This window comes from Shewanella pealeana ATCC 700345, from assembly GCF_000018285.1.
GTDB lineage: Bacteria > Pseudomonadota > Gammaproteobacteria > Enterobacterales > Shewanellaceae > Shewanella > Shewanella pealeana.
In genome coordinates, this window is the sequence record NC_009901.1 from 2,318,848 (window position 1) to 2,434,190 (window position 115,343).

At 42.6% G+C, this 115,343-nt stretch carries 97 protein-coding genes, 8 tRNA genes and 3 pseudogenes (2 of these 108 only partly in view); 61 read left to right on the top strand and 47 right to left on the bottom strand.

Translation table 11 applies throughout. From position 1 onward, the window contains the following. On the top strand, positions 1–892 hold the 3' portion of the coding sequence (gene ushA / locus SPEA_RS09995; protein ID WP_012155150.1) for a bifunctional UDP-sugar hydrolase/5'-nucleotidase UshA. Its footprint begins 827 nt before the window's first position; 892 of the gene's 1,719 nt are visible here — the last part of the coding sequence; its start codon lies beyond the left edge, outside the window; its stop codon occupies positions 890–892. 295 nt (positions 893–1,187) lie between these two features. After that, entirely contained in the window at positions 1,188–1,628 is a 441-nt protein-coding gene (locus tag SPEA_RS10000; RefSeq protein ID WP_012155151.1) for an Hsp20 family protein, read from the top strand. A 79-nt stretch (positions 1,629–1,707) separates the two neighbouring features. Here SPEA_RS10000 and ilvN read toward each other — a convergent pair whose 3' ends face one another. From ilvN to SPEA_RS10020, 4 genes are all read right to left on the bottom strand, one after another. Beyond that, on the bottom strand, positions 1,708–2,202 hold the full coding sequence (gene ilvN, locus SPEA_RS10005; protein ID WP_012155152.1) for an acetolactate synthase small subunit: 495 nt from the start codon (positions 2,200–2,202) through the stop codon (positions 1,708–1,710). Next, entirely contained in the window at positions 2,202–3,923 is a 1,722-nt protein-coding gene (locus SPEA_RS10010; protein WP_012155153.1) for an acetolactate synthase 3 large subunit, read from the bottom strand. Before SPEA_RS10010 ends, ilvN begins: the two co-directional genes overlap by 1 nt. Positions 3,924–4,283: 360 nt before the next feature. Next, positions 4,284–5,510: a multidrug effflux MFS transporter gene (locus SPEA_RS10015; RefSeq protein WP_012155154.1), complete on the bottom strand. Its 1,227-nt coding sequence runs from the start codon at positions 5,508–5,510 to the stop codon at positions 4,284–4,286. A gap of 795 nt (positions 5,511–6,305) precedes the next feature. Beyond that, positions 6,306–6,650, bottom strand: coding sequence for a hypothetical protein (locus SPEA_RS10020; protein ID WP_012155155.1), 345 nt, complete (start codon positions 6,648–6,650; stop codon positions 6,306–6,308). Between the two features lie 248 nt (positions 6,651–6,898). Between SPEA_RS10020 and SPEA_RS10025 the strand changes: the two genes are divergently transcribed. Together SPEA_RS10025 and SPEA_RS22755 are read left to right on the top strand one after the other, a co-directional pair. After that, positions 6,899–7,651, top strand: coding sequence for a Nif3-like dinuclear metal center hexameric protein (locus SPEA_RS10025; protein WP_012155156.1), 753 nt, complete (start codon positions 6,899–6,901; stop codon positions 7,649–7,651). 98 nt (positions 7,652–7,749) lie between these two features. Further along, positions 7,750–8,984, top strand: a protein-coding gene (locus SPEA_RS22755; RefSeq protein ID WP_086024287.1) for an IS3-like element ISSpe1 family transposase whose coding sequence is annotated in 2 segments (ribosomal slippage) — positions 7,750–8,107 and positions 8,107–8,984 — 1,236 coding nt in all. Because the reading frame shifts where the segments join, the coding sequence is not laid out codon by codon here. A 67-nt stretch (positions 8,985–9,051) separates the two neighbouring features. On the opposite strand, the gene metG is transcribed toward SPEA_RS22755, so the two are convergent. Then, positions 9,052–11,091 (bottom strand): methionine--tRNA ligase, encoded by a 2,040-nt coding sequence (gene metG, locus SPEA_RS10040; protein WP_012155157.1) that lies wholly within the window; start codon positions 11,089–11,091, stop codon positions 9,052–9,054. A 160-nt stretch (positions 11,092–11,251) separates the two neighbouring features. Here metG and apbC point away from each other — a divergent pair, with 160 nt between their 5' ends. From apbC to SPEA_RS10085, 9 genes and pseudogenes are all read left to right on the top strand, one after another. Then, entirely contained in the window at positions 11,252–12,367 is a 1,116-nt protein-coding gene (apbC, locus tag SPEA_RS10045; RefSeq protein WP_012155158.1) for an iron-sulfur cluster carrier protein ApbC, read from the top strand. A gap of 11 nt (positions 12,368–12,378) precedes the next feature. Then, positions 12,379–13,014: a uridine kinase gene (gene udk, locus SPEA_RS10050; protein WP_012155159.1), complete on the top strand. Its 636-nt coding sequence runs from the start codon at positions 12,379–12,381 to the stop codon at positions 13,012–13,014. A 34-nt stretch (positions 13,015–13,048) separates the two neighbouring features. Continuing rightward, a pseudogene (locus SPEA_RS10055) lies at positions 13,049–13,264 on the top strand (dCTP deaminase); the annotation flags it as partial. A 5-nt stretch (positions 13,265–13,269) separates the two neighbouring features. Beyond that, a complete protein-coding gene (gene pabC / locus SPEA_RS10060; protein WP_012155161.1) occupies positions 13,270–14,172 on the top strand; it encodes an aminodeoxychorismate lyase in 903 nt (300 codons plus the stop codon). Continuing rightward, complete coding sequence (gene mltG / locus SPEA_RS10065; protein WP_012155162.1) at positions 14,169–15,176, top strand: endolytic transglycosylase MltG; 1,008 nt, start codon at positions 14,169–14,171, stop codon at positions 15,174–15,176. Before pabC ends, mltG begins: the two co-directional genes overlap by 4 nt. Then, positions 15,173–15,817, top strand: a complete 645-nt coding sequence (tmk, locus tag SPEA_RS10070; protein WP_012155163.1) for a dTMP kinase — start codon at positions 15,173–15,175, stop codon at positions 15,815–15,817. Before mltG ends, tmk begins: the two co-directional genes overlap by 4 nt. A gap of 1 nt (position 15,818) precedes the next feature. Beyond that, positions 15,819–16,736, top strand: a complete 918-nt coding sequence (gene holB, locus SPEA_RS10075) for a DNA polymerase III subunit delta' (RefSeq protein WP_012155164.1) — start codon at positions 15,819–15,821, stop codon at positions 16,734–16,736. Between the two features lie 6 nt (positions 16,737–16,742). Continuing rightward, the gene (locus SPEA_RS10080; protein WP_012155165.1) at positions 16,743–17,069 is read left to right on the top strand and encodes a PilZ domain-containing protein; all 327 of its coding nucleotides are present in this window, start codon (positions 16,743–16,745) and stop codon (positions 17,067–17,069) included. Between the two features lie 45 nt (positions 17,070–17,114). Then, on the top strand, positions 17,115–17,903 hold the full coding sequence (locus SPEA_RS10085; RefSeq protein WP_012155166.1) for a TatD family hydrolase: 789 nt from the start codon (positions 17,115–17,117) through the stop codon (positions 17,901–17,903). A gap of 225 nt (positions 17,904–18,128) precedes the next feature. On the opposite strand, the gene rsmF is transcribed toward SPEA_RS10085, so the two are convergent. Beyond that, positions 18,129–19,595: a 16S rRNA (cytosine(1407)-C(5))-methyltransferase RsmF gene (rsmF, locus tag SPEA_RS10090; RefSeq protein ID WP_012155167.1), complete on the bottom strand. Its 1,467-nt coding sequence runs from the start codon at positions 19,593–19,595 to the stop codon at positions 18,129–18,131. 89 nt (positions 19,596–19,684) lie between these two features. Here rsmF and SPEA_RS10095 point away from each other — a divergent pair, with 89 nt between their 5' ends. Further along, positions 19,685–20,911, top strand: coding sequence for a spore maturation protein (locus tag SPEA_RS10095; RefSeq protein ID WP_012155168.1), 1,227 nt, complete (start codon positions 19,685–19,687; stop codon positions 20,909–20,911). 150 nt (positions 20,912–21,061) lie between these two features. On the opposite strand, the gene SPEA_RS10100 is transcribed toward SPEA_RS10095, so the two are convergent. From SPEA_RS10100 to SPEA_RS10110, 3 genes are read right to left on the bottom strand one after another with little or no spacing between them, the layout of a single operon-like run. Then, positions 21,062–23,692 carry a PqiB family protein gene (locus tag SPEA_RS10100; protein ID WP_012155169.1) on the bottom strand — a complete coding sequence of 877 codons (2,631 nt, stop codon included), beginning with the start codon at positions 23,690–23,692 and terminating at the stop codon, positions 21,062–21,064. Beyond that, positions 23,670–24,311 carry a paraquat-inducible protein A gene (locus SPEA_RS10105; protein WP_012155170.1) on the bottom strand — a complete coding sequence of 214 codons (642 nt, stop codon included), beginning with the start codon at positions 24,309–24,311 and terminating at the stop codon, positions 23,670–23,672. The genes SPEA_RS10100 and SPEA_RS10105 overlap by 23 nt, the downstream gene beginning before the upstream one ends. Further along, the gene (locus SPEA_RS10110) at positions 24,301–24,930 is read right to left on the bottom strand and encodes a paraquat-inducible protein A (protein WP_012155171.1); all 630 of its coding nucleotides are present in this window, start codon (positions 24,928–24,930) and stop codon (positions 24,301–24,303) included. The genes SPEA_RS10105 and SPEA_RS10110 overlap by 11 nt, the downstream gene beginning before the upstream one ends. 184 nt (positions 24,931–25,114) lie before the next feature. Between SPEA_RS10110 and SPEA_RS10115 the strand changes: the two genes are divergently transcribed. From SPEA_RS10115 to SPEA_RS10175, 13 genes are all read left to right on the top strand, one after another. After that, entirely contained in the window at positions 25,115–25,405 is a 291-nt protein-coding gene (locus SPEA_RS10115) for a YebG family protein (protein ID WP_012155172.1), read from the top strand. Between the two features lie 84 nt (positions 25,406–25,489). Beyond that, entirely contained in the window at positions 25,490–25,948 is a 459-nt protein-coding gene (gene msrC / locus SPEA_RS10120) for a free L-methionine (R)-S-oxide reductase MsrC (RefSeq protein WP_012155173.1), read from the top strand. A 287-nt stretch (positions 25,949–26,235) separates the two neighbouring features. After that, a complete protein-coding gene (gene proQ / locus SPEA_RS10125; RefSeq protein ID WP_012155174.1) occupies positions 26,236–26,874 on the top strand; it encodes an RNA chaperone ProQ in 639 nt (212 codons plus the stop codon). 33 nt (positions 26,875–26,907) lie between these two features. Continuing rightward, on the top strand, positions 26,908–28,953 hold the full coding sequence (gene prc, locus SPEA_RS10130) for a carboxy terminal-processing peptidase (RefSeq protein ID WP_012155175.1): 2,046 nt from the start codon (positions 26,908–26,910) through the stop codon (positions 28,951–28,953). 72 nt (positions 28,954–29,025) lie between these two features. Next, the gene (gene pepN / locus SPEA_RS10135) at positions 29,026–31,587 is read left to right on the top strand and encodes an aminopeptidase N (protein WP_012155176.1); all 2,562 of its coding nucleotides are present in this window, start codon (positions 29,026–29,028) and stop codon (positions 31,585–31,587) included. Positions 31,588–31,674: 87 nt separating this feature from the next. Beyond that, complete coding sequence (locus SPEA_RS10140; RefSeq protein ID WP_012155177.1) at positions 31,675–31,905, top strand: DUF2835 domain-containing protein; 231 nt, start codon at positions 31,675–31,677, stop codon at positions 31,903–31,905. Between the two features lie 317 nt (positions 31,906–32,222). Next, entirely contained in the window at positions 32,223–34,271 is a 2,049-nt protein-coding gene (locus SPEA_RS10145; RefSeq protein WP_012155178.1) for a DUF1302 domain-containing protein, read from the top strand. A gap of 19 nt (positions 34,272–34,290) precedes the next feature. Next, positions 34,291–35,655, top strand: coding sequence for a DUF1329 domain-containing protein (locus tag SPEA_RS10150; protein WP_012155179.1), 1,365 nt, complete (start codon positions 34,291–34,293; stop codon positions 35,653–35,655). Between the two features lie 53 nt (positions 35,656–35,708). After that, positions 35,709–36,725, top strand: coding sequence for a WD40/YVTN/BNR-like repeat-containing protein (locus SPEA_RS10155; RefSeq protein ID WP_012155180.1), 1,017 nt, complete (start codon positions 35,709–35,711; stop codon positions 36,723–36,725). Positions 36,726–36,737: 12 nt separating this feature from the next. Then, positions 36,738–39,041, top strand: coding sequence for an efflux RND transporter permease subunit (locus SPEA_RS10160; RefSeq protein ID WP_012155181.1), 2,304 nt, complete (start codon positions 36,738–36,740; stop codon positions 39,039–39,041). 261 nt (positions 39,042–39,302) lie between these two features. After that, positions 39,303–44,147 (top strand): NAD-glutamate dehydrogenase, encoded by a 4,845-nt coding sequence (locus SPEA_RS10165; protein WP_012155182.1) that lies wholly within the window; start codon positions 39,303–39,305, stop codon positions 44,145–44,147. 59 nt (positions 44,148–44,206) lie between these two features. Continuing rightward, positions 44,207–45,226, top strand: coding sequence for a quinone-dependent dihydroorotate dehydrogenase (gene pyrD, locus SPEA_RS10170; protein ID WP_012155183.1), 1,020 nt, complete (start codon positions 44,207–44,209; stop codon positions 45,224–45,226). A 173-nt stretch (positions 45,227–45,399) separates the two neighbouring features. Next, complete coding sequence (locus SPEA_RS10175; protein ID WP_012155184.1) at positions 45,400–45,939, top strand: cell division protein ZapC; 540 nt, start codon at positions 45,400–45,402, stop codon at positions 45,937–45,939. Between the two features lie 316 nt (positions 45,940–46,255). On the opposite strand, the gene SPEA_RS10180 is transcribed toward SPEA_RS10175, so the two are convergent. The 5 genes from SPEA_RS10180 to SPEA_RS10200 all read right to left on the bottom strand — a co-directional run bounded on the left by SPEA_RS10180 (position 46,256) and on the right by SPEA_RS10200 (position 47,744). After that, on the bottom strand, positions 46,256–46,861 hold the full coding sequence (locus SPEA_RS10180) for a peptidylprolyl isomerase (protein ID WP_012155185.1): 606 nt from the start codon (positions 46,859–46,861) through the stop codon (positions 46,256–46,258). Between the two features lie 455 nt (positions 46,862–47,316). Further along, positions 47,317–47,393, bottom strand: a tRNA-Met gene (locus SPEA_RS10185). Between the two features lie 40 nt (positions 47,394–47,433). Further along, a tRNA-Met gene (locus tag SPEA_RS10190) sits at positions 47,434–47,510 on the bottom strand. Between the two features lie 40 nt (positions 47,511–47,550). Then, positions 47,551–47,627 (bottom strand) — tRNA-Met (locus SPEA_RS10195). A 40-nt stretch (positions 47,628–47,667) separates the two neighbouring features. Continuing rightward, positions 47,668–47,744 (bottom strand) — tRNA-Met (locus tag SPEA_RS10200). Positions 47,745–48,127: 383 nt separating this feature from the next. On the opposite strand from SPEA_RS10200, the gene rlmKL reads away from it, so the two are divergent. The 5 genes from rlmKL to rmf all read left to right on the top strand — a co-directional run bounded on the left by rlmKL (position 48,128) and on the right by rmf (position 54,686). Beyond that, complete coding sequence (gene rlmKL / locus SPEA_RS10205) at positions 48,128–50,263, top strand: bifunctional 23S rRNA (guanine(2069)-N(7))-methyltransferase RlmK/23S rRNA (guanine(2445)-N(2))-methyltransferase RlmL (RefSeq protein WP_012155186.1); 2,136 nt, start codon at positions 48,128–48,130, stop codon at positions 50,261–50,263. Then, a complete protein-coding gene (locus SPEA_RS10210) occupies positions 50,253–50,489 on the top strand; it encodes a glutaredoxin family protein (RefSeq protein ID WP_012155187.1) in 237 nt (78 codons plus the stop codon). Before rlmKL ends, SPEA_RS10210 begins: the two co-directional genes overlap by 11 nt. A gap of 1 nt (position 50,490) precedes the next feature. Continuing rightward, positions 50,491–52,428 carry an ABC transporter ATP-binding protein gene (locus SPEA_RS10215; RefSeq protein ID WP_012155188.1) on the top strand — a complete coding sequence of 646 codons (1,938 nt, stop codon included), beginning with the start codon at positions 50,491–50,493 and terminating at the stop codon, positions 52,426–52,428. Between the two features lie 29 nt (positions 52,429–52,457). Then, positions 52,458–54,314, top strand: coding sequence for a DUF3466 family protein (locus SPEA_RS10220; protein WP_012155189.1), 1,857 nt, complete (start codon positions 52,458–52,460; stop codon positions 54,312–54,314). A 195-nt stretch (positions 54,315–54,509) separates the two neighbouring features. Further along, positions 54,510–54,686 (top strand): ribosome modulation factor, encoded by a 177-nt coding sequence (gene rmf / locus SPEA_RS22760; protein WP_012155190.1) that lies wholly within the window; start codon positions 54,510–54,512, stop codon positions 54,684–54,686. A 134-nt stretch (positions 54,687–54,820) separates the two neighbouring features. Here the strand turns inward: rmf and fabA are convergent, their stop codons facing one another. Together fabA and SPEA_RS10230 are read right to left on the bottom strand one after the other, a co-directional pair. Beyond that, positions 54,821–55,336: a bifunctional 3-hydroxydecanoyl-ACP dehydratase/trans-2-decenoyl-ACP isomerase gene (gene fabA / locus SPEA_RS10225; RefSeq protein WP_012155191.1), complete on the bottom strand. Its 516-nt coding sequence runs from the start codon at positions 55,334–55,336 to the stop codon at positions 54,821–54,823. A 67-nt stretch (positions 55,337–55,403) separates the two neighbouring features. Beyond that, the gene (locus SPEA_RS10230) at positions 55,404–57,116 is read right to left on the bottom strand and encodes a S16 family serine protease (RefSeq protein ID WP_012155192.1); all 1,713 of its coding nucleotides are present in this window, start codon (positions 57,114–57,116) and stop codon (positions 55,404–55,406) included. Between the two features lie 254 nt (positions 57,117–57,370). Between SPEA_RS10230 and SPEA_RS10235 the strand changes: the two genes are divergently transcribed. From SPEA_RS10235 to rplY, 11 genes are all read left to right on the top strand, one after another. Continuing rightward, a tRNA-Ser gene (locus tag SPEA_RS10235) sits at positions 57,371–57,461 on the top strand. Between the two features lie 216 nt (positions 57,462–57,677). Continuing rightward, on the top strand, positions 57,678–58,322 hold the full coding sequence (gene uvrY, locus SPEA_RS10240; protein ID WP_012155193.1) for a UvrY/SirA/GacA family response regulator transcription factor: 645 nt from the start codon (positions 57,678–57,680) through the stop codon (positions 58,320–58,322). A 19-nt stretch (positions 58,323–58,341) separates the two neighbouring features. Next, positions 58,342–60,171 (top strand): excinuclease ABC subunit UvrC, encoded by a 1,830-nt coding sequence (uvrC, locus tag SPEA_RS10245; protein ID WP_012155194.1) that lies wholly within the window; start codon positions 58,342–58,344, stop codon positions 60,169–60,171. A gap of 47 nt (positions 60,172–60,218) precedes the next feature. Beyond that, the gene (pgsA, locus tag SPEA_RS10250) at positions 60,219–60,767 is read left to right on the top strand and encodes a CDP-diacylglycerol--glycerol-3-phosphate 3-phosphatidyltransferase (RefSeq protein ID WP_012155195.1); all 549 of its coding nucleotides are present in this window, start codon (positions 60,219–60,221) and stop codon (positions 60,765–60,767) included. 152 nt (positions 60,768–60,919) lie between these two features. Then, positions 60,920–60,995 (top strand) — tRNA-Gly (locus tag SPEA_RS10255). Positions 60,996–61,008: 13 nt separating this feature from the next. Further along, positions 61,009–61,082: transfer RNA gene (locus SPEA_RS10260), tRNA-Cys, on the top strand. A gap of 85 nt (positions 61,083–61,167) precedes the next feature. Next, a tRNA-Leu gene (locus tag SPEA_RS10265) sits at positions 61,168–61,253 on the top strand. A gap of 530 nt (positions 61,254–61,783) precedes the next feature. Beyond that, positions 61,784–62,353, top strand: a complete 570-nt coding sequence (locus SPEA_RS10270; protein ID WP_012155196.1) for a type II secretion system protein — start codon at positions 61,784–61,786, stop codon at positions 62,351–62,353. A gap of 277 nt (positions 62,354–62,630) precedes the next feature. Further along, positions 62,631–63,872 carry a L,D-transpeptidase family protein gene (locus SPEA_RS10275; protein WP_223296584.1) on the top strand — a complete coding sequence of 414 codons (1,242 nt, stop codon included), beginning with the start codon at positions 62,631–62,633 and terminating at the stop codon, positions 63,870–63,872. A gap of 129 nt (positions 63,873–64,001) precedes the next feature. After that, positions 64,002–64,550, top strand: coding sequence for a peptidoglycan L,D-endopeptidase MepK (gene mepK, locus SPEA_RS10280; protein WP_012155198.1), 549 nt, complete (start codon positions 64,002–64,004; stop codon positions 64,548–64,550). A 149-nt stretch (positions 64,551–64,699) separates the two neighbouring features. Beyond that, complete coding sequence (gene rplY / locus SPEA_RS10285; protein WP_012155199.1) at positions 64,700–64,987, top strand: 50S ribosomal protein L25; 288 nt, start codon at positions 64,700–64,702, stop codon at positions 64,985–64,987. Positions 64,988–65,062: 75 nt separating this feature from the next. Here rplY and SPEA_RS10290 read toward each other — a convergent pair whose 3' ends face one another. From SPEA_RS10290 to sodB, 4 genes are all read right to left on the bottom strand, one after another. After that, positions 65,063–66,577 carry a SpoVR family protein gene (locus SPEA_RS10290; RefSeq protein WP_012155200.1) on the bottom strand — a complete coding sequence of 505 codons (1,515 nt, stop codon included), beginning with the start codon at positions 66,575–66,577 and terminating at the stop codon, positions 65,063–65,065. A gap of 9 nt (positions 66,578–66,586) precedes the next feature. Then, a complete protein-coding gene (locus SPEA_RS10295) occupies positions 66,587–67,855 on the bottom strand; it encodes a YeaH/YhbH family protein (RefSeq protein ID WP_012155201.1) in 1,269 nt (422 codons plus the stop codon). 51 nt (positions 67,856–67,906) lie between these two features. Continuing rightward, positions 67,907–69,841 carry a PrkA family serine protein kinase gene (locus SPEA_RS10300; RefSeq protein WP_012155202.1) on the bottom strand — a complete coding sequence of 645 codons (1,935 nt, stop codon included), beginning with the start codon at positions 69,839–69,841 and terminating at the stop codon, positions 67,907–67,909. Positions 69,842–70,068: 227 nt separating this feature from the next. Then, a complete protein-coding gene (sodB, locus tag SPEA_RS10305) occupies positions 70,069–70,653 on the bottom strand; it encodes a superoxide dismutase [Fe] (protein WP_012155203.1) in 585 nt (194 codons plus the stop codon). 225 nt (positions 70,654–70,878) lie between these two features. On the opposite strand from sodB, the gene SPEA_RS10310 reads away from it, so the two are divergent. After that, entirely contained in the window at positions 70,879–71,220 is a 342-nt protein-coding gene (locus tag SPEA_RS10310) for a Grx4 family monothiol glutaredoxin (protein WP_012155204.1), read from the top strand. Between the two features lie 110 nt (positions 71,221–71,330). Here SPEA_RS10310 and SPEA_RS10315 read toward each other — a convergent pair whose 3' ends face one another. Then, positions 71,331–72,587, bottom strand: a complete 1,257-nt coding sequence (locus SPEA_RS10315) for a uracil-xanthine permease family protein (protein WP_012155205.1) — start codon at positions 72,585–72,587, stop codon at positions 71,331–71,333. Positions 72,588–72,763: 176 nt separating this feature from the next. Here SPEA_RS10315 and SPEA_RS10320 point away from each other — a divergent pair, with 176 nt between their 5' ends. Both SPEA_RS10320 and hda read left to right on the top strand, forming a co-directional pair. Further along, the gene (locus SPEA_RS10320; protein ID WP_012155206.1) at positions 72,764–73,876 is read left to right on the top strand and encodes a DUF2066 domain-containing protein; all 1,113 of its coding nucleotides are present in this window, start codon (positions 72,764–72,766) and stop codon (positions 73,874–73,876) included. 73 nt (positions 73,877–73,949) lie between these two features. Further along, entirely contained in the window at positions 73,950–74,660 is a 711-nt protein-coding gene (hda, locus tag SPEA_RS10325) for a DnaA inactivator Hda (protein ID WP_012155207.1), read from the top strand. A gap of 101 nt (positions 74,661–74,761) precedes the next feature. On the opposite strand, the gene SPEA_RS10330 is transcribed toward hda, so the two are convergent. From SPEA_RS10330 to bepA, 4 genes are all read right to left on the bottom strand, one after another. After that, the gene (locus SPEA_RS10330; RefSeq protein ID WP_012155208.1) at positions 74,762–76,699 is read right to left on the bottom strand and encodes a hypothetical protein; all 1,938 of its coding nucleotides are present in this window, start codon (positions 76,697–76,699) and stop codon (positions 74,762–74,764) included. 172 nt (positions 76,700–76,871) lie between these two features. Further along, a complete protein-coding gene (locus SPEA_RS10335) occupies positions 76,872–77,243 on the bottom strand; it encodes a DUF2069 domain-containing protein (RefSeq protein WP_012155209.1) in 372 nt (123 codons plus the stop codon). Positions 77,244–77,255: 12 nt separating this feature from the next. Continuing rightward, positions 77,256–77,606: an arsenate reductase (glutaredoxin) gene (gene arsC, locus SPEA_RS10340; RefSeq protein WP_012155210.1), complete on the bottom strand. Its 351-nt coding sequence runs from the start codon at positions 77,604–77,606 to the stop codon at positions 77,256–77,258. A gap of 73 nt (positions 77,607–77,679) precedes the next feature. After that, complete coding sequence (bepA, locus tag SPEA_RS10345) at positions 77,680–79,140, bottom strand: beta-barrel assembly-enhancing protease (protein WP_012155211.1); 1,461 nt, start codon at positions 79,138–79,140, stop codon at positions 77,680–77,682. A gap of 111 nt (positions 79,141–79,251) precedes the next feature. On the opposite strand from bepA, the gene SPEA_RS10350 reads away from it, so the two are divergent. After that, the gene (locus tag SPEA_RS10350; protein ID WP_012155212.1) at positions 79,252–79,467 is read left to right on the top strand and encodes a sulfurtransferase TusA family protein; all 216 of its coding nucleotides are present in this window, start codon (positions 79,252–79,254) and stop codon (positions 79,465–79,467) included. A gap of 90 nt (positions 79,468–79,557) precedes the next feature. Further along, positions 79,558–80,667, top strand: a complete 1,110-nt coding sequence (locus SPEA_RS10355) for an AI-2E family transporter (RefSeq protein ID WP_012155213.1) — start codon at positions 79,558–79,560, stop codon at positions 80,665–80,667. 495 nt (positions 80,668–81,162) lie between these two features. Here SPEA_RS10355 and SPEA_RS10360 read toward each other — a convergent pair whose 3' ends face one another. Beyond that, positions 81,163–82,053 (bottom strand): LysR family transcriptional regulator ArgP, encoded by an 891-nt coding sequence (locus SPEA_RS10360; RefSeq protein ID WP_012155214.1) that lies wholly within the window; start codon positions 82,051–82,053, stop codon positions 81,163–81,165. Between the two features lie 128 nt (positions 82,054–82,181). Between SPEA_RS10360 and SPEA_RS10365 the strand changes: the two genes are divergently transcribed. Together SPEA_RS10365 and SPEA_RS10375 are read left to right on the top strand one after the other, a co-directional pair. Beyond that, positions 82,182–82,796 (top strand): LysE/ArgO family amino acid transporter, encoded by a 615-nt coding sequence (locus SPEA_RS10365; protein ID WP_012155215.1) that lies wholly within the window; start codon positions 82,182–82,184, stop codon positions 82,794–82,796. An 80-nt stretch (positions 82,797–82,876) separates the two neighbouring features. After that, a protein-coding gene (locus SPEA_RS10375; RefSeq protein WP_086024290.1) for an IS3-like element ISSpe3 family transposase occupies positions 82,877–84,105 on the top strand; the annotation gives its coding sequence in 2 pieces (ribosomal slippage) (positions 82,877–83,228 and positions 83,228–84,105; 1,230 coding nt in all). Between the two features lie 32 nt (positions 84,106–84,137). Here the strand turns inward: SPEA_RS10375 and bcp are convergent. After that, positions 84,138–84,608, bottom strand: coding sequence for a thioredoxin-dependent thiol peroxidase (gene bcp / locus SPEA_RS10380; RefSeq protein WP_012155216.1), 471 nt, complete (start codon positions 84,606–84,608; stop codon positions 84,138–84,140). Between the two features lie 20 nt (positions 84,609–84,628). Beyond that, complete coding sequence (locus tag SPEA_RS10385; protein WP_012155217.1) at positions 84,629–85,165, bottom strand: glycine cleavage system transcriptional repressor; 537 nt, start codon at positions 85,163–85,165, stop codon at positions 84,629–84,631. Between the two features lie 241 nt (positions 85,166–85,406). Here SPEA_RS10385 and dapA point away from each other — a divergent pair, with 241 nt between their 5' ends. The 4 genes from dapA (at position 85,407) to SPEA_RS10405 (ending at position 91,946) form a co-directional block, all read left to right on the top strand. Beyond that, on the top strand, positions 85,407–86,291 hold the full coding sequence (gene dapA / locus SPEA_RS10390; RefSeq protein ID WP_012155218.1) for a 4-hydroxy-tetrahydrodipicolinate synthase: 885 nt from the start codon (positions 85,407–85,409) through the stop codon (positions 86,289–86,291). 3 nt (positions 86,292–86,294) lie between these two features. Continuing rightward, the gene (bamC, locus tag SPEA_RS10395) at positions 86,295–87,392 is read left to right on the top strand and encodes an NlpB/DapX family lipoprotein (RefSeq protein ID WP_012155219.1); all 1,098 of its coding nucleotides are present in this window, start codon (positions 86,295–86,297) and stop codon (positions 87,390–87,392) included. Positions 87,393–87,762: 370 nt separating this feature from the next. Further along, the gene (locus tag SPEA_RS10400; RefSeq protein ID WP_012155220.1) at positions 87,763–88,845 is read left to right on the top strand and encodes an efflux RND transporter periplasmic adaptor subunit; all 1,083 of its coding nucleotides are present in this window, start codon (positions 87,763–87,765) and stop codon (positions 88,843–88,845) included. Next, complete coding sequence (locus tag SPEA_RS10405) at positions 88,842–91,946, top strand: efflux RND transporter permease subunit (RefSeq protein WP_012155221.1); 3,105 nt, start codon at positions 88,842–88,844, stop codon at positions 91,944–91,946. The genes SPEA_RS10400 and SPEA_RS10405 overlap by 4 nt, the downstream gene beginning before the upstream one ends. 66 nt (positions 91,947–92,012) lie before the next feature. Here SPEA_RS10405 and SPEA_RS10410 read toward each other — a convergent pair whose 3' ends face one another. From SPEA_RS10410 to SPEA_RS10470, 14 genes and pseudogenes are all read right to left on the bottom strand, one after another. Further along, positions 92,013–92,252, bottom strand: a complete 240-nt coding sequence (locus SPEA_RS10410) for a DUF2897 family protein (RefSeq protein WP_012155222.1) — start codon at positions 92,250–92,252, stop codon at positions 92,013–92,015. Positions 92,253–92,265: 13 nt separating this feature from the next. Further along, positions 92,266–93,003, bottom strand: a complete 738-nt coding sequence (gene kdsB, locus SPEA_RS10415) for a 3-deoxy-manno-octulosonate cytidylyltransferase (RefSeq protein WP_012155223.1) — start codon at positions 93,001–93,003, stop codon at positions 92,266–92,268. A 68-nt stretch (positions 93,004–93,071) separates the two neighbouring features. Further along, a pseudogene (locus tag SPEA_RS10420) lies at positions 93,072–93,224 on the bottom strand (alcohol dehydrogenase); the annotation flags it as partial. Positions 93,225–93,652: 428 nt separating this feature from the next. Next, positions 93,653–93,841 (bottom strand): annotated as a pseudogene (locus tag SPEA_RS22765) (iron-containing alcohol dehydrogenase); the annotation flags it as partial. Between the two features lie 163 nt (positions 93,842–94,004). Beyond that, positions 94,005–94,619 (bottom strand): carbonate dehydratase, encoded by a 615-nt coding sequence (gene can / locus SPEA_RS10425; RefSeq protein WP_012155224.1) that lies wholly within the window; start codon positions 94,617–94,619, stop codon positions 94,005–94,007. A gap of 244 nt (positions 94,620–94,863) precedes the next feature. Continuing rightward, positions 94,864–95,718, bottom strand: coding sequence for an alpha/beta fold hydrolase (locus SPEA_RS10430; RefSeq protein ID WP_012155225.1), 855 nt, complete (start codon positions 95,716–95,718; stop codon positions 94,864–94,866). 48 nt (positions 95,719–95,766) lie between these two features. Beyond that, complete coding sequence (locus tag SPEA_RS10435; protein WP_041410919.1) at positions 95,767–96,447, bottom strand: M15 family metallopeptidase; 681 nt, start codon at positions 96,445–96,447, stop codon at positions 95,767–95,769. Continuing rightward, positions 96,438–97,583, bottom strand: coding sequence for a succinyl-diaminopimelate desuccinylase (gene dapE / locus SPEA_RS10440; protein ID WP_012155227.1), 1,146 nt, complete (start codon positions 97,581–97,583; stop codon positions 96,438–96,440). Before dapE ends, SPEA_RS10435 begins: the two co-directional genes overlap by 10 nt. Next, positions 97,580–97,924, bottom strand: coding sequence for an ArsC family reductase (locus tag SPEA_RS10445; RefSeq protein ID WP_041411447.1), 345 nt, complete (start codon positions 97,922–97,924; stop codon positions 97,580–97,582). The genes dapE and SPEA_RS10445 overlap by 4 nt, the downstream gene beginning before the upstream one ends. A gap of 170 nt (positions 97,925–98,094) precedes the next feature. Further along, on the bottom strand, positions 98,095–98,604 hold the full coding sequence (gene crr / locus SPEA_RS10450) for a PTS glucose transporter subunit IIA (RefSeq protein WP_012155229.1): 510 nt from the start codon (positions 98,602–98,604) through the stop codon (positions 98,095–98,097). Between the two features lie 64 nt (positions 98,605–98,668). Further along, a complete protein-coding gene (gene ptsP, locus SPEA_RS10455) occupies positions 98,669–100,372 on the bottom strand; it encodes a phosphoenolpyruvate--protein phosphotransferase (protein ID WP_012155230.1) in 1,704 nt (567 codons plus the stop codon). Positions 100,373–100,382: 10 nt separating this feature from the next. Next, a complete protein-coding gene (locus SPEA_RS10460; protein ID WP_041411448.1) occupies positions 100,383–100,640 on the bottom strand; it encodes an HPr family phosphocarrier protein in 258 nt (85 codons plus the stop codon). A 79-nt stretch (positions 100,641–100,719) separates the two neighbouring features. Then, the gene (locus tag SPEA_RS10465; RefSeq protein ID WP_012155232.1) at positions 100,720–101,106 is read right to left on the bottom strand and encodes an ACT domain-containing protein; all 387 of its coding nucleotides are present in this window, start codon (positions 101,104–101,106) and stop codon (positions 100,720–100,722) included. A gap of 101 nt (positions 101,107–101,207) precedes the next feature. Beyond that, entirely contained in the window at positions 101,208–102,848 is a 1,641-nt protein-coding gene (locus SPEA_RS10470) for a methyl-accepting chemotaxis protein (protein WP_012155233.1), read from the bottom strand. A 364-nt stretch (positions 102,849–103,212) separates the two neighbouring features. Between SPEA_RS10470 and SPEA_RS10475 the strand changes: the two genes are divergently transcribed. Continuing rightward, a complete protein-coding gene (locus tag SPEA_RS10475) occupies positions 103,213–103,917 on the top strand; it encodes a DUF3334 family protein (RefSeq protein ID WP_012155234.1) in 705 nt (234 codons plus the stop codon). A 147-nt stretch (positions 103,918–104,064) separates the two neighbouring features. On the opposite strand, the gene SPEA_RS10480 is transcribed toward SPEA_RS10475, so the two are convergent. Beyond that, on the bottom strand, positions 104,065–104,712 hold the full coding sequence (locus SPEA_RS10480; RefSeq protein ID WP_012155235.1) for a 3'-5' exonuclease: 648 nt from the start codon (positions 104,710–104,712) through the stop codon (positions 104,065–104,067). Positions 104,713–104,899: 187 nt separating this feature from the next. Between SPEA_RS10480 and SPEA_RS10485 the strand changes: the two genes are divergently transcribed. After that, positions 104,900–106,045 carry a ribosomal protein uL16 3-hydroxylase gene (locus tag SPEA_RS10485; protein ID WP_012155236.1) on the top strand — a complete coding sequence of 382 codons (1,146 nt, stop codon included), beginning with the start codon at positions 104,900–104,902 and terminating at the stop codon, positions 106,043–106,045. A gap of 173 nt (positions 106,046–106,218) precedes the next feature. Here the strand turns inward: SPEA_RS10485 and SPEA_RS10490 are convergent, their stop codons facing one another. Then, entirely contained in the window at positions 106,219–107,172 is a 954-nt protein-coding gene (locus tag SPEA_RS10490; protein WP_223296585.1) for a transporter, read from the bottom strand. A gap of 224 nt (positions 107,173–107,396) precedes the next feature. Between SPEA_RS10490 and SPEA_RS10495 the strand changes: the two genes are divergently transcribed. After that, positions 107,397–107,909 carry a GreA/GreB family elongation factor gene (locus SPEA_RS10495; RefSeq protein WP_012155238.1) on the top strand — a complete coding sequence of 171 codons (513 nt, stop codon included), beginning with the start codon at positions 107,397–107,399 and terminating at the stop codon, positions 107,907–107,909. A 74-nt stretch (positions 107,910–107,983) separates the two neighbouring features. Then, positions 107,984–108,343 carry a TRL domain-containing protein gene (locus SPEA_RS10500; protein WP_012155239.1) on the top strand — a complete coding sequence of 120 codons (360 nt, stop codon included), beginning with the start codon at positions 107,984–107,986 and terminating at the stop codon, positions 108,341–108,343. A 100-nt stretch (positions 108,344–108,443) separates the two neighbouring features. Here SPEA_RS10500 and SPEA_RS10505 read toward each other — a convergent pair whose 3' ends face one another. After that, entirely contained in the window at positions 108,444–109,979 is a 1,536-nt protein-coding gene (locus tag SPEA_RS10505; RefSeq protein ID WP_012155240.1) for a DUF3612 domain-containing protein, read from the bottom strand. Positions 109,980–110,128: 149 nt separating this feature from the next. Here SPEA_RS10505 and SPEA_RS10510 point away from each other — a divergent pair, with 149 nt between their 5' ends. After that, positions 110,129–110,644 carry an aldolase/citrate lyase/malate synthase family protein gene (locus tag SPEA_RS10510; RefSeq protein WP_012155241.1) on the top strand — a complete coding sequence of 172 codons (516 nt, stop codon included), beginning with the start codon at positions 110,129–110,131 and terminating at the stop codon, positions 110,642–110,644. Between the two features lie 332 nt (positions 110,645–110,976). Further along, positions 110,977–112,194: an RsmB/NOP family class I SAM-dependent RNA methyltransferase gene (locus SPEA_RS10515; protein WP_012155242.1), complete on the top strand. Its 1,218-nt coding sequence runs from the start codon at positions 110,977–110,979 to the stop codon at positions 112,192–112,194. A gap of 118 nt (positions 112,195–112,312) precedes the next feature. Here SPEA_RS10515 and SPEA_RS10520 read toward each other — a convergent pair whose 3' ends face one another. Then, positions 112,313–114,361, bottom strand: coding sequence for a sulfatase-like hydrolase/transferase (locus tag SPEA_RS10520; protein WP_012155243.1), 2,049 nt, complete (start codon positions 114,359–114,361; stop codon positions 112,313–112,315). Next, on the bottom strand, positions 114,358–114,630 hold the full coding sequence (locus tag SPEA_RS10525; protein ID WP_041410920.1) for a hypothetical protein: 273 nt from the start codon (positions 114,628–114,630) through the stop codon (positions 114,358–114,360). Before SPEA_RS10525 ends, SPEA_RS10520 begins: the two co-directional genes overlap by 4 nt. Before the next feature lie 306 nt (positions 114,631–114,936). On the opposite strand from SPEA_RS10525, the gene SPEA_RS10530 reads away from it, so the two are divergent. Then, positions 114,937–115,343, top strand: partial view of a L,D-transpeptidase family protein gene (locus SPEA_RS10530; protein WP_012155244.1) — the 5' end (the start) only. Its footprint extends 898 nt past the window's final position; the window shows 407 of its 1,305 coding nt (coding positions 1–407); the start codon lies at positions 114,937–114,939; its stop codon lies off the right edge, out of view.

A 115,343-nucleotide genomic window follows, 5' to 3' on the forward strand; every position in this document is an offset into this window, starting at 1 on the left:
GAATGAATACGATTCAGAGTTTACTCCCGGTGGTGAATGTAAGCCAGATGTTCAGAACGGTACATTTATCATGCAAGCTCATGAGTGGGGTAAGTATGTTGGTCAAGCGAACTTTGAATACTTCAATGATAATCTACACCTAGCGAGTTACAAGCTGATCCCTGTAAACCTAAAAGAGAAGAACGAAGCGGGCGAACGTGTATTAATCGGTGAACCTATCAAACCAGATGCAACTGTGCTGGAAATTTTGCAGCAGTATCAAGATAAAGGGCAGGAAGGACTATCTGAAGTTATCGGTACAACAGATGGAAAACTTGAAGGAGATCGTGGTGTTGTACGTACTCAGCAAACAAATTTAGGTCGACTGATTGCTGAAGCACAGCGTAGTAAAGTGGATGCTGACTTTGCGGTAATGAATTCAGGTGGGGTACGTGATTCTATCGAAGCCGGTGAGATCACCTATAAAGATGTTCTTACTGTTCAGCCATTTGGCAACTCCATTACTAAGAGTACATTGAGTGGGGCTGAAATTACAGACTACCTGAACGTCGTTGCGACTGTAGATATCGGTGTTGAGGGCTCTGGTGCATACCCACAGCTTGCGGGTATTAAGATGGAAGTTGATTGTGAAGCGACAACAGTTGTTATCAACGACATAAATGGTAAAGGTTATGATGCTGACACAATGTACAGCTTTACTGTTCCTAGTTACAACGCCGCTGGCGGCGATGGCTACCCAGTACTGACTCCTGTAATGACAGGATATGTGGACGCAGAAGTAATGTATACCTTCATCAAAGACATTGGTGATATCAAGATCGCAGAATTCGCACCAGTAGCAGGTGATGTGCAATTCCTAAACAGTAAGAGCACTATGGCTTGTCAGCTATAATTAACTAAGTTAATCCGGAAAAGCAGCCTTGTGGCTGCTTTTTTTATATTTTTCACATACAGCGAATTTAAGGCTTAAGCTCATTCAAAAATTTTTTTCAATAACCCTTGAAAACAAAATAAACGGCTACATATATTGAATATGGGACGCTCGATGAGGTCCTTAGCTAACAATATCAACGGTGCCTTCGGGACCATTAAAGTTAGCGAATTACAAATGGTGCGGCATTTCTTCGCAGTTGCGATTGAGTCGGCCACATTACTTTTACTATATTGCTTAAGACAAGGATATACCCATGAGAAATTATGACCTAACACCACTATACCGTAGCGCTATTGGATTTGACCGTTTAGCACAACTTGCTGAGCATGCAGCGTCGAATAAAGGCAATTCTGGTTACCCTCCATACAACATCGAACTCATTAATGAACATCGCTACCGTATTACTATGGCCGTAGCTGGGTTTTCGATGGATGAATTGGATATCACTAGCGAAGGCGACAAGTTGTTAGTTAAAGGCACCAAAGTAGACTCAAGTGATGAGCGCAAATATCTCTATCAAGGGATTGCCGAGCGTGGATTTGAGCGTACTTTCCAGCTTGCGGACTACGTGACTGTGATTCGTGCGGATCTAGAGAATGGCTTGCTTAATATCGATCTGAAGCGAGAAATTCCAGAAGCGATGAAACCAAGAAAGATTGAAATTGGTAGCACAAGAATACTTGATGCAGAGTAATGCGAGCGTGAGTGAAGCATTAAAGTGAATTAAAAAAGGGAGCCTCTGCCTCCCTTTTGCTATGTTATTGATTTAGCTATTAAGCTTTCATTGCCTTTTCGCCACGAGCTAAACCGACCACGCCAGAGCGTGAAATCTCAATCACTTTGGTGACATCGGCTAGTGCCGCAATACAGGCATCGAGCTTCTCACTGGTACCTATTAACTGCACCGTATACAGGCTCTGAGTTACATCTACTATCTGGCCACGGAAAATATCGGCTAGGCGTTTAACTTCTTCACGGTTTTCACCATGCGCCTTAACTTTAATTAAGGCGAGCTCTCGCTCAACATGGGACGACTCGGTGATATTAGATACCTTAAGTATGTCTATTAGCTTGTGTAGCTGTTTCTCGATCTGCTCAAGAATATACTCATCGGCATTAACGGTAACCGTCAAACGAGATAGGGTTTTATCTTCTGTAGGCGCAACGGTTAAAGTCTCGATATTATAACCGCGCTGTGAAAACAGACCGACAACTCGTGAAAGGGCGCCGGGTTGGTTTTCAAGTAATACACATATAATACGACGCATTAGCTTTTCTCCGTTTTGCTTAGCCACATCTCATTCATCGCACCACCGCGGATCTGCATCGGGTGAACGTGCTCGGTCTCATCGACGTGAATATCCATAAACACCAGCTTGTCTTTCATGCTAAGTGCTTTTTTAAGCCCCGCCTCTAATTCTGCTGGGTTGCTAATGGTCATGCCTACATGGCCATAAGCTTCAGAAATCTTGGCAAAATCAGGTACTGAATCCATATAAGACTGGGAGTGACGGCCGGCATAAATCATGTCTTGCCACTGCTTTACCATTCCTAAGAAATGATTATTCAAGTTGACAATAATCACAGGAATATCGTACTGCAGCGCCGTTGAAAGCTCCTGAATATTCATTTGAATTGAGCCATCACCGGTTACACAGATGACCGTCTCATCGGGTTTTGCAAGCTTGACGCCTAACGCTGCAGGTAATCCAAAGCCCATGGTGCCTAGACCACCAGAGTTGATCCAACGGCGTGGTTTATTGAACGGGTAATAGAGTGCAGCGAACATCTGGTGCTGACCCACATCGGATGCCACGTAGGCATCACCATTGGTGAGTTTATGTATGGCTTCTATGACCTGTTGTGGTTTAATTTTCTTGTCATTAGTGGAGTATTTTAGGCTATCAACGGCGCGCCACTGGGCAATATCACTCCACCACTCATCATTTGCAGCAGGATCTGTGATGCCATAATCGTTTGCTTCAATCTGCTTAAGCATATCGTCTAAGATTTTTTCTGCAGAGCCAACAATTGGAATATCGACTCGAATCGTCTTTGAGATAGAAGAAGGGTCGATATCAATATGCAAGATTTTAGCGTTAGGGCAGTATTTGTCGACATTATTGGTAGTACGATCATCAAATCGTACGCCAATGCCGAAAATAAGGTCACTATTATGCATGGTCATGTTGGCTTCGTAGCAGCCATGCATGCCTAACATGCCAACACTGTTTTTGTGGGTGCCAGGAAAGGCGCCTAAGCCCATTAGTGTACTGACAACAGGGATCCCAAGCTTTTCAGATAGCGCTAAAATTTGTGCGTCGCAGCCTGATATAACCGCGCCACCACCGACATAAAGTACCGGCTTCTTTGCTTGTAACAGTGCCTGTAGACCGCGACGAACTTGGCCCTTATGGCCTGAAGTCGTCGGGTTATATGAGCGCATGCTGATATCTTCAGGATATTGGTAATCGTGTAATATCGCTGGGTTCATACAGTCTTTTGGCACATCGACAACAACTGGCCCTGGTCGGCCACTCGAGGCGATATAGAAGGCTTTCTTGATGATGGCTGGAATATCTCTAGGATCTGTCACTAAGAAGCTGTGCTTAACGACGGGTCTAGAAATACCGATCATGTCGCATTCTTGGAATGCATCATTACCAATTAGATTGCTTGGAACCTGCCCTGAAATAACCACCAAAGGAATCGAGTCCATATAGGCAGTAGCGATACCTGTGATGGTATTAGTTGCACCGGGACCTGAGGTAACCAGTACAACACCTACTTCACCTGTCGCACGAGCGTAGCCATCGGCCATGTGAACGGCGGCTTGTTCGTGACGGACTAGGATATGCTCGATCTTTGATTTTTCGTGTAGGGCATCATAGATATCCAGTACGGAACCGCCTGGATAGCCAAAAATATGTTTAACACCTTCATCGATAAGAGAACGGACAACCATGCTGGCGCCAGATAACTTCTCCATAGTACTTCCTCATAAGTTACCGCGACGGTATGCAGTATCTTGATACAGCGACGGTAATCGCTCTAATAATTAAGCTCAGACGGTAATCTTTGCTCGCGAAATAGCCATATAATCTTGGTGAAGATTAAAGTGCAATCAAATTGCTCGGCAAGCACTCAAGATGAGTGTGTTTTCATCATATAAAACCCATGAGTTATTACAAGTAGTTATGAAGAAAAACCGTTCTGAATGAAGAAAATTCATTATTGCTAACAAAATAGTGAGTAAATACAGTGAGGAATTAGCTAATGTACAACAACTTTATGACAAATAAGCAGGTGAAAGAGTGGCTTTAGATTGAAGAGCTAAGCTTTGTACTTTCTATTGCTCTAGCGCCGCGGGCTCATGGCGACTTAAAAACTGGCACAAACCGACTAACAGTACAGCTGAAAGCATTAAAGCCGAAAAGGGTACTGCAGTTCCTGTATAAAACAGTGCCAACAAGGGGCCCGCTAATGCACCAAAACCAAAACGTAATGTGCCTATGACTGCGGTAGCGGTTCCCGTCTCTTTTTGAAACTTCATCAGTACAATGGCATCGGCATTGACTGACATAACGCCTAGACAGGCCATCAGCGGCAATAGCATGATCACGGTAAAGTGGTAGCTCAATCCGAGTAGATTAACGCTCAGCAGTGCGATACCCGCGATTACTCCGAAGAAGGTTGAAACTTTAAGCATTCGCTTCGAGCCGTAGCGACCAACGATCTTACTGTTGACTACGTTGGCCAACATTAAGGCGCCAACATTGGTACTAAACAATATTGCAAATAGTGATTTGTCTAAGCCAAACACTTCCATATAAACGAATGGCGAAGCCGTTAGATAACAGAAAAAGGCAAATGAGGTGAGTACGCCGCTGGCGATATTGAGCTTTACGCCTTTTTTTGTAAATACCGTCGCATAAGCGCCAAAAAATGACTGAGTACTTCGGCTGCTCTTGTCTATATCGCTAGGCATCTTAAGTTTAAGACCCACTAGCAGCAATAAAATGAATGCGTAGAAAGCTAGGATAAAGAAGATAAGATGCCAGTCACCGAGCTCTAAAATTAGGCTGCCGATACTAGGGGCAATTAGCGGGGCGAGCATCATGATCAGGCTGACATAAGACATGCCTTTAGCCGTGTTCTTTCCGTAAAGCTCTTTGATATAGCCAGGCACCACAACCGTTGCCGCAGCACCGATAAACGCCTGTAAAAAGCGGATGCTTAAGAATGCTTCAATAGTGGTGACAAAGGCGAGAGCGAGACTACAGAGCATAAATCCAGTTAAGCCCATAAGTACTAATCGCTTGCGGCCAAACCTATCGGCTAAGGGACCGAAGCAGAGCATACCTAATGCATAACCGCCTAAGTAAAGACTGAGTGATTGCTGTACTAAGGTGATATCTGTGTTGAAACTGGCTGCTAGCGTCGCCATAGCTGGCAGGTACATATCAATAGCAAGCGGTGTGATAGCGACAATGGCAGATAGCATGGGGATCAGCAAAGCTAAACTGACGCCAAATGCTTGCTTGTTAATTGCTTGACTATTGGATGAGTTGTTCAAAAATACCTCAATAAAATATGACTAATCTACGAATTGAATCGAACCTTTAGTTTACGCCATAGTAGAGCTACCGAATTATCGATTTAATAAGGTAACAGAGTTTGTAAGAGCTTAATGACGGCGTTGATAAAGAGTGTAACTTTTCTGATGGTGCTTACATTGCCGACCAAAAGGGAGAACCGCTTTGGCGAATGAAAGGAACCCTTTAAATACACTGAATATCTAGAGGGTCAGATGTAATTATACTAGCGTTTTAAGCACAATAATCAATCCTAAGCAGACCTTATTTTACATCTGTAATAATTCAATTTGTAAGCAAAAGCGTCTTGAGCTTTTTTAAACTTGGTCTTTGCTGTATGTCATCTTCATGTCTTAACTCTTCCTGGTTTACTCATTTTAAAACGAGCTGTGAGCGCTGAACTCATGACACAGCTTTAACAGACTTAAACAAAAGATGATTAAAGGGTATAAAAATGAACAAACAACTTAAGCGGCTTAGATTTAAATTCTAATGGCATCTTATACTAATTGGTATTAGATACAGCAGAGGTAAATCGCGCGCAGACTCAGTATATGTGTGACCAAGCTGCTGAATAGTTAACGGCTAAACCTTATTGGGACTAACCAAAGTGGGGTTATGGTTTATGTTTTTAGCCGCTTAGTACTACACTGTCGCGATAAAATATAATATTGCTGAAAATAAAAAACTCCATCACTTTTAAAGTCATGGAGTTTTCTATTTTCATCCTAGCTAAGCACTGAGGCTATCGCTGGGGTAGTCTTAATCGAATACGATTAGAAACCGCGAGGTAGTTGACCCTTACCTGCTAGTTTTTCGCGCCAAAGCTCTTTTGGTGTTTTACCACCGCTTTTGGCTGCAGGCTTAGCTGCTTTCTTCGCTGGCGCTTTCTTAGCGGCAGGTTTAGCTGCAACAGCCTTTTTCTCGGCTTTAGCTTCAACTGGTGCACTTTCGCCCCCGAACTCGGCTAACATCGCTTCTAAATCACTAAAGCGTAAAGACTTACCGCCATCGATTTTGTACCAGCTACCTTTCTGTTCAATTTTAACAGCTTGGCCATCACGCTGAGTTAGCGCAGTCTCAAGTGTGCTGATAACTTCTTCTTTGGTCAGTTTTGACATAATAATAACCTGTTTATTTTTGTGTGTACTTGAAGGTTTAAACTGATTTTATCGTTTAATGTACCGTAAAGTCCAATTTTAGCCATATATGGCTGTATTTCTATGATGTTTTGAACACTTTAGCGTAAAAAGTGAGTTGAATCGGTGTGCTTTTTAAACGCTGCTTTAAAATTGCTCAGTTCTAGTTCAACTATTTATTTACACTAACAATAGGTTAAAATACGATTTTTGCTACTCTCGGCGGACTTATGACTCGGACCGAACTAAGCCAGTACTTGGCAAGCTTTTTACAGATTTCTAATTTTAAAGACTACGCGCCAAATGGTTTACAGATTGAAGGTAAGACAGAGATCAACACGATTGTGACAGGCGTTACCGCGTGTCAGGCATTAATCGATGCAGCAATCGAGCTTAACGCAGATGCAATTTTGGTGCATCACGGTTTCTTTTGGAAAAGTGAGCCAGAAATTATTGTAGGCATGAAACAGAAACGCATTAAAGCACTGCTGATAAATGATATTAACTTATTTGGCTACCACTTGCCGTTAGATGCACACCCAGTCGTTGGTAATAACGCACAGTTAGCGAGCGTGTTAGGTATTACTGAGCCTGAAGTGATAGAAAATGTGGCCCAAGGCTTGATGTGGCAAGGAAGACTCGCGCAGCCTTTAACTGCTCAAGCATTTAACGAATTAATCTCAGCTAAACTTAATCGTGCAAGTCAGCATTTAGGCGATAAGGATGCCATGGTCGGCACCGTTGCTTGGTGTACTGGTGGTGCCCAAGATTATATCGACGTTGCAGCAAGTATGGGACTCGATGCATTTATCAGTGGAGAGGTCTCTGAACGTACCTACCATTGTGCGGTAGAGCAGGGCATTCAGTATTACGCCGCAGGCCATCACGCCACAGAGCTTTATGGTATTCAGGCATTAGGTGAGCATTTAGCCGATAAGTTTGGTGTAAAACATCATTTTGTCGATGTAGTAAATCCAGTTTAATCGCTCGTCTCAGCTCATAAAAAAAGCCGCTTATCGAAGCGGCTTTTTTTGTTTGAGTGTCTTGTCCTGAAATGTGTTTACACATTTAGGACTTTATAATGACTACACCAATACCAGCCCGCGTTAAGCGAACACAGCGAGATTATTCGTTAGGCTTTAAATTACAAGTTGTAGCTGCCGTAGAAAAAGGCGATATGACTTATAAACAAGCTCAAACAACCTATGGCATCCAAGGTCGCTCCACGGTACTTACTTGGCTTAGAAAGCACGGTAAGATGGACTGGACTCAACCAGTGAGAATGACTATGCCAAAAACAACTAAAGCTAAAGAAACCCCAGCTCAAAAGATTAAGCGCCTTGAAAAAGAGCTGGAAGATGAGCACTTACGTAATCTATTACTCAATGAAGCCGTTGATATTATTGATGCAGAATATGGAGCTGGCCTTAGAAAAAAGTACTTAGCCAGGGAGCGAGAAGTCTTCAAAAACAGAAAGTAACGAGCTTAAATCGCGCTTGTAAGCTTCTGGGTATAACAAGACAAGCTATCTATCAAAGAGAACGAAGAGCGAATTGTAGAGCAATGGAGTTAGCCCCTGTAAGAGCGATGATACTAGATATCCGTCGGTTTATGCCTCGGATTGGTGGCAAGAAACTCTACTTTTTACTTAAACCTAAGTTCATCGAGAAAGGGATTAAACTTGGGCGCGATAACTTCTTTAGTTACTTGAAAAGTGAAGGCTTGTTAGTCAAACCTAAGCGTAATTATACCAAGACGACTAACAGTAAACATTGGATGAAGAAACATCCAAATTTACTGAAAGAGTTAGTGCCAACAGCACCTGAAGAGGTGTTTGTTAGTGATATAACATATGTGCAATCAGAGCAAGGCATACATTATCTATCATTGGTAACTGACGCGTTCAGTCGTAAAATAATGGGATATGAATTAAGTAATGAAATGAAAGCTACAGACGTAGTCAAAGCGTTAGAAATGACGATAAGTAATCGGCAGTATCAACATCGAGCAGTGCATCACTCAGACAGAGGGTTACAGTATTGCTCTGCCGTTTATCAGTTAGCGTTGCAAAGAAGTGACATCCGCGCATCAATGACCGATGGATATGACTGCTACCAAAACGCACTAGCAGAACGTATAAATGGGATATTAAAGCAAGAGTTTCTATTATCTCCTTGCTGCAACCTTAATGAGTTAAAGCAACTCGTTGAGGAGTCAATTTTTATATACAATGAGCTGAGACCGCACTTAAGCTTGGGTATGAAAACACCTAATCAAGTGCATAAAAAAGACCAGCAGCAGAAGCTACTGGTCTAGTAAAAACCGTCAACCTATTTCAGGACGGGACAGAGCGTTTAATACCAATCAGTATAAATAAAAAAGTTTATTTTACTTTCATACCAGGCTGGGCACCTTCGTGTGGCTCCATGATCCACAGATCTTTTCCACCAGGGCCTGCGGCCAATACCATGCCTTCTGATACACCGAAGCGCATCTGGCGCGGTGCTAGGTTTGCTACCATAACAGTAAGTTTACCTTCGAGATCTTCAGGAGCATAGGCCGACTTAATACCTGCAAACACTTGCTTGGTTTCGCCGCCTAAATCAAGCTCAAGACGTAGAAGTTTATTGGCTTCTTTAACGTGTTCAGCCTTGGCGATACGTGCGATGCGCAGATCGATCTTAGCGAAATCTTCGAAACTGATCTCCTCGCTAATCGGGTCTTGCTCAAGCGGTGTCTTATCTTGCTTTTTAACTTCAGGCTCAGCAGTCACTTGAAGGTTCTCTTTAGAGGCTTCAATAATGGCTTCGATGCTCTTCATTTCAACACGCTGCATTAACGCCTTGAATTTAGCGATTTCATGGCCTGCTAGATCAACGTCTAGGTTGTCCCAGGTTAGTTCCATCTGTAGGAAGGCTTCAACATCTTGTGCAAGCTTAGGTAGTACTGGCTTAAGATAGGTCACCAAGATGCGGAACAGGTTAAGTGCATTAGTGCATACTTGGTGCGCTTCTTCTTGCTTAGCGTCATCTTTAATTAACTGCCAAGGTGCCGAGTCTGCAACATAGGCGTTAGCGATGTCTGCAAGTGTCATCACTTCACGCATTGCTTTGCCGAATTCACGAGTCTCGTAGAAGTTAGCAATAGTTTCTTGTTTAGCTAAGAAGCTTTCTGTCAGGCTAGTGTCTGCGATTTTTGCTAACTTGCCATCAAAACGTTTGCTGATAAAGCCAGCTGTACGTGAGGCTAGGTTGACTAACTTACCAACAAGATCAGAGTTTACACGCTGAGCGAAGTCTTCAAGGTTTAAGTCAAGGTCATCAATTCTGCTACTCAGCTTGGCAGCGTAGTAATAACGTAGGTATTCAGGATCTAGGTTATCAAGGTATGTACGAGCCTTAATAAAGGTGCCTTTAGACTTTGACATCTTAGCGCCGTTAACCGTGACATAACCGTGTGCATAAACACTGGTTGGCTTACGTAAGCCAGCGCCTTCAAGCATTGCTGGCCAGAATAGACTGTGGAAGTAAACGATATCTTTACCGATGAAGTGATAAACTTCGGCAGTTGAATCTTTGCTCCAGAAATCATCAAAGTTTAGATCGTCACGCTTGTTACATAGGTTCTTAAATGAGCCCATGTAGCCGATAGGCGCGTCTAACCAAACGTAGAAGAACTTACCTGGTGCATCTGGGATCTCAAAACCAAAGTATGGCGCATCGCGTGAGATATCCCACTGCTGTAGGCCTTGCTCGAACCACTCGCCTAGCTTGTTAGCCATTTCTTGCTGCAAAGAACCTGAGTTAATCCACTCTTTAAGCATGCCTTCGAAAGAAGGAAGGTCAAAGAAGAAATGCTCTGTATCTTTCATTACCGGTGTTGCGCCAGATACCGCTGATTTTGGATCAATCAGATCGGTCGTGCTGTAGGTTGCACCGCAGTTGTCGCAGTTATCACCATATTGATCTTCAGACTTACAACGTGGGCAAGTGCCCTTAACAAAACGGTCAGGAAGGAACATCGACTTTTCTGGGTCGAATAGCTGAGAAATCGTCTTGGTCTTGATATAGCCAGCATCGCGTAGCTTGATATAGATCTCGCTCGCTAGCTCACGGTTTTCATCACTGTGAGTGCTGTGGAAATTATCAAACTGGATATTGAAGTCAGCAAAATCCTTCTCATGTTCTTTTTGAACTTGAGCGATCATATCTTCAGGAGTCATACCCAGCTGCTGTGCTTTAAGCATGATTGGCGTGCCGTGAGCATCGTCAGCGCAGATATAGTGACATTCATGCCCACGTAGTTTTTGGAAACGTGACCAAATATCAGTTTGAATATACTCAAGCATATGACCCAAATGGATTGGACCGTTAGCGTACGGAAGTGCACTTGTGACTAGGATTTTACGTTGTGAATTTGCCATCTTTTCTCAAAATCGCTGGGAACCTAATTGGAATGGCATAGATACTAACCGATCCAATGCATAGTTTCATCAAAAGCTCGCCCAAGTGGATTAAATCTAGACTAATGTTTGCTGGAATATCTGGTACAATTGCGCAAATTATATTTCGGGGGTCTGCATTTTGTCTTCAACACATCCAAATTATCATCTTAGTGATGATCTTCTTAGTCCTGTATTGGCGATTCTAGATACGTTTCAAGACTCGTATCTGAATAAGAGCCTATTAAGCGCTGGTATGGTTACTAAGCTTGCGATTGAAGGGAAGCGACTACAGCTAGGATTATGCTACTCATACCCATGTCAGACTCAGTATCGTGACATAGTGATGGCAGTGACTAAAGAGCTGGCAGTATTGGATGCGATTGATGAAGTTGAATGTGAAATTGACTTCCAACCTGACACGGTTTCAGCTATCAGCGCAGTTGAACCATTACCAAACATCAAGCAGGTTATCGCAGTTGCCTCAGGTAAAGGCGGTGTGGGTAAATCTACGACGGCAGTCAACCTTGCATTAGCACTCGCCGCAGAAGGCGCCAGTGTTGGTATTTTGGATGCCGATATCTATGGCCCATCAATTCCAATGATGTTAGGTGTTGAAGATTTCAAGCCAGTTTCACCAGATGGCAAAATTATGACATTTGCACCAGCCCATGGTATTGCCGCGCAGTCTATAGGCTTTATGCTAGATGGCGATCAAGCCGCGGTATGGCGTGGTCCTATGGCGGCGGGAGCACTGGTGCAATTGCTAACTGAAACCGAGTGGCCAGAACTGGATTACTTGGTTATCGACATGCCACCTGGAACCGGTGATATCCAATTGACACTTTCTCAAAAAGTGCCTGTGAGTGGTGCTGTTATCGTCACTACGCCTCAAGATATTGCATTGGCTGACGCAAAGAAAGGCGTCAACATGTTCCAAAAAGTGAACATCCCAGTATTAGGCATCGTGGAAAACATGAGTTTCCACCTATGTCCAGAATGCGGTCATAAAGACCACCCATTCGGCGCTGAAGGTGGTCAGAAAATGGCGACTCGCTATAATGTCCCATTACTAGGTCAGTTACCACTACAGCTTAATATTCGTGAAGATGTCGATAAGGGTGTACCAACAGTTGTGGCTGATGAGGCAAGCCAAGTTGCAGGTATTTATCGTGAAATCGCGAGAAAAGTTGGGGCTCAGCTTGCACTATGTCAAGCACAGCCAAAAGTATCAATCAGCATGTCTGATGACGAATAAAGGTTAGTTTAATGAATTCTAAAGATTGTGTTGTTATTGGTATTGCGGGTGCTTCTGCATCGGGTAAGAGTCTTATCGCGAAAACGATTTATGAAGAACTCTGTCGTGACTTAGGTACAGATCAAATTGGCGTGATTGCAGAAGATGCATATTATCGCGACCAAGGTCACCTATCGATGGACCAACGTGTTTTGACAAACTATGACCACCCTAAAGCTTTGGACCACGAGTTATTATGTAGCCACTTGCGTGAGCTTAAAGCGGGCAATGCTGTCGACATTCCTGTCTATAGCTATACAGAACACACTCGCACTGACGAGAAAGTGACCCTGACTCCTAAAAAGGTCATTATTCTTGAAGGGATCTTGTTACTTACCGATCCTGCTTTGCGTAAAGAGATGGATGCGTCTGTATTTATGGACACACCGCTCGATATCTGCTTTATGCGCAGACTTTCTCGTGATGTGGCTGAGCGAGGCCGAACCATGCAGTCGGTAATGTCACAGTACACTGAGACCGTTCGCCCAATGTTTTTGCAGTTCATTGAGCCATCAAAGCAGTACGCAGATATCATTGTCCCGCGCGGTGGTAAAAACCGTATCGCAACGGATATTTTAAAGGCGCGAATTCAGCACCTTTTAGCATAAGCTCACGACTTAAAATGTAAGGGCCCCGGCGATTATGCAATTAACTGACATTGAGATTGAAGACAGCTTAGATAATGGCACCACCATCATGGAGCCACGTCCTGCACCTGAGGCGATAAGTGGTGTCAGTGTCGATGTTAAGTTAGGCAACCAATTTCGTGTCTTTAAAGATCATACCGCCCCTTATATTGATTTAATCGGCATTAGTACGGCAGGACTCGAAACTGTCGTTAGCCGTATTAGCCAGGATAGCTAATGACACAGGTTTGGGTAGATGGACAGCCCGATAGTCATGTTAATCCCCTTGACCGGGGGTTAGCTTATGGTGACGGTTTATTCGCAACCATGCGAGTACATCAGGGAAAAATACAATTCTTAGCATCACATCTTGAGCGACTGACACAAGGCGCATATCGACTTGGGTTTTGCTGGCATCCATCTGACAAACTTCAGCTGCAACTACGCACATTAGCCGAAGATAACCCTAATTCTTGCATCAAAATATTACTGACGCGTGGAGTAGGCGGGCGAGGCTACGCTGCTACTGTTGTTAGACATAACCCTGCAGTAATCCTTGAAGCTGGCAATGTACAGCAAAGCCAAGCAATAACAGCGCCGAGCTCGCAAGTCGCTGCAGCATTAAATACCACAGAGATTGTGTCGCTGCATAGTTTACCGATCCATTATCAAAATTGGCAGCAGCAGGGGGTAAGCCTAGCCCTTTCTGAAGTCAGATTAGGTAGGCAAGCTAAGCTTGCTGGTATCAAGCATTGTAATCGCTTAGAGCAGGTAATCATTAAGTCTGTAGACTTGCCTGAGGATATCCAAGACTGGCTGGTCTTGGACTCTGATGACAATATCGTTGGATCCTCGATGGCTAATATTTTCTTTGTCTTAGACAAAACAATTATTACACCTCGGCAGAGTTTCGCCGGGGTAGCAGGTATGATGCGCGAACAAGTTATCAATCAATTATTACAGATGGAGTATCAAGTCGAGGTCACCGACTTCCATCACAGTATGTTAAGTACCGCAAAGCATGTATTTATGACCAATAGCCTATTTGGGCTTGTCGATGTGTTGGCTATCGCAGATATGCGTTTTAGCCGTGCATCTTTGACTTTAAAGATAAGAGAACAACTCAGTCTGACATTATGAAAAAAGCAATAATAGGTCTTCTCGCAACATTTTTTACGCTATTAACTTTGGGCGCTATAGGCGCATATTGGGGATATAACACGCTGCAAGCCTATGGTGAAGAACCGATTAACATAACGGCTTCTCAGGAGCTAAATATCAAGCGTGGTACCAGCTTTAATCAGTTTATTGCGACTTTAGAATCCGAGCAGTTAATCGATGAAGGCTGGAAACTTAAGTGGTTGGTTCGACTTAAGCCAGAACTCGCCAATATTCGTTCAGGTCTTTATGATGTAACACCAAATGATACGCTTAATAGTCTGCTCGACAAAGTCATAAGCGGCAAAGAGAAATCATTTGGGGTGACGCTATTAGAGGGGCAAACAATCAAAGAATGGCGTCAGGAGCTTGCTCAGCAACAAAGGCTCACTCAAGAAGAAGATGTGTTTAATCAAGTGTTGCTTGCCAATGGCGATGAGTCTGGGCTGCCTGAAGGAAAATTCTTCCCGGATACTTATCACTACCGTGCGGGGAGTAGCGATAAAGCCTTACTGAACGAAAGCTACTTAAAGATGCAACTTGAACTTGATAAAGCCTGGCAGGGGCGTCAAAAAGACTTACCGCTAAAGTCGGCTTATGAGCTACTCATTTTAGCGTCAATTATCGAGAAAGAGACCGGAAAAGCGAGTGAGCGTCCATGGATCGCGGCGGTTTTTGTAAACCGCTTGCGTAAAGGGATGCGCCTGCAAACCGATCCTACGGTGATCTATGGTATGGGTGATAGATACAAAGGTAATATAACCCGCAAAGATCTGCGTGAAACCACAGCCTTTAATACTTACAGAATTAATGGAATGCCACCAACGCCTATTGCCGCGCCGAGTCTAGCGGCGATTCAGGCCGCCGCACATCCTGCGGATGTAAATTATATTTATTTCGTCTCACGAAATGATGGTAGCCATGTCTTTTCAAGAACACTGAACGAGCATAATCGTGCAGTGAACAAATATCAGAGAAATCGATGAATACACCAGTAACAGCAGCGCAATCAGCCAAATTTATCGTTATCGAAGGGCTAGAAGGGGCAGGCAAGTCAAGCGCGATAGCCCTTGTTCGAGACTTTATTGAAAAGCATACTGGTAAAGCACCAATTTGCACCCGTGAGCCAGGTGGTACACCGCTCGCCGAGCAGATGCGCGATTTGGTGAAAATTGCTAACGAATCAGACCCTCTTTGCGATGAAGCCGAATGCCTACTCTTTTATGCGGCGAGAGCGCAACTGGTTGCTAACGTGATTAAACCAGCTTTAGCGAACGGCGAGTGGGTGTTAGGCGATAGACATAACTTGTCTTCTCTCGCCTATCAAGGTGGGGGGCGTAAACTGATGCCTTTGGTATCGGCGATTAGCGATGCCACGTTAAAAGGTTTCAAGCCTGATTTAACACTCTATCTCGATATAGACCCTAAGCTGGGTCTCGAGCGTGCGGCTCGCCGGGGTGAGCTGGATCGTATTGAGCAACAAGAAATCGAATTTTTTAAACGTACTAGGGCGACTTTCTTGTCGTTCGCCGATGCCGATGAGTCTATTAAAATCGTCGATGCCAGCCAGAGTATGGCTGAAGTTCATAAAGATATTATTGCTCTTCTTCAAGAGCAGAGTTGGTAATATGACGGCGCTTCCTTGGCTGCAACCCACACTGGATAAATTCTCTGAACAGCTCAAGACCGCTAGAGTTGGTCATGCCTATCTTGTTGGTATGGATGCGGGCTATGGCGGAGAGTCATTAGTACTCGAGTTAGCCAAAATGTCGCTCTGTCATCAGCTTGGACAAGGTGGCGCTTGTGGATTTTGTAAGGCTTGCCAACTGATAGAAGCCAACAATCACCCGGATCTCTACCTGGTGGAGGCCGAAGGTGCACAGATTAAGGTCGACCAGATCCGTGAGCTTTGTCAAAAGCTGACGACAACATCTCAACAAGGTGGTAGACGAGTCGCGGTCATTTTAAATAGTGAACGCTTAAATCAGGCATCAGGGAATGCCTTACTTAAGACACTCGAAGAGCCTGGAAAGGATACAATTTTGCTCTTACAGACGAATGCACCTAGTCGATTAATCGCGACTATTAGTAGTCGTTGCCAAAGGTTGCGTGTTGAACTGCCAAACAAAATGCAAGTTAAGCAGTGGCTTAAAGAGCAGTTGACCACGCAAGATGACCCATCTTGGTGTTTACCCGTTGTTGGCGGGCCGATGGCTGTGTTATCTGCCATTGAAACTGAGCGATATAAAACCCTGATAGATTACAGAAAAGGCTGGACACAAAGTTTGTCGTCGGGTCATCTGTGTGCTAGTTTAATAAATGTTAATGAAAAGCAAGTTTCTGATGCTCTTAAGGTTTTATACTTAGTATTGCATCGAGCTTTAGTTAAACAACAAGATAGCGATCCCCTCACTCGGGTCAAGATTGCTAATTTTTCCGCGAAAGTGATGCAGTTAGAAACGCGTTTATCTGTGATGCCAACGGTCAATACGTTAGCGTTATTTGGCGGGCTAACCATTGAGTATAATCAGCTAATCAACCAATAGGAAACTATGACTAATCTTGTTGTCAAATTCGAATCTTTGCAGCAACTCTATCGAGCTTATATGCCGTTTATTAAGCCTATCGGTATGTTTGTAAGCTGTAGTCAAAGCTTCGCACTTGGCCAAGAGTTAATGATTTCTTATCAGTTACCTGGCTCGACTCAAGCTCACGATTTCAAAGGTTCGGTGATCTGGATTAACCCACTTGGAGCGTCTGGCGGGCGACCTGCCGGAATAGGGGTGAAAATTTTAACTGAACCTGACTTCCATAAACATCAGATCGAGCAATTGCTTTCCGGTGAGCTTGCCTCCGGCGATTTGACCTGCACCATGTAGCTGGGTAGACTTGCTGTCCTTTTTGTAGTTTGTTGGACTTCCACCGTGCTTATCGATTCACATTGTCACTTAGACCGTTTAAAAATTGCCCCAGATCAGGCTTCACTTCAAGAGGTTATCTCCGCTGCCAAAGCACGGGATATTGCTTACTTTCTTTGTGTTAACGTAAGACAGCAAGGTTTTATCGATATGAAGCAGAAAATGGCTGCATTCGATGAAGTGTTCCTATCTGCCGGAGTGCATCCGTTAGATGTACAAGATGGCTTAAATATTCAAGAGGTTGAGCAGTTTGCTCGTGATGAAAAAGTCGTTGCAATCGGTGAAACGGGTTTAGATTATTTCTACGCCAATGAAACAAAAGCATTACAGCAGACCTGCTTTGAGCAGCAGATTGATCTCGCGGTAAAAGTGAATAAGCCACTTATTATTCACACTCGTGATGCGCGTGAAGATACCATTAATTTTTTGAAGCGTGGTAAAGCGGACACTGTCGGCGGTGTTCTGCACTGTTTTACCGAAGATTGGGAAATGGCAAAGGCCGCAATAGACTTAGGTTTCTACATTTCGGTTTCGGGCATTGTAACCTTTAAAAACGCGGGTGAATTGCGTAACGTGATAAGAAAAGTGCCTAAAGATAGGTTACTGGTGGAGACGGATTCCCCCTATCTAGCACCCGTTCCTCATCGAGGTAAAGAAAACCAACCTGCTTTTGTACGCGATGTCGCTGAGTTTGTGGCAGAGCTAAGAGGGGAGAAATATCCTGAATTAGCGCAGTACACAACTGAGAACTTCTTTACTTTATTTAAAGATGCCGCAAGGTTGGCTGGTCGCTGATACCAAAGTGTTTCGCATAAATTTTAGACAAAAAAAAGACCCAAAACTATTCCGATTGTTATGGGTCTAGGGGAATGGCTCACTAGGAGCCGTGCGCTACTGTTGTCTACCCTATGGGTAAAAAAAGGTTTAATCACATCATTGCTAAAGACTAATGATATAGAGTGTAGACCACCTTTAGGGATTGTGGGTGGTTATTTATTTAGAAGTGCCACCCAAATGTAACTAATTATGTGAATACAGGGCAATCTTATCTTTGACTAAGTCTCTTGGAAGATTGTTCTTTAATTTATTGCCTAAGTGCTTAGCAACACCGAGCGGGTTGCTAGCATAGCTGACGATAACTTCCCCTTGAGGTTTCCCCTTTTCTAGTAAGCTGATGTCTCGACCCATTAAAAACTCTTTAGCTTGCTCATCACTGAGTTCGAAACGAGTAGGGGATGACAAAGCTAAAACGGCTTCATGGCGAACCTTGTAGCCTTTCTTTAACGCATCGGCGAGTTTTATTCCTATCCGTTGATAACGCATCTTACCTATTAATGGAATAACAGGGCTTGGAAACAGCCAAAACTCCAAATCGCGCACCATCACCTGTGCATTATCGGGTAGGCTAATAGAAAAGCTGTCTCTAAAGTATTGTGCTAACTCTTCGACTTGCTTAGGTTTTGCCAATGTAAATGGAAAGTTCTTCTGTTTTCTCGGCTCAGGCAGCTGACGTTCTACTGCTGAGGTTTTGTATATTTTTGCTACGAAGAAGCCTTCACTGTCGTAGATCTGAGGCCATACGTGTAAAAAGCCTTCTTCGGTACAAGCCTTATCCGCCTGTGGGAATAGTGTAGCCAAAGAACCGAATTCAACGGCATCACCATAGAGAGATTTCAGGTGGTGACATACATCTTGGTTTTCTTGTCGGCTTAACGCACAGGTCGAGTAAACAAGGCTGCCGCCGACTTTTAATGCTAAAAAAGCAGATTCAATCAGTGCTTTTTGGGTCTCGACAATGCCCTTGTCATCATTATTATCCCAATTCTTTAGTGCGTCAGGATCTTTGCGGATGGTGCCTTCACCGCTGCAAGGGGCATCGAGTAGAATTGAATCAAATGTTTCGAACATATACTCACCGAAAACTCGTGCATCAAAATGGGTTAACGCGCAGTTAGCCACGCCCATCCTCGCCACATTGGCGTGCAGCACTTTTACTCGGCTAGCAGAGTATTCATTGGCTATTAACAGCCCTTGGTTTTTCATCAGTGCCGCAATCTGGGTGGTTTTTGACCCTGGTGCAGAAGCCATGTCGAGGACTATTTTATTGGAAAAGTCATCGGAACCATCATCCTCAGTATTTTCTGCGGCCACGGCAACCTCTAGGGGCTCAAATAGTGCCGTTGGAGGCAGCATGGAGCTGGCTTCCTGAATGTAGAACAATCCTTGCAAATGCTCGATGGTATTACCTAGCTGGATCTCTTGAGTGAGCGTTACCCAAAAGCCGTCTTTACACCAAGGAATAGGCTCGAAGTGCCAGCCTTTTGGCGTCATTAAATCGATAAAGTTATCGTGACTAATTTTGAGCGTATTTACTCGAATAGAAAGTCGTAACGGTTTATTGCTGTAGGCGATAAAGTCTTCCATAGAAAGATGAGAAGGGAGATCGCGTTCGATACTATCGAGAAAATTCTGATTAAAATGAGCCATATGTCGAAGATAATGCGGTAAAGTATCGAGATTATAACAGGTTTATATTTAATGAGATGGGTTTAAATAGATGATTAGAGGGAACTTGAGTGCTAAATAAGATCTGGTTTGGCTTTTTTGCTACGGCATTAGTTGCAATTTTAGCGCAACTGTTCACGGGCAATACTCAAGTGCTCAGTGGCAGTGTCACCGCCATTTTTTCAAGTTCAAAATTGGCAGCAGAAATCGCCTTAGGCTTAGTCGGCGTACTATCCCTTTGGATGGGGCTGATGCGTGTCGGAGAAAAAGCAGGTGTAGTGGCTGTCTTTTCAAAAATGTTTGAGCCATTACTGTCTAAACTCATGCCGGAGGTACCCAGAGGACATCCTGCCTTTGGTAGCGTCACCATGAACCTGACTGCGAACATGTTAGGGTTAGATAATGCCGCTACACCACTTGGGCTCAAGGCTATGCAAGATTTGCAAAGCTTAAATCCAAATAAAAGCGTAGCGACGAATGCACAAATTTTGTTTCTGGTATTAAATACTTCTTCAATTACCTTAGTGCCCGTTACTGTTTTTTTATACCGTGCTCAGCAAGGCGCAGCAGCGCCAGCGGATATTTTCTTATCAATCTTGCTTGCCACGACAGCTTCTACGCTCGCTGGGTTAACCTTAGTGGCTTTAGTGCAGAGATTGTCACTAATGAATGCCGTGGTGCTAGGGTATGCTGGGATCATTTTATCGTCCATCATAGGGCTAGTTTTTTACTTAAGCACTTTGACGGTAGCGGCAATAGGCGAGGTTAGTACCGGTCTTGGCAATGGTATATTGCTTCTACTGATCTTCAGCTTTGTTCTAGTGGCTGGCATGAGAAAAGTGGCAGTGTACGATGAGTTTATTGAAGGTGCGAAGGAGGGGTTTGCACAATCGATAAAGCTTATCCCGTATTTACTTGCGATGTTGCTCGCAATTGCACTGTTAAGAGCTTCAGGAGCATTAGATTACCTTTTGCAGCTGATAGCTGGCTTAGTGGCATTAGCAGGGGGAGATGTCCGTTTTGTCGATGCCATGCCGACGGCAATTATGAAGCCATTCAGTGGTTCTGGAGCCAGAGCCATGATGCTTGAAACCATGCAGCATTATGGTGTTGACTCATTTGCTGGGCGCTTAGCCGCAATATTGCAGGGTAGCACTGAGACAACCTTTTATGTATTAGCGGTTTATTTTGGAGCGGTAGGGATTCGTAATGGCAGACATGCATTAGCATGTGGTTTATTTGCTGATCTAGCGGGGATCATCGCAGCGATAGTCGTCTGTTATCAATTCTATGGTTAATTGTGGCTCAAAAAGTAGGGACAACAAAAGGCGCTTAATAATCAAGGATTGATAAGTCGAGAGTGTAGAGGGAATTAAAAACGAGGCCAAAGCCTCGTTTTTACATTTATAGAATTACCACGCGTTGCTGGCTATGTACTATCGATATCGTTAATCAGGCTGGGCCTTTTGCACTGGTGTCCAACTAAGCCACTTGCTGTCAACTTCTGGTTTTAGCGCAAATGTATGCTGTTTCATTATAGCATTTGTTGGTAAGGTCACCTCTTCAGTGGCGACACCTATGCCACCTGCTAAGATGGTTTCTAAAGAACCTGTTTCAATTTGAGCACCCGAAAATAGTCCAAGGTCAACCTTCACACCAGATAGATCCCAAAACACGCTAGATTGGTTAATCAAGTGTTTGTACTTACCCTCCACATGGGCGTGCATAATAATGCCTGTACCTTGTTGAGATAGTTGATAATTGTCGACTTGACCAATTCTAACACCTCTAAAGAAAATGGCCGTCCCGGCTTTGATAGAGCCTAAATTGCTCTTACTCAACTTAAAAGTCAGAGCGTTATCTAGATTATGGAACGGCTTTTCGATTTGACCGACAAAGCTCGATGCCTTTTTTGCACTTTGCCCTGGGAATACTTCTATATAAGGACCTGTAAGTAAAGTCTCGGGCGCCTTAATGCCTGCTAAAGAGATATCTGCGTCGATTATCGAGTAGCTTGCATCTTGCTGGTTAAAATTAGCGGCATACTCACCATACAGGTAAGCACTAACGTTTAACTGTTTTAGATCTTGAGTTAAGGTGACGGAATCTACTTCACCCACCTTGTGGCCGAGATAACGAATGGGGGCTTTCGTTGCTAACTTAACGCTAGCAGGGAAGGTGAGACTGATGGGTTTAGCCTGACTCAAGGCTAGGAAGCGAGAGTCATAAAGATAACTGTTTTCAGCAGTCTGCTTGCCCTCGATAAGGCCTAGGCTTATTCCACCTTTCAAGGCTGCTTTCAACGGAGCAACTTCAACCTCGACACCGGATAAACTGGCATTTATCGATACTGCGCTATTTCGCCAAAATACGGTTTTATCATTCAATAAGCTGTTAAATGTACGCTCGATGGCCATGTCGATGGCAAAGTTATTGTCAGACGCTTGCCACTGAACGCCAGTCACCTGACCGATTTGCATCTTCTTATAATAGATGGGCGAACCCGCGGCTAAATCGGCTCCATCTTGACTTAGAAGGCGCTTCTTAATGAGGTTGTAGCTAGCGTAATAACTCTTGGCTTCATCGCTAGTTGCAAACACGCGTAATGCACTTTCGCTCGTCGCTAACGCTTTACTTGAGCCTCTTACTAGGCTTAATGCTCCGCTGGTTAAGGTGTTCAAGTCCCGGGTCTTGACCTGTACCCCCTCCAGACTTGCATCTATTGCTAATGCAGACTCTGCAACGAAGTGACTATTTGTGCTTACTAAGCCAATGAAGTCAGGCTCGATCTCTATCTGGTATTCAACTTGGGTTAGGGCTGAATTGAGTTCACTCGACAATACCTGTCCAATCTTTATCTGTTTATAACGAATTTCAGCACCTGCACTCACGCCAGGGTTCGAATCTGAATGTAATGTTAGTAATAGTTTGTTAAGATTTTTAGGCTCAGGAGCCTGGGTCAGTAATGTATATTCCTGCTTAGCGGCACCATTACCTGGTATAAAGTTAATCACGCTACCAGTGATTAAACGCTCTGGGTGCTTGATCCCTGAAAGTGAAATATCGGCACCCTCGAGCCAGAAATCGGCGGTTTCGGTGAGTAGCTCTTGATAAACCCCATCGATTTTCGCTGCTAATGTAATACCGTCTTCAGAGAGAGTCTTTTGGATTACCTGTCCAATCTTGATCCCTCTATAGACAATAGGAGCGTTTTGAGAAACCGCTTCATTACCGCTCGCTTTGAGGGTAAACATAACTCCGCCTAAAGCGTCATCTTGATTATCATAAAGAGTGAACTCGTGTTTATTTTTCGCAGACTCTGAATCATCATCTGAGCTGAAACTTATCCCGCCAGCAAGAATGGATGCAAGGCTCTCACTGCTGACTTTTATGCCTGAAAGAGACGCATCGATACTGATCCCAGATACATTCCAAAATTGAGAGTTAACTTTTACGAGCTGAGCATATTGCTGCTGAATAAAGGCTGTTACTAAAATCTGATCAGAACTTTCAAGATGGTAGCCTACTATCTGCCCAACTGGGATTTGTCGATAAAATACCGGAGAGCCTACATCTAATGAGCCTAACTTCTTTGTCGTGATGTGAACAATTAGTCCTTCGACACCGGGAGTGATGACTGGAGCAGTCGTTTCGGCTTCAAAAAAAGAGCTTGAGTCACCTTCACCGGGTAAGATACTAATATAATTACCAGAGAACAGGGTATCTAATCCTTCAACACCAGTGATGGTGGCTTTAGGTTTAACTAACCAAAACTTAGTACCCTCATTAACAAATGGCGCAGCGCGGTAGTCCATGATGACACTGACGTCTACGCCTTTTAGGTCTTTATCGATACTCATATCGACGACTTTACCTACAGTAAGTCCCTGATATTTTACCAGTGTCTTACCTATGTCCATTCCAGTTGCGCTAGGGAAATGAATCGTTACCTCAACGCCTGATTCTCGTATGCTTTTCACACCGAGCCAAGCGCCTAATGCAAGCGCGATAATGGGGAGTAACCAAATCGGTGAAAATAGTTTTTTCTTTACGATTTTAGGCGTTTGTACTTGAGTCATCTTTGGCTTCCAATCTATCCCAGAGTAAACGGGTATCTATGACTTTTGCAGCTAACTGCGTGAGTAAAATAACTAAGGCGAATGCTGTGGCAGCAGGGGCTGGTTTGGCGTCTAATAACTGGCCCATATTAACGACAGCAACGGTTAGTGAGATAACGAAAAGGTCAAGCATTGACCAGCGTCCTATCCATTCAATAATATGAAAGCCTGTCATAAGCTTCTTTTTAGAGATAGGTAATTTAAAACTAATGGCCGATAAATAAATTGTTAACCCCACAATCTTAAGGATGGGGACTAAAATACTGGCAACAAACAGAATAATCGCGATGGGGATCATGTCAGTTTTGACTAGGTGGGCGATGCCAGAAAAGATAGTATCTTGAGTGACTCTTCCCTGGTTTGTTAGTGTCGAAATTGGATAAACGTTGGCGGGTATCAGCAAAATCATTGCAGTAATTAGCAAAGCCCAGCTCTTTTGTACGCTTGAGTAGTCTCTGACGGTTAGAGGCGCATTACAGCGACTACAAAGAGTCGATTTTGCACAGGTGACTTTATGGCATGTTGTGCAAGATGTGAGACCGATATCTTGGCCTAACGTCGCGGGCTGATTATCGTTCATCTAGAAAGCTCCACATGTGTTCTAAGTCATACTCACGCATTAAAAATAGCGTCATTATAAATAGCATAGTAAAGCAGAAGGTGCCGAAACCAAAAGAGACAGTGGCAAAGTCGGCTAAGTTAAATGCAGCGACTAAGAAGCTAATAACAAAAATTTCTAGCATGGTGAGCTGAGTTAGTATGCCCTGGATCTTTAGAGAATGCTTTAGAGCAACTCTTAAGGAAGGAGAGTTAAGTCCGTACTTTATGATTAAAATTTGCATCAAAATAGATACGAGTAACATGCCGGGTGCTATGACAGCAGAGGTTAACACTGCAATACCCACTAACCAATAGCCTTGATGATAGACGGCTAAGGCCCCCTCTGTAACAGTAGTGGTTCTTATGCTGCCTAAGAACTCAAGTTCTAGTACGGGGAATAAATTCGCTGGAGCAAAAAAGATAATGGCTGTTAAACACAAGGCTAACATGCCGTTTATTGAGCAGTATGGCGTATCATATAGAGCGGTATGACATCGTGGGCAAATGGCACGTACGCCTGTAGGCAGCGCGCGTTTCCTAATGACTAAGTCACAAGAGCCACACAAAGTAATACTGTTATCTACCGCGTCCTTTCCCATTCGTTTCAATATCCAAGTTCACAAAAGTATGCGTTAATCAGACGTAAAAGCTAATTTTTCACGTATGCGATTGAAAATACAGAGCCAATAAGTAAATAAGTTTATCAGATAAAAGAGAAAACTTGCATAAGAAGTTGAATGTATGAGACTCTCCACTGTATATAAAAACAGTGTGGGGTTGGATATGGCCGTTATAACTCAATTTGTTGTCGTTAGAGAAGGGGTTGAAAAGATGACTTTTACATCGAAAAAGGAGGCTGATGCCTACGATAAGATGCTAGATATCGCTGACAACCTAATTCCATTCTTAAGTAAAAGTGACTTGGATTTAGAAGAGAAAGATATAGAAAAGCTGGGCTTCTTTCTTGCTCAAAATAAAGATGACCTGCAAGTATTGCTTAAAGGTGGCTCTCTTGAAAAAAAGGTTACCCCAAAAAAAGCGGTCAAAAAGCCTGATAGCAAAGAACCCAAATAATATTGCGTGTTAAAATTGAATGGTTTGTTGTTAAAATGCTGCGATTAGATTCTTATCTGTAGATAAAACTGTTAGGGAATATTAATGGTAAATGCTTTTTATGATACTTTGAATCGTCAGGTGCTGGCCTTACTGGATGGCGAAGATGATACGATAGCAGCATTAGCAAACTTTTCAGCACTCTTAAATGACAACCTTACCGATCTCAATTGGGTGGGGTTTTATTTATTGAAAAATGATGAATTGGTTCTCGGCCCTTTTCAAGGAAAGGTTGCTTGCTCAAGGATCCCTATCGGTAAAGGCGTTTGTGGAACTGCGGTAGCAACTAACTCGACTCAGCGAGTCGATGATGTTCATCAATTTGCGGGTCATATCGCTTGTGATAGTGCGAGTAATTCTGAGTTAGTTGTGCCATTACGTCAAAACGGAACTGTTATCGGTGTACTGGATATTGATAGCCCATCGTTATCCAGATTCAGTGAAATTGATCAACAAGGCGTCGAAACTTTGGTAAAAAGTCTCGAAATTTGCCTAATTGGTTAATCTACGACCAATTATTGCTAATTGTAGGTCGCAATCATTTGAAGCCTCTCTATAATAAGCGGTTTGAGTAATGAAAAAAGCAGACACATCTATTTCGACTTATGAATACATGGAGTTTGTGATTTGTAGTTGCTAAGGTAGGTTTGGTTTTAGGGGCTAAAAACAGATGTTAACAATTTTTCATTTGTGGTTTGTGCCTAGATCAGACAAATATAAACGACACTTAAGTTGATTCGAGCGATTGAGCTCGTCGGCGGTGTCCCTTTTTTAAAACTGTGGAAGTAAAGATGGAATCAACAGAAAAGTTGACCGATACCAACGCTATTCTTGCGTATTTGTATGAAACATTTCCTTTGTGCTTTATAGCTGAAGGCGAAACTAAGCCATTAAAAATTGGATTGTTTCAAGATTTAGCGGAAAGGTTAGCTGATGATTCTAAAGTCAGTAAAACTCAGCTCAGAATCGCGTTAAGAAGATACACCAGTAGCTGGCGTTACCTTAAATGCGTTAAAGCTGGCGCACAGCGTATCGATTTAGATGGCAATGCTTGTGGTGAGCTAGAACAAGAGCACATCGACCACGCGGCAGCTACACTAAAAGAAAGCCAAGACAAAGCAAAGGCTAAGAGAGTGGCGCAGGCTAAGAGTGCGAACCCTGCAGCTAAAACGGCAAAGAAGCCTGTTAAGAAGCCAGTTGCTAAGCGTCCAAAACCAGCTCAAAGCAGCAAACCTGCAAAAGAGCCTGTTGTGGCAGAAAATTTAACGCCTGCGGTTTTAACTGAATTGAAACCAAACCAGCGTGTTAATGTCAAATTAGGTAAAGCACCAGTTGCTGGTGTGATTTTGGACATCAAAAAAGAAGATGTTCAAGTTCAGTTAGACTCTGGTTTAACCATCAAAGTTAGAGCTGAACACATACTGCTGTAATGGCTTAAGAGCACCTAAAGGAGTGACTTGTTGATGCGAAAACTTTCTCTGGCTGTATCCATTGCCGGTATTTTTGTCGGATTCTCGGCGTGGGCTGTTAGCCCAACTATTCAATTCAGCGAGTTACCCGCTCTAAAGCAGGAACCGCAGCATAAAGTAGCCAGTAAACGTGTTACTGGACTATTTACCCGTTCTCATTATCATCGCTTCGACATGGATGATGCATTTTCACAGCAAGTATTTGAACGTTATCTAAAGCAGTTGGATTACCGTAAGAATGTTTTGCTGCAATCTGATATCGATAGCTTTAAACCTTACTCGACTCAATTTGACAACATGTTGAAAAGTGGCGACTTAAGCGAAGCATATGCGATGTTTGAATTAGTACAAAAGCGACGTTACGAACGATTTGCTTACGCATTATCACTGCTTGATGAAGAGATGGCATTTGATGTTCCTGGCGATAAATATGAGTTCGACCGCGAGAATGCGGATTGGCCAAAGACTGAAGCTGATCTAAACGAACTCTGGCGCCAACGCGTTAAGTACGATGCCCTGAATCTTTCTTTAACCGGAAAGAATTGGGATGAAATCGTGACTATCCTCGAGAAGCGTTATAACAACTCGATTAAGCGTCTAAGTCAGACACACAGTGAAGATGTGTTCCAAGGGGTGATGAACGCCTTTGCTCGCACTGTGGAGCCTCATACTAGTTATCTTTCACCACGCAATGCCGAACGTTTCCAGATGGAAATGAACCTAAGCCTTGAAGGCATTGGCGCAGTGCTTCAAGTTGATGATGACTATACCGTGATCAAGAGTCTCGTTGCTGGCGGTCCAGCAGCCACGAGTGAGAAGTTGTCACCAGAAGATAGAATTGTAGGTGTAGGCCAAGATGGCGGTGAAATTGTCGACGTTATTGGTTGGCGATTGGACGATGTCGTTGAGCTGATCAAAGGCCCTAAAGGCAGTAAAGTTATTCTAGAAATTTTGCCTAAGAAAGGTGGTACAAGCGCGAAGACTTTCGAGCTGACCATTGTTCGAGACAAGATCCGTCTAGAAGATCGTGCTGCAACATCTAAAGTGATTGAGCCGACAGATGGACCTTATGCTAATCGAAAAGTCGGTGTTATTCAGATCCCAGGTTTTTACATGGATCTGTCTAAAGATGTTTCTAAAGAGTTGGCTGAATTAAAAGAAGCGAAAGTTGAAGGCATTATCATTGACCTTCGTGGTAACGGTGGTGGCGCCTTAACGGAAGCGACATTATTAACCGGTTTGTTTATTGAACAAGGTCCTGTGGTACAAATTCGTGATGCTAATGGTCGAGTTTCTCAAAACCGTGATAATGACGGTCGTGTCACTTATGATGGCCCACTGACTGTGATGGTCGATAGATACAGTGCATCTGCTTCAGAGATTTTTGCTGCCGCACTACAAGATTATGACCGAGCGCTGATTGTGGGTGAATCGACCTTTGGTAAAGGTACTGTTCAGCAGCACAAGAGCTTAGGCCGCATCTACGATATGTACGAAAAACCTATTGGTCATGTGCAGTATACGATTGCTAAGTTCTACCGTATTAATGGTGGCAGTACTCAGCTTAAAGGTGTGACACCTGATATTCCGTTCCCAAGTGCATTAGAGCCTGGTGAATACGGTGAAGCTGAAGAAGATAATGCGTTACCTTGGGATAAAGTTCCTGTTGCGCAGTACGGTACGCTAAGCGAAATTTATCCTCAGCTGATTGCCAGCTTAGATAGTAAGCATCAAGATAGAATTAAAACTGATGTTGAATTTGGCTATATTTTCCAAGATATAGCTGAGTTTAAAGAAAATCATGATGATAAAACGGTCTCATTAGTCAAGACTGAACGCTTAGCCGAGCGTGAAGACAATGAGAAAAAACAATTAGACCGTGCTAACGAAAGGCTTGTAAAAGAAGGCCAAGAAAAAGTTAAATCATTAGATGATATTCCTGATGACGTCGAAGTTGCAGATGCATTCTTAGATGAAACCGCATACATTACTTTGGATTTAGCGGATATTGAAAAATTAGCTAAAAATCAAAACAAGTAATATAAAGTTAATAAGAAAACGCGCTTAATGCGCGTTTTTTTTAATCCAAAATTAATAAGAAGAGGTTTATTCATGTCCCAGCCACAAGCCAAATTCCTCAAAGATTACCAAAAACCTAAGTTTCAAATTTCTCATATCGACTTAGATTTCACTCTTGCAGAAAAGCTGACACAAGTTGTCGCTACCAGTAAAGTTATTCGTCAAGGTAACCATAATGACTCGCTTGTATTGGTTGGCGATGAACTAACCTTGCTTAGCGTTAAAATTAATGGTGCTGCGGCCGAATATAATCAATTAGCAGGTGAACTGGTAATTGAGACTAGCCTGGACGATTTTGAACTACAGATCGTTACTCAGCTTGATCCTGAAGCAAACTCTAGTCTTGAAGGCTTATATATGTCTGATGGAGCCTACTGTACTCAGTGCGAGGCAGAAGGGTTTAGACGGATCACTTATTTCTTAGATAGGCCCGATGTATTAGCTGTTTATACCGTGCGTATAGAAGCAGATAAGCAAGCATTCCCGTACCTGTTAAGTAATGGCAATTTAATAGAAAGCGGTGAATTAGACACTGGTCTGCACTTTGCCAAGTGGCACGATCCATTCCCTAAACCTGCTTACCTGTTCGCACTCGTTGCTGGTGATTTTGACTTACTAGAAGACAAGTTTACAACCTGTAGTAATAGACAAGTTAAGCTTCAGGTCTTTGTCGACAAAGGTAATTTGAGCAAGGCGCATCACGCTATGGCCTCGCTTAAGAAGTCGATGTCTTGGGATGAGAGCCGCTTTAACCTTGAGTATGATCTAGATATCTACATGATAGTTGCGGTCGATTTTTTCAATATGGGCGCGATGGAAAACAAGGGCCTAAATGTTTTCAATACTAAATTTGTTTTAGCCGATAAAGCCTCAGCAACCGATGATGACTACCATGGAATCGAGTCGGTTGTGGGTCATGAGTATTTCCATAACTGGACTGGTAATCGCGTAACCTGTCGTGACTGGTTCCAACTGAGTCTAAAAGAGGGTTTGACCGTCTTCAGAGATCAAGAGTTTAGCTCCGATCTAGGCTCGCGTGCTGTTAATCGTATTCATGCCATTAAGGTAATGAAAAACCAGCAGTTTGCTGAGGATTCTGGCCCGATGGCTCATCCGATCAGGCCTGAGTCTGTTATTGAAATGAATAACTTCTACACGGTCACAGTGTATAACAAAGGCGCCGAAGTTATTAGAATGATGCATACCTTGCTTGGAGAAGCGGCTTTCCAGCAAGGTATGAAGCTGTATTTCGAACGCCATGATGGCCAAGCAGTGACTTGCGATGATTTTGTTGCCGCGATGGAGGATGCTAGTAAGGTTGATTTAACCCAATTTAGACGTTGGTATAGCCAAGCTGGCACGCCTCAAGTTGATGTTGAAGAACACTATGACGAACAGGCTAATGTGTACCAGTTGACACTATCGCAAATGACACCGGCGACGCCAGACAAGACTGAGAAATTGCCATTACATATTCCTTTCGATGTCGAACTTGTAGATGTTGATGGCCAATCGATTTTTAATAAGGTACTAGATTTTACAGAAGCAAAACAAGTCTTCACTTTTGAAGGGCTTAAGCAAAAACCTATTGCTTCTTTGCTGCAAAATTTTTCCGCGCCAGTTAAATTAAACTTCAACTATTCTGTAGAGCAACTGGTGCATATTATGCGTTTTGCCAACAGTGAGGTCGCGAAGTGGGAAGCATCCGTTTCACTGTTTAGCCAATCAGTTTGGCAAAATATCGATAAATTACAAAGCAAGCAAGCTATGTATATAGACCCAAGGATCTTGGACGCTTTTAAGGGCGTGATTCTGTCTCAAGAGCTGGATAGAGCACTGATGGCTGAAATTTTGTCCTTAACTAGTGCTAATGCCTTGATTGAGCAAAAGTCATCGGTAGATCTGGATAATCTTGCTCTTGCTAGAGAGTTTGTCGTTCTTGAAATTGCTTCTGGCTGTGAAGATGAGCTATTGGCCATGGTACGTGAGTTGCAGAATGTTGATGAAGCATCTTCTCGTGCACTTAAGAATGTGTGTTTAAGCTTGTTGCTTAAAATAGAAAAAAGCTATGGCACTCTCGCTAAAGCTCAGTTTGAATCGGCACAAAATATGACGGATAGTTTAGGAGCTTTAACTGCACTAAACTGTGAGTCATCAGCAATTCGTGACGAGTTAATGGCTAAGTTTGAGAGCCAATGGGCTAAAACACCATTAGTGATGGATAAATGGCTAGTACTGCATGCTACGCTTAATAGCGGTGATTGTATTAATACCGTGTTATCACTGTTTCAACATGATGCATTTAGCTTTCATAATCCAAATAGAGTGCGTTCTCTTATCGGGGCTTTTGCTGCTGGAAACACATTTGAATTTCATCGTAATGATGGCGCTGGTTACTCTTTTCTAACCGATGCGATTATTAAATTGAATATACTTAACCCGCAAGTCGCAGCGCGCATTATTACGCCATTAATCCAGTTTAAGAAGTTCGATCTTCATAGGCAGGAACTGATGAAAAATGAGCTGCAACGTATTCTTGCAATTGAAGGTTTATCGAAAGACCTATATGAGAAAGTCACAAAAGCATTAGCTTAAAATGTAATAGAATATATTGGATCTCATTCTCACTCATCGTAATATATGAGCACAGAATTGAGGTCCATTATTTTATGAGAGTTAGTTTTGGTAGTATCCCATCAAATTTTTCAATTTCCGCTGAATATCAGTTATCAAGAGTTTCTTCCTTACTATCGTGGTGAGGTTAATAAAGTTGAAGTGGTCGATATCAAGGGGCGAACCCTCTGGATCAATGCACGTCATTTTAGGCCCTTCTTATCTAGCACAGGTATAAAAGCCTATTTTAATATGGTCGTCGATAGTCAAGGAAACCTGATCAGCCTTACCAAGGTTTAGAGTAATTACTTCAAACGGTCGATTGCTTTAAACGGCACGCCATCTTCCAAAGTCCGCTTTATAGGTCATTGTAATCAAATAACAAATGACCTATAGAGCCATAAGATCTAACTTTACCTAATACTGATTTAAATACAGCAGTAAAAACCATCAAGAATATGCCTCTTAAGTAACGAAATCTTTTGAAGATTTTCTAAATTTCATCCTTGCTCACTTCGTATAAATGCTGTAACAATGGTGTCACCTGTAAGTTAACAGAATGTTGGCTACTAATTCCTATAACAAAAGAATCCAGCAGGTTACGGAGAGAAGCTAAAATGAAAAAGGTAAAAAAAGGCTTTAATAAGTCGACGCTCGCTTTGGGGATAGTTGCGGCGCTCGGTTTTGGCATAACAAACCAAGCTAACGCAGTCTCATTCAATTGGGGTGAAGTGGAAGGAACATTTGACTCGACTTGGACTGCTGGTGCAAGTTGGCGTGTTGAAGGCAGAGATTGGGACAACCAAATTGGTAAGGTAAACCACCCTCGTTTCGATTGGTCTGGCTACTCGGCTTTTGGCGATACCAAGTACAGCTCAGCTGAGATCTGGGCACAACCTGGATCTTACTCGAGCAATGGTGACCTAAGTAACTTGCTGTACTCTCAGGGGGACACCACATCAGAGATTGTTAAAGGTCTTCATGAGTTGTCATTGAAATACCAAAATTTTGGCCTGTTTGCACGTGGCATGTATTTCTATGATCGCAAACTCAACGATGGTGATTTTGGTTTTAATGACCCGTTAACGGGACAAGAGTTTGACCCTTGCGCCGATAGCAAGGCATCGGAAGTCCAGTGTAAAGACATCCGTTTATTGGATGCTTTTGTATATGCTGATTTCGATTTTAACGATGGTGCTAATCCACTTTCTATCCGTGTCGGTAATCAGGTTGTCTCTTGGGGAGAAAGCACCTTGATTGCACACGGTATAGGTGTAATTAACCCCGTCGATTTGAACATTCTTAATGCCCCTGGTGCCGAACTGAAAGAAGCCTTTAGGCCGCAAGGTATGGTGTGGGCATCATTTGGCGTGACAGATAATTTATCTGTTGAAGGTTTTTATCAATATGATTGGGAGCCGGTTTGGGTTCCAACTCCGGGGTCAATTTTCTCAACTAATGATTTTGCCGGTTACGGTGGTTACAACCAAAACGCACAGTTAGGTTTTAACTCTAATCCTGATATGAATCTCGATTTCTTGCTATCTGAATATAATACCCTTGTGGGTATGGTGGGGTCTGGGCAGGTTGATTCAGTCGATTTAGCTAGACTTGCATTGGCTTATCCGACGAAAGCAACTTTGGTTGAAGATCCTGCTTCTGCAAGTGATGACGGTCAATGGGGTGTAAAACTTGGTTATTATGCGCCTCAATTGGGCGAGACCGAGTTTGGTTTGTATTACATGAACTACCATAGTCGTCGTCCACTAATCAGCGGTACTACGGCTAACTTTAACGAAGATGCAATAGCCCGCGATTTACAACGTCTTGGTGGTAAAGCGCAATCTGGCGAAGCCATGACTCGCGAAGATATTTTAGCCTTAGAGACATTCTCTAAAGCACAGATTGTTTACCCTGAAGATATTCAATTGATGGGCTTTAGTTTTAATACGTTAGTCGGTGACACATCTGTTGCGGGGGAAATTGCCCATCGATTGGATGAACCACTGCAGATTGATGATGTTGAATTACTCTTTGCCGCAATGCCGCAGCAACTCGCTAATGCGGGTTTAAACCCAGAATTTGATGGAATTTCACAAGTCGAAAACTACGGTCCTGGCGAATATGCTGAAGGCTTTATTCGTTTAGATACCACTCAGGCTCAGACAACCTTTACTCACCTATTTGGGCCTACATTAGGTACCGATAACCTGACTATGCTGGCTGAAGTCGGTGGTGTATGGATCCACGATATGCCAAGTCATGATGAGTTGAGACTGAACGGTCCAGGCACTTCTCGTTCGGGCGGTAACCCTGATATGCCAGGTATTATCGAAGCCGTTCATAACGGTCCAGAAACCAACCCATTCCCAACTGATTTTGCGTGGGGATATCGTTTAGTAGCTAAAGCTGACTACAACAACGTATGGGGCGGTGTAAACATTGCACCTCGAGTCATTTTCTCCCATGACGTTGATGGTATTACACCAGATCCAATGTTCCTGTTTACTGAAGGCAAGAAGTCAGTCGCTTTAGGCGTTAATTTCGATTATCAGAGTCGTTGGGCCGCAGATCTCTCATACAATACTTTCTTCGGTGGAGTAGGGACAACCAATGCGATGGCTGACCGAGATTACGTTTCGTTCAACATTAAATATTCAATCTAAAATCACAAGGACAATAACAATGAATAAACTTGCGATGTTGCCTGTAGCAGTGATGATAGCGTTAAGTGCATCAAGTGCTTTGGCTAAGGTTTCTGATGCAGATGCTGCTAAATTAGGTACAGAGTTAACTCCACTTGGTGGTGAAAAGGCCGCTAATGCCGATGGTTCTATTCCAGCATGGGATGGTGGGATCACTAAACCTGTGGCTGGTTACAGTAAAGGAATGCATCATCCGGATCCTTTTCCTAGCGACAAAATTGAATTTACCATTACCAATGCCAATAAAGATAAATACAAAGAGTATCTTTCAGATGGTCAGATAAAACTGTTTGAGCTATACCCTGAAACGTTCAAGATGAATGTGTACCAAACACGTCGCTCAGCTTCAGTGCCTCAGTTTGTTTATGATGCAACCAAAGAGAACGCAACTCGTGCGGAGCTTATCGATGGTGGCAACGGTATTAAAGGTGCATCTATTGGTATTCCATTCCCTATGCCTGAAAATGGCCTAGAAGTTATTTGGAACCATGTATTACGTTTCCGCGGTGTTGACCTTAAAACCTCTCGTAGCCAAGCAGCACCAACTGCCGGTGGTAGCTATACCTTGGTTGAAACCACTGAAGAACTCCGTTTTCAGTATTCTCGCCCAGAGATGACGTTAGATAAGCTGAGTAAAGACAACACTCTGTTCTTCTTTAAGCAAGTTGTTACTCAGCCCGCGCGTCTAGCGGGTACTGCTTTGTTAGTTAAAGAGACAATGGATCAAGAGAAGCTACCACGTCAAGCATGGACTTATAACACGGGGCAGCGCCGCGTACGTAAGGCACCCAATGTGGCATTTGACACCCCAGGTACCGTTTCTGATGGCCTAAGAACAACCGATGATTTCGATATGTTTAACGGCTCACCAGTACGTTACAACTGGGAGTTAGTGGGTAAGCAAGAGCTTTATATCCCTTATAACGACTACAAGTTGCACTCTGATAAGCTTGAGTATGAGCAGATCATCACTCCTGGCCACATCAACCCTGAATATGTTCGTTATGAAAAACACCGTGTTTGGGTAGTAAAAGCGACGCTTAAAGACGGCATGCGCCATATCTATAAGGCGCGTACTTTCTACATTGATGAAGACTCTTGGCAGGTGTCTGTTGCCGATCTTTACGATAACCGAGATGAACTCTATCGAGTGGCGATAGCCCATGGCTTGAACTATTACGAAGTGCCTACCCAGTGGAGTACATTAGAAGTGTTCCATGATCTGCAGTCTCGTCGTTATATTGCGATGGGTCTAGATAATGAAGGCCGTATGTATGACTTCGATGCGAAATTAAGTGAAGCAAACTTTACTCCAGCGGCATTACGCCGTGCAGGTATTCGTTAAACCCACTTGTTGAGGGGCTCGGGCCCCTCTTTCATTTTTTTAAGGAAGTCTGTATGTCGTTTAGCATGCTTCGATTTATCTCAACATTGAGTATATTTAGTCTTTTTCAGTCATTACCTGTACTAGCACAAGAGAATAAATTCGAACAACAAATTCAGCCTCTTGCTGTAAACTCATTAGTTTTAGATATCGCAAATAATCAACAAACCTTGGTTGCCGTCGGTGAACGAGGACACGCATTCATTTATCAAAACTCTTGGAAACAGGTTAATACCCCAACACAAGCCCTACTCACTAAGCTCTTTTTTATTGCGCCCGATATAGGTTGGGCTGTGGGCCATGACGCAACTATCCTGCATACAAGGGACGGTGGCCAGACTTGGTCAGTTCAAATGCAGTCTGAAGAAATTGAAAAGCCTTTATTAGATATTCTTTTCTTTACTCCGCAACATGGCGTAGCGGTTGGTGCTTATGGTCTATTTTACCGTACCTATGATGGTGGTAAGACATGGAATAGTGAATACCATCAAGAACTGCTGTTTGAAGAAGACGTTGCATATTTGGAAGAATTAAAGGCTGAGGATGAAGCCCTTTACCTTTCAGAGCGAAGTACATTACTACCCCATTTCAACCGCATTATTCAAGCAACTGATGGCACACTCATTATGGTTGGTGAGTTAGGCTTAGTTGCCACTTCAACTGATCAAGGCCAAAACTGGCTAAAACAAGATTTTTTGTATGAAGGTTCTTTATTCAACGCGATCATTGTCGATGAAACCGCTTTTGTGATGGGACTGAGGGGCAATGTTTTTAAGTCGGATCTGAGTTTAGTTAATTGGCAGAAGGTTCATCTTCCCACTGATTCCACGGTTAATGCCGGAATAGGGCTCGAAGAGGGCGCATTAAGATTAGTCGGTAATGCCGGTGTTATTATCGATATATCTGACTCGGGTAAAAGCCAACTTGTAGAGCAACGACAGGGTGAAAACTTAGTCGCTATTGCTAAAGACTCAGAAGGAAACTTATGGGTTTCTGGTAATAAAGGTCTCATCAAATTAGAACAAAAATAATAGGACCTTACTATGTTAGATAAATTAGTTAATGGATTCGAATCTTATCTATTCCGTCATAGAGCTTTCGTTATATTACTGTTTGCGGTAACGACTATCTTCCTTGGAATTCAAGCGAGTAACCTGAAAATGGATGCCGCATTTGTTAAAAACATTCCACTTAACCACAACTACATGCAAACCTATCTGAAGCACCAGAAACAGTTTGGTGGTGCCAACAGCATCATGGTGGCAGTAGAAGATACGAGCGGGAACATTTTCAATCCAAATTTCTTTGATGCACTTAAAAATGTACATGATCAGCTATTTTTTATACCTGGTGTAGACAGAGCACAAGTTAAATCACTGTTCTCGCCATCTACGCGCTTTACTGAAGTCGTTGAAGACGGCTTTGCTGGTGGTCCTGTCATTCCCGCGGATTTTTCTACCACAGAGCAAGGCTTAAAAACTGTTCGAGGTAATATCGAAAAAGCAGGTATTGTCGGCCGTTTGATTGCTGAAGACTACTCGGCAGCCATGGTGAGTACGCAGTTAATGGATTTCGATCCGCAAACTGGCGAACCCTTAGATACTTTGGCGTTTGCAGCACAGTTAGAAGAGCAGTTACGTGAACAGTATGAAACCGATGAAATAAAAATTCATATCATTGGTTTTGCTAAGATGGCCGGAGATGTTGCCGACGGTGCAAAAGGAGTGCTGCTGTTTTTCCTTATTGCTATCTTAGTGACTGCAGTGATGGTTTACTTTTTCTCTAAGTCGGTAGCGCTAACAATTTTGCCGTTAGTATGTAGTTTGATTGCAGTTGTTTGGCAATTAGGGTTATTAACCGTCATCGGATTTGGTTTAGACCCTATGTCTATTCTTATTCCATTTTTGGTGTTTGCCATTGGTGTAAGTCACAGCGTACAGATGATTAATGCGGTAAGACGACGCGTTACCGATGGACAAACGACAAAGGCAGCCGCGGCACTGGCATTTAGAAGTCTGCTTATTCCAGGTGGTGTTGCGCTGTTGTCTGACACCATAGGTTTTATGACGCTATTAGCCATCGACATTGGTATCATTCGAGAGCTCGCGATTTCAGCTTCTTTAGGTGTTGCTGTGATAATTTTAACAAACCTAATCTTATTGCCGCTGGTGATCTCTTTTACAACAGTGACGCCTCGTAAAGATAATAAGCCAAACCCTGTAAATAACATCTGGCTTAAGCTATCTAATTTCGCTACGCCAAAATACGCGATTTGGGTCTTGATTGTGACAGGATTGCTCTATGCGGTTGGCTTACAGCAAGCGAATAAGATGAAAATTGGCGATCTACAAGGCGGAGCTCCCGCGCTGCATTTAGACTCTCGTTATAATCAAGACACTTTCTTTATTACTGATAAGTTCTCTATTACAACAGATGTGATGACAGTGATTGTTGAGGCATTCCCTGAAGCCTGTACGTATCATTCTGTATTGACTCAAATTGATGAGTTTGAGTGGCAGGTTAGTAACACACCTGGAGTCGAGGCTACGGCGAGTTTGGCATCGGTGGCAAAGCGTGTAAATTCTGGCTTTAATGAAGGCAATCCAAAGTGGAGTGTTTTGCCACGCACCACAGCAAGCTTGGTTCAGGCGGTTGGTCGCGTACCGACAACTTCAGGGTTACTCAATAGCGATTGCTCTGTGATGCCGGTTTATCTGTTCCTAAAAGATCATAAAGCTGAAACCATTGAATTGGTTATCGATAAGGTTAATAAGTTACAAAAAGAGCTCGATAACGACAAAATCCAGTTTAAGTTAGCATCGGGCCCTGTCGGCGTCATGGCGGCAACCAATGAAGCAGTTGCAGAAGCACAGCTACCTATGATGCTTTATGTCTACGGCGCGGTGTTTATTCTATGTCTTATCAGTTTCCGGTCACTAAGAGCGACGATAGCAGTGATTTTGCCTCTGTATGTGGTGTCCACATTGGCGCAGGCGTTAATGACTCAGCTCGATATTGGACTGGCCGTGAGTACCTTACCCGTGATTGCGCTAGGTGTGGGTATTGGTGTTGATTACGGTATTTATATCTTATCGACCATGGCTGTACGTCTAAGAGATGGGATGCCGGTACAAAAAGCTTATTATGAGGCACTAGTCGAACGTGGAAGTGCGGTGATTTTCACTGGACTGACATTAGCGATTGGTGTGAGTACTTGGTTCTTCTCGGCTCTTAAGTTCCAAATGGATATGGGGATTTTGCTTACATTCATGTTTTTGGTAAATATGTTGGGGGCAATAATTATCCTACCAGCCATAGCTGCCATGTTTTGGCGGCAGCCCAAGTAGAATCAACGAAAGGGGAGCATTAGCTCCTCTTTTTTTATGAATAAAAACACGTTATATACGATTGTTATGTCAACAGTGTGAATAAAATCGGTGCGAGGTTAATATCAATGAGGATGTACCACTAAAATAGTTCTCGAAATATAGGGGATTTAGTAATAGACTTCGCGCTATGACCTAGGTCACAGAAATAGGCTCAGGTCGGTTTAAGAAGCATCCATAAAAATTAAAAAGCGCTGCCATAGCCCCTAAGGAAATAGCAACATGGCCTTGAAAGATGCAATGCCTTCAGTACTGCTCGAAAACGTAGTCAACCTAATTCACTCTAAAGTACCCAATTCACAAGCTAAGCAAGTTGAGCAGTTCGCAACTTGCCTCTATGCGCATATGTCGAAAGACGATCTGAATGCGCGTAACGACAGTGACCTCTATGGCGCTGTTTTGAGTCAATGGAACGCACTGAATAAGACCTCCGTCGGGGAAGGTCATATCAGAGTCTTCAACCCGAGCCAGTCTAAGCATGGCTGGCAATCAAGCCACTCGATTATTGAAATTATTCAACCAGACATGCCTTTCCTAGTCGATTCAGTTGGCATGGCGATTAACCGTTTGGGCATTAAGGCACATATGATGCTGCACACGCCGATGGTTATAGAGCGTCAAGACGGTGTGGTAACTCATGTTAGTTATAGTTCAGATAAACAAGAAAACGTCGACAAGGTTGCTGTTTTTCTAATTGAGATTGACCGTCAAAGTAGCGATGACGATATTAAGTCACTTACGAAAGAGATTGAGTCAGTGATTGGAGATGTCGCTGCTGCAGTTAATGACTGGGAAGCAATGTCGGCCAAGCTTGGCGAAACCATCAACGAGTTAGAAAATCGTCCTTACCCCGGTACTAAGGAAGAGCTAAATGAAGCGAAAAACTTCTTATCTTACCTAAACGACCATCACCTTACATTACTTGGCTATCGCCGTTATGACTTGCATAAAGTCGAGGGTGATTTAGAGTTGGTCGCCGATAAATCGACTAGTCTAGGCTTGATGGCTAAATCAAGTAAAACCAAAACTGAAACAGGTCTTCTCCTGTCAACTTTTTCAGAGAATGCACGTAAAGAGGCGCTAGATAAAAGCCTATTGGTGTTGACTAAGAGTAGTGAGAAAAGCCGCGTTCATCGTCCTGCCTATGTGGATTATATCGGTGTTAAACGCTTCGATGAGCAGGGTAACGTTATTGGTGAAGATAGATTTATCGGTTTGTATGCCTCAAATCTGTATAACCGTAGTCCTCGTGAAATTCCTTTACTTGCGCAAAAAGTGCAACGGGTATTAGACCGTTCAGGTCTAGCACCTCGCTCTCATGACTATAAAGCTTTAATGCATATCCTCGAGACTCTACCACGAGATGAGTTGATCCAAGCCAGTGTTACACAGCTTGCATCAATCGCTCACGGTGTACTTGAGATGCAAGATCGTGACAAGCTGAAATTGTTTGTTCGTAAAGATGGCTTTGGCAGATTCTTCTCTTGCTTAGTTTATGTATCAAAAGATAGATATAACACTAAGTTACGTGAAGATACCCAGCGTATCCTTGCGCAGCATTTCAATAGTAGTGAAGACGTGGAGTTCACCACATATTTCTCAGAGTCTACTTTGGCAAGAACCCATTACATCATCAAAGTTGACAATAATAGTATGGACGTCGATGTGGCAGCGATTGAGAATAATTTGACCGAAGCGGCTCGCTCTTGGGAAGACAAGCTTGCTAGTGCAGTGTTTAGCGCTCAAGGCGAAGAGCTAGGAAATAGCCTGATTAAGCGTTATGTGGATGCATTTCCACGTAGCTATAAAGAAGATGTTCTGCCTAGTTCTGCAGTTGTCGATATTCAGCATCTTGAAGAGCTTGATGATGACCATAAATTGGGTATGTTGTTCTATCAACCACAAGAAACAGCGTTAAACGACAATAAGGTTCGTCTAAAGTTATTCCACAAAGATGAACCTATCCATCTTTCAGACGTGTTGCCAATGCTTGAAAACTTCGGTCTTCGAGTAATTAATGAAAGACCTTATGAAGTTAAAACTGTCGAAGGTGCCACATATTGGATCCTAGACTTTTTGATGACAACCCAAAGTGTGGCATCAGATGATCTTGCTGACAGCCAGGAGCGTTTCCAAACTGCGTTGTCACAGGTGTGGAAGAAAGAGCTAGAAGATGATGGTTTTAACCGTTTAGTTCTCTCAACTGGCCTAACGGGCCGCGAAGTGTCAGTACTTCGTGCTTATGCTAAATATATGCGTCAAATCGACTCTACATTTAGCCAAGCCTATATTGAAGAGACTTTCTCAAGTTATCCGCAAATTGCTGATCTGCTTGTTAAAATGTACATTCGCAAGTTCAACCCTAAGTTGAAAACGCGTACGTTAAACAAGTTCATTGAACAAATAGATCTTCGTCTTGATGATGTTTCTAGCTTAGATGATGACAGAATTATTCGTCGTTATCTTGATTTGATTAATGCAACTAACCGTACCAACTTCTATCAGCTGGCAGAATCAGGCTTGCCAAAATCATATATCTCGTTCAAATTTGAACCTGAATTGATCCCTGAAATGCCAAAGCCACTGCCTAAATATGAAATCTTCGTTTACTCTCCACGTGTAGAAGGCGTACACCTTCGTGGTGGTAAAGTCGCTCGTGGTGGCCTGCGTTGGTCAGACAGACGAGAGGACTTCCGTACAGAAGTGTTAGGTCTTGTTAAAGCGCAGCAAGTTAAGAATACGGTAATTGTTCCTGTAGGAGCAAAAGGTGGTTTCGTATGTAAGCAACTGCCTACAGACGGTGGACGTGAAGCTTTCTTCGCGGAAGGACAAGAATGCTACCGCTTATTTATTCGCGGTTTACTCGATATCAGTGACAACATTATCAATGGTGAGGTCATTGCTCCTGAAAATGTAGTAAGACACGATGAGGACGACCCATATCTTGTTGTTGCTGCCGATAAAGGGACTGCAACTTTCTCTGATATCGCCAATGAAATTGCAATCGAATATAACTTCTGGTTAGGCGATGCATTCGCTTCGGGTGGCAGTAACGGTTATGACCACAAGAAGATGGGTATTACCGCACGTGGTGCATGGGAGTCTGTTAAACGTCACTTCCGTGAAATGGGCGTTAACTGTCAAACTACTGATTTTACCTGTTTAGCCGTCGGAGATATGGCCGGTGATGTCTTTGGTAATGGTATGTTATTGTCGAAACATACCCGACTAGTCGCAGCCTTTAACCACATGCATATCTTCATCGACCCAAATCCAGATGCCGCGACCAGTTATGTGGAACGTGAGCGTTTGTTTGCGCTGCCACGCTCTAGCTGGGAGGATTACAACAAAGAGCTCATTTCTAAAGGTGGTGGTATCTTCTTACGCTCAGCGAAGTCGATTCCATTGTCAGCAGAAATGAAGAAGATGTTGGGAAGCCAAAAAGCTTCTATGCCACCGCTTGAGCTGCTAAAAGAACTACTTAAGATGCAAGTGGATCTTATCTGGAACGGCGGTATTGGTACTTATGTTAAGGCGACCACTGAATCACATGCAGAAGTTGGTGATCGCGCTAATGACGCAATTCGTGTAAATGGCAATGAAGTCAAAGCCAAGATTATTGGTGAAGGTGGTAACTTAGGTTGTACCCAGCTAGGTCGTATTGAATACTGCGCTAATGGTGGGCGCATGAACACTGACTTCGTTGACAACGTGGGTGGTGTTGACTGTTCAGATAACGAAGTAAACATTAAAATTTTGCTTAATGCGTTAGTCGCAGATGGTGAGATGACAGTTAAGCAGCGTAATCGTCTGCTTGAAGAGATGACGGATGAAGTGAGCCGTATCGTTCTTCAAGACTGTAAAGATCAAACCAGAACGATTTCAGTCACGCAAGTACGTGGCGCTGAGCAGCTTAAAGAGCAGATTCGATTCATTCATTATCTTGAGAAAGAGGGCAAGCTTGATAGAGCACTAGAGTTCTTACCAAATGAAGATGAATTAGCCGACCGTTTAGTTAATGGTAAATCGCTGACACGACCAGAATTATCGGTGTTAGTTGCTTACGCTAAGATGGTATTAAAAGAGCAGCTATTAACTTCAGAAATTACTGAAGATAGCTTCTTAAGTCAGCTATTAATTGAATACTTCCCTAAGCAGTTACAAGAGAAGTACATCGATAATATGGCATCGCATCCGCTACGTGGTGAAATTATTGCTACTTCTTTGGCCAATGAGTTGGTCAATGATATGGGACTTAATTTCGTGCAACGTATGCAAGATGAGACAGGTGCCTCAGTAGCGGAAGCTACCATTTGTTATACTATGGCACGCGAAGTGTTTGGTTTAGCTGATTTAACCAAATCTATTACTGATTTGAATGGCGTTATTCCAGCTGTTGTACAGTGTGAAATGCTGCATCAGTTACGTCGCAATATTCGTCGTGCGAGTCGTTGGTTCCTACGCCACCGCAACCGTAACTTGAATATTGAACAGACAATCGAGTTCTTTAAACCTGTGTTTGATGATTTGAAAGTAAGCGTGCATCAATACATGGTTAATGAGGAAGTTGAAGGAATTCGCGCAGAGTCGAATGCATTAATTAAAGAAGGGGTACCTGAAGATGTTGCCATGGTTGTGGCAAATGTCAGTACCTTGTTCTCGGCATTAGATATCGCACAAATATGTGATCTTGAAGGTAAGCCAGTTCCGTTAGTCGCTGAAACGTACTTTAAGCTAGGTGCAAGTGTCGATCTACATTGGTTCCTTGAACAGATTAGCGCACAACCTGTTTCGAACCATTGGCAAGCACTGGCTAGAGCCGCCTTTAGGGAAGAGCTTGATTGGCAGCAGCGTTCACTCAGCTCTGTCGTATTGAGAACTTGTACGGAAACCTGTGATGCGAACAAGATCATATCAGAATGGATTGAGTCGAATCAGAGCCTATTGGAACGTTGGTTCCATATGCTAGCTGACTTTAAGACTTCGCAAAGCCATGAGTTTGCAAAGTTCTCTGTAGCCTTACGTGAACTTAATCTTTTGATCCTTCATTGTGAAGGTCAAAAGTAATCTGATTAAAATCAGCAGCCCTGGCAATTGCCGGGGCTTTTTTCGGTCTAGGAGAAAACATGTTTTATAAAATCGCACAAAAGTTCATGTTTCAGATGGATCCAGAACTGGCCCATAATTTCGCTATCGGCAGTTTAAAATTTACTGGTAATTCACCTTTAAATTGCTTTTATGCGCAAAATATTAAGCCAGCCCCAGTGACAATGATGGGACTAACTTTTCCAAACCCAGTGGGTCTTGCTGCTGGTATGGATAAAGAAGGTGAATGCATTGATGCATTCCATGCTATGGGTTTTGGTCATATTGAAGTGGGCACGGTTACACCACGCCCTCAACCAGGTAATGAACAGCCACGTTGTTTTAGACTAAAACCCGCGAAAGCGATTATTAACCGTATGGGTTTTAACAACAAAGGTGTTGATAATCTAGTTGCTAATCTTAAAGCGGTTAAGTCGAATGCGATGGTTGGTGTCAATATTGGTAAGAATAAAGACACACCAGTAGAGCAAGGTAAGGAAGATTACCTGATCTGTATGGATAAGGTTTATCCTTATGCCGCTTATATAGCAGTCAATATTTCATCACCAAATACACCTGGTCTACGATCGCTTCAGTACGGCGATCTTTTAGATGATCTACTTGGATCACTAAAGCAGAAGCAAAAAGAACTTGCTGAACAACACGGTAAGTACGTACCAATTGCTTTAAAAATTGCGCCAGACCTGTCAAGTGAAGAGATTGAGAAAATAGCTGACGCGTTAATTAGAAGCGAATTCGATGCAGCTATCGCAACCAATACTACATTAACTCGTGACGGTGTAAGTGGTTTGCTTAATGCCAATGAGGCGGGCGGACTAAGTGGTAAGCCATTGAATTCATTGTCTACAATGGTTATCAAACAACTTGCTGATTGTTTAAAAGGACAGCTGCCAATTATCGGTGTTGGTGGTATTAACAGCGCTGAAGACGCACTTGATAAACTAGACGCCGGTGCTGAAATGGTACAAATTTATTCTGGTTTTATCTATCAAGGACCAAAATTAATTAAAGATATTGTAGAAGCATATCGAATTAAATAAGCCCTATCGATCTAAAGTTATTATTTAGAGCATAAAACGATCATTGGGATCTTAATTGGATCGCAATGATCGTTTTTATTTAATAATTCTAATACCATATCGAATAAAATTTATTTTGATATTGATGAAATTATCATCTATTATCGGTTTGTATCTAAATAAAGGTAAACGTTATGTTATTAATGCCAAAAAGGGATTGGCAGTGGGGATATAGTGAAACGCATGGAGTGTTAAGCGTTTCGTTAGGGGATGACATGGAGTTTTTGTCGCCTTATAAATTAAAGTCCTTAATACCTGATGCCAAAGAAACAATGGAGTTTAGTGTTGAACACGCTAAGTTCTATATAGACTTGGTTGATCGTTTATCAAAAACACTTCCATTGAACGATGCATTATTAGTTCAAATTGCATTAAATGCTACTGCTGCTCATTTTCTATTAAAACCTCAAATGCCGAAGTCATGGTTTTTTAGTACTTCACATCAATGTGTTTATAGTGAAGTAGGCAAACTATTTCAATTGACGACAAGCGAGCACACAGTTCTAGCAATGGTGATAGAGTCTGGATTACAAGCATCTTTAGTCATGATCATGTCAGCAGAATGCCGTTTAACAGACACGAAAACACTGGGTCAGTTTGAAACGATAAAAGTTATGCATGACAGGTTGGCGCCACTCACAACATCGACCCAGCAGCAGATCTACGCAGCATAAAAACCACGCAGTATTAAATTTAGGAATTACAAAGTTCTTGCTAGGTTTTCTAGGCAACTCCAATGTGATTAGTATTAATTCGCTATATATGTGAGTCAGCTCTATCTAATAGCGAGTTTTTAAATAAAGGCTATTCATAGTTTTACTGTAGGTGCTCATTGCAATCATTGAGGATATTTATTGGCCCATAGTAACTTGCTAGTTGCTCAGTTAATAGTTTGCAGTGAGGAAGCGAAGAGGGTGGGAAAATATGATAGGGTTTATATGTTAGTGTCGCGCTATAGAAAGTAAGCAACGACACTCATTTTATAGCTTGTTAATTGACCATACAGCTAGATTCTGTAAGTGAATTAATAATGATTTCTGTTTTCGGAACATCATTACTATCCGTTTCAACGATGCTTATCTGATCCACTACATCCATACCTTGCAATACCTTGCCAAACACAGCATAGCCATAGTTAGCGTCTGTTGCATCTAGCTGAGGGTTATCTAATACATTAATGAAAAACTGAGTGGTTGCAGAATCAGCTGCACTCGTACGAGCCATAGCAATGGTGCCGCGCTTATTACTTATCCCTATATCAGCCTCATTAACTATCGGTTCGTTACCAGGCTTATATACTAAACCACTAGTAAAACCTCCTGTCTGTATTACGAAATTATTGATAGTGCGATGAAATAAGGTTCCAGTGTAGAAGCCTTCATCAGCATAACTTTTAAAGTTTTGACCCGTGATTGGCATGTTAGTTAGATCGATAGCTAATAGTATATCGCCCATAGTCGTCGACATCTGGTAACAAATGTCAGCTTGTAAATTTGGTGCTTGGATAGGAGGTTGAGGTATTTCAACATTATCTGTTTCGCTGCCACCGCAAGCGGCCAAAGTCATACAAAATAGAAGAGGAATTGCTTTATTCATTTTGTTCTCACAATTATATCATCAATTAAAATGTTGTTAACCTGATGTGTCTGGTGTTGCAGTTGAGTGTTGATTTTAACGATTCTAGGCAGGGGAGCAATAAGCTAGCGTAAATGGATACAAACTGTCGCAGCTTATGGTTAGAAGGTTATTGCTGGACTTTGAATTCTATTGAGTTAAAGAGTCGGTTAATAACTTTATGGAGTGATGGCAGCTTTAAGCTTTTAAATAGTGGGAGCTGAATTGAGATTTATAAGATAAGTGGCAACGACCTTCGCTAAGCGGTTAGAGCTGAGCCCAACTAGCTACCAAACTGCTCTATCCCTCATCACAGCTTCTTATAATCACTAGAAGCTTAAAGGAAATGGAGGGTAAACAATTTACAAATTTCAGATACAAAAAAACCAGCTTTCGCTGGCCTACATATAAACTTTATTCTTCTATAAAAGAAGAAATGGTTGCGGGAGCTGGATTTGAACCAACGACCTTCGGGTTATGAGCCCGACGAGCTACCAAACTGCTCCATCCCGCGTCCGAATTGTATTTATTAGTTTTACTTCATTATAGGGAAGTGGTTGCGGGAGCTGGATTTGAACCAACGACCTTCGGGTTATGAGCCCGACGAGCTACCATACTGCTCCATCCCGCGTCCGAATTGTATTTATTAGTTTTACTTCATTATAGGGAAGTGGTTGCGGGAGCTGGATTTGAACCAACGACCTTCGGGTTATGAGCCCGACGAGCTACCAAACTGCTCCATCCCGCGTCCGAATTGTATTTATTAGTTTTACTTCATTATAAGGAAGTGGTTGCGGGAGCTGGATTTGAACCAACGACCTTCGGGTTATGAGCCCGACGAGCTACCAAACTGCTCCATCCCGCGTCCGAATTGTATTTATTTTACTTCATTCTACAAAAGATATGGCAACGACCTTCGCCTTGCTTTTATAAAGAGTTGAGTCAGAGTAGCTTTTATACTGCTCCATCCCGCGTCCAATTTTACATCTTCAAAAACACTACAACTTAAGTTAAAACTCAGTGCCTGTCCTGAAGAGGTGGCGAACTATAGCGATGGCTTAGATACATTGCAACAAACTTTTGTAATTAGTTGCTTACATGGTGGTTTATTGCTCGCTTATCGATTTGTTGGTACTTAAATCTATATTACTGGCTTTTAATTAGGCTTTAACCAATAACTTTTATCTTTTGGCGGCGCTAGCAGGTATAATGCCTAACTAATTTTTACTGTGTGTCGACTATCTATCAATGTTAAATTTTTTTGCTGCAGCTCCGCGGGGCTATGAATACGCGTTATCACTTGAGCTAGCCGAGCTAGGCGCTTCTGAAATTAAAGAAAGTGTTGCCGGGGTTTATTTTTCCGCTCCGTTGGAGCTTGGATATCGTATAACGCTGTGGTCGCGTTTAGCGAGCAGAATCATTTTTGTCATTTACAAGGGACCTTGTGAATCTCCTGAGCAACTGTATAACGCAGCCTATGGTATTGACTGGCAGATGCAGTTTTCGAACCGCAGTACATTTAGCATCGATTTCCACGGTCTAGGTGGCTTCATAAAGAACACCCAATTTGGTGCGTTAAAAATCAAAGATGCGATTGTTGATCGTTTTAGAGATGATGACTTTTCTCGTCCAAATGTTGAGAGAGTGGATGCAGATTTTAGAATCGATGCGCACTTTAGACGTGGCGAGATCACTATTGGTATCAATTTCTCTGGCCCAGCACTGCATAAGCGTGGTTATCGCTCTACAACGGGTGAGGCGCCACTAAAAGAAAACTTAGCAGCTAATATGCTTGTTCGTAGTGGTTGGCAGGCTGATAAAGTTGATTTGCTTGATCCTTTCTGTGGTAGCGGAACTATTTTGATTGAAGCGGCCATGATGGCTTGTGATATCGCGCCAGGTATTCACCGTGAACGCTTTGGTTTTGACCATTGGTTACCTCACAACAAGAAAGTATGGCAAGAGCTATTAAATGAGGCTCAAGCCCGTGCATCTATCGGTAAAACCCGTTGCGAAATTAAGTTCTTTGGCTCAGATATTGACTCTCGCTTAGTTGCGTTAGCAAAGCGTAATGCAGAAAATGCGGGCGTACTTGAGTTGATTGACTTCAGCGTTGGCAATGCATTAACTATTGATGTGCCGGTAGAGTCTGGCTTCTTGATCTCTAACCCGCCATACGGTGAGCGCTTAGGCAACGTAACCTCATTGTTGCAACTGTATTATCAGTTAGGTGATAAGTTTAAGGCTGAGTTTGGTGGTTGGAGTATTGCTATTTTAAATAGTGATATTGAACTGTTATCAGCATTGAAACTAAAAGCTGACAAGCAGATGAAGATGAATAACGGTGCACTTGAGTGTGCGTTTAACCTTTATACGGTTCATGCTGAAAATACACGCCGCGTCGATCCAGCAAATATCAAAATTGAAGGCGATGTCAGCGATATCGCCGTGCCGTTTGCTAACCGTATTAAAAAGAACTTTAAACAGTTAGAAAAGTGGGCTAAGAAAGAGGGCATCGATAGTTACCGACTATATGATGCCGACTTACCGGAATACAATGTGGCAGTAGATAAGTATCTTGATTACGTTGTGATTCAAGAGTACTCCGCGCCATCGCAAATTCCAGAAGCAGTGACTAAGCGTCGTCTTACAGACGTTCTAATTTCTTTACCTAGCGCAATTGGTATAGACCCGAACCATATTATTTTGAAAACCCGTGAACGCAAGAAGGGTACCAATCAGTATGAGAAGTTAGTTGCCAACAAACTTGAACTTATTACCACGGAATACGGTGCTAAGTTTAAGTTAAACCTAAAAGAATACTTAGATACTGGACTGTTTCTCGATCACCGTTTAACACGTAAGCTTGTTGGTGAAAAATCAAAAGGTCGAAGTGTTTGTAATCTATTCTCTTATACGGGTTCTGCGTCAGTACATGCAGCACTTGGTGGGGCGACTTCAGTAACAACTGTTGATATGTCAAATACTTATATCGATTGGGCAAAAGAAAACTTTGCATTAAATGGCTTAAATAGCGATAAGTATCAGTTCGTTCAAGCTAACTGCCTACAGTGGATGAAAAGGACTCATGATAGATTTGACCTTATTTTCATCGATCCACCGACTTTCTCTAACTCAAAGCGTATGGAAGACTCGTTTGACGTAGAACGCGATCATGTCGCTATGTTAAGTGATGTGTTTAAGCTGCTAAATCCTGGCGGAGAAATCATTTTCTCTAACAACAAACGTAAATTCAAGATGGAAATTGCGGCTTTGGAAGCACAAGGTATGTCGATTAAAAACATCGATAACCAAACACTGCCACTGGATTTCAAGCGCAACCCTCACATACATAATACTTGGTTAATTACCCATGCAGGCTAAGGCCTCGGTTATTTTATATCACACAGATGCGTGTCATCTGTGTGAGTTAGCAGCTGAGTTGCTCATACAGATTGGTGTTAAATATGATGCCTTGGATATCTGCGATGATGAAAACCTAGCTGAACAATATGGCATTCGAATTCCGGTCGTCAAAATTGTCGATAGTCAATGTGAACTTAATTGGCCGTTTGATCTCGAAGCATTAGAAGAATTTTTAGGAGCGTAAGTTGAGTCTCGTACGTATTAATAACGGCTCTTTAGCCTACGGTTATACCCCATTATTGCAAAAAGCGGATTTTACCATTGAACCCGGTGAGCGTGTTTGTATCGTAGGCCGTAATGGCGCTGGTAAGTCAAGTTTGATGAAAGTGTTAAGTGGTGACGTACTGCTTGATGAAGGTGAGTTTAACATTGCAACTGACGTTAAAGTAAGTCGTTTGCAACAAGATCCACCTAAAGCAGAGCAGGGTACTGTGTATGCGTATATTGCAGCAGGCCTGCAAGAGGTCGGTGAAAAGTTAGAGCGTTATCATCAGCTTTCTCATGATTTAGCCACAGCCTCTCCAGATGAAATGGAGCGTATGCTTAAGCAGATGGAGCGTCTTCAAGATGATATCGATCATCTTAATGGCTGGCAGCTTGATAACCGAATTAATCAAAACTGTGAATTACTCGGCTTAGACGCTGATGCTGCATTATCGGAATTATCTGGTGGTTGGCAACGTAAAGTGGCACTGGCGCGCTCTTTAGTAAGCGATCCAGATCTATTGCTGCTTGATGAACCGACCAACCATTTAGATATCGACACGATTGAATGGTTAGAACAATTTTTATTAAGTTACCGTGGTGCTATCGTGTTTGTCAGTCACGACCGTGGCTTTATTCAACGCATGGCGACACGAATCGTCGATCTTGACCGTGGTGTGGTGACTTCTTGGCCTGGTAACTACCAAACTTACCTAGACGGTAAGGCTGAGTGGCTACGTGTTGAAGCTGAGCAAAATGCCCACTTCGATAAAAAGTTAGCAGAAGAAGAGGCTTGGATCCGTCAAGGCGTAAAAGCTCGACGTACTCGTAACGAAGGTCGCGTTCGCGCTCTTAAAGATCTGCGTGTAGAGCGTATGGCTCGTCTTAATCGCCAAGGTGGCGCAAAGATGGCCGTTGCCGATACAGATCGCTCGGGTAAATTAGTATTCGATATTGAAAATCTTGAATACAACCTACCTGAGAAAAATTTAGTTAAGAACTTTAGTTCAACGGTTATGCGTGGTGACCGTATAGCGCTGATTGGTCCTAACGGCTGTGGTAAATCAACTCTTGTTAAATTATTGATTGGTCAGCTAGAAGCACAATCGGGTAGCGTAAAAGTGGGTACCAAACTTGAAATTGCCTATTTTGACCAATATCGTGAAGCGCTAGATCCAGAAAAGACGGTTGAAGATAACGTTGGCGAAGGCAAGAAGACGGTAACTATCAATGGTCAAGATCGCCATATCTTGAGCTATTTACAGGACTTTTTGTTCTCACCTATGCGAGCAAGAACGCCTGTTAAGGCGCTGTCTGGCGGTGAAAAGAATCGTCTGTTGTTAGCACGCTTATTATTAAGACCTGCAAACCTTATTATTCTTGATGAGCCAACCAACGATCTTGATATTGAGACCCTAGAGTTGTTAGAGTCACTACTAGCGGATTACAAAGGTACGCTATTACTCGTCAGCCACGACCGTGCATTTATCGATAATACAGTAACCAGTAGTTGGTGGTTTACCGGTAATGGCGGCTGGAGCGAGTATGTGGGTGGTTATGAGGATGCGGTTTCTCAAGGGGCAAGATTTTACTCTGAGGAACCTCAAGCAACAAATGCTGTCCAAGCAACAAATGCTGTCCAAGCAACTATTGTGGAAGCTCAACCAGTAGTACAAGCAGCTGAGAAGAAAGTAGAAAAGAAGCTTTCTTACAAATTACAACGTGAATTAGAGTCTCTGCCCGCTTTAATGGAGCAGTTAGAGCAAGATATTGAAGCACTGCAAACTGTTGTTAGCTCACCCGAGTTTTATGCTCAGGAGCAAAAAATAGTGAATGAAAACTTGAAAGCATTGTCCGATAAGGAAAGCGAGCTTGAGAGTTGCTTTGAGCGATGGGAAGAGCTCGAATCATTGAAGTAAGCTAAAAATAAGAAATAGGAAGCGAGTTAATGAAGTTTAAGTTGGATAAAACCCTATCGTTAGTAGCCGTTGGCGTATTGAGTGTACTGCAAGGTGTGCAAGCTGCACCTGTTTATGAAATTATTAACATCGACCTAGATACTTATAATCTAAATGGCACCATTGATAATACCCGTAACGGTTATGGTATGGCAGTTAATGCTAATAATGAGGCGGTTGGTGCCGCTAAAGGTAAAAAGAAGCTAACTGTGTCAGAAGATGATGATGGTGTCATCGACATTGAAGACGGGGTTGCAGACTCTGAAACGATTAACTACTCGGTTAATCTTCCTATCATAGCTAACAACTTCACTTTTAATTCAGTTGGTAACGAGTGGATGCCAACTTTTGAAAGCGTTAATGGCACTACCGCACCGACGTTCCCCGAAGATGAATCGACAGTGAATTCGGTCGATACCTTCTTCTACGATATTAATGACACTGGCTTAAAAGTTGGCGCTATGACTGCGCCACAGCAGACAATTGATTATGATGGCAGCAGCGATACTCAAGAGTTTTGGTATTACCGTGAATATGAGCAGCGTGGTTTCGTTAAATCTGGCACTGACAAAGAAATCCCGTTAGTTCCTCCTTTTACAAAGTATATCTATAAGGAAGGAGAGGCTGAGGAGCAAACCATCACTGTCGGTGGTTTCTCTAGTGCTGCGGCGGTTAATGCTGGTGGTTTAGTTGCTGGTTATGCCAGTACTGAACTTAGTGATAATAGCGCCAATATTGTTAAATCCTGTGTCGACGATAATAGTGACACCGCGCCGCAACAGATCTGTATTCAGGCGGCTCAGTTCCCAAATCAATATGGCTATAGTGATATCCAGTATCAGATCCGTGGTTATGTTTGGCAATATGAATCGGGAAGTGAAACACTAACTGCGACTATGTTGCCATTAGGCCTAGAAGTCACTAATGATAGTGTATACAGCGCCCAGGGTCTTGGGATCAACGATGACGGTGTCGTAGCGGGCCGCTCTTATGTTTATCGTAAAAATGATAAAGACAGATTGTATTATGATGCTGCTTACTGGACTAAAGATACTAATGGCGAGTACAAGTATAACTGGGTCGATGTCGATCAAGTAAAAGATGTTTACTCATCAATTGCTTACGATATTAACAACGAAGGAATTTTAGTCGGTAGTTATCACAAGTACATCGATGGCTATCTTCGAGATAAGTTCTTTTATTATAATACCAATACTGATGAACTTGTTACGCCAAACGACTTTTATAACAATATCTCCGATTTAAGTAGCCGTGGCCGTGATATCAACAACAAAGGCCAGGTTGTGGGTTATATTGAAACGACTCACGATAAAGAGAAACCACGTCCTAAAGCGGCTTTCTTGTACGACCAACCAACTGGTGAGTTTAATAACGTTAATGATTTACTAACTTGTGAGTCTAAAGGTTATAAGAAAAATGCTGAGGGAAAATGGGAGCGTAACTTAGTCGAGGTCAAAGATGGCTCGGGTAAAACGTTAACCTATAAGAGTGAGATCCTTGTCGTAGAAGGTAATAGTATCAATGAAGATGGTACTATTGTCGGAACTGCGTTTATTCGTAAGCCTTCTTATAAGTTTGATGATGATGGTAACTTGGTAATTGGTGATAATGGTTTGCCATTCTTTGAGCTTAACGGCTACGGCGATCCGGTTACTTCATTCTTACCACGAATGGTTGTTCTACAACCTAATACCACCTCTGGTGCAGAATCATGTACCGTCATCGATGATGATGGCAGTAACGACAACTATGAGCGTAAGGGAGCGGCAAGTTTTGCATGGTTATTAGCGTTGCCATTGCTATGGTTTAGACGCCGAGTTAAGTAAATATATAACCAATGTAAAAGAATTGAATCGAGGCTAATGGCCTCGATTTTTTTGAATTAAATTTGTAATATTTCTCAATAGCTTAAATATTAACCTGTGCGTGTATGTTTTTTAGGCATTGATCTCTAGTTCAAAAAGCATTATTTATGGAGGTGAAGCGTTAGCTTCTTTTGTTATCTCAGAGAGGATGCTTGCATGAAAAGACAAAAAAGAGATCGATTAGATAGAGCTTTTTCGAAAGGCTTTCAAGCAGGAATTGGTGGCCGGTCGAAGGAGATATGTCCATATTCGACACTTGATTCAAAATCACAATGGCTTGGAGGTTGGCGTGAAGGCATTGATGGTCGGCTGAGCGGTTTATTTAATAAGTAAGACTGTTTAAAAAACAAGACTCAGTAACCTTAATTCTAAGAATTATTTTGAAGTAAACAATCATTGAGAAACAATTTTGCCCTCTATCAAAGAGGGCATTTTTATTGCGGTATAGCTATCTCAATAATTAGCTATTAGAAGCTAGTCGTATCGGTAAAAATACCGACCTTAAGATCTTTCGCGCTATAGATTTCACGGCCATCGACTTCCATCGTGGCATCAGCAATACCCATAACCAACTTACGGTAAACTTTACGCTTAATGGTCAGCTTGTAGGTGACTTTTTTAGCTTCAGGCAATACTTGACCTGTAAACTTTACTTCACCTACACCTAGCGCTCTTCCTTTGCCCTCAGCGCCTTCCCATCCGAGGAAGAAGCCGACTAACTGCCACATGGCATCAAGACCTAAGCAGCCAGGCATAACAGGGTCAGTGGCGAAATGACAGTCAAAAAACCATAGATCTGGATTAATATCGAGTTCTGCAACAATCTCACCTTTACCGTACTCACCACCATCCGCGTTAATTTTTAGTACACGGTCGATCATTAACATGTTGTCTTTTGGCAGTCTCGGAGAATTAGGTCCGAATAATTTGCCCAGTCCACAGGCAATAAGATCTTCTTTGGTAAAACTATTTGCGTTACTCATTATTTTTGATACTCCAGCAATTTGAGCTGCCAAGATTAGCGAACACGTGTACGCTAAACAACTCCGATCAGCTAAAAAATCTCAATTTATCGACGAGTCTTGCAAAAAGACTCTTTTCTTCGTCCTGATAACCTGCCAAGTTTTCTAAACGAGATTGTACTAAGCCATATAGTGACTCGTCGGGGAACTGGTTATCCTCATCTGCGATGCCTGCTTGGGTTTGCATTAAAATCTCGACGGCTTCATCAATATGCTTAACCTGATATAAGGTGAACTGGCCAGCTCTGATGGCTTCTACAACGTCTTGGTGCAAATTTAGCTGCTGCATGTTAGAGGACGGAATGATGACTCCTTGTTGTCCCGTTAGACCTCGGCGCTTGCAGAGTTTGAAGAAACCCTCAATTTTTTCGTTTACGCCGCCAATGGCTTGTACATTGCCAAATTGATCGATAGCGCCAGTGGCAGCTAAACTTTGTCTGATAGGTTTTTCTGAAATAGCCGAAATTAAACAGCAATATTCAGCGAGCGAGGCGCTATCGCCATCAATTTCTTGATAGGATTGCTCAAACACGATATTGGCATTGAGATGGAGTGGGGCATCTTTACCAAAGATTCGGTAAAGACATGCTGATAGGATCATCATTCCTTTAGCGTGAATATTACCGCCTAATTCAGACTTACGTTCAATATCGGCAACTTCACCATCACCATAGTGAACTGATGCAGTAATACGCGCAGGCTCTCCATAGCTAAATTCAGCATTTTCTATTACGGTTAAACCGTTTATCTGGCCAACAATCTCATCTTGAGTAGGTAAATTGATAAATAGATCATTAAAGTTCTGCTCAGAGAGTCTCTCTGATGCATTGTGGCGCTGGGTAGTCATGCTAATACTGTGTAATAGCGCTTGAGATGAGATCTCAGTGCTTTGAGCATAGACTTTAGCTTGGGCTAACAAGTGTTCTAGATTCGTCGCCATTAAGCTTAACCGCTGCTGGTGATCGGCGAGCTTGGCGCTATACTGCAGTAACAATAGTAGCGCCGAGCTAGTTAAGCTTATATTCAACTCACATAATATACGGGCTAGCCATTGGCAGTAGTCAATGGATGAGTGCTCTGATAAGTCCATCTCATTGATCAATTCGCCAAGAAGCGGGAAGTGGCGCGAAAAGCTAGGCTCGCCAAGCCAACAGTGGCCATACTGATTACTCGAGCCAATGAGAATTACTTTACATTTTAACGCCAAAGGCGGTAGCTGTGAGTGTACCTGGTAGCTTTGCTTGTCGAGAATTTCAAGTAAAAGATCCCAAAGGTTTTCTTTCTTCCACAAAGAATCGGCACAGATAAACAGATAATGACAGCTGGCCAAAAGTCCCGCTTCATAGGTTTGTGTTTCGCTGTGATAGCGACCGATTAGGTCGACTTTTCGTATTGAACCTGAAAGATATTGATATTGATCTGTTTTCGTCGCAAGTTGCGACGCTGAGGTGGCAATATCCTGTTCAACCCAAGCGGTGCTCTTATCTTCATTGAAGGTTAAGCTTAGCGCCGGAAACTGGCCTTGCTCCTTAACCAATGCGTCGATTATATGTTTGCGGTTACAACCAAAGTAATCCGCCAAGTACATGTGCTGATTATCGGTTGCTGTGAGTAATCGAAATGCATCTAGACTGCGCTCTTGTCCAAGCAAATCTGCTTTTGCGCTAGGGATGAACGCCTGTTCCGCTGGAAGGTTAAAAATTGGAACAAGAGCCGAAGCAGGAATAACGTTTGAGTTCATAGAAAGTGTATGCCTATTTTTAGTAGGGTGATACTAGCACATTTTTTGCTAGGCTTTGACAGATAACGTTTAGGTTGCACCTTTGGTCTTTGTATCTAGGTAACAGTTTCTAAGAATATTGCTATAAAATTAGCTTTAGTCGTTTAAAGACCGTGCTTATCGTCCAATTGTTGAGCGGTAGAGTGCTCGTGAATGAGATTTTATCGAAAATGGGTTTACATCAATAATGGAAACGCATAATATTTATCTCGTTCGGAGAGATGGCAGAGTGGTCGAATGCACCGGTCTTGAAAACCGGCATGGGTTTATAGCCCATCTAGGGTTCAAATCCCTATCTCTCCGCCACATTTAGAAAAGGCAGCCTATAGGGCTGCCTTTTTGCATTTACTTCTTTCTAAGATATTGAAATTCCACTGCAAACTCAATTAGTCACCATGTTGATTCTTAGGAAATTTTACTTTCTATATGCAGTTAGATGCGATAAATTAACCTTTATAACATTATCAATTTAAGTCTGTTCAATAGCAGAGTTTAAGTTGAGCTGCGAAAGGTAAGGCGACTTTGATCTCAGTATATTTAGTTGATGACCATGAGTTAGTAAGAACCGGTATTAGACGGATCCTCGAAGATGAGAGGGGTATTAAAGTCATCGGTGAGGCTGGCGATGGCGAAACTGCTGTGCAGTGGTGCCGCAAAAATGAAGCTGACGTGATTTTGATGGATATGAATATGCCGGGTATTGGCGGTTTAGAGGCGACACGTAAGATCTTACGTTTTCAAGCCCATGCCAAGATTATTGTGCTAACCATTCATACTGAAGATCCTTTTCCGACCAAAGTTATGCAAGCAGGGGCTTCAGGTTATCTAACTAAAGGGGCGACTTCTCCAGAAGTACTGCAGGCAATTAGACAAGTGGCTCATGGACAAAGATATTTGTCACCTGAGATTGCTCAACAGATGGCTCTGAGTCAGTTCAATCAATCTGAAGATAATCCATTTAAGACGTTATCGGAGAGAGAGCTGCAGATCATGCTGATGATCACCAATGGTGAAAAAGTGAGTGAGATCTCTGAGCAGTTAAATTTAAGTCCTAAAACAGTCAATAGTTATCGTTATCGTCTGTTTGCTAAGTTAGGCATTGGTGGAGATGTAGAGCTGACTCGTTTAGCTATTCGATATAAAATGTTGGATACTGGACAATTCTAAATAATTAGCCCCAAACTTTATGTCTGATGAGTTTAATGCCAATCAATTTTTAAAGACGGTGACATCATCTCCCGGTGTATATCGGATGTATGATGCTAAAGACGCTGTTATCTATGTGGGTAAGGCCAAAGATTTAAAAAAGCGCCTTTCCTCCTACTTTCGTAAAAACCTAGCCAATGTCAAGACTCAGGCATTGGTCTCCCATATTGCGAATATCGATGTCACGGTAACACACAGTGAAACCGATGCGCTGATCCTAGAAAATGATTACATCAAGCAGTACATGCCTAAATATAATGTACTGCTTCGCGATGATAAATCTTACCCCTATATTCTTCTCAGTAACCATCAACATCCTCGTTTGGCGTATCACCGCGGTCCCAAACGCGATAAAGGTCAGTATTTCGGACCTTACCCCAATGGGGGGGCTGTGCGAGAAAGCCTGCATCTTATGCAGAAAATCTTCCCTATTCGGCAGTGTGACGACCTTTACTATAAGTCACGTTCACGCCCTTGCCTGCAGTATCAGATAGGAAGGTGTAGTGCGCCTTGCGTCGATTTAGTGTCTGAGGAAGATTATCAAGAGCAGGTAAGGTTAGCGACTTTGTTCTTGAAGGGTAAGAATCAGCAAGTGATGTCTGTGCTTGTACAAAAGATGGAACAAGCCTCTAGTGATATGCGTTATGAACAAGCTGCCTTATACCGGGATCAAATTACTGCCTTAAGACGAGTCTCTGAGCAGCAGGAAGTATCGAATGCATCAGGAGACATGGATGTTATTGGAGCTTATTATGCTTCTGGTGTTGCTTGTTTTCACCTGTTGTTTATCCGAGAGGGAAAGATCTTTGGTAGCCGAAGTTACTATCCAAAAGTCCCTGTTAATACTGAAGTGTCCGAAGTTCTTCGTTCATTTATGCTGCAGTTTTATCTCAACTCTGATAGTCAACGACTAACGCCGAAAGAGATCTTAATCAGCGATGCCTTTGAGGAACAAGCGGAACTCGCGGATGCGATTCAAAGCGCACAAAATAAGAAAGTTGAGATAAAAACTCAGGTTCGTGGTGAAAGGGCGAGTTTTTTACGCTTAGCCTTAACCAATGCCACGAATGCAGTTAATACTCGCCTGTCGCATAAGAACACTATCGAGCAGCGTTTTTTATTATTAGAGGAAGCTATCGAGTCGACTAATAAAATCCAGCGGATGGAATGTTTCGATATTAGCCATACTATGGGCGAGAGCACTGTGGCATCTTGCGTGGTGTTTAATCGAGAGGGGCCAAGCAAAGCTGACTACCGACGCTATAATATTACTGGGATCACGCCCGGTGATGATTACGCCGCAATGAAGCAGGCGATAACAAGGCGCTTCGATAAAATTACTGAGAAAGGAAAGATCCCCGATATATTGTTTATCGACGGTGGTATAGGTCAGTTACGCATCGCTCAGAAAGTGGTGGATGAGCAATTTGTAGCGCTAGACAATGCACCGACACTGATAGGTGTGGCAAAGGGGGAGGGACGAAAGCCTGGGCTTGAAACGCTTATCTACGGTGAGAGTGAAGAGTCATTTTCACTCCCCGCAGATTCCGGAGCCTTACACCTTATCCAACATATTCGTGATGAGTCTCATCGTTTTGCGATTACTGGCCATAGAAATAAACGACAGAAAACACGTAATACTTCTACTCTAGAGACGATTGCAGGAGTGGGACCTAAACGTCGTAAAGCATTACTGCAATATTTAGGCGGATTGCAAGAAGTTAAAGGTGCAAGTGTATCTGAATTGGCAAAAGTACCCGGTATTAGCTTAGAAATGGCACAAACGATACATGATGCATTGCGAGGGTAACAAAATTAAGGCAAGATTGGCGCTGCTTTTGAATATTAGGTTCTAAAATGCCGTTTAACATTCCTATTGCGTTAACACTTTTCAGGTTAGCTCTGCTTCCTGTTTTTGTTGTACTTTTTTACATACCAGAACCCTGGTCTCCTTTTGCCGCTGCATTTGTCTTCTGGCTCGCAGCTGTTACTGACGCACTAGATGGTTATGCCGCGCGAAAGTTAAAGCAATCGACACGTTTTGGTGCTTTTCTTGATCCCGTTGCCGATAAGATCATGGTAACAACGGCATTAGTCTTACTTATTTCTGAATACAGTAATATTTGGTTGACTCTGCCAGCTTTATTTATGATTGGCCGCGAAATCGTTATCTCAGCATTGCGAGAATGGATGGCTGAAATAGGCAAACGTGGTGCGGTTGCTGTCTCTTGGATTGGTAAGTATAAAACTGCGGCACAGATGGTGGCTATCACTGGCTTAATTTGGCAGCCAAACGAGTTTTTAACTTATGCTGCTTTCGGACTGTTCTATGTTGCAGCTGTACTGACATTTTGGTCAATGATGAGTTATATAATGGCCGCGTGGAAGGATTTAACAGCAGAATAGCTCGTAAAAACAACGATGAGATCGATAAGTAGTCAAACAACCATTTATCGATAATTATAGCGTTGACTCTTCGAACAAAATCGGTAGAATGCCATTCCGTAGTCAAGGGGAAGCAAACTAAGCAACAACTTGAAGACAGATTAGATTGAAAAGCGACATTAGCTCAGTTGGTAGAGCGATACCTTGCCAAGGTATAGGTCATCGGTTCGAACCCGATATGTCGCTCCAATTTACATCATGTGGCGCGATGGCAGAATGGCTATGCTGCGGATTGCAAATCCGTCGATCTCGGTTCGACTCCGGGTCGCGCCTCCACAATTTAGAATTTGGTGAGTTTTAAACTTAACGGTTTAGAGCAGTGTTGATACCGACAATACGCATTATCAAAATCAAAGAGTTTGCCCGTGTGGTGGAATCGGTAGACACAAGGGATTTAAAATCCCTCGCTGAATAAGCGTGCCAGTTCAAGTCTGGCCACGGGTACCATCTTCTTAATGAAGAGTGACTAAACCAGCCATCGAGCTGGTTTTTTTACGCCTAAATTTTGATGATTGGGAAATACAAGGGATTTACTTTTTTATAAGAGACGCCTCGCTGGATAAGAATAGCAGTTCAAGTCTGGCCACGGGTACCATCTTCTTCATGAAGAGTGACTAAACCAGCCATCGAGCTGGTTTTTTTACGTCTAAATTTTGATGATTGGGAAATACAAGGGATTTACTTTTTATAAGAGTTACCTCGCAGGGTAAGAATACCAGTTCAAGTCTGGCCACGGGTACCAAATAACTCTCTTGTAGAGTTGCAGAGAAGCCTCGACACTGTCGGGGCTTTTTTGTATCTAAAGTTTATGACTAAATCCCAAGGGGTTGCTTATTATTAGAGACACCTCGCTGGATAAGAATTTCAGTTCAAGTCTGGCCACGAGTACCATTTTCTTTATGGAGAGTGACTAAACTTATTGCGAGCTGTATATTATAAAGACAGTATTGGCTCAACTAATTACAGCGGTATTTGAAATGAAAGTTCTTGCTAAAGGTTTTACTCTAATTGAGCTTGTCGTGGTGATTATTGTATTGGGAATTTTAGCCGTCATTGCTGCGCCTAAGTTTATCAATTTAAGTCAAGATGCACATGACGCCACGATTAAGAGTGCGTTTGGAAGCTTTACTTCTGGGGTAAAACTTTACCACAGTTGCTGGCTCACCTCTGGTAAGACTGGTTATCAAGTGGATTTAGCCTGCTATGGTGATGGCATGCTAGATTCGTCAGTGACAGGATACCCATTGGGGATAGATACTTCACAGAGTGATAATGGCACAAGGCTACAAGGTGCCTATTGCAAAGAGATTTGGCAAGGCTTGCTAGATAACGACGAATATACTCTAGAAAGCCATGGTAATAATACCTTCGACAAGGGCGATGACATCATTTATTGGTATTCTGGTGGGCCATTGAGTGACGCTAATACTTACTGTTATTATAACTATATTGCAGATGATCGCTCTCAAGGGGCTAAAAACTGGGAGCTGAAGTATTACCCAGAATCAGGCAAAACAGTAGTAGGTCGAAGTGTGCTGAGCATTTAATTATCAATCTACTCTTTAAAGTTAAGTAAAATCAAGCTACTAAAATGTAGTGGCTTGATATTTGTTAACATATCAAAAATTTGCTTACCTAATACATCCTAACGTCATATACAAAGCATAATTGTTTGCCATACTTGAAATAGAGATATTGAGAGGGGGCAGGATGCGTTTTTGTAGTCTGATATGCTACATATGTTTGTGTTGTCTTAGTGTAGCAAGTAACGCTAATGAGCGGCTTACACGTGCGCAAAGCATGTTAAAGCAGCAGGTATCTCTGATGGCACTCGTCCAAAGCGATGAGAAGTTTGACCAATATAAGCAATCGCTTACTCAACATCAGCTATCAGCAGCAGAGTTGTCGAGGATTGAGACTGATATCACCACGTTTTGGCTCCAACGACAAATCCCAATCCGAAGTCTAGAGTTAGCCAATCAAAAAGATCCTTTGATAAGAGCCATGGCAATCGAGCCTCAATTAGATGGATATCTACACCTTCAGAATCGTATTCGTCATTTACAGTGGTTAGCCGAGCAGGATTGGTGGCAGGTAATTGAGAGTGAACGCTTGATCCGCCCGGGAGAGAGTAATCCTATTATTCCAGATGTTGTGAGGCGTTTATGGCTTTTGGGAGATGCGAGTAGTGCGGCAACAGGGTCGAATGAGTTGAACTTACCTATTGTAGATGCACTCAAACGTTTTCAGTTACGTCACGGACTTAAGGCCGATGCGATAATAGGGCCTGAAACGCTGAAATGGTTAAATGTTCCCCCTGAGCAGCGAGCCTCGATTCTGGCGAAAAACTTTATCCAACGGGCTGAGTTTATGGCGCAAAGAGATGACCGCTTTCTGGTTATAAACATACCGGCTTTTGAGATGGAGCTGTTTGATCACGGTGAGCTGGAGCTAGCTTCTCGAGTGATAGTAGGAAAGCCTTATAGACCGACGCCTATACTCAGTAGTTCAATTTCTAATGTGGTGATTAATCCAAGTTGGCGAGTCCCTAAAAAAATCATGTATAACGATCTACTGCCACAGGTGAGAAAAGATGGCAATTATATCTCGCAACGTAACTTTGATGTGTTTGATCGTAATAATAATCTAGTGATGCGAACCGCTGAGCAGTGGAGCGATTTAGCTAAGGGGCCATTTCCTTTTAGGTTTGTGCAGAGACCTGGAACCAATAATACTCTTGGGAGATATAAGTTTTACTTTCCAAATGATTTTAGTGTCTATCTGCACGATACCTCTGATCCAAAATTGTTCCAGCGGAGTAATAGGGCTCTATCGTCAGGCTGCATTAGAATTGAGAATGTACAAGGCTTAGCCAATTGGATGGCCGCAAATTTAGTAAAAGATAAGCAAACATGGGTCGATAGACACGCTGATAGAAAGCGTACTCAGTGGTTCGCTCTAAAATCGTCGCTTAATGTTCATCTAGTGTATTGGACTGCTTGGATCGATGGTTCTAACCAAGCACAGTATAGAGATGACATCTATCAATTGCAGGAAGGCAGTTAGCATACGGGGAAATCAGAAATCAACGACTTATAAAGTAGTTATCACTAATTTAGCTAGATTGCTTGCTTTCTGTCATTTGACGGGGTAATTTGCCTGCCAGTTGTTGGAAAAGTAGTCAGTGGTGTAAGTGTGTCAGTAGTATGTTCCTCGCGTAGACAGTTATTATTAGGATTAGGTGGCGTCGCAATGTTTTCTATGTTGCCATCTAAAGCTCAAGCAAGTCGTTCAACTAAAGGGGTTAGGAGTCTAGGTTTTTATAACCGCCATACAGGTGAACGCGGGCAAGGAAGCTACTGGGTTGATGGCGATTATCAAAGTGAAATTTTGACCGACTTTAGTCAGGTACTTCGTGACCATCGACAAAATGAAGCAGCGCCCATGGATAAGCGTTTATTCGATTTTGCTTATCAATTAAGAGAGTCGTTGAGCTTTAAAGAAGACTTACATGTGATATCTGGTTATCGTTCGCCTAAAACCAACGCTATGTTAGCTAATCGAAGTAACGGGGTTGCTAAGAAAAGTTATCATATGAAAGGTATGGCATTAGATCTAGCCCTCCCTGGAGTCAAGCTTGCTCATATACGAGAAGCGGCATTGGAGTTAAAGCTTGGTGGCGTTGGTTATTACCCGAAATCAGGCTTTATCCACATTGATACCGGCCCGGTAAGATCTTGGTAATGGTTTAAGTAAACAAAGTTATCGTCAGTGCTGTGATAAACTTTGTGCAGCGACAAGTTCCGTGCTAAAATCCAGCCGCTTTTAGCACGTCATGGTTGGTCGAAAATCGTGACTATTTATTTTATATATTTTTATTAAGTGAGTTAAATATGTCTTACACTATCGCTGCACAAGTTCGTACTGAAATCGGGAAAGGTTCGAGCCGCCGCCTACGCCATGCGAAAAAAGTACCTGCTGTTATCTACGGTCCAGGTAAAGAAGCTATCTCTATTGTTTTTGATCACAAAGACATCATCAACATCCAAGAGAACCAAGATTTTTACACTTCTGAGCTAACTATCGCTCTAGAAGGTAAAGATGTTAAAGTTCGCGTTCAAGACATGCAACGCCACGCGTTCAAGCCAATGATCGAACACGTTGACTTCAAATTTGCTTAATTTTTAAGTAGATTTGAAAAAAGCGCCTATAATAGGCGCTTTTTTTATGTCTGCGGTTAAACAGGTTTTGTGTGTTTAGGCTTCAGTTTTTTCTGGGCAAGATGCGATGATATGCGACTTATTTTCATCACACTGCTCAAGCTTTACATCAAATCCCCATAGTCGATGTAGATGTTTGACGACTTCGTGGCAAGTTTCTGCAAGAGGGATCCTAGCGTTAGGTATATATCTTAAGGTAATAGAACGATCTCCAGTGACCTCGACATTCTGTACTTGAATATTAGGCTCTAAGTTTGACAGGTTATATTGCTGGGAGAGTTTCTGTCTTATCTCTTTATATCCCTCCTCATCGTGAATTGCCGACACACTAATATGGTTTTTCCTGTCATCATCTAATACTGAGAAAAGTTTAAACTGCCTAATGATATTCGGTGACAAATATTGGCTAATAAAACTTTCATCTTTGAAGTTTTCCATAGCAAAGTGTAGCGTCGTGAGCCAATCGCTTCCGGCAATTTCCGGGAACCACTCCTTATCTTCGTCAGTTGGGTTTTCACAGATCCGTCTAATATCAACGAACATATTAAAGCCCAGAGCATAGGGGTTAATACCACTGTAATGAGGACTGTTATAGTTAGGTTGCGCTACTACGTTAGTATGACTTTGTAAAAACTCAAGCATAAATCGGTCTGTCACCAAGCCTTCATCATAAAGGTGATTGAGGATGGTATAGTGCCAAAATGTCGCCCACCCCTCATTCATTACTTGGGTTTGTTTTTGTGGATAGAAGTATTGGCCCATTTTCCTCACGATTCGCACGATCTCACGCTGCCAAGGCTCAAGTAGTGGTGCATTCTTTTCGATAAAGTAAAGAATGTTTTCTTGTGGTTCAGACGGAAAGCGTATTGTTTCTTCTTTTGCTTCCTCTTGCGGGAGATCTGGAATCGTACGCCATAGTTCATTCACTTGACTCTGAAGGTATGCCTCTCTATCTTTTTGGCGCATCTTCTCTTCTTTAAATGAAATCTCACTAGGGCGCTTATATCGATCGACGCCGTAACTCATAAGCGCATGACAAGAGTCGATTACACTCTCAACTTTATTAATCCCATAAAGCTCTTCGCACTCACTGATATAATTTCGGGCGAATACTAGATAGTCAATAATTGAGCTGGCATCGGTCCAAGTCTTAAAAAGGTAATTACCTTTAAAAAAGCTATTATGGCCGAAACTCGCATGGGCCATCACGAGTGCTTGCATCGTAATAGTGTTTTCTTCCATTAAATAGGCGATACAAGGATCTGAATTAATGACTATTTCATAAGCTAATCCCATTTGGCCGCGTTTATAACCTTGCTCGGTCTCGATAAAACGCTTACCGAAAGACCAGTGGGTGTAACCGATCGGCATCCCTATACCTGCATAGGCGTCCATCATCTGTTCTGCCGTAATGACTTCAATTTGATTCGGGTAGGCATCTAAGCGATAAAAGTCTGCAACCCGTTCTATTTCGGTTAGATAACTCTGTAATAAGTCGAAGTTCCAATCTGGACCATCGTCTAATGGTGTTCTCTTTTTTTGATTGTCCATAATCGCCCCCTAAACAGCCTGCTTCTTAAATAGCTCTCTAAACACAGGATAAATATCTTGTTCCTGTTTTATATGTTGTACAGCAATATTATTATGAGACTTCTGCAAATCTTCATATTCGCGCCAGAGCGTTTGGTGAGCGCGGTTAGTGATCTCGATATAACTAAAATAGCGAACGACTGGGAGTAACTGCTTTTCTAAGAGCTCATGGCAAGAAGGCGAGTCATCAGCCCAATTATCCCCGTCGGAAGCCTGCGCAGCATAGATATTCCATTCACTCTCTGGGTAACGTTTCTTTTGTATCTCATGCATTAATTTAAGCGCACTCGATACTATGGTGCCACCAGTTTCTTGAGAGTAGAAAAACTCGTGCTCATCAACTTCCTTAGCTTGGGTATGATGGCGGATATACACAACCTCTAGATTCTTGTAGGTTCTAGTTAAAAAAAGATAGAGTAGAATATAGAATCGTTTTGCCATGTCTTTAGTTGCTTGGTCCATGGAACCTGATACATCCATTAAGCAAAACATAACAGCCTGGCTCGAAGGTACCTCACGTTTAGCGAAATTGTTATAACGTAGGTCGAAGGTATCGATAAACGGCACCTTTTTAATACGTTGTTTTAAATCTGCAATTTCCTCCTTGAGCGCCAAGATCCGCTCGGCTTGAGAGCCGGGAGTGTTTTCAAGTTGAGAAAGTTCCTCCTCAAGGGTTTTTAACTTTGCTTTCTTGCTGGAGGTCATCGCGGTCCTGCGAGCAAGAGATGAACGCAGTGAGCGTACAATATTAATATTTGCGGGCACGCCATCATTAGTGAAACCAGCTCTATACACCTGATATTCAACTAATTTATTTAAGCGATTGTTCTGGAGGTTAGGGAGTTCTAGATCTTCAAATAGTAGTTCTAAATACTCATCTTTTGAGATCTGAAACACAAAGTCATCTTGGCCTTCACCTGAATTAGACGCTTCACCTTGCCCCGCACCTTGGCCTTGACCTGAAGGTGGGCGCTCAATTTGATCTCCACGAGCAAACTTATCATTACCTGGATGGACTCGCTCCCGTGCACCACCATTACCATGGTGAAAAGTGGGTTCGCTAATATCTCTTGTCGGAATACTGATCTTTTCACCCTTATCGACATCGGTAACACTTCGATGGGTGACGGCGTCACTAACAGCCTTTTTTATCTGCTTTTTATAGCGGTTAATAAAGCGCTGTCTATTTACGGTACTTTTGCCCTTAGAGTTAAGCCTTCTATCAATAAAACTTGTCATGCGCACCTCCTAGCCAAATAGAAGGGGAGAGGATCTCCCCCTTTGGGCTTTCTAAGAAGACTTTCTTACTCTCAAATACCATTCTGAAAGTAGCCTTACTTGTTTTTGGGTGTAGCCTTTTTCCATCATACGATTGACAAAGTCATCGTGTTTACGTTGATCGTCCGTTGAGGTTTTGCCATTGAAAGAGATGACCGGTAATAGGTCCTCTGTATTAGAGAACATTTTCTTTTCTATGACGGTTCTGAGCTTCTCATAGCTTGTCCACAAGGGATTTGTCCCTTCGTTATTTGCTCGGGCACGTAGTACGAAGTTAACAATCTCGTTCCTGAAATCCTTTGGATTACTGATCCCTGCTGGTTTTTCAATTTTTTCCAACTCAGAATTGAGAGCCGCTCTATCGAAAAGCTGACCGGTTTCTGGGTCTCGATACTCTTGGTCCTGGATCCAGAAGTCTGCATAGGTAACGTAACGGTCAAAAATATTTTGTCCATATTCAGAGTAAGATTCTAAATAGGCAGTTTGGATCTCTTTACCGATAAATTCTACATACTTAGGAATGAGGTAGCCTTTTAAAAACTCAAGGTATCGCTCAGCCATTTCGCTCGGGAACTGCTCTTGCTCGATTTGACGCTCTAAGACATAGAACAAATGAACTGGATTAGCTGCAATCTCGGTGTGATCAAAATTAAATACTCTCGAGAGGATCTTAAATGCAAAACGAGTAGACAAGCCCTGCATGCCTTCATCGACCCCAGCATAATCACGGTACTCTTGATAGGATTTAGCTTTAGGATCTGTATCTTTTAAGCTTTCACCATCGTACACGCGCATCTTGGAATAAATAGAGGAGTTTTCCGGTGCGATGACTCTGGACAACACACTAAATTGAGCCAAAGTTTCTAATGTGCCAGGTGCACAGGGGGTATTAGCAAGCTCTGAGTTTGCCAGTAGCTTTTGGTAAATTCTGACTTCTTCAGACATTCTGAGGCAGTAGGGGACCTTAACAATGTAGACTCGGTCTAAAAATGCTTCGTTAGTTTTGTTATTTCTGAATGTTGTCCACTCAGACTCGTTAGAGTGCGCGAGAATAATACCACTATAAGGTAGAGCCGATAGTCCCTCGGTACCGTTATAATTCCCCTCCTGCGTTGCAGTTAATAGAGGGTGTAAGACTTTAATCGGCGCCTTAAACATCTCGACGAACTCCATTAGGCCTTGGTTGGCACGGCACAAGGCTCCTGAATAGGAATAGGCGTCTGCGTCATGCTGGGCAAAGTGCTCTAATTGTCGGATGTCGACCTTACCCACCAATGAAGAAATATCTTGGTTATTTTCATCCCCAGGCTCTGTTTTTGCAATTGCTAACTGATCGAGAATCGAGGGATAAACTTTGACTACTTTGAACTTGGAGATATCACCACCAAACTCATGCAGGCGTTTAACTGCCCAAGGAGACATGATGGTTTTAAGGTAACGATCAGGAATATTGTATTCATGTTTTAGAATTTCGCCATCTTCATCAATGTTAAATAGACAGAATGGATGGTCATTAACAGGGCTGCGAACCCCATCGGCGGTAAGTACGTAAACGGGTACATTTTGCATTAATGCTTTGAGTTTTTCTGCAAGTGATGATTTACCACCGCCAACAGGTCCAAGTAAATAAAGGATCTGTTTTGATTCCTCCAGCCCTTGAGCTGAGTGTTTTAGATAGGCGACGATCTGCTCTATGGCTTCCTCCATGCCGTAAAAATCTTTAAATGCGGGATAGCGTGAGATAAGACGGTTGGAAAATAATCGACTGAGAACAGGATCTTTAGAAGTGTCGACAAGCTCTGGCTCACCTATTGCCATCAATAAGCGCTCAGCCGCCGAAGCGTACGCACTTCTGTCTTTTTTACATATCGCTAAGAAGTCTTCTAATGAATACTCTTCATCTAGCTTCTTCTCATAGCGCTGTTGGTAATGCTCAAATATACTCATAATCGGCCCCCTGAAACGCAAAATTGGTAAGAAAGGAGGTAAATAATCATCACCTCCTACCTTTAATGTTAGACGTTAAATGAGACCTGTGTTGTAAAAAACCAAATAAAAACAATAAGAAATAGTTGCATTTGCAATAGTTGCACTTGATATAAAAGTTTGGATTAGAAAAATATAATAAAAAAGGAGCCATAAGGCTCCTTGTTAATTTTTGCGGTATTTATTGATTAAGCTGCGAAGTTTGCATTCACAAAATCCCAGTTAACTAATTGCCAAAAGTGAGCTAGATAGTCTGGGCGTACGTTACGGTAATCGATGTAGTAAGCGTGTTCCCACACGTCAACAGTCATGATTGGCGTCACGCCTTCATCTGTAAGAGGTGTTGCAGCGTTGCTAGTATTAACAATAGCGACAGTGCCGTCTGCATTTTTGACAAGCCATGTCCAAGCGCTACCGAAGTTGTTTACTGCAGAATCAGTGAACTGTGCCTTAAATGCTTCAAATGAGCCAAATGCAGCAATGATAGCTTCTGCTACAGGACCAGTTGCTTCACCTCCACCATTTGGTGATAGACAGTTCCAGTAGAAAGTGTGATTCCAGATTTGAGCTGCGTTGTTAAAGATACCACCAGTAGAGGTTTTAATAATCTCTTCTAGGCTCTTTTGCTCAAGTTCAGTACCTTCAACTAAACCGTTAAGCTTAACAACGTAAGTGTTGTGGTGCTTACCGTAATGAAAGTTAATTGTTTCTTCCGAGATGTGTGGCTCAAGTGCGTTCTTTGCGTAAGGTAATGCTGGTAATTCAAAAGCCATTAGTTTTCTCCGTTAACTCTAGTTTGTTATTTTGTGCGTTCTTGCTCACTGCGAAACATTTTACCTAATAAACTTGTGAAGTGTATCATTGTTTATTCAAAATGACCGATTATCTTAATCGATTATTTCTATTACTTATTGCCCCTTTTAAAAGTAGGTTTTTGTTCTGCTAAATACTGACGTACAATGGTGCGATTGTAATGATGTTTTAATCAGGAATGAAAAATGGAAACTGTAGAAAAAATCAAGCAGCAAATTGCCGAAAACCCAATTATCGTTTACATGAAAGGCTCACCAAAGTTACCAAGCTGTGGCTTTTCATCTCAGGTAGCGCAGATCATGATCAACTGCGAAGCGCAATTTGCTTTCGTTGATATCCTTCAGCACCCAGATATCCGCGCCGAATTACCAAAATATGCTAACTGGCCAACGTTCCCGCAGCTATGGGTTGAAGGCGAGTTGATCGGTGGTTGTGACATTCTGACTGAAATGTACCAGAAGGGTGAGTTACAAACGCTAATCAAAGAAACTGCTGCTAAATATAAGACTGAAGACGATCAAGGGTAAAGCTTTATCCTGTAAAAGTTTTAGCGAATAAAAAGCCCCTATTGGTTTACCAATAGGGGCTTTTTTTAGGTATATCTCGTCCAGAAATGTGTCCTATATTTAGGACTTAATTATGAAGGAGGATTAACTTTCTCACTGATAATCTTTTCATGTGACGCGGCGTTGTCAGGTAGCAACAGGTTCATTACGATCGCTAGGATACCGCATAGGCTAATACCCGTTAGACTGAATGAACCGATACCGAATGCCATTCCACCGATACCGAATACCAATGTGACACCCACAATACTTAAGTTTCGTGGCTCATTCATGTCAACATTGTTCTTAATTAAAGAATTAAGACCTACAGCTGCAATCGAACCAAACAGTAGGCACATGATACCCCCCATAACAGGTACAGGAATGGTTTGTAGTAGCGCGCCAAGCTTACCAACGAAAGAGAATAGGATGGCTGTAATCGCCGTCCAAGTCATGACTACAGGGTTAAAGTTCTTGGTCAGAGTGACGGCTCCGGTGACTTCACTATACGTTGTATTAGGTGGTCCACCGAACGCTGAAGCTGCAATCGTCGCAACGCCGTCACCCGCTAGAGTGCGGTGTAATCCTGGTTTTTTAAGATAATCTTTTCCTGTTACGTTAGAGATAGCGAGAATATCGCCAATGTGCTCGACTGCCGGTGCTATTGCGACAGGGATCATAAATAGAATGGCATGCCAGTTAAACTCTGGAGCTACGAAGTTTGGCATCGCCAACCAAGCCGCGTCTCTTACTGGGGTAAAGTCAACAATACCATACGCGAGACTTAATCCGTAACCGACAGAAATACCAGCAAGAATTGGCATCAACCTCAGTATTCCTTTAGCGAAAATGGCTACGGCTATAGTAGTGAAAAGTGAGGCTAGTGATATAAAGAGTGCCACATTTTGTTCAACAAGAACCAGGCCACCATCGCCACTCTTGCCGACTGCCATGTTAACGGCGACAGGCGCTAAGCCTAAACCAATAACAATAATGACGGGGCCTACGACAACTGGAGGCAGTAAGCGCTTTATGAATCCACCACCTCTGACTTTAACTACTGAAGCTAAAATTACATAAACAATACCAGCAGCCATTAAGCCACCCATGGTAGATGGAATTCCCCAAGTTTGTACGCCGTACATAATCGGCGCGATGAAAGCGAAAGAGGACGCTAAAAAGATTGGGATTTGACGTTTAGTGATCAATTGGAATATTAGGGTACCTATGCCAGCGGTAAATAGTGCAACGTTGGTATCTAAGCCTGTCAGTAAAGGCATCAATACTAAGGAACCAAAGGCGACAAACAGCATTTGCGCTCCCTGCAAAGGCATTGTTAGGTTTTTCATTATCTATCTCTTATTTTAAGTAAACCTATCAATACTAACTGGTTTAGGTGTGTGGGTGTGTGAGTTGCTTCAAAAATATGTCAAGTGGTTTTGCCGGGCCTATTGGTTTTTACTCGGCCAAAAGCATAAAAGATGTGATACAATTTTGCCTATTGAGTCGTCCTTGAATCTTAAACATGTTGAAAATCACTTTACGTTTTTTTGTCATCTTTCCCTTTCTTGCGTGTCTATCGACATTTGTTAATGCAGCAGATGTTAACTCGCTTGATGAAAGTGCTGTATCTATCGAGTCCAGATCGACAGCCCTTAGAAGTCAAGGTATCAAACAAGCCTTTGAAGTTGTGATTATGAAAAACTCAGGAACTCAGGCTGCGTTGACTAATCCATTGATTCAAAAGCAGCTTCAAAATGCGAGTTCATTAATGACTCAGTATGGTTATTATGAAGATGATGGAGAGTTGTTTCTTAAAGTCAACTTTGACCATAAACGTATCATTCGTCTACTTAGGGAAGCGGGTCTACCAGTTTGGGGCAAGCAGCGGCCGTTAACCTTAGTATGGTTAGTTATTAATGAAGATGGAGGTAGACAAATATTGAATGATGGGTCGGCATCTTCTAGTCGAAAAACCTTCGATTCAGAGTCATTAAGCCGAGGAGTGCCTTTGTTGTTTCCTTTAATGGATCTAGATGATTCAATGAAGGTTGGGGTTAATGATGTTCGAGGCCGTTTTACTGATAACGTTGCTAATGCCTCACTAAGATATCAGGCTAATTATTTCTTAATGGCGACTGTTGAGCCGCAAGGGGCTGTGTACCACTACCAGATGGGTCTTTATCCTAGAGATAAAGACCCGCAAGCGCTGCAGATGACATCGCTGGTTAATATTAGCGGTGAGAGCGCTACGATAGATGATGCCGTTACGGCTATGATTGCCGCGGCGAGTGAATATTATGTTGGTCAGTACGCTATTGCAGACTCTGGCGAGCGTAATACTACCAAGATTGCATTTGTTGATGTGATAGATATAAAGCAGCTTGTAGTGATTGAGCGCTATCTAGCACAGTTAAGTGCGATCAAATCAGCAAGTATTGCCAGTATTAAAGGTCAGACTGTTGAGTTTAATTTAGCACTATTTGGCAATGAATCCGATCTTCATCGGTTAATGTCTCTCGACCCTCAAGTTGGGACTGTAGAGTCAAATATTCAGCAAAACTTAGGTTATTCGCCTGTTGAACCGGTAGAAGCATCTCAGAAAGAGATACAGATCTATTATTGGAAAGGGCAATAGCTCCCAATCGAGAGGCACACATGCTACCATGTGTGCCTAATATAGAAATATAGCGCCATTGAGAAGTACCTGAGTGAAGTCAAACTCTCCTTTACAATTATCACTGCCAGTTCATCTACCTGATGATGAAACCTTCAATAGTTATTATCCTGCTACGGGTAATGATGAGCTTATTCAAAGTTTACAAGAGTGCGCGGAAGGCAAATCTAATGGGGCTGTGTTTTTGTGGGGTCCTGAAAAATCAGGACGCACCCACCTTATGCATGCTGCCTGCGCTCACGCCAATGATCTTGGTCGAAGTAGTTTTTATATTCCACTGGGGATCCATGCGAGTATTTCTACCGCCTTATTAGAAGGCCTAGAAAAATTGGATTTAGTCTGTATCGATGATGTCGATGCGATTGCTGGCCACCCATTATGGGAAGAGGCGATATTTGATCTCTATAATCGAATTTCAGAACAAAAGACCTGTTCGCTCGTCGTTAGTGCGAGTGTATCACCGAGTGATAGTGGTTTTTCTTTGCCAGATCTTGTCTCTCGCATGCAGTGGGGGCTTAATTATCAGCTGCAGCCTATGGCTGATGAAGAAAAGCTTGCTGCGCTACAACGCCGAGCTGCGATGCGAGGCTTACAACTACCAGAAGATGTAGGACGTTTTCTACTGAATCGTTTGGCTAGAGATCTAAGAACTCTGTTTGATGTTTTGGATAGGCTCGATAAAGCTTCCATGGTTCATCAACGTAAACTGACTATTCCATTTATTAAAGAAATGCTGCGCCTCTAAGCGTAGTTATTGGTTCAGCACAAACTAAAAAGCCCAGATCTGCATCTGGGCTTTTACGTTTCTATAATTGTCCCGTCCTGAGATAAGTTAGCGAAAGTGACTTAATCTACGGGTTTAACATGTCTATCACCACTTAAGCGGATCTCTGGAGTAAAAGTAGCGCTAGCTGAGGTTCGATTCAATTGTGATTGGGTCGACGGGGACAACATTAAGTTTTCAGACCAAGACAGCCCTTGTTTCATTGCTATAGGTTCTGGTAAGCCATTGACTAGCGCAGCGCCGTTAAGCTCTGGCATCATCTGGTTGATGACAAATGCGGCTCGACTCTCTAAACTAGCATCGCCAATACGGCCCCGTTGTCCCCAGTCCACGTTAATAGTGCTACCAGTTGGGTTTTCAGGTTTATCGGTAACCGCGACATCCCGTTGAATTGAATATCTGTGACTCATCAAGGCTTCTTCAAATAACATTGCAGCATCTTCTCGTGTCGTGGAGTAGGCATAATAGTCCGAGGCTCGATCAGGAGAAAAGAAACTACTGATATCGGCGGCATTGTATGCCTTTTGGGTTCCATTAGCCGTCGCACCTTTAAAACTAACCTCTGCTAAATTAGCCATTTCCTGACTATTTAATGGGTAGGAAGCCGTAAGTTGATCGGAAACGAGCTGTTTGGCATCGCTGCGACGAAAATAGTCATCGAGTAGAGTGGGGCCTGATAAGCTTGTGTGTACGCTCCTTGGGAAAAAGTCATTTGCGTGTGCCAGTTCATGATAGAGAAGTGAGGCTAAGTCAGGCATCATTTCCTCTGCTGTTCGATCTGCACGTACACTTCTTGGTACAACATAGGAAGTGTAATTATTGTCCTTTACATATCGCCAAGGCATTAAGAAGTTTAAATCATTACCAAAACTACTGCGGTAATCAGGTGCTTCATTTATGGTGTCACGCTCTTCAGCAAGTAACCAAAGATCATTCGGATCTAAGTAAATAGCGCCTGTCACAACCCAGTAAAATGAGGGACGTACATCATAGCTAATTACAATGGCAGTGACAGACTGTAAAAGGGTGGCAAAATCGCTGTTTGGATCTAAATTCTCAAGGAAGTATTCGAAATTCTCTCCCATCCAATGATGAGAGACTAAGAGTCTGTCTAATATCGCCTGCTTGTTTATCCCCCCCAACTGACCGATTAGCGGCAGACGGGATATAGTGCAACTTTGTTGAAGTTGATTGGAATAGACACATGGCTGTAAGTCATCTTTGTAGGGCGAACTGAGGTTATAGGCAAAGGTTTTAGCCACTCTTTCATCAAAATATTGTGAAGTGATGCTACCTTCTTTTGTGATGAGTAGATGTACATCATCTGTCACGGATTGACCGTTAATAACCGCAGAAACCCTGAGGGTGGATAGCGTGTCTTCATCGACATTAGGCGCGGTGAATAACGCTTTCTCTGGGGCACTTATGTCAACATTAAGAGCTGGGCCGCCAGCAATACACCAGCTTATCTGTGAAAGGGGGTTAGTTTCTGGTGTGTCGACTCTAAAGCTAACCGAGTTGCCTTCTGTTACCTGATGATCCACACGTGTAGAAACTTGAACATCACTACCAGCCTCAACATTTATTTCAATTGATTGTGTAAAAGATGACTGCCTGCCCACAGCTGTCACTTCGAATTTGTAGCTTCCTGTATCGTGTGCTGTAAATGCTAAAACAGGGCTTTTGCTGCTTTTTAAAATGAGCTTTGAACCAGCAGTCTGAGTCCAGTTAAATTGATATTCAGTGACATGCTTTCCTTGGAGTGTTGCAATGATTGCAGCGGGCTGACCGGATTTATAGTTAGGTTCAGTAAGAAACACAAGGCCAGAAGTGGTTGTGGTTTGATCAAGCTGGAATTGTGTGTCACAGCGGACTAAACCATCAGGTACAACTGGTGGAGGAGTGATGTCACCAGGGCTTTCAGTCGAGCTGTCACTACTACCACCGCATGCAGTAAGCCCCATTGCACTAATCAATATGCAGCATAAGGAACGCTTCATAGAATTATCCTTCGTTATTATATTTTTATACTCTGATGAATCAATATATCACGAGATTTGTTGCGTAAACAAAGGGAAGTTTAACGAGGTGTTGCAGCTTTGTTTGGGGTGTAAGTAACCGGAGGGGGGGGAAGAGTGAAGGCGGCTTATGCGACGTCTTCACTCTAGATGATTAGCTTTTCTTTTTCTTTAAACCTAGCCCAAGTTCTCGGCCCCGGATCCGAGCATAAAAAGGGAAGCCAACCAGTAAACTTGCAATGAGTAATGACTCAACTACAGCAAATAATGTGTCAGTTTCTGTTACATAAACCAGGGTGAGGGCATGCAACATATAAAGACATAGGATAAAACTGGCCCAAGCAAAAGTGTACGGTTTGCCAGTGATAATGCCTTTGAGAGGAAGAAGTAGCGGCACAAGCCAAAGCAGGCTAAATAGCATCGAATATTCGCCAGTTAATCCTTGGCGTATGAACCATGCCCCTAACAACATGACCAATGCCACATAACCCGTGCGGCACAGCTTAAATAGGGTAGTCGAGTTCATGATTTGACTCACTTATAAAATAGAGAGAACATTTTCTGGTGGTCGCCCGATTGCGGCTCTATTATTTGCTAACACAATAGGACGTTCAATAAGCTTTGGTGTATCGATCATAGCCTGAATTAACTGCTCGTCAGTTAAAGTGGTATCACTTAAGCCTAACTCTTTATACTCAGCCTCTTTAATGCGCATTATTTCTCTTGGTGCGAGCTTCAACTTGGTTAAAATATCAGTGATATCACCTTTTGAAATTGGCGTCTTCAAATATTCAACGATATGAATATTACAGTTTCTTTCTTCTAATAAGGCCAAGGTTTGGCGGCTTTTTGAACATCTTGGATTGTGATAAATAGTAGCGCTTGTCATATTCAATTTATTGTTATTAAAAGTTGTGACTATGATACTTTATTTTGTGATCATAGTCACAATGAAACTGATGTTATTGTAATTGCTCTAGCGCGCGATCCGCTTGTCTAAACTGCCTGATCCGTGCCTCGATTCTTGCTAACTGTAATGGGTCATCTTTAGATTCACGATAAGCGAAGTTTAATTGATCGATAGCCGTCTTATAATCAGCAATCAACGCCAGTGACTCGGCCTTAACAAAGTACTCCATCGCCTTATTACCATTCTTTTTATATGCTTCATTTAATAAGAAATAGGGTAATTGGTTTTGCTTATCGAGAAAGATAAGGTCCTCAAGCAGAGGAATGGCTTTGCTTATCTGATCATCTTCTATGTAGACATTGGCAAGGTTGGTATTGACCACTTGAGATGTGGGCTTCAATTGTTTTTGAGTTAATAACAGCTCAATAGCTTCTTTCTGAGCGCCTCTTTGGCTGAGGAGATCAGTTTTAGTATCGATAAAAAACAGGTTATTAGGGCTCTTGGCTAATAGTTCATCGATAATCTTTTCAGATTCGGCGTATTTCTTTAATCTAAATAGCGCTAAAGCCTTGCCATACTCTGCAGCACTCTTAAATGCATAGCGGTGATGTTTGAGTTGCTTATCGAAAATAGAAAGTGCTGCCTGTTCACTGTAACCAGAAAATCTTACTTGAATTCGAGCCTTAGCAAGCTGGAAGTTTAGATTATCGGGTATTTGTCGGTGTGGATATTGTTCGGCGCGAATTCGAGCCTCTGATATACGTGACTCGGGCAATGGATGCGTTAACAGCATTTGTGGCGGTTTAGTCGTAAATCGGTATCGAGTCGCCAGCTTACCAAAAAAGTCTGCAGCACCATTGGGATCAAACCCTGCATCAACCATGACTTGCATGCCGATACGATCAGCTTCTTTTTCATGAAGGCGGGTGTAGTTAATCTTAGACTGAGTCGCTAATGCCTGAGTCGTAGCTAATGCTGCCATGCCAGCTTGGGGAGAGGCAATGGTTAACAGAATAGCTCCTAACATACCTGCAATCGTTGCTGGAGAGGTTTTTTGTTGCGCTTCTATAGAGCGCGCTAAGTGACGCTGGGTAACGTGGGTGATTTCGTGACCGATAACCGAGGCAAGCTCACTCTCTGTGTCAGCATTTAGAAATAACCCCGTATGCACGCCAACATGTCCGCCAAAGAATGCAAACGCGTTAATTTCATCATTTCTTAATAAGAAAAAGTAAAAAGGGGTTTTTACACCTGTAGCATGGGCAACAAGTTTATTACCTAATTCAGTAAGGTATTGATTTAAAACTGGGTCGTTGAGCATAGGGGCTGAGCCACGGATCACCCGCATATAGGCATCACCTACTTCAGTTTCTTTTTCTAAACTGAATGTATTAACAGCAGCAGTACCTAAGTCAGGTAAATCGTTATTGGCATAAGTAACAGCAGAGCTAGTGCATAAAATAAAAGACAGGGCTCCAGCGATAACGGATTTTGAAAAAGTTAATTTACTCAAGCGGATCCTTAAATTGGGCTATGCTTCTGTTATTGTCAAACCATAATGCTTACTTGTGGTTTGCGTTGCTTATTAGGATAATAGCCTTAGATTAGTTATAGCAAGTTCATTATGATTATTATTGATTTAACACAATATCGTTGTCCGTTACCCTTGGTTAAAGTCAAGCTTGCACTCAAGCAACTGGCAATAGGTGAATGCATTCGTGTTGTATTATCAGACCGCGGTTCTAGGCAAGATGTTCCCCGTTATTTGAAAAAAGCGGGTTTTTGTCATGCAGTGGTTGAAGATAGTGACACCATCTTGTCGATAACAGTGACTAAGTAAAAGAAACTTTATACAGTTTTACAGTGAGTGAAATATTATTTTAATGATGGCTGCAAAGGATTAAAACGGTCGTCGAGCTAGGGAGTATGAATGTTATCTGTTTTAAGCCGTTGGTATAAAGACCGTTTTAGTGATCCGCAAGCTGTAACCTTAATGCTTATCTTAATGGGCTTTGCCCTCGCAATCTACTTTGCTGGTGGCTTATTAGCACCTCTATTGATTGCACTTGTACTGGCATTTTTATTGGAATGGCCCGTAGCCCAAATGGCTCGAATAGGCATCAACCGCACCACTGCCGCTTCATTAGTTCTTGTACTGTTTATCGGTTTAATGCTGTTAATTAGTTTTGGCCTCGTACCGAGTGTTTGGCGTCAAGGAGTGAGCTTGATGGCCGATTTGCCGAGTATGATCGACAAAGGGCTCCATACCGCTCAACTTTATATTAATAAATATCCCCAGTTTGTGAATCCAAGTCAGCTAGATACCATGGTTGCGGAGCTTAAGAAGATGTTAGATACCCAACATCTACTCGATATTGGTAAACAGCTCTTAGGATATTCAGCCTCATTATTGGTGCTGATGGTCTACGTGATTCTAATCCCCTTGCTAGTTTTCTTCTTTTTAAAAGATAAAGATGAATTGATTAAAGGCAGTAAGCGTTTCTTTCCCACTAACAGAGATTTAGCTCGTAAAGTATGGAATGAGATGCACCAACAGATCTTTAATTACATCCGAGGCAAAATAATCGAGATAGTTATCATAGGTGTGGCCAGCTATATTTTCTTTGCCTTGATGGACTTGCGCTATGCAGCCTTGTTGGGAGTGTTAACCGGATTGTCTGTGTTAATCCCCTATGTCGGTGCCACACTTGTGACACTCCCTATCGCACTCGTGGCATTTGTTCAGTGGGGCTTTAGTCCTGAATTTGGTTACCTTATGGTGGGGTACGGCATCATCCAAGCATTAGATGGTAATGTGCTAGTGCCACTTCTATTCTCCGATGCGGTCGATTTGCACCCTGTATTCATTATTGCCGCAGTGCTGATATTTGGCGGGTTATGGGGGGTATGGGGAGTCTTTTTTGCGATTCCATTAGCCTCATTAGTTAAGGCCGTTATTAATGCCTGGCCGGTACCCAATAATCCAGATGAACAGAAAATTGAAGCATCAGACAATAAAGCGTTACCCGAAGTGAAATAGACTAGTTTCACTCAGTAGAAAGGGGCTAGTGCCCCCTTTTTATTTTTAGCCCTAAACCACCTACTTCAGTAGGGGCCGTTATCATCAATTAGGCTCTGCCTGAAGTACGTTCAATGGCATTGCGGAGTAAGGCAATGTTTAACGACTTATAAGCACGCCGACTTTTGTTTGAAAAGAAAGTGTCCATGGAGGCGAGCTTAGCATCCATGCGATACACGGCTTATAAGTTCATTTAAACATAGCTTATTAACTCAAGTGATACGTGAGCTTTGCTAATGGTGCGATACAAGCTTCTAAATCAGGGCTACAAATGTTCCCTACATTTGTTGGCATTTCCGCCAATCCATGGCAGTCAGTGATTTAGTAGAGCCTATAGGGATATATTTACGGCGTCTTGTTAACGCACGGTAGGAAAGCTCCCTTTTAGGGAGTCTATTTTGTAACACATGGGCAAAGCCACCTTCTTCAGAATTTTAATCCTTACCCCAGAGCGACCTAGGGGAATAACTGCTCCTTGGCGCTCATAGCTAAAGCTCGGTAAATAATGCTGGTTTGTTTGGCCTTAATGTTCCAGTGTTGCCAATACAATGGTACTTGCATTCTTTTGTGAGGAAAGATTTCTACTAATTCGCCTGAATCTAACAATGGCTTGGCCTGCAAATGTGCGACTAACCCATAGCCTAATCCCATCTTAATGGCTTCAAGAAAACTTTCGGAAGAGGGGATTTTATGTTCACGCCAACTCTTGTCATTAATGTCAAAATAGAAACTAAGGAACTTATCATGCAGCTTGTCTTTAGTTGAGAACACCACTGCTGGCGCATGAGAAATGTCATCTAAGGGCACGTCAGAGCTAAAATATTGCTCAATAAAGCTAGGCGTCGCTACACATTGATATTCAATATTACCGAGGAACTCACTGCTACAGCCCGACAGCGCCAGTTGTGTGGTCGTAACACAGCCAACAGCTTCGCCATTTTTGAGTAGATGGTGGGTATAAGCCTCATCATCGACAACCAGTTCTAGCAGCCACTTATGCTGCTTAAATGTCTGAGTTAATGCTGGTAGAAACCAGGTAGCTAGGCTATCCGCATTGACTGCAATCTTAACAATGGTAGGAAGGGAGGGATCATCTACGTCCATTTCAGAGCGAAGTTCGCTTTCAAGTAATTGCACTTGTGCATAATGTCTGAGAAGCCGTTTACCCGTTTCAGTGGCTCTGACAGGGTTTGATCTCACCAATAGCGCCTGACCAACCTTATCTTCTAGTTGCTTGATCCTTTGAGAAACCGCAGATTGACTGATATACAGATGTTGAGCTGCCTTATCAAATCCTCCTTGAGACACGACAATGGATAGTGCTTTGAGGTGGGCGTAGTCAAACATCTTTGCTCCTAGTTATAAAAATATGTGAGATAAGCTTTACTTATACATTATTAGATTTATTAGTTGTACTTATTTTTGGCTGCCGACTATGCTTGCGCCATCGAAATTAAGCTCGTTTTGAGGCAAACATGCAAACAGCATTTATTCAAGGTATGGGAATAGGCGGAAGCCTAATTATGGCAGTGGGTGCACAAAATGCATTTGTTTTAAAACAAGGGCTTAGGCGGTCTCATTCTTTGCCTATTGCAGCTATTTGTTCATTTATCGATGCGATTATGATAACCGCTGGTGTTGCAGGGTTAGGTCATCTAATTTTAGCCTTTCCATTGATTAAAGATATCGCCAGTATTGGCGGAGCGCTTTTTCTGATTATTTACGGTTACGGAGCGCTAAAGTCTTCATTTAGCGAATCGAGAATGGAAAGTGAGGAAGCGCTGGCGGCTGATAGTTTAAAGAAGGCTGTGTTAACTACTTTGGCAATTAGTTTGTTAAACCCTCATCTCTATCTGGATACCGTGGTTCTACTCGGTAGCATTAGCGTACAGTTTGAAGGAACAGAAAAGCAATGGTTTGGAGCTGGTGCAGTATTGGCTTCTTTCGTTTGGTTTTTTAGTTTAAGTCTAGGCGCAAAATATTTAAGCCCTGTCTTTAAAAAGCCAAAGGCTTGGTGTTACTTAGATAGATTTATTTGTATCACCATGTGGTCAATCGCTGCAGCGTTAATCTATCCATATGTTGGATAAAAAAAGGAGCCAATTGGCTCCTTTTTTCGATCAAGGTTATGTCCCGTCCTGAGATAAGTTGACACATTGGAGACTTATCTATGAAACCTTCAGGTTCTATCAGCAATAAACGTACTCAGCGTGATTACACATTAGGCTTTAAATTAGCCGTCGTCAGCCAAGTAGAAAAAGGCGAGCTGACCTATAAGCAAGCTCAAGACCACTATGGTATCCAAGGAAGAAGTACCGTCCTTACATGGTTACGAAAGCATGGTAGATTAGACTGGTCCCAGCCTATTGAGCACTCTCCTATGTCTAAATCTAAAGAAACGCCAGCCCAGAAAATTAAGCGATTGGAGAAGCAAGTCTCTAATCTAGAAATGAAAAACATGATTTATGGCGATATGGTCGAGTTGCTTAAAAACGAATACGGCATCGATTTAGAAAAAAAGTACTTAGCCGAACGCTCTGGTTCGCCAAAGTAAAAGGCACCATAAAGTTAGCCACAGCGAGTCGGCAGTTCAACTTATCTAGACAAGCAATTTATCAATGGAAACAACGCAGAACGGCAAAAGCTGAAACGCTTAAACCTGTGATGAAGATGGTCATGTATTGGCGCCAGTTTATGCCTAGAGTGGGGACGCGCAAGCTCTACCAGCTCATCAAGCCACAACTGATAGAACAAGGGATAAAGCTCGGTAGAGATGGGTTATTTCAGTATTTGAAGCAACAAAATATGCTGGTAAAACCCAGAAAAAATTACACTAAAACGACCAATAGCCATCACTGGCTAAGAAAGTATCCCAACTTACTAAAAGACAGAGCGGTCAAGCGTGTTGAAGAGGTGCTCGTTAGCGATATCACCTACGTGAAATCAGATGAGGGGACGCACTATTTGTCTCTGGTAACAGATGCGTACTCAAGAAAGATAATGGGATATGAGTTAAGCCATGAAATGAAAGCTTGTGACGTGGTCAAAGCATTGAATATGACGATAAAGAATCGTCAGACAACAGGCGATGCCATTCACCACTCAGATAGAGGGATGCAGTACTGCTCAGCTGAGTACCAGGAGACGTTAGCGGCAAATGGTATTACTCCGTCCATGACAGATGGATATGACTGCTACCAAAATGCACTTGCAGAGCGGGTTAATGGGATTTTGAAGCACGAGTTTTTGCTTTATCGCTGCCGTACGATGAAGGAGCTCGATATGTTAATCAAAGAGTCGATAGAGACTTATAACCATTTAAGGCCGCATCTTAGTTTAGGGATGAAAACCCCTAATGAAGTACATAAAAAAGCCAGTCGGGAGTTCCAACTGGCTTAATAAAAACCGTCAACCTATTTTAGGACTAGACATTATTGACTCTTTAGATGTGCGAGTACGACCTCGTGATGGTCTTTAGTCTTAAATTTATTAAACACATGAGCGACTTTGCCATCTTGCCCAATTAGGAAGCTCTGACGATGAATGCCATCGTAGATCTTGCCCATGAACTTCTTTTCTCCCCAGACTCCGAATGCATCGGCAATAGCATGATCTTCATCACTCAGAAGTGAGAAGTTTAGCTCTTGCTTATCGGAAAACTTTGCAAGCTTTGCAACTGGATCTGGACTTAGACCTAACACTGTCACAGACAAATCGTTGAGATCTTGTTTACTGTCCCTAAGACCACAGGCCTGTACAGTACAACCCGGGGTAGAGGCTTTTGGGTAGAAATAAACGAGTACTGGACCAGATTTTAAGGCCTCAGCCAAACTGACTGTTTCATCTCTTTGGTTTTGTAGTGTAAATAGCGGCGCTTGTTCGCCAACGGTTAAGGTTTTCATATTGTTATCCTTAATAAAGTTTAGCTTTCGACACCTTGCATACGCTCAATGGCACATTCTAGTGATAATTCATCAGCCAATTCATTTAAACCAATTTCTAACTTATCTAGGTCGACTTTTTCCGGCACATTAATGGTTAGGCTGATATTTTGTGTCGGTCTACCCGTTGCGTCAGCTTCAGCATGCGACTTTACCGCGGCGAGGTCTAAGGAGCGGTCAGCCAAGAACTGGGTGATCTTTTTCATCGTGCCACGTTGATCGAGACCGCTGAAGTTAACTTCTAAATTAGAGATGTAATTTTGCGGTGTATGCTTTGAAGTGCGCTTCATCACTGTCAATAATTCTAACTCAACACTTAAGCTAGGTAATGTCGATTCTATCTTAGTGATAGATGGCCATGAGCCTGAAAGCATCATAATCAAGGTAAATTCGTTACCAAAAAGTGCCATGCGACTATCAACGATATCGCAGTCACACTCACTCGCGAGTCGTGCAAATTTACTTACAATACCAGGACGGTCGAGCCCCATTGCAGTAACGACCAAGTGATTGGACATTCAATACCCCATTTTCTTATTAGTTAGACTTTAAAAAAAGCGTCAAATAAATAACGGTTTTCTTTGCGGTGGCTAATGCTATCACAAGTTAATCAGATTGCGACCCTTGTCATTGTGATCTTGTTACATATTTAATATGTTTCAACTTGATGATGAATATGCTTAAGTCTTGCGTCGTAGTGCTTGTTTTTAGTGGATTGCATCAGTACCATAGCCTGTCCTGAACCCTTGGGGAATACACATGATATACGGAAGCATCGTTGCCTTAGTCACGCCAATGAATAGTGACGGCACAGTTGATTATAAAAGTCTTGAAAGTTTAGTTGAGTACCATATCGCCCAAGGTACAGATGCCATCGTTGCTGTAGGCACAACTGGTGAATCAGCTACATTACCAGCTAAAGAACATATTGCTGTTGTTGAGCAAACGGTAAAGTTTGCTGCGGGCAGAATTCCAATTATTGGTGGTAATGGTGCAAATGCCACCGCCGAAGCAGTCGAGTTAACTAAAGGTCTATCTAATGTCGGTGTAGCTGCCATGTTAGGTGTGACACCTTATTACAATAAGCCAACGCCAAAGGGGCTTATTGCACATTATACTGCGGTTGCGGCCAGTACCGATGTACCGCAAATCCTTTATAACGTTCCTGGCAGAACCGCTGTCGATATGCGCCCTGAAACCGTCGCTCAGCTTGTTGGTATTAAAAACATCATAGGTGTTAAAGAGGCTACGGGTGATCTTTCCCGCGTAAAAGAGCTACGTAACCTATGTGGTGACGACTTCCTTCTTTATAGCGGTGATGATGCGACTGCAAGAGAGTTTCTCTCATTAGGTGGTAATGGCGTTATTTCTGTAGCGAACAATATCGTACCAAAACAGTTTAAAGCCATGTGCGATGCGGCTCTTAGCGGGGATGTCTCTGCGGCACTTTCGGCTGAAGAGTCAATTAAAGAGTTGTTTAGTGTCTTGTTTTGCGAAGCTAACCCAATCCCTGTAAAATGGGCCGTCCATCGTATGGGACTGATTAGCAACGGAACAATTCGTTTACCTTTGACTGAACTTTCTACCGAGTTTCATGGTCTGTTGCTAGAAGCGATGAAAAATGCCCGAATAGAGGTTAAATAATAAATGCTAAAGCAAATATCACCACTGATTTTAGTTGCAGCCGTTACGGCATGTAGTACGCCAATTGACAGAAGGCAAGCTAACGACACTGATCAGAATTATCAAGATCTAACAGTTGAGCCACAATTAGTTATTCCTGAAGGCTTACATAAGCCGACATACAGTAAAGAATACGATATTCCTGCTGTAGGGAGTAAAGCCGATGCAAGCTTAGTCGGTAAGAGTTTAGATATTCGTCCACCTCTACAGGTACTGCCAATGGCTGAAGGTACTCGTGTAGAAGACGGGACTGATAATATTAAAATCGTTGTTGAGTCTATTGATAACGATATCGATCTTAAACAAGAACTTTTTGATGTCCTAAAAGATTATTTCGCTAGCAAGTCGATTTCGCTTCGCAGTGAAGATTACGAGAACGGCACACTTGAGACCGATTGGATTGAAAGTGAACAGGTCATCGAATCCAGTTTTTGGGGTGGCGATAAAGTTTATAAGCTTAAGCAACGTTACATCTATCATGTCGATGTGCGCCCACATGGTCGCAGTGGTAACTTAACCATAGATCTTATCGAACATGAAGAAAGTTTCGACGGCGATCAGCAAGACATCCTATTAAGTGGTGAAGATAAACGTCGTTATACGATTGATAGATTGAATGACTCTATTAGCTATATCAGCATTGAGCGTGCCAAGGCACTTAAGGCTAAACGTCTTAAGCAAAGCTTAGGTATCGATGTCGATCTGATTGCTCAAGCCGAAGAGCAAGCATATTGGTTGGCAGACGCTAAGTTTAAACGCACTTGGGATCGTCTACGCATTGTATTACCTGAGATGGGTTTTGAGATCATCGATATGGACAGCAATAAAGGGCTGCTTTATATCAATATTACCGATGACTCTGGGTTCTGGAGTTCATTATGGAGCGATAAAGAGTTGCCTATCGAGGCTGGCTCTTACCGTATTGAGCTAAAAGACGGAGCGGATAATAAAACAGAGATCCATCTGTTAAATGCGAAAAATGAACCACTTTCTAGTGAAGTTGTTAGCGCAGTTTATGACGGTTTCTCCGAGTTAATGCAAGAAGATCGTAAGACGCGTTAACACGTGACGAAAAATAAAAAGGAGCCTTAGGCTCCTTTTTTGTTTTCAGCCCTAAACCACTTTCTTCAAAAGGCGGATTCTTTACTATTTACGCAATGAGTATCACTGCTGTGTGTTAACTTTCGACTGTAAGTACTTTCCACTGTAAAACATATTCCACTCTCTCAAGGTACTAATCCCCGCTTTAACCCTATATAAATGCGCTAATTGCGTGAGTGATACCAAAGCTATGAGATTAAGCTGATTTAGAACGCTATTTCACGAGTGTGACTTAAGTGTGTCATTTGTAAGAAAAAGTAAAAGCTATTGATGCTAAGTTATCTCAAGGTAAACTAAACACAATTGGATACCGTAGTCTGTCAGGGCAATCATGAAAAAAATAATAATATTCCTTACTTTGCTTGGTGCCGTCGGCGCCTATTTCTATTTACAACAAGCTCCCAGCGAAAAAGTGAAAAGAGCGCGGCCGACACCGAATGTGGTGATAACTAAGGCGTCGATGCAAGTTATTCGTGATGAGGTCGAGGCGCTCGGTACCAGTAAGGCAAATGAATCGATTACCGTCACTCCAAAAGTAACTGAAGTGGTTACCCAAGTGAACTTTAATGATGGTGAACTGGTTAAGAAAGGCCGATTACTGGTTCAATTGCAGGATCGTGAGCAGCTTGCTCGTGTAACGGTAGCTAAAGTAAAAGTAAAAGATCACCAGCGAGAACTTGAGCGAATTCGTACGCTTGTGACGAGTCAAACTATTGCCGAACTTGAGCGCGATCGCCTACAAACCCTTATCGACACAGCAAAAGCTGAATTAGTTCAAGCAGAGTCAGCCCTAAAAGATAGAAGGATTACTGCTCCATTTTCTGGTTCATTGGGCCTACGTCAAGTGAGTATTGGCGCACTAGTAACCCCTGGCAATGCAATCACGACCTTAGATGATATCTCAGTGATCAAATTGGACTTTTCCGTACCCGAACGCTTCTTACAGGCTCTAGCATTAGGAAAAACCGTCGAAGCGACCGCTGTGGCATTCGACGGGGAGATATTTAACGGCAAAGTCGTTTCTATCGATAGTCGAATAAATCCAAAGACTCGCGCAGTTATCGTCAGAGCGGAGATCCCCAATCCAAAGCAAAGATTGCTACCCGGAATGTTGATGAAGGTGAAGTTGATCAAAACCAGTAGAGATGCGCTCATCCTCCCTGAATCAGCCATCATTCCAATCCAAGACAGGCATTATGTCTATTTGGTGAATGAAGAAGGTGTGATAGAGCAAAAGCAGGTCTCTTTAGGTTTACGCAAACGTGGTTGGGTCGAAATCTTGGATGGCGTAATGTTGAATGATCAAATCGTAATTCGTGGTTTATTGAAAGTCCGTCCAGGGGACAAAGTAAAAGTGACCCTAAGTGAGCGCTTTAGCTTTCTTAAGCAAGCGAGTGTGGAGCCAGTGGCATGATCCTAACTGATATTTCGGTTAAGCGACCGGTCTTCGCTTCAGTCATCAGTATTCTGCTCATCATATTTGGCCTAGTAGCCTTTGAAAAGCTGCCGTTGAGAGAGTACCCCAATATCGACCCTCCTGTGGTTTCAATTCAAACTAATTACCGCGGTGCCAGTGCCGCAGTCGTTGAAAGCCGTATCACTCAGCTAGTAGAAGATCGGATCAGTGGCGTTGAGGGGATTAAGCACATCAGTTCATCGAGCAGTGATGGCCGCTCAAATGTAACCCTAGAATTCGATGTTGGGCGAGACATTGAAGCCGCAGCTAACGATGTGCGTGATAGAGTATCGGGCTTACTCAACAACCTTCCAGAAGAGGCTGAACCACCAGAAGTTCAAAAGGCCAATGGTGGAGACGAAGTGATCATGTGGTTAAATCTGGTATCGGATCAGATGACAACTTTGCAATTGACTGATTACGCCAGACGTTACTTGATTGATCGCTTTTCTGTTATAGATGGTGTGGCTAACATGCGCCTCGGTGGCGGTAAAGTTTATGCAATGCGAGTGTGGATTGACAGGCAGGCGCTTGCGGCGAGAAATTTAACCGTTGCCGATATTGAAGCGGCACTTCGCTCAGAAAACGTCGAGCTGCCAGCAGGTAGCGTTGAATCGAAAGAGCGCCACTTTACTGTACGCTTAGAGCGAAGTTTTAAGACTTCCGATGATTTTGCTAACTTGGTATTGGTTGAGGGCGAAGATGGTTACCTCGTCAAACTTGGCGATGTGGCAAAGGTGGAAATAGGCTCTGAAGAGGAGCGTATTACCTTTAGGGGTAACCGCGAAGCTATGATTGGCTTAGGAGTCTCTAAGCAATCGACGGCGAACACCTTAGACGTCGCAAGAGCCGCCAATAAATTGGTCGACCAAATTAATCCAACCCTACCAGCAGGTATGGAGATAAAGCGTTCTTACGACAGCTCGGTATTTATCGAGGCGTCAGTTAAAGAGGTATACCAAACCCTGTTCATTGCGATGTTTTTAGTCATAGTCGTAATTTATCTGTTTCTTGGTAGCGTGCGCGCCATGTTAATTCCAGCATTAACGGTTCCAGTATCCTTAATGGCGACATTCATTGTGCTGTTTGCCCTAGGCTATACCATTAACTTACTCACTCTATTGGCGATGATCTTGGCTATCGGTATGGTCGTCGACGATGCGATTGTGGTGCTTGAAAACATCCACAGACGAATAGAGGAGGGGGATTCGCCATTGAAGGCGGCTTATCTCGGCGCCAGAGAGGTGGCATTTGCTGTGGTCGCAACCACCTTAGTATTGGTAGCCGTTTTTATGCCTATTACTTTCTTGGAAGGTGATTTAGGTAAGCTCTTTAAAGAGTTTGCCGTTGCCATGAGCGCAGCAGTGATTTTCTCAAGCATTGTGGCATTAACACTCAGTCCTATGATGTGTTCAAAAGTACTTAAGCCGTCTACTGAAGATCCTTGGTTGGTACGTAAGATTGATTCGGGAATGGATAAGCTATCGGGCTATTACCGCTCAACTTTAACGAGCGCGATGCGCCATCCATTTTTAGTCTCTTCGTTAATCTTAGTGGCATTAGTGTGCAGTGCTTTTCTGGCTAAAGAGGTGCCTCAGGAGTTCGCCCCAAGAGAAGATAGGGGCTCTATGTTCCTGATTGTAAATGGCCCTCAGGGGGCAAGCTTTGAATACATTGAGTCCTATATGGATGAAATTGAGAATCGCTTAATGCCATTGGTTGAGGCTGGCGAGATAAAGCGTCTGTTGATCCGTGCACCTCGTGGTTTCGGCCGCAGTGCAAACTTCTCTAACGGTATGGCAATTATTGTGTTGGAAGATTGGGCGGTGAGGCGCAGCGCTTTTGAGATCATCGGTGATATAAGGGGGCGGCTATCAGACTTGGCTGGCGTTCGAGCATTTCCAGTTATGCGTCAAGCATTTGGCCGCGGAGTTGGCAAGCCTGTGCAGTTTGTATTAGGTGGCCCAAGTTATGAAGAGTTAGCAAGATGGCGCGATATTATCATCGAAAAGGCCAAAGAGAACCCCAATCTTGTGGGCTTAGATCATGATTATAATGAGACCAAACCGCAGCTTAGAGTGGTGATAGATAAAGACAGAGCAGCCAGCCTAGGTGTCTCTATTTCACATATTGGTCGTACGCTAGAGTCGATGCTAGGCTCTCGTTTGGTCACAACCTTTATGAGAGATGGTGAAGAGTACGATGTGATTATTGAAGGTAATCGAGATAATCAAAATACGGCTAATGATTTAGAGAACATCTATGTGCGGTCGGAGAGAAGTAAGGAGCTCATCCCTTTATCTAACCTTATTTCTATTGAGGAGTTTGCAGACGCGAGCCAGCTCAACCGATACAACCGTATGCGAGCTATCACGATTGAAGCAAACCTCGCCGACGGATACAGCTTAGGCGAAGCATTAGATTACTTGAATGATTTGACCCATGAATACCTGCCTGCGGAGGCAATAGTCAGTTATAAGGGCCAATCACTGGATTATCAAGACTCAGGTAATTCGATGTACTTTGTGTTTATTTTAGCGCTTGGGATTGTTTTTTTAGTGTTAGCTGCGCAGTTTGAAAGCTATGTTCACCCGCTAGTTATCATGCTTACGGTGCCTTTAGCGACAATGGGAGCCTTAATTGGTTTATGGTTAACGGATCAAAGCTTGAATATCTACAGTCAGATAGGGATTATCATGCTGGTGGGGTTAGCTGCTAAGAATGGTATCTTGATTGTTGAATTCGCTAACCAGTTAAGAGATAAAGGGGTTGAGTTTCAGCAAGCAATTATCCAAGCGTCGAGCCAGAGACTCAGACCTATCTTGATGACGGGTATTACAACTGCAGCTGGAGCCGTTCCTTTAGTGCTTTCTGAAGGGGCGGGCGCAGAAACCCGTTTCGTTATTGGTGTCGTCGTGCTGTCAGGGATCACCTTGGCCACCTTCTTCACTCTACTGGTTATTCCAGTCGCTTATTCTTTGTTAGCCAGAAATACCGGCTCGCCACAGGCGATAGCCAAACAGCTAGAGCAAGAGTTAAAAGATGAGGTTGTTACTTAACTAGCAATGGATGTAAAAGTAAAAAGGCGCAGACAGCGCCTTTTTTATGGATGATTCACTGAGTTCTTATGACTTATCAGTGTCAGTCTTGTCGTCGTGACTCGATGGACTTTCAGCTTGGTTATCGGTATTGCTAGCATCTTCACCGCTTGGAGCTTTAGCATCCTTTGCAGATTGTTTTTTACCGTGATCATGCTTACCAAACTGTGTCATCTTGTGTTTTGCACTGTACTTTAATACCGCAAGATTACTGGCAATCACTCCGATCACTAATAAAATCAATAAACCGACTTCAAGATCTGACATCATTCATCCTCAATTAGTCAACGGTAAGTCTTGCTTCGCAGATTCGAATATCTTCAGGAGTATCAACTTCTGGGAAATCAAATGCGCTGATTGCAACTTTGATTTTGTAGCCGTACTCAAGCGCTCGAAGTTGTTCCAACTTCTCTAACTCTTCTAGTCGACCAAGTGGTAACTTAGCAAAGGTTTGAATAAATTTACGAGTATAGGCGTAGATCCCTATGTGCTTGTATACCGGGTAGTCGCTCGTATCACGGCCAAAAGGGATCCGCGCTCGAGAAAAGTATAATGCGTTATGGTTATTATCGAATACCACTTTTACATGGTTTGGATCGTTAAGCTGAGCTTCATCCTTTATCTCTACGCCTAACGTCGCCATATCGAATTCACCAGCATGGCGTTCACACACGCTTACAAGTTGTTCAATAACAATTGGGTCGATAAGCGGTTGATCACCTTGTAAATTAATGACGAGGTCATCATCAGCCAAGCCGAGTATTGAAATAGCTTCATCGATACGGTCTGTACCAGATGCGGCATTTTCACCTGTCATAACAACCTTGCCACCAAAACTCTCTACAGCGTTTTTAATGCGCACATCATCGGTGGCGACATAGATGTCTTTAAGCCCTTTAGCTAAAGATGCACGCTCGTAAACGTGCTGGATCATTGGCTTACCATTGATATGAGCCAATGGCTTACCTGGAAAACGACTCGATCCATATCGCGCAGGGATTAATAAGGTTACATTCATTCAATTTACCTACTTAAGAAAATATCATGGGCCTTAAGATGAAGCCCATTTTTATGCCTATGCTGAGTTTAGAACCGACGGAATAACTGAGTGAGCATTTCGTCGGTGACTTTTTCTTCCCAGCCTTCACCGTAAACATTATCCCATAAGGGGCTCATGTGTTTAGTGACGGTTACCATCTTAGCGATAGTCTGGTCAGGAAGATCCTTATAAATGTTCTTAGACTTCACGACAAAGAACCATTGCTCTGTTGGGACAGCTGCCATCAGTTTAGAATACATAATGATCAGATCAATACTGTGTGATCAGAGTTTAAGCCAATCTATCGCACTGGACTACATATACCCAAACAACTTCAAGATGCAGGATTCAGCATGTCGAGAAGTGACAGAGTTCAAGGCATGAAATTGTAGGACTAGTTATTCTCGGCTCTGGCATCCTGCTTCGCCCTACCTTCTGCATCCATGCAGTCGTAATTCAATATTTCATAACACAGAAAAATGTTGCTTCTCGCCATGCCCTGCGGGAGTTCCCGTAGAATACCTGCACTGCGTTAGTGATATCGACAAGGGAATAACCATTATCCTCAATCACTGCCTTGTTCAGCTATCCTACGGGAGCTCTGAAACGAGCATCTTGAGGTAGCTTGGGTATAATACCGCAGTACGTGATGCTTCTGCACCTGTACCTGATACTGTTGGGAGACCAAGATGGTAGATTGCTGGATTTCTAATCAGATCCCAGCTTTGGTACTCTGCACTTCCACCTAGGATAGTCAGCATCAGCGATACAGCCTTGCTAAGTCTAGGAGCGAACCGCCATCGAGCTCGGCCACACTAAATAAAGAATCGATTATAACTGTGATGTGAAGCTAACCGCGAGAGTTTTTACTGTTTTCGTTATGTTTGTTAACGTAATCGCAATGAGCATGATGAGAAAAGGGCTAGTTCAGTACAATGACTGAGCTAGCCCTTAATAAGTTGCATTGAGTTAATAGCGTCTTAGCTATTTTCTTTTTCCGTATCTTTGTTTACGGTAACATCTAAATCGGAGAGTAAACCGTTCTCTACGCTATAAATCCAACCATGAATGGCAACATCTTGACCACGAGCCCAAGCCTCTTGAACTATGGTGGTATCGGTGACATTTGCTACTTGTTCCATGACATTTAATTCGCATAAACGGTCGAAACGCTCAGACTCATCCATATTGTCAAGATCGGCTCTATGTAAGCGATAAATGTCACGAATATGACCGAGCCAGTTATCGATAAGGCCAAGTCGCTCTTTCCCCATCGAGGCTTTAATTCCACCACAGCCGTAGTGCCCAACAACCATGATGTGCTTAACTTTTAGCACCTCAACGGCATACTGGAGAACAGATAAACAGTTTAAATCGGTATGGATAACCATATTGGCAATGTTTCGATGAACAAATACTTCGCCTGGCATCAAATCAATGATTTGATTAGAAGGGACTCGACTATCAGAGCAACCTATCCAGAGGTATTCAGGACTCTGTTGCTTAGCGAGCTGTTCGAAGAATTGAGGATCTTCTTCTAAGATCCGGCCTGCCCAACGGCGATTATTTTCAAAAAGCGGTTTTAGTAGTTTCATTCTGCTCTTATATTCGGTCAGTTAAGAAAATCTCAATACAGGCTAAGTTTATCACTGAAACTTAGCTCTGCTGGTCTATTCAGTACTATAGAGAAGTAATCTTAAATGTTTGTTAAAAGTGTTGCCGCCAAGTTGTCTGTGTTACGAGTCAACTCTGCAGTAATCTTTGTGCTTAGGCTGACTAAGAAATGTCGAAATGAGACTAAGCACAGAGTGGGAGCGAACTTTGCTCATTTTTAAATAATTAATGATGTGCAGCTAAAAATTGACCTAGTTGTTGATTGACGAACTCAGCTTGTTCTAATGTCGATATGTGTCCACATTCTGGAATATGCACATATTGACTCGCATCAATAGCGTCGTGCATTAGATATCCTTCGAGTACGGTACGCGCTTTGTCTTCAACCCCAGTCATGATTAAGCAGGGAAGAGTAAGTAAATGGACATCATCCATGGTATCTCGACGACCAAAAATCATTCTGCCCATTTGATAAAGGGTGTCGACGTTGCTGCTATCAAAATGATTGAGCTTTTTCTTGAATAGCTCAACTAGGTTTGGATTAGGCTGAGTTGCAAAAAAGAGTGGCGTGATGGTATCGATGATTTTAGCTGAGACGCTTTGCTCTGCCTTTATCACATCCAGCATGGCATAATATTTATCACGGGTGATCTCAGGCTCATAACCGATAAAGCTTCCCAGCATGACGAGGCTTTGCACTCGTTCTGGTGCCTTAAGAGCAAGCTCTGCGCCCCACATAGCGCCGACTGATAGACCAATTACTGAGAATTTCTCTATGTTCAGTGCATCCATAAGCTCAAGCATATTATTGGCGATATCACGTAGGTTACGGCAGCTAGCGGGTAATGAGCCGGAAAAACCGTGGCCCCAAAGTTCTGGAACAATACAGCGGTAACTTTGGCTTAAGTGTTCGATCTGAGGCGCCCATATCTCACTATCCCAGAGGTAACTATGACCCATTAATAAGACTGGACCTTGTCCAATGTCTAGGTAACTGAGTGTGCTGCCTTCAATGATTAGCTCTTTTCTATTCGATGCAAGAGTTGCTGCAAAATTCGTTGTTATTTCGGTTATGTTCACAGTGTTATCTCTAAATATTTGTGAAGAAATTTGGTAGTAGAGTGGCCGTTATGGCGCAGGTATGGGAGCGACTCGGAAAACATATTCGTTAACGAGGGCGTCGATTCGCTTTAGTATTGCGTCTTTATGTAAAATCGATGAGTTCTTTATAACTGCTTTAATCGACTCGGTATCGTAATGATTTATATAGTCGTTAGAAATTGGAAAGTAACTCAAATGCCAAGGTTCTGGACTCACGCCACTCAAGGCCTCTTGATAGGGTCGATAAAACCCATATTGCTGAGCATAGGAGTCTAACCACTGACTTAATTGGAAACAAGGGCCATTGGCTTGATATTCTTGGGAGATGAGGCGTAAATCATGACGGCTTATCTCATTTGCATCAAAAACATCGATATCTGTTCCCCAGTGGTGGCGAGACATGCCGGGTATAGCAGACCAGATAAGTATTAAATCAATCAAACTACTTGAAGACAGTGATTCTATGGAAACAGGTTGAGATTCTTTGTTTAACAGAACCCTTTTACCACTGGCCTTAGCGTTCCAGATAGACTGCTGCTTATCGAAGTCTCGATAAGCAGAGCAGATCTGAATATTGATACCATCATCCGCTGCAGCTTGCTGCATTTTCAAAAATGCAGCGGCAGTGTTGGACTCTACAAAATGACCTAGACACTCGACTAAGCCTCGATGTTTGAGTCCATATAGATGGCTATGGGTTACTTGCAAAGTAAATTTTCCAAAATGGCTTCATAACAGTCGGTGAGTAGCTCAAGATCGGAGACCTTAACGCATTCGTTAACTTTATGAATCGTAGCATTCACCGGACCGACCTCGATGACTTGGGCCCCAGTTGGTGCGATAAATCGACCATCAGAGGTGCCACCCGATGTCTGTGGATCGGTATCTGTACCTGTTACCTTCTTGATGGCAGCTTTTGTGGCTTCCAATAATGGACCTTCTCCGGTTAAGAAAGGTAATCCGTTATAAACCCAGCTAATATCGTAGTCTAAGCCGTGCGCATCGAGAATGTTTAAAACGCGCTCTATCAAGATCTCAGCCGTGACTTCGGTAGAGTAACGGAAATTGAACATCACTTCTAACGCACCAGGGATCACATTCGAGGCACCCGTACCGCCATTGATATTGGCTATTTGAAAACTGGTTGGCGGGAAGAATTCATTACCGTTATCCCATTTCATGCGAGCTAACTCGTCTAATGCAGGAGCAGCCTTATGAATGGGATTATCAGCTAGGTGAGGGTAGGCAACATGACCTTGGATCCCTTTAACCGTTAAGTTACCGGTGAGGCTGCCTCGGCGGCCATTTTTTACAATATCACCCAGTTTATGGGTCGACGAAGGCTCGCCAACTAATGACCAAGTGATCTTTTCATTACGCGCTTCGAGGGTATCGATAACGCGTGTGGTGCCATTAATGAAAGGCCCTTCTTCATCACTGGTAATAAGAAAGGCGATAGAACCTTGGTGGTCTGGATGTTTGTTAACGAAGCGCTCAGTTGCAACAAGCATTGCAGCTAAGGAGCCTTTCATATCGGCAGCGCCGCGACCATGAAGGTAATCATCAATCACCACAGGCTCAAATGGCGGAGTGTGCCAGCGGTTGAGATCTCCAACTGGAACGACATCAGTATGCCCTGCAAAACAAAAGACTGGAGACTGAGTGCCCCTTCGAGCCCACATATTGGTGGTATCATCAAATACCATAGATTCGATTTCAAAACCCGCTTGACTCAGTCGCTCAGCCATAAGCGATTGACAGCCTTCATCTAAAGGTGTCACGGAAGGACGAGAAATAAGATCTTTTGCTAGGCTAAGTACCGCAGATTCTTGGAGTTGGCTCATAGATTAAACCACACACGATAGTCAGCTTCTTTGAATCCAACTTGGACCTGACCGTTTGACACCAAAACAGGGCGCTTGATCAAGGTAGGATAAAGCGCCATAAGCGCGATAGCCTTATTCTGGCTGAGGTCGCTTTTTTCAGTATCGGTTAGATTTCTAAAGCTGGTGCTACGTTTATTAAATAATGCTTCCCAACCAACGGCCGCTACCCATTGCTCAATCTGCTCTGTGCTGAGTCCATCTTCACGAAAATCATGAAAAGTGACTTCCAGTTGATTTGCTTCAAGCCATTTACGTGCCTTACGAACAGTATCGCAATTCTTTATTCCAAAGAGTGTCAAAGGGTACTCCAATCTGTTTTTATAAGTTGCACGCATTGTGGCATTGCTTTTAAGTCGGCTCAAGAGCGAACTAACACCACAAGGTGTTTGTTGAATGTTATTCAATAGCTTTTGCAGTCATGGAGCATATTTTCATCAGAACTAGAAATGACTATTATGCAGTTACAAGGCTATAGCATGACAGAGAAGATAACGTCTTTACCAGCTTCTACGTTACCTTGCTTCTTGTCTAATCCTTGTATGTCTTCCATATTGGCGATGAGTACAGGCGTCAATAGGCTATCGGCATGCTCAGTTAAATAATCAAGATCGAATTCCAAAATCGGGTCGCCAACCTTTACTTCTTGGCCCTCTTCGGCAAGGCGTTTAAACCCATTCCCTCTGAGTTCAACAGTGCCAATACCAAAGTGAACAAATATCTCAAGACCTTGATTAGATTCGATACTAAATGCGTGATTGGTCTCAAATATTTTCCCGATTGTGCCATCAATTGGAGCTAGAATGAGTTGACCTTTTGGCGCGATGGCTAAACCGTCACCGACAATTTTCTCGGAAAAAACGGCGTCGGGTACTTTTTCAACGGCAATAATTTTGCCGGAAACGGGGGCATAGACATTCACTACGCCGGCGATATCTGTTTGTCCTGAAATTAGGCGTCTAATGCGGCTTAAAAATCCCATCTATCTTGTGCCTCTTAGGTATGTTGATTTGTATTTGATAAAGGCTATAGCCATTATATCGAGATCAGTTGAGACCATTAATGTAAATATTTAATTCTTCGATTCTTTTTATTTTAATTGCATGTTTCGCAAGTGCTAGACAGGTTTGATAACTTATATCACGGATTGCAGATTTTACCTCTAACAATGAACTTAAATTAACGCTTAGCTCATCGATCCCCATACCTACTAGTAAAGGAGCAACTTTAGGCTCGCTGGCTAATTCTCCGCAGAGTGAAACCTTGACTTGGTGTTGCTGAGCAAGATCTATCGTTGTTTTAATAAGGTGCAATACTGCTGGTGAAAGCGAAGGGTACTCGCTTGTGAGTGAAGGATTTGTCCGATCCGCAGCCATAGTGTACTGGGTGAGATCGTTGGTGCCTATACTGATAAAATCCAGTTGCGGTAGCATGGATTCAAGGTTTAGTACTGCTGCCGGCGTCTCTACGACTATGCCATAGCTTAACTGTCCGAAGCCTTTTTCTTCCTCAATTAGCTGGAGCTTACAGGCCTCAATTAAGTCAAATAATGCTTCTAGCTCTTCGACCTGATTGATCATTGGGAACATCAGTCGGATTGGGCCATGATTTGCTGCCCGTAAAATAGCTTTCACTTGGGTGATAAAAAGTTGAGGATTGGCCAAACTATAGCGAATACCTCTCATGCCTAATGCGGGATTGTCTTCTACCAGTGGCGTTAAGCAAGGTAGCTCTTTATCTGCGCCGACATCTAAGGTTCGTATGGTAAAGGTTTTTCCAGCCATTAAATGCAGCGCATCACAATAGAAGTGATACTGGGTTTTCTCATCAGGAAGGATACTGGTGTTCATTAACATAAATTCAGTACGAAACAGACCAATTCCCTCCGCACCTACATCGGCCAAATGGCTAATTTCATTTAAGCTACCAACGTTTGCCAATAATGAAACCTGATGAGCGTCTAAAGTCTCAGTAGGTAGATCTTTAAGGGTCAATAACTGTTGCTTACGTTCAATATCTTGTTGCTGCAGCCTATATAGTTGAGCTAGATGTTCAGGACTTGGCTTAATGACGAGCTCACCTTCGATAGCGTTAAGAACAACTTGGGTACCATTTTTGATCTGCTCGCCGTCAAATTGGCAACTAAGCAACGCAGGGATCCCTGCACTTCGAGCTAGAATGGCTGTATGACTCGTTATGCCACCAGTATTGAGCACTAAGCCCTTAATATGCTTAAGAGGCAACATGGCAAACTCTGCTGGTGTTAAGTCATGAGCGAAGATAATGGTATCTTGATTTAGCTGGCTTAAGTCCAGATGTTGGGCGCCGTGTAAGCGCGCGATAAGGCGGCTACTCAAGCACAATATATCTTCGGCTCGATTGGCTAAATAGGGATCATCTAACTGCTCTAATTCTGATGCTTGATAAGTAAAGATCCGCTCAATGGCCGCAGCTGCTCTGATCTGTAACTTTGAGATAGCGTCTTTAATTTGGGCTAGCAATTCTTCATCATCGAGAATGAGGATGTCTGCCTCAATGAGTTCAAAATGGCTTGTGCTTGGATCTAATTTTGCGAGGCCTTGAGTTAAATGTTGCTTTTGTTGCTCAAAAGCTGTTTTGAGGCTTTCAATTTCAATGGGGACTTGGGCTAATGGGATAACACGATAATCGATTTTCTGGTGCTGTAAGTTAAGATGTAGGGCTTGTCCGAAAGCTATACCCGATGAAACAACGATTCCCGTAATCGACATAACAAGTCTCCTAACTTAATGTAATGAGTAATTCAGACACTTCTTCAACCGCTTGATCAGCGTGTTCCCCCTCGGCAATGACTCGTACCGATACGCCATAATAAAGTCCTAATGTTTGCAGTTTAAATAGACTCTTTGCGCTGGCCTGCTTGCCGTCGCACTCTACGATGATACTGCATTCGAAAGACTTTGCTTTTTTTACCAAAAGTGCGGCTGGACGGGTGTGGATCCCGTGTTTAGCGGTAATGGTTACTACTTTTTCATACATCATCGCGAGACTCATAGGTGTTAGTTATCAACCAAATGGTATTTTCTACCCAAGAGTAGTTAATCTAAGAACAATGGGACTAATAATCAATGATTTGGTAGTTTTTCTTTTTGAGTGCTTTGGTGGCTTCGGTTAAGGTATCTTTTTTCACCAGAATATAGTCAGTATCAAAGGTAGAAATTGCAAAGATACTGATTTGTTTATCGGCAAGAGTGCCGGAGACATTGGCTAGAATTCCTGTCATTGAAAATCCTAAAGGGCCGAGGACTTCAAGGCAGCGCCAATCTTCCTCTTGTTCAATGCTATCTAAAACGAGCGTGGAGGAGACAACTACCGAGATCTCGTCCTTAGTTTTGCCGATAAAGAACATCTCTTGTTGAAAAATATCTGCAGGGATGATGCTTTCAGATGAAAAGCTATGGATAGTGTACAGCTCGGGGTGAATTGCCAGTGTCATATGAGCCATAAATTCACTCTTAGATAAATTCCATTAGTGAATTTAGCTTACCATAAAAGACCGATAGCGCGAGGGGCAATGTCGCCCTCGAGCTAAAGTCTGACTGGGCGCTAGTTAACTTTAAACTGGCCTAATGTTTGCGAGCAGTCTTTACTGATCGATTGAAGAGAAATCGCTGCACTGTGGTTACTTTCATTAGCTTTTACCGACACTTCTGTTAATTCTGTAATGGTGCAAATGTTGCGATTGATCTCCTCTGTGACAATCGATTGCTCTTCGGTTGCACTGGCGAGTTGGGTATTCATATCACTGATATGAGCAATTAAGTTAAGGATATCGGCCAATGAATCGCTGACATCCTTTGCTTGGGTCTGGACTTGTTGTGATTGATGTTGATTTTGCTCGTTACTGGCCACCACAAGATTTACGCCCGATTGAATATCTTTGATGATATTTTGAATTTCGTTGGTGGAGTCTTGTGTACGTGTCGCTAAGGCACGCACCTCATCGGCTACGACGGCAAAACCGCGGCCATGAGCTCCCGCACGCGCAGCTTCGATAGCGGCATTGAGGGCAAGTAGATTGGTTTGTTCGGCTATTGCGCGGATCACATCAAGGATACTGCCTATCTGTAGCGATGATTGACCAAGGGCATGGGTGAGCTGCTGAGCATGCTGTAGCTCATCTGCAAGATGCTGCACATTGTCGAGTGTCGAGTCCATCATTGACATACTTTGCTGAGCTTGGTGCTTTACGCTATTCGCGGCATCAGCTGCTTGGTTGGTACTGGTGGCCATTTCTTGAGTCGTCGATAGCATCTGGTTAATTGCCGTCGCTACGCTTGACGTTTGTTGGTGTAGATGCTCGACACTACTGTTTGACTCCTCAACTGCAGTGAGTAACCCGATAGCATCTTTATCCAAACTTTGGCCTATTGGTTGTAGCTGGGCGACCATATCCCTAATTTTCAACACAAATAAATTGAAGGCTTGGGCCAATTCTGCTACTTCATCTTTGCCTTTTGTTGGCAGCTTTTGGGTTAAATCACCTTCTCCTTGCGCTATGTCTTTCATCGCCGTAATCGCTTCTTTTAGCGGGGCGGTTATGGAAATGTTAAGCACTAGGAAAAAAAGAAAGATGGGAATTGAGATCATCAACATGATTGCGAGGTAATCGAAAGCCATCGAATACATCACATCACTCACATCGCTCATATAGCTGCCAGTAATAATAGTCCAGTCCCAGGGGGCGTATTGTCTGGCTTCAACGAGCTTGGGCTCCAACTGACCGCTACTCGGATTGGGGAAGTTAATTTGCGACTTGGCAACAGGTTGATGGGCAGCTGCGCTAACTAAAGTCTCGAGGTTGACGGGGTCTTGAGAACTAAAGAGTGTGGTGGCATTTTGGTTAATGGCACTAGCGTCGGCGCCGTGGGCGATAATATTGCGCTGTTCATCTAATATGATGAAATAGCCATCGTTGCCAAAATGTATTTGATTAATTAGATAAGCTGCAGCTTGTTTGGCGTTAACGAGAGTGAGGTTGAGATCTTCAACTTGTTTGTTATGAGCTTCGATAATGCTGACGGCCGTGTTGATTTGGGCATCGTTTTGAAGCCATTTTTGAGCGATAAGGTTGTTGTACTGTTCATTGATCGAAAAACTGGCAAAGCAAACGGTACCGATAGCGGCTAGCATTAGCATTAAAATTAGACGTTGTAGAATTGTAAACTGTCTTAAGAGGGCGATCATATTCTGTGTTGCTCTGTTTACGATAACATTGTTTAAACTTAACCTTAATGATGAGGATGGGAAATAGTAAGTTTATGTTTATTTTAAAAATGTTAACTGTATCTGTCGTTTTGCGTCGGCATTGCAGATTAGTGTTTGAGCCCACTTACCACCTGGGATGATAAGACTTGAAATATCTATCTTGTAACAGCTTAAAGTTAAGTCTTTTGTGCTGCATTAGCGGTTTAATACTATTATCTAGCCCAAAAAGTGGGCCAAGGTAAAGTGTAGATGCATCAAATTCGTGAATTTGTTTACTTGTTTTACTTTGTTTTGTTAATTGGGTGGGGCAATATGTCCCGACTACTTTTTAAAGGTTAAACTTATGCAATCAACAGTATCTGTAACCACTGACGATATTTTATTAAAGCTGTGTCACTCAGTATCTCATGTGCTATTTAGCACAACTCATAGCCAGGTAAGCCACGCTGGTATGGTGCAATCTATCACACGTACCTGCTTGAAACCTGATTTGGGGTGTTTCTCAATTTTTGATGGTGGGTTTTCTGGTCTAGTAGTGATCAATTTCTCGGCCCCAGCAGCAATAGAGATCTACCGGGAATACATGCTTAATATGGGGATGCCGGAATCTGAGCTTGCGTTTTCACATACTTCAGATGAAGTGGGTAATGTGATGGGCGAGCTGATGAATCAGATCTTAGGTGATTTCATCAATAAAATTAGTAAAGAATTACAGACCACTATCAGTCAAAGCCAGCCTAAAATGCTGACCATTAATAAAGAACTGACTATTTCAATTGATACTAATCTAAATGAAGCCGTTGCAAGGCGAGTGTCGTTTAAGACTAAAAATAACCATGTTTTTTACCTTGAGTTTGCAATGGACAAGACTGAGTTTATCAAGCTAAGTGAATTTGAAGTCGATGGGGATTTTGACTTAGATGAACTACTTGCTGAGCACGGTCAGTTGTTAACTACGCCTAAGCGTGCCCAACCAACCAAGGTTCAAGAACATCACCATGTAAAAAACAGCGATGCCGATGATCTACTCGATGAATTAGGACTATAGAGCGGCGGGATCACAGCTATTGATGTTTGTATAAGCCACTAGCCGATATTTTATTCATTTGGAGCTAGCAAAGCCTGTATGTTAAAGAAACTACTGCCTGATTTTTACATGTCCTGTATAACAAGCGTTATACAGGACACACATCGTTCAGCCTTGGCGTTGTAGATATTGATTAATATTGGCTTTAGTTTGTTTAGCAATACTTTGTAGTAGACCAAAGTCTGGGCTGTGTAATTGATAGTCTTGCTGTAGATCTTCAAGCATGGCTAGCCAGAGGCTAGCAGTCATTTCACTATCCGCTAGGGCGCGGTGAAACACGCCGTCATGTTGGATATTCTTATAGCTCACTAAGCTGCCGAGTTTATGGTTTGGAGCTGCTTGATAAAGCCTGCGTGCAATAAGCATGGAACAGGCAAATTGGCCAAGGTAGTGACAGTTTATGCGCTTAAGTTCAGCATCCAAAAAACGTTGATCGAAAGAGGCATTGTGGGCGACCAAGTTATAATCACCGATAAAATCAGCAAATTGTGCCATGACCTCCTCACACGAGGGGGCATCGGCTAACATAGCATTACTGATCCCGGTATAGCTTTCGATAAAACCACTGATCCGAAAGCCTGGATTCATTAATTGCTGAAACCGATCGACGACTTTGCCATCTTTTAGCATTACGGCACCGATTTCAATCGCTCGATCGCCCTGAGTTGGAGATAAACCTGTGGTTTCGAAGTCGAGTACGATAACCGTGTCGGCTGGGCGGCATAAGATTGGATTGCTATAGCTCAATTTAATCATTCATCTGTATTGTTTCTTGGTATTGTATTCATCCCATCATTTCAGTCAATCTGCTTTGTATCTTAATATGCAGCCTATATCTTACTTAATTCATAGCTGCACAGAATAAGCATGTTTCATGATCTCACCGTGATTTTTTTCAGCGAATATTTGTTAAGATCTGCGCAAATTTACGTGAGTTAATAACATGCAATTAGATATCAATGGTTTAACACCAGAGCAGTTTCTCAAAGAATACTGGCAAAAAAAACCACTAGTGATCCGTCAAGGATTTAAAAACTTTCAAGATCTGCTCTCACCTGACGAGATGGCAGGGCTGGCTTGTGATGAAATGGTGGAGTCTCGTCGAGTTTATCGAGAGAAGGGAGACTGGCAGGCGGAGTTTGGGCCATTTGAATCTTATGAGCATTTAGGCGAGAAGGATTGGACCTTAATCGTACAGGCATTAAATAATTGGGTTCCTGCAGCTGAAGACTTACTTAAATGCTTTGATTTTATACCTCGCTGGCGTTTAGATGACGTGATGGTTAGCTACGCGGTTCCCGGTGGTGGAGTTGGGCCGCATATTGACCTTTATGACGTGTTTATCTGTCAAGGTTCAGGGCGTCGCCGATGGCGTGTAGGCGACTTAGGTCCTCATAAAGAGTTTGCTGCGCATCCAGCACTGCTGCATACCGAAGCATTTGACCCGATCATAGATGTTGAACTCTTGCCTGGTGATATTCTCTATCTACCGCCAGGGTATCCTCATGATGGCGTGACACTTGAGCCGTCAATGAGCTTTTCTGTTGGTTACCGAACAGCTTCGGCGAAGGATATGGTGAGTGCTTTGGCCGATCACCTAATCGATAACGAACAAGGTACTAAGCAGATCACGGATCCCGATCGTGGCTTGAGCCAACATTCTGGTTTAATCGATGAACAAGATCTAGGACGTATCAAGCAGCAACTCATCGAAACGCTAGATGATACACTGATCAGTGAATTCAGTGGTCGCTATCTGACTCAATCTAAGTGCGAATTAGACCTACCTGAAGAGCAATTAGGCTTCCAATTAGACGATATAAAGGCAATCATCTCAGAGCAGCCGTTAATTCGTTTGGGCGGGCTACGTTGTCTTTATTTCGCGACCAGTCTTGAGTCTGGTGTCATGTACATTAATGGCGAGCAAGTGGAACTAGGAGAAGGCAGTTCAGAGGTGATTGAAGCGCTCTGTAATCAACAGCAGCTAACCCTCGAAGACATGTCTACTTGGTTAGAAAATGAAGCTGTGATGACTCAATTGACCGACTGGGTTAATGCGGGTTATTGGTACTTCGATGATGTAGAGTAAATTACTTCAAAAGTAATAGAAGACTGACCATAGGTTTTGCTAGTTAGTTACTATTATAATTGAAGATTAAAGCTCAATAGTCTTAAAGCTATTGAGCTTTTTTATTGTGTTTTTATTACGCGTGTATCTGAGAGGCTGGTTAATTAAGAAGGTTATTTTTATACTAATGGCCATTAAAAGCGGTATTGCCACAAGGCTCCTAGCGTATCAAAATCATTGCCAACTTGGGTCACGACTCCGGTGTTGGCGTAAAGCTTAACACTGTGCTGGGCATTGACAGGAAAAGAGTAAGTGATGCCGAACCGAGAATTGCGCTGCTTATCTAGCGAGTTTATTTTGTCTTTACTGGTTTCACCGCCAAAAAATAGATTGCCATTTAATGAAATCCAGTGGCCTCGGCTAATGTTATAGATAAGGTGACCTTGCAGTGTAAACTGAGGTTTTTGTTCTAATTTGGTGTCATTAAAAAAATCATCGTTATCGCCATATAGTCTTACCGAAGCAATAACATCGTAATACCAGCGTCCAAGCTTATGTGACATACCTATACCTGGTCGGAAAACCCAACGATTACTGCCAGCATTGAGTAATTTATCTCCATCATAACTGCCCATGGGCACGCTAACTTGCATGCTAGCACCCACGACAACACCCTGTTGCCATTGGGAGAAATCCTTTGCTTGTAATGCAGGCGCACCGAAGAAATTCCAAGTGACTCTTATCGATGGATCGCCATATCCGCAGCGATCGGCATTGAGTTGTTGACCATTGAATTCAGCGCTACCTTGATAACAGACCCGAGTAGTCGATAGGTCAACTTTTGAAGAGCTGCCAGAGAGGTCAAAAGTATGGGCGTAGCCGATAACTGCGGCATTAATGCTTAGGTTGGCATTTTTAATTGGCGCACTAGGGGCAGGGGATAGATTGCCTTCAGAATGAACGACTCCGGCTGCCAAAAAATGCATTCCTATTGGGATGTTAGTATAGCTACGTGGCTCAAGATCTTGAGCTGCACAAGGGCTGCAAACTAGCAAGAGGGTAAACAGCGGGCGCGTCTTCACCATACAGATGATATCTGGTCTGATTAACTGTCTATCCGTTATTGCGAAACCTCTAATGCTAATCAATCTTAATCCCTTAAAAACGGCAATAAAGCTTGGGTTTACTCAAATTATTTTTAGCTTTCTCAGATGACATTGAACTGCTGCATATGATTTAACACTAAGTTAACGACTTTACAGTGTTTTTCAAGCTGGTTTTACAGGTATTGCCAAATTTTATTGGGTCATTAAAGTGCGAGTTTGTTAATCTTAGTATATTGGTAAGTTCATACTCAGGATAAAGTAAACAAGTGTTATCTATTAATCAGTTTCACCAGCTAATCAGGTTGGAGCTTGATAAAGCACTTGCGAGTGCTACAGTGGCTGCTAAGCGAGCTCATGAAACGGCAACCGATAGTGAGAGTATTGCTAAAAGTAAGTATGAAACCTTTGGTTTAGAAGCATCTTATCTCGCCCACGGACAATCCGTGAGAGTTGCCCAATGCCAAGCCGATATTAGAGCATTTGAAGCCATGTTTACTCGGCTAAATTCAAATTCGATTATAGAGAGTAAGGGGACTAAGGAACCTAAAGTGGAATTAGGAAGATTAGTCCTATTGATGGATGAAAATGGTAAAAACCAATACCTTTTTGTTGGTCCAGGAGCTGGCGGACTAAAGATAGCATATGAGCATGATTCAATTATGGTTGTGACACTAGAGTCGCCATTAGGCATTACTATGGCAAATAAACGCCAAGGAGATGATTTTAGTTTGAATGTTGCAGGTAATAAACGTGAATATGAAATCATTGAAGTTAAATAATGATTTTTATTCAAAACATTATCGATAAGATTTATCTTTTCATAAAGAAGTGAGTTAAGACTAAGGAGTAATTTATGGCGTCAAAGGTTTCTAGGCTCGCTTTAATACTGGGGGTTTCAGTTGCCATGTTGGGGTGCAATATCGCCAATCATGGCTCCTTTGTCACCAATACCTATCAAGATGCAAAGGTAAGCAGTCCTCTCGTTAGGCTAGGCCCCGTTTCTGGACAGAGTTGTCAGACTCAATTCTTGTATTTATTCCCAATGGGCGACAGTGTTTCCTCGCCTCGTGCCATTGAGGCCGCGAAAAATGCGATTAAAGGGACTGTGATCATTACCGACGTGACCATAGATGACACTCTCTCGTTTGGTGTTGGCTATTCAGAGCAGTGTATAAACGTACAAGGTACAGCTTTTGGAACCAAGAGCCTGTAATAATCACGTTGTTTAAGATAAGCAGCATGCTGCTTATCTTTTGATTACCTCTATTGCCCCGAGCTAAGGGACAACAGATAGCATCACTATTAAACCGTATCTAGCTCTCACTACACTGAGATTTACCCGCTCGATAACAGCTAGGTTGCCTTGGACAAACCGCACCTCTTGAGCATATTAATCTAGCCTCGTTTTGAATGCCTCTTTCAATCCAATTGATGTTGAGGATTTTGGCAACACTCATCAAATCTTTTTTAATACTCGTTGGCATCTCAACCGAGCCACTATTGCTTGCGCAGGATTGCTTTAACTCTGCAGCAATAGACGCGGCGTCGCCGCCCTGAGCATCAATCGCAGGGTTAAGATCGATTCCAGCGCATAATACGTGGTTATTACCAGCCATATCTTCTACTTTTATCGACTCACAGCAGTAGATCCTTGGTTTTTCGGCAACATCAAGTATGGAGATTTGAGCTGATGTACCGACCTTAGGCTCGTTAATCATTCTAAATACGGCCCAATGTTGGCAAGGATCTTCTACTACTCGCATATTTCCCCAAGGTAGTGGAATACCATTGCCTCTATATACAGCCTTAAGCTTTCCAGGAGCATAAGCATCGAAGTAATGCCAATGTGGATAAGGCGAAACTACCGTCATGCGGCGCATTGCTACCGACGCTGAGATCCCTAAAGCTTCATTGACCTTAATTTCGTATCCGTGACGGTCTAGAAGTTGCCTGAAGGGCACCTTAGGGCAGAGCAGAGCGCCGGCAAAGAAGCTGGATTCGAAATCACGCCAAGCATGTAAAATATCTTGTGCGTTTAGTGTCGATGAAACAGGAGTGCTAATTTCATCGTCGGCCGCAGTATGCCGTCTTCCCGCTGTTAAGACGCATTTTAGGCCATCTTTATTGTGAAGGACGCAATGGCCTATATGCACAGCTAAGTCATACTTAAGTCTAGTCACAAATGATTTAAGCATCTTGTTCAAATAGATGGTTGAAGGAGGCTCGAAAAAGGAGGTCACAACGTGCGTGGTGCTGACTCCCATTTCATCGACCACTTCCTGTGGCGTTCTGTCTATCCACTTTAATTTTAATCCTAACGACTTAGCGATATCCTTGAGATCGTTAATCGCCAGCGGCAAGCGTTTCTTGCCTACCTCCTCGGCGGCACGTTCAAGATCGGGAAAGTGGTTCTGATGATGTTCCTGATGTGCGCGAATTAATAGGTGGGCAAATTCTCTACCCGTGGTTCCAGTTTGCGATAACATCTCCGGGATCGCAATTTGTAAAATATCGTTGGAAAATAGAAAGCTAGGCTCTAACGCCATACCACTAATCCCGCCACGACGGCCTTTATTAGGCGTAATCGCATCGTCTTCGGGGACATCATCTAGGAACCAGTCCAGCTCTTTTTGAAAAACGGCGGCAATAACGGCTAGCATTCCAGCACTTGGTACTCTTTTACCGCGTTCAATCATCGACAAGTAGGACACAGAGGGAGCCGATTCGGGATCTACGCGTACGCACCGGGCGGAGAGATCTTCCATCGTGAGGTGGTTTCTTTTCCTCAAGTTTCGGATCTTTGTGCCTAAAAAATGTGACTTCCTGATTAAACTTTGATTGTTTTTCATTCTGTAAAATTCACAATGTAAAGTTTTTATTGTGAAATTGTAATGAAAATTACACTAGACTACAAATCAAGCAATCAGAAAACGGAATACGCATTGATTGTGATTCAAACTGATAACGAGCCAAGTTTCAAAAGTATGAGGGTAAGGCCATGGATATATCAACAACGAATACTAGTACTCAAGTAAATAACAATAACGGTCATTATATTGGTGCAGAACTTGTTGATGTGAAACTTGTCGAGGTGGCAAGTAATGACGTAACGGCCTTAAGTGCAAAAGATTTTTTAGATGCCAAGTTTCCACTCGCTAATGGTTCTCATAAAAATGCCTGTAGCTATGTGATCTATTATCAGCAATTATTGGTGTTCATGGCAGATGGCAGCCAAACAGGATTACGCCAGCCTAAGCAGTTTGTTGCGCTAAACGGTCATAAAAGTGAACCTACAGCGATTCTGTTGAAGGACAAGGGGGGTCATGTGGAGTTAACTTTCGATAGGAGTAAGGCAAATACTAATCGAGACCTAGCCAACCTTCAGGATATACAGCTAGAAGGGCATGAGTATTGGATCAGTTTGATTAACATCGAAAACACTGTGGTTGCATCTTCTATGCAAGATCAAGTATTTACCGCTAAAGATGGCAGTGACTACCTACTAAAAAGTTAAATGATGATGCCGCTAGATAATAGCGGCATCTCCTCACTGATTGCTAGTCATCTAATGTAGTCCATAATTTATACTATTCTTTCTTAAAAATGCATAAGTAAATCACTAATCACAAGCATTTACTCTAGCTTAAAAGCTAAGCAAGCATAAATAATCTGAAAGACAGTCCCCTCATATAGTAGTAAAAGGGTGCTTATAGCAGCTAGATCCCCTCATTGAGTGTATTTCCCCTTAAGCAACCGCTTTTATTATAGGATTTGGAGCTGTTAGCTTGCGTATTTTAAGCTTTGCTCCTATGATCCCAGCGTTTTCTATTTACGGTAACTTTTTTAATGTTGAAATCTTCGCTATCTCCCAGCTCAAATGAACTTGTGATCAGTATTCTCGACCTTGTTTTATCAGAGGGTAAGCCGCTTGATCGTGCTTATTCTCAACATTTTTCCGGCTTAAAACTCGAGCCGACAGAGCAGGGGCGTATCACCTTTGTTGTGGGCGATATACTAAGAAGATTGAACCTTTACTGTTACTTATCAGATGTGACACCTGAAGAGATGGCTCGTTTAGGTTCACGTCTATTAAATGTTTGGCATCTTTTTAATGAGTTACCTTTGCCTAAAATGCAGTATTCGTTACAAGTCGATACTGCAGATTTGGCCTCCCGTATCGAGTCTGCTAAAGCGCAACCGGTACTATGGGATGGTTGCCCAGATTGGCTAAACCAAATGGGTGAAGCTCAGATGGGCGATAAATGGCCTGCAGAAAGAGCTGCGCTAAACAAGCCTGCTAAACGTTTTTTGCGTACAAATATCCTAAAGTGCACACGCGATGAACTTGCCAATGCGCTACGTAAAGAGGGAGTGCAAACGGCTAGCGTTGAAGGCGTCGATACAGCCTTAGAAGTTGTTTCTGATTCTGCATTATTTAGAACCGAAGCCTTTAAGAAAGGTTGGTTTGAGCAGCAAGATGCCGGTTCTCAATTAGTGGCATTAGCGCTTGATGCAAAGCCTGGAATGAGAGTCGTAGATGCGTGTGCAGGTGCTGGTGGTAAAACCTTATCTATTTCTGCACAAATGCAGGGAAAAGGTCGTTTACTCGCGATGGACGTAGAGCAATGGAAACTTGATAACCTGAAGCAGCGTGCGCGCCGAGCAGGTGCTCATAACGTAGAAACTCGAATTATCGCCAGCAGTAAGACCATTAAGCGTTTGAAGCTAACCGCTGACAGAGTGTTACTAGACGTACCATGCTCTGGTTTAGGCGTACTGAAGCGTAACCCTGACGCAAAATGGCGTGATACCCCAGAGCGCTTACCTGTACTGGTCGAGCTTCAAAAGCATATTTTGCAAAGCTATAGTCGTATGGTGAAAGTAGGCGGCATATTGGTTTATGCGACATGCTCAATTATGCCAGAAGAGAACCGCGATCAAATTGACGCATTTCTTGCTGAGAATAAGCACTTCAGATTCATCGAAGATGAGACAATAAGCCCAGCAGAAACCGGTTTTGATGGTTTCTACTTAGCAAAATTAGAGCGTATATCAGAAGAATAATAGTCTGGTAGAAATAGATTGAATAAAAAGAGCACCTTAGGTGCTCTTTTTTGTACTCAAATAGGGCGAGCCACTAAAAAGTCTTTCTATGAGTATTATCATAGCATTAGCAGTTAATTTAATGAGTGACTACGACATCTATCTGATTGCAAAAAGAGCCAGGATCAAACCCCGGATCTCCCTTGTATCGATTACATAGCGCATTAAGCATAGGTCGCCAGTTAAAATTACCATGATACTCATCAGCGACATAAATTTCGTTTGTTTTAGTATTTAAAAGTATTGGGGAGTCAAAGTCTGGTAATAGGCTTAATTGCCAGTGTTGAAAATATATAGCACGCTGTTTTTTCGCGATAAGCTCTATGTAGTTCTGCGGACGCATATAGGCTTTACCATCATCTCTCACTTCGTAATTTGAAGCAGTCTCTGACATGACATCTTTTTTGTCGATAAAGCTCTTATTTATGGATTTAACAGGGACGGAAGACTCCACATAAACGTATCTATTGAGTAAAACATCATCTGCAGTTTTGGGAAGAACCTCTCCATCTAATTGAATGGCTTGTTGACTTGCAATTGATTCAGTTGAAACATTTAATGAGCTTAATAATGTCGGCACAATATCGACTAAAGAGTAAAGTCCATCCATCACTGTTGCTGCAGTAATTATCTTGCCATCGCTGAAATCTGCTCGAGCTAATAGAACCTGAGTTTGCTGTTGGTCCAAAATATTAGTGCCGTGCCCCCACGACTTAGTTGTTGGCATTGAACTTGAATTTTGAGTGTTTATTGCTTGGTGGTCACTTAGCTTAAAGCTTTCACCGTGATCAGAAATGATATAAACAATTGCATTGTTGAGCATGCCTTTTAGTTTTAAGCGACTAAAGAGGTCATTAACTTGCTTATCAACGCTGAGTATCATTTGTGTATACATATAGTGATTATAATTGCCATCCCAACTGTCTAATGGCTGTGGTATGAAGTCTTTAGACGTATAAGGCCAATGTAATTGACAATAGTGCATTGCCAGAAAATTTGGTTTTTCAGGGGGTAGGCTTCCGATGACGGTTTTATTAAATGTTACTGGAGAATAAGCTTTTCCATAGGCTCTATTATTGTATAAGTATGGGAGTATTTTACTTGAGTAGGGATGGATTAGCATAATATTAAAATAAGGTAGGTCGCCTAAACCAGTTATAAAAGCATCTGCTGCACCAGCCTTGGGCCCAACAGTATTATCGAAACCATAACTTGAGTCTATTTGATTGAAACGACGCTCATCTATAGCATAAGTTGTGTGATAACCTTTTGATTTTAATAACTCAATGATTGGTAGTGTTTTATCAACCAATTCTGGCGGGGCTAAATTAAATCTAACGCCATTACTGACAGGATACTGGCCTGTGAGGAGGCTCATCCACGCAACGTAAGTTCGCCCCTGAGGGGTGTATGTATTTGAGTATATGGTCATTTTATTGAGTAGACGGTTCAAGTTTGGCGCGATTTTCGGGTCTGCGGCTAAGTATTCCAAATGATCAGGCCTCAATCCGTCGATTCCTAAAATAATGATATTTGGTTTGTCAGAGTTGTCAGTACTCGTTTTGTTGGTTGAGGCGAAAGGGGAGATGAGAACGATGGCTGCTAATATCGAGGTAGAAGTGACTACAGCCTTAGACATTAAGCTCAGTAAACCACGATAAAAGCTTAAGATCAAAAAGAATGTAATCCCTCCCCAAATTAGTGGATTGCTAAGAAGCGTGTGTCTGAAGTATGAAACTAATGACGTTGGATATAAATAAGAGTTTATTGCAATCAAACAAGTAATATGAAGGCATATAAGTAATAACCAATAAACATCGGATTGATGTTTATCTTTATTTTGGTACCAAGGCGCTAGAGCTGAAATAGTTATTATGCCTGACCAAATAATATGGAGCAGTAATAGAATTGCGAAAAAATAGCTGACGTCTAAAATTAATCCGCGAGCAGATAAAAAATCGCTGTCTAGGCTATTCATTGTCGTGGCAAGTGACATTACCGAGTAGGTTTGAAGTGAGGACTTAAAGTTAAATAAAAGCAGAGTAAATACAAGTAAAATGCCCAGAGTTCTAAAGTAGACCCGAGTCAGACTAATCCTTGGCTGATGTGGTTCTGAAGACTCAATCATTCCATCTCCTCTTCATCTACATGTTTATCTTTAGTTTTAATGGGATAGTCAATATAAGAAGAAGCAAAATCGTAGTCTTTTGACGCTGGCCAGCTTCCAAGAATAAGGTAACGCTCAGCCAAACTCGAACCTGATGAGGTTGTTGTTCGTAAGACTTGGGTTAGCTGGTAGTCTGTATACATAGCATTAGCATTTAATGATAATAACACTATCACACAAGTAGTTAAGAGAACCTCGGTAATATCCAGCCTACGCCTAGCTCGTTTCATGGGCATATCCTGATGTTTAAATTCATTAAAAGATGAAAATAGCTAAAGACCATATTGATTATAGAATAGCTTTAGAAAAAAGTTGAATATAAGATAAGTCAATAGTCTTCTGACCCCCATACATTAAGTCACTTAGGTTTTTACAAAAATATAGTTTAACACCTTGCCTAATAGACAATTTCTGTACTAAACCTATGAAATGAACATCGATTTGATTTGATTAGTTTGGTTTTAGCTAGTCTCAATCTTTATTCTAAATCTGTTTTATTATTGATGTTCGCATAGTGCTAGATAGGGGGCGATTCGGTGAAAAGAGTAAAAGCTTTTTGGTGCCAACTCCTTGTTCGCTTGCTGATAGTATCTTTTTCCGCTGTAGTACATGCGGATATCGCTCCTAGAGTGTCCTTAGATAACCAAAGTGTCGCCATGCAGCTGAGTTCGCTCGCATTCGATCTAGGTGTAATAGACAGTGCTGCTGAGTCAACTAATACTGTAGGTTTAGTTAAGCTATTGAATAAAGAGCTTTTTCAGGTTGAATTTACAAGTCTCTCATTATCAACTGAACAGTATCTAAAATTAATTAAGCGAAAGGATATAGCAAGTTATAGAAGGCTAATTAAGCAATATAAAGCGTTAGATCGCTTTCAGTGGCCGATGATAAATCCTATAGAACTTAGGTTAGGCTTAAGAGTCAAAGAAGTTGCTAAACTCAG

Excerpts from the sequence above, each read along its gene's own strand:
- SPEA_RS10160 (WP_012155181.1), top strand. The coding sequence starts at position 36,738 with ATGTTAGATAAATTAGTTAATGGATTCGAATCTTATCTATTCCGTCAT.
- SPEA_RS10230 (WP_012155192.1), bottom strand. The coding sequence starts at position 57,116 with ATGAACTCAAACGTTATTCCTGCTTCGGCTCTTGTTCCAATTTTTAAC.
- SPEA_RS10475 (WP_012155234.1), top strand. The coding sequence starts at position 103,213 with ATGCAATCAACAGTATCTGTAACCACTGACGATATTTTATTAAAGCTG.
- dapA (WP_012155218.1), top strand. The coding sequence starts at position 85,407 with ATGATATACGGAAGCATCGTTGCCTTAGTCACGCCAATGAATAGTGAC.
- SPEA_RS10145 (WP_012155178.1), top strand. The coding sequence starts at position 32,223 with ATGAAAAAGGTAAAAAAAGGCTTTAATAAGTCGACGCTCGCTTTGGGG.
- rmf (WP_012155190.1), top strand. The coding sequence starts at position 54,510 with ATGAAAAGACAAAAAAGAGATCGATTAGATAGAGCTTTTTCGAAAGGC.
- SPEA_RS10355 (WP_012155213.1), top strand. The coding sequence starts at position 79,558 with ATGTTATCTGTTTTAAGCCGTTGGTATAAAGACCGTTTTAGTGATCCG.
- pgsA (WP_012155195.1), top strand. The coding sequence starts at position 60,219 with ATGCCGTTTAACATTCCTATTGCGTTAACACTTTTCAGGTTAGCTCTG.
- SPEA_RS10210 (WP_012155187.1), top strand. The coding sequence starts at position 50,253 with ATGCAGGCTAAGGCCTCGGTTATTTTATATCACACAGATGCGTGTCAT.
- pabC (WP_012155161.1), top strand. The coding sequence starts at position 13,270 with ATGACACAGGTTTGGGTAGATGGACAGCCCGATAGTCATGTTAATCCC.
- SPEA_RS10520 (WP_012155243.1), bottom strand. The coding sequence starts at position 114,361 with ATGATTGAGTCTTCAGAACCACATCAGCCAAGGATTAGTCTGACTCGG.
- SPEA_RS10410 (WP_012155222.1), bottom strand. The coding sequence starts at position 92,252 with ATGTCAGATCTTGAAGTCGGTTTATTGATTTTATTAGTGATCGGAGTG.
- SPEA_RS10385 (WP_012155217.1), bottom strand. The coding sequence starts at position 85,165 with ATGTCCAATCACTTGGTCGTTACTGCAATGGGGCTCGACCGTCCTGGT.
- SPEA_RS10460 (WP_041411448.1), bottom strand. The coding sequence starts at position 100,640 with ATGTATGAAAAAGTAGTAACCATTACCGCTAAACACGGGATCCACACC.
- SPEA_RS10150 (WP_012155179.1), top strand. The coding sequence starts at position 34,291 with ATGAATAAACTTGCGATGTTGCCTGTAGCAGTGATGATAGCGTTAAGT.
- SPEA_RS10500 (WP_012155239.1), top strand. The coding sequence starts at position 107,984 with ATGGCGTCAAAGGTTTCTAGGCTCGCTTTAATACTGGGGGTTTCAGTT.
- SPEA_RS10105 (WP_012155170.1), bottom strand. The coding sequence starts at position 24,311 with ATGAACGATAATCAGCCCGCGACGTTAGGCCAAGATATCGGTCTCACA.
- SPEA_RS10275 (WP_223296584.1), top strand. The coding sequence starts at position 62,631 with ATGGCACTCGTCCAAAGCGATGAGAAGTTTGACCAATATAAGCAATCG.
- prc (WP_012155175.1), top strand. The coding sequence starts at position 26,908 with ATGCGAAAACTTTCTCTGGCTGTATCCATTGCCGGTATTTTTGTCGGA.
- SPEA_RS10505 (WP_012155240.1), bottom strand. The coding sequence starts at position 109,979 with ATGAAAAACAATCAAAGTTTAATCAGGAAGTCACATTTTTTAGGCACA.
- SPEA_RS10175 (WP_012155184.1), top strand. The coding sequence starts at position 45,400 with ATGTTATTAATGCCAAAAAGGGATTGGCAGTGGGGATATAGTGAAACG.
- SPEA_RS10155 (WP_012155180.1), top strand. The coding sequence starts at position 35,709 with ATGTCGTTTAGCATGCTTCGATTTATCTCAACATTGAGTATATTTAGT.
- SPEA_RS10165 (WP_012155182.1), top strand. The coding sequence starts at position 39,303 with ATGGCCTTGAAAGATGCAATGCCTTCAGTACTGCTCGAAAACGTAGTC.
- sodB (WP_012155203.1), bottom strand. The coding sequence starts at position 70,653 with ATGGCTTTTGAATTACCAGCATTACCTTACGCAAAGAACGCACTTGAG.
- SPEA_RS10515 (WP_012155242.1), top strand. The coding sequence starts at position 110,977 with ATGTTGAAATCTTCGCTATCTCCCAGCTCAAATGAACTTGTGATCAGT.
- can (WP_012155224.1), bottom strand. The coding sequence starts at position 94,619 with ATGAAACTACTAAAACCGCTTTTTGAAAATAATCGCCGTTGGGCAGGC.
- holB (WP_012155164.1), top strand. The coding sequence starts at position 15,819 with ATGACGGCGCTTCCTTGGCTGCAACCCACACTGGATAAATTCTCTGAA.
- SPEA_RS10335 (WP_012155209.1), bottom strand. The coding sequence starts at position 77,243 with ATGAACTCGACTACCCTATTTAAGCTGTGCCGCACGGGTTATGTGGCA.
- SPEA_RS10360 (WP_012155214.1), bottom strand. The coding sequence starts at position 82,053 with ATGTTTGACTACGCCCACCTCAAAGCACTATCCATTGTCGTGTCTCAA.
- udk (WP_012155159.1), top strand. The coding sequence starts at position 12,379 with ATGAATTCTAAAGATTGTGTTGTTATTGGTATTGCGGGTGCTTCTGCA.
- SPEA_RS10330 (WP_012155208.1), bottom strand. The coding sequence starts at position 76,699 with ATGAAGCGTTCCTTATGCTGCATATTGATTAGTGCAATGGGGCTTACT.
- crr (WP_012155229.1), bottom strand. The coding sequence starts at position 98,604 with ATGGGATTTTTAAGCCGCATTAGACGCCTAATTTCAGGACAAACAGAT.
- SPEA_RS10270 (WP_012155196.1), top strand. The coding sequence starts at position 61,784 with ATGAAAGTTCTTGCTAAAGGTTTTACTCTAATTGAGCTTGTCGTGGTG.
- SPEA_RS10525 (WP_041410920.1), bottom strand. The coding sequence starts at position 114,630 with ATGAAACGAGCTAGGCGTAGGCTGGATATTACCGAGGTTCTCTTAACT.
- SPEA_RS10405 (WP_012155221.1), top strand. The coding sequence starts at position 88,842 with ATGATCCTAACTGATATTTCGGTTAAGCGACCGGTCTTCGCTTCAGTC.
- SPEA_RS10100 (WP_012155169.1), bottom strand. The coding sequence starts at position 23,692 with ATGACTCAAGTACAAACGCCTAAAATCGTAAAGAAAAAACTATTTTCA.
- SPEA_RS10310 (WP_012155204.1), top strand. The coding sequence starts at position 70,879 with ATGGAAACTGTAGAAAAAATCAAGCAGCAAATTGCCGAAAACCCAATT.
- mltG (WP_012155162.1), top strand. The coding sequence starts at position 14,169 with ATGAAAAAAGCAATAATAGGTCTTCTCGCAACATTTTTTACGCTATTA.
- metG (WP_012155157.1), bottom strand. The coding sequence starts at position 11,091 with ATGGCAAATTCACAACGTAAAATCCTAGTCACAAGTGCACTTCCGTAC.
- kdsB (WP_012155223.1), bottom strand. The coding sequence starts at position 93,003 with ATGAATGTAACCTTATTAATCCCTGCGCGATATGGATCGAGTCGTTTT.
- SPEA_RS10020 (WP_012155155.1), bottom strand. The coding sequence starts at position 6,650 with ATGTCAAAACTGACCAAAGAAGAAGTTATCAGCACACTTGAGACTGCG.
- SPEA_RS10025 (WP_012155156.1), top strand. The coding sequence starts at position 6,899 with ATGACTCGGACCGAACTAAGCCAGTACTTGGCAAGCTTTTTACAGATT.
- arsC (WP_012155210.1), bottom strand. The coding sequence starts at position 77,606 with ATGACAAGCGCTACTATTTATCACAATCCAAGATGTTCAAAAAGCCGC.
- pyrD (WP_012155183.1), top strand. The coding sequence starts at position 44,207 with ATGTTTTATAAAATCGCACAAAAGTTCATGTTTCAGATGGATCCAGAA.
- SPEA_RS10290 (WP_012155200.1), bottom strand. The coding sequence starts at position 66,577 with ATGGACAATCAAAAAAAGAGAACACCATTAGACGATGGTCCAGATTGG.
- pepN (WP_012155176.1), top strand. The coding sequence starts at position 29,026 with ATGTCCCAGCCACAAGCCAAATTCCTCAAAGATTACCAAAAACCTAAG.
- rlmKL (WP_012155186.1), top strand. The coding sequence starts at position 48,128 with ATGTTAAATTTTTTTGCTGCAGCTCCGCGGGGCTATGAATACGCGTTA.
- SPEA_RS10465 (WP_012155232.1), bottom strand. The coding sequence starts at position 101,106 with ATGGCTCATATGACACTGGCAATTCACCCCGAGCTGTACACTATCCAT.
- bcp (WP_012155216.1), bottom strand. The coding sequence starts at position 84,608 with ATGAAAACCTTAACCGTTGGCGAACAAGCGCCGCTATTTACACTACAA.
- SPEA_RS10485 (WP_012155236.1), top strand. The coding sequence starts at position 104,900 with ATGCAATTAGATATCAATGGTTTAACACCAGAGCAGTTTCTCAAAGAA.
- SPEA_RS10000 (WP_012155151.1), top strand. The coding sequence starts at position 1,188 with ATGAGAAATTATGACCTAACACCACTATACCGTAGCGCTATTGGATTT.
- ilvN (WP_012155152.1), bottom strand. The coding sequence starts at position 2,202 with ATGCGTCGTATTATATGTGTATTACTTGAAAACCAACCCGGCGCCCTT.
- SPEA_RS10470 (WP_012155233.1), bottom strand. The coding sequence starts at position 102,848 with ATGATCGCCCTCTTAAGACAGTTTACAATTCTACAACGTCTAATTTTA.
- SPEA_RS10315 (WP_012155205.1), bottom strand. The coding sequence starts at position 72,587 with ATGAAAAACCTAACAATGCCTTTGCAGGGAGCGCAAATGCTGTTTGTC.
- SPEA_RS10180 (WP_012155185.1), bottom strand. The coding sequence starts at position 46,861 with ATGAATAAAGCAATTCCTCTTCTATTTTGTATGACTTTGGCCGCTTGC.
- dapE (WP_012155227.1), bottom strand. The coding sequence starts at position 97,583 with ATGAGCCAACTCCAAGAATCTGCGGTACTTAGCCTAGCAAAAGATCTT.
- SPEA_RS10220 (WP_012155189.1), top strand. The coding sequence starts at position 52,458 with ATGAAGTTTAAGTTGGATAAAACCCTATCGTTAGTAGCCGTTGGCGTA.
- SPEA_RS10115 (WP_012155172.1), top strand. The coding sequence starts at position 25,115 with ATGGCCGTTATAACTCAATTTGTTGTCGTTAGAGAAGGGGTTGAAAAG.
- SPEA_RS10320 (WP_012155206.1), top strand. The coding sequence starts at position 72,764 with ATGTTGAAAATCACTTTACGTTTTTTTGTCATCTTTCCCTTTCTTGCG.
- ptsP (WP_012155230.1), bottom strand. The coding sequence starts at position 100,372 with ATGTCGATTACGGGAATCGTTGTTTCATCGGGTATAGCTTTCGGACAA.
- SPEA_RS10510 (WP_012155241.1), top strand. The coding sequence starts at position 110,129 with ATGGATATATCAACAACGAATACTAGTACTCAAGTAAATAACAATAAC.
- bamC (WP_012155219.1), top strand. The coding sequence starts at position 86,295 with ATGCTAAAGCAAATATCACCACTGATTTTAGTTGCAGCCGTTACGGCA.
- SPEA_RS10110 (WP_012155171.1), bottom strand. The coding sequence starts at position 24,930 with ATGGGAAAGGACGCGGTAGATAACAGTATTACTTTGTGTGGCTCTTGT.
- SPEA_RS10010 (WP_012155153.1), bottom strand. The coding sequence starts at position 3,923 with ATGGAGAAGTTATCTGGCGCCAGCATGGTTGTCCGTTCTCTTATCGAT.
- SPEA_RS10365 (WP_012155215.1), top strand. The coding sequence starts at position 82,182 with ATGCAAACAGCATTTATTCAAGGTATGGGAATAGGCGGAAGCCTAATT.
- SPEA_RS10350 (WP_012155212.1), top strand. The coding sequence starts at position 79,252 with ATGATTATTATTGATTTAACACAATATCGTTGTCCGTTACCCTTGGTT.
- tmk (WP_012155163.1), top strand. The coding sequence starts at position 15,173 with ATGAATACACCAGTAACAGCAGCGCAATCAGCCAAATTTATCGTTATC.
- fabA (WP_012155191.1), bottom strand. The coding sequence starts at position 55,336 with ATGAGTAACGCAAATAGTTTTACCAAAGAAGATCTTATTGCCTGTGGA.
- SPEA_RS10300 (WP_012155202.1), bottom strand. The coding sequence starts at position 69,841 with ATGAGTATATTTGAGCATTACCAACAGCGCTATGAGAAGAAGCTAGAT.
- SPEA_RS10080 (WP_012155165.1), top strand. The coding sequence starts at position 16,743 with ATGACTAATCTTGTTGTCAAATTCGAATCTTTGCAGCAACTCTATCGA.
- rplY (WP_012155199.1), top strand. The coding sequence starts at position 64,700 with ATGTCTTACACTATCGCTGCACAAGTTCGTACTGAAATCGGGAAAGGT.
- SPEA_RS10295 (WP_012155201.1), bottom strand. The coding sequence starts at position 67,855 with ATGACAAGTTTTATTGATAGAAGGCTTAACTCTAAGGGCAAAAGTACC.
- proQ (WP_012155174.1), top strand. The coding sequence starts at position 26,236 with ATGGAATCAACAGAAAAGTTGACCGATACCAACGCTATTCTTGCGTAT.
- msrC (WP_012155173.1), top strand. The coding sequence starts at position 25,490 with ATGGTAAATGCTTTTTATGATACTTTGAATCGTCAGGTGCTGGCCTTA.
- SPEA_RS10400 (WP_012155220.1), top strand. The coding sequence starts at position 87,763 with ATGAAAAAAATAATAATATTCCTTACTTTGCTTGGTGCCGTCGGCGCC.
- SPEA_RS10480 (WP_012155235.1), bottom strand. The coding sequence starts at position 104,712 with ATGATTAAATTGAGCTATAGCAATCCAATCTTATGCCGCCCAGCCGAC.
- uvrC (WP_012155194.1), top strand. The coding sequence starts at position 58,342 with ATGTCTGATGAGTTTAATGCCAATCAATTTTTAAAGACGGTGACATCA.
- rsmF (WP_012155167.1), bottom strand. The coding sequence starts at position 19,595 with ATGGCTCATTTTAATCAGAATTTTCTCGATAGTATCGAACGCGATCTC.